Annotated in this window: 99 protein-coding genes (2 of these 99 cut by a window edge); 40 read left to right on the top strand and 59 right to left on the bottom strand. The window is 73.1% G+C overall.

What is annotated here, in order from left to right:
• Positions 1 to 967, top strand: partial view of an AlkA N-terminal domain-containing protein gene (locus QRN56_RS05755; protein ID WP_285101828.1) — the 3' portion only. Its footprint begins 641 nt before the window's first position; 967 of the gene's 1,608 nt are visible here — the last part of the coding sequence; its start codon lies beyond the left edge, outside the window; it ends in the stop codon at positions 965 to 967.
• A 26-nt stretch (positions 968 to 993) separates the two neighbouring features.
• On the top strand, positions 994 to 1,542 hold the full coding sequence (locus QRN56_RS05750) for a methylated-DNA--[protein]-cysteine S-methyltransferase (RefSeq protein WP_285101827.1): 549 nt from the start codon (positions 994 to 996) through the stop codon (positions 1,540 to 1,542).
• 75 nt (positions 1,543 to 1,617) lie between these two features.
• Here QRN56_RS05750 and QRN56_RS05745 read toward each other — a convergent pair whose 3' ends face one another.
• The 3 genes from QRN56_RS05745 to QRN56_RS05735 form a co-directional block, all read right to left on the bottom strand.
• On the bottom strand, positions 1,618 to 2,547 hold the full coding sequence (locus QRN56_RS05745; RefSeq protein ID WP_285101826.1) for a carbohydrate ABC transporter permease: 930 nt from the start codon (positions 2,545 to 2,547) through the stop codon (positions 1,618 to 1,620).
• On the bottom strand, positions 2,544 to 3,530 hold the full coding sequence (locus QRN56_RS05740) for a carbohydrate ABC transporter permease (RefSeq protein ID WP_285101825.1): 987 nt from the start codon (positions 3,528 to 3,530) through the stop codon (positions 2,544 to 2,546). The genes QRN56_RS05745 and QRN56_RS05740 overlap by 4 nt, the downstream gene beginning before the upstream one ends.
• A 122-nt stretch (positions 3,531 to 3,652) precedes the next feature.
• Entirely contained in the window at positions 3,653 to 5,047 is a 1,395-nt protein-coding gene (locus QRN56_RS05735) for an ABC transporter substrate-binding protein (RefSeq protein ID WP_285101824.1), read from the bottom strand.
• 288 nt (positions 5,048 to 5,335) lie between these two features.
• On the opposite strand from QRN56_RS05735, the gene map reads away from it, so the two are divergent.
• On the top strand, positions 5,336 to 6,112 hold the full coding sequence (map, locus tag QRN56_RS05730) for a type I methionyl aminopeptidase (RefSeq protein WP_285101823.1): 777 nt from the start codon (positions 5,336 to 5,338) through the stop codon (positions 6,110 to 6,112).
• Positions 6,113 to 6,185: 73 nt separating this feature from the next.
• Here the strand turns inward: map and QRN56_RS05725 are convergent, their stop codons facing one another.
• From QRN56_RS05725 to QRN56_RS05695, 7 genes are all read right to left on the bottom strand, one after another.
• Positions 6,186 to 6,977: an HAD family hydrolase gene (locus QRN56_RS05725; protein WP_285101927.1), complete on the bottom strand. Its 792-nt coding sequence runs from the start codon at positions 6,975 to 6,977 to the stop codon at positions 6,186 to 6,188.
• A 163-nt stretch (positions 6,978 to 7,140) separates the two neighbouring features.
• Entirely contained in the window at positions 7,141 to 7,944 is an 804-nt protein-coding gene (locus QRN56_RS05720) for an HAD family hydrolase (protein WP_285101822.1), read from the bottom strand.
• Positions 7,945 to 8,073: 129 nt separating this feature from the next.
• Complete coding sequence (gene serS, locus QRN56_RS05715) at positions 8,074 to 9,345, bottom strand: serine--tRNA ligase (protein ID WP_285101821.1); 1,272 nt, start codon at positions 9,343 to 9,345, stop codon at positions 8,074 to 8,076.
• Positions 9,346 to 9,355: 10 nt separating this feature from the next.
• Positions 9,356 to 13,768 (bottom strand): hypothetical protein, encoded by a 4,413-nt coding sequence (locus tag QRN56_RS05710; protein ID WP_285101820.1) that lies wholly within the window; start codon positions 13,766 to 13,768, stop codon positions 9,356 to 9,358.
• A gap of 26 nt (positions 13,769 to 13,794) precedes the next feature.
• Positions 13,795 to 14,913: a diacylglycerol/lipid kinase family protein gene (locus tag QRN56_RS05705; RefSeq protein WP_285101819.1), complete on the bottom strand. Its 1,119-nt coding sequence runs from the start codon at positions 14,911 to 14,913 to the stop codon at positions 13,795 to 13,797.
• A 33-nt stretch (positions 14,914 to 14,946) separates the two neighbouring features.
• Entirely contained in the window at positions 14,947 to 15,675 is a 729-nt protein-coding gene (locus QRN56_RS05700; protein WP_020015660.1) for a glycosyltransferase family 2 protein, read from the bottom strand.
• 264 nt (positions 15,676 to 15,939) lie between these two features.
• On the bottom strand, positions 15,940 to 16,764 hold the full coding sequence (locus tag QRN56_RS05695; RefSeq protein ID WP_285101818.1) for a DUF5926 family protein: 825 nt from the start codon (positions 16,762 to 16,764) through the stop codon (positions 15,940 to 15,942).
• An 88-nt stretch (positions 16,765 to 16,852) separates the two neighbouring features.
• Here QRN56_RS05695 and QRN56_RS05690 point away from each other — a divergent pair, with 88 nt between their 5' ends.
• Positions 16,853 to 18,187 (top strand): CoA transferase, encoded by a 1,335-nt coding sequence (locus tag QRN56_RS05690; protein WP_285101817.1) that lies wholly within the window; start codon positions 16,853 to 16,855, stop codon positions 18,185 to 18,187.
• Between the two features lie 46 nt (positions 18,188 to 18,233).
• Here QRN56_RS05690 and QRN56_RS05685 read toward each other — a convergent pair whose 3' ends face one another.
• The 3 genes from QRN56_RS05685 to QRN56_RS05675 all read right to left on the bottom strand — a co-directional run bounded on the left by QRN56_RS05685 (position 18,234) and on the right by QRN56_RS05675 (position 22,389).
• Positions 18,234 to 19,061, bottom strand: a complete 828-nt coding sequence (locus QRN56_RS05685; RefSeq protein WP_285101816.1) for a hypothetical protein — start codon at positions 19,059 to 19,061, stop codon at positions 18,234 to 18,236.
• A gap of 249 nt (positions 19,062 to 19,310) precedes the next feature.
• Positions 19,311 to 20,690, bottom strand: a complete 1,380-nt coding sequence (locus QRN56_RS05680) for a hypothetical protein (RefSeq protein ID WP_285101815.1) — start codon at positions 20,688 to 20,690, stop codon at positions 19,311 to 19,313.
• Positions 20,691 to 20,880: 190 nt separating this feature from the next.
• The gene (locus tag QRN56_RS05675; RefSeq protein WP_285101814.1) at positions 20,881 to 22,389 is read right to left on the bottom strand and encodes a glutamyl-tRNA reductase; all 1,509 of its coding nucleotides are present in this window, start codon (positions 22,387 to 22,389) and stop codon (positions 20,881 to 20,883) included.
• A 49-nt stretch (positions 22,390 to 22,438) separates the two neighbouring features.
• Here QRN56_RS05675 and hemE point away from each other — a divergent pair, with 49 nt between their 5' ends.
• From hemE to hemL, 6 genes are all read left to right on the top strand, one after another.
• Positions 22,439 to 23,524 (top strand): uroporphyrinogen decarboxylase, encoded by a 1,086-nt coding sequence (gene hemE / locus QRN56_RS05670; protein WP_285101813.1) that lies wholly within the window; start codon positions 22,439 to 22,441, stop codon positions 23,522 to 23,524.
• A complete protein-coding gene (locus QRN56_RS05665) occupies positions 23,521 to 24,957 on the top strand; it encodes a protoporphyrinogen/coproporphyrinogen oxidase (protein WP_285101812.1) in 1,437 nt (478 codons plus the stop codon). Before hemE ends, QRN56_RS05665 begins: the two co-directional genes overlap by 4 nt.
• Before the next feature lie 123 nt (positions 24,958 to 25,080).
• Entirely contained in the window at positions 25,081 to 26,130 is a 1,050-nt protein-coding gene (hemC, locus tag QRN56_RS05660) for a hydroxymethylbilane synthase (RefSeq protein WP_285101811.1), read from the top strand.
• On the top strand, positions 26,127 to 26,939 hold the full coding sequence (locus tag QRN56_RS05655; RefSeq protein ID WP_285101810.1) for a uroporphyrinogen-III synthase: 813 nt from the start codon (positions 26,127 to 26,129) through the stop codon (positions 26,937 to 26,939). Before hemC ends, QRN56_RS05655 begins: the two co-directional genes overlap by 4 nt.
• Before the next feature lie 125 nt (positions 26,940 to 27,064).
• The gene (hemB, locus tag QRN56_RS05650; protein ID WP_502928754.1) at positions 27,065 to 28,012 is read left to right on the top strand and encodes a porphobilinogen synthase; all 948 of its coding nucleotides are present in this window, start codon (positions 27,065 to 27,067) and stop codon (positions 28,010 to 28,012) included.
• Positions 28,009 to 29,394: a glutamate-1-semialdehyde 2,1-aminomutase gene (hemL, locus tag QRN56_RS05645; protein ID WP_502928751.1), complete on the top strand. Its 1,386-nt coding sequence runs from the start codon at positions 28,009 to 28,011 to the stop codon at positions 29,392 to 29,394. Before hemB ends, hemL begins: the two co-directional genes overlap by 4 nt.
• Before the next feature lie 122 nt (positions 29,395 to 29,516).
• Here hemL and fdhA read toward each other — a convergent pair whose 3' ends face one another.
• The gene (fdhA, locus tag QRN56_RS05640; protein ID WP_285101808.1) at positions 29,517 to 30,737 is read right to left on the bottom strand and encodes a formaldehyde dehydrogenase, glutathione-independent; all 1,221 of its coding nucleotides are present in this window, start codon (positions 30,735 to 30,737) and stop codon (positions 29,517 to 29,519) included.
• A gap of 204 nt (positions 30,738 to 30,941) precedes the next feature.
• Here fdhA and QRN56_RS05635 point away from each other — a divergent pair, with 204 nt between their 5' ends.
• On the top strand, positions 30,942 to 31,250 hold the full coding sequence (locus tag QRN56_RS05635; protein WP_285101807.1) for a hypothetical protein: 309 nt from the start codon (positions 30,942 to 30,944) through the stop codon (positions 31,248 to 31,250).
• A gap of 4 nt (positions 31,251 to 31,254) precedes the next feature.
• Here QRN56_RS05635 and QRN56_RS05630 read toward each other — a convergent pair whose 3' ends face one another.
• Entirely contained in the window at positions 31,255 to 32,103 is an 849-nt protein-coding gene (locus QRN56_RS05630) for a rhamnogalacturonan acetylesterase (RefSeq protein ID WP_285101806.1), read from the bottom strand.
• A gap of 253 nt (positions 32,104 to 32,356) precedes the next feature.
• On the opposite strand from QRN56_RS05630, the gene QRN56_RS05625 reads away from it, so the two are divergent.
• Positions 32,357 to 32,860 (top strand): hypothetical protein, encoded by a 504-nt coding sequence (locus tag QRN56_RS05625; protein ID WP_285101805.1) that lies wholly within the window; start codon positions 32,357 to 32,359, stop codon positions 32,858 to 32,860.
• On the opposite strand, the gene QRN56_RS05620 is transcribed toward QRN56_RS05625, so the two are convergent.
• Positions 32,814 to 33,551, bottom strand: a complete 738-nt coding sequence (locus QRN56_RS05620) for a response regulator transcription factor (protein WP_285101804.1) — start codon at positions 33,549 to 33,551, stop codon at positions 32,814 to 32,816. The genes QRN56_RS05625 and QRN56_RS05620 overlap by 47 nt on opposite strands.
• Before the next feature lie 84 nt (positions 33,552 to 33,635).
• Here QRN56_RS05620 and QRN56_RS05615 point away from each other — a divergent pair, with 84 nt between their 5' ends.
• From QRN56_RS05615 to QRN56_RS05605, 3 genes are all read left to right on the top strand, one after another.
• Positions 33,636 to 34,010, top strand: a complete 375-nt coding sequence (locus tag QRN56_RS05615) for a metal-sensitive transcriptional regulator (protein WP_285101803.1) — start codon at positions 33,636 to 33,638, stop codon at positions 34,008 to 34,010.
• A gap of 68 nt (positions 34,011 to 34,078) precedes the next feature.
• Positions 34,079 to 34,387, top strand: a complete 309-nt coding sequence (locus QRN56_RS05610; protein ID WP_285101802.1) for a heavy-metal-associated domain-containing protein — start codon at positions 34,079 to 34,081, stop codon at positions 34,385 to 34,387.
• Between the two features lie 87 nt (positions 34,388 to 34,474).
• A complete protein-coding gene (locus QRN56_RS05605) occupies positions 34,475 to 36,910 on the top strand; it encodes a heavy metal translocating P-type ATPase (RefSeq protein ID WP_502928753.1) in 2,436 nt (811 codons plus the stop codon).
• 7 nt (positions 36,911 to 36,917) lie between these two features.
• On the opposite strand, the gene QRN56_RS05600 is transcribed toward QRN56_RS05605, so the two are convergent.
• Genes QRN56_RS05600 through QRN56_RS05585 form a run of 4 tightly spaced genes read right to left on the bottom strand, consistent with a single transcriptional unit; the run spans position 36,918 to position 39,619 of the window.
• Complete coding sequence (locus QRN56_RS05600) at positions 36,918 to 37,736, bottom strand: ABC transporter permease (protein WP_285101800.1); 819 nt, start codon at positions 37,734 to 37,736, stop codon at positions 36,918 to 36,920.
• Positions 37,733 to 38,611: an ABC transporter ATP-binding protein gene (locus QRN56_RS05595; RefSeq protein ID WP_285101799.1), complete on the bottom strand. Its 879-nt coding sequence runs from the start codon at positions 38,609 to 38,611 to the stop codon at positions 37,733 to 37,735. The genes QRN56_RS05600 and QRN56_RS05595 overlap by 4 nt, the downstream gene beginning before the upstream one ends.
• Complete coding sequence (locus QRN56_RS05590; protein ID WP_285101798.1) at positions 38,608 to 38,910, bottom strand: transcriptional regulator; 303 nt, start codon at positions 38,908 to 38,910, stop codon at positions 38,608 to 38,610. The genes QRN56_RS05595 and QRN56_RS05590 overlap by 4 nt, the downstream gene beginning before the upstream one ends.
• The gene (locus tag QRN56_RS05585) at positions 38,903 to 39,619 is read right to left on the bottom strand and encodes a hypothetical protein (protein WP_285101797.1); all 717 of its coding nucleotides are present in this window, start codon (positions 39,617 to 39,619) and stop codon (positions 38,903 to 38,905) included. Before QRN56_RS05585 ends, QRN56_RS05590 begins: the two co-directional genes overlap by 8 nt.
• Before the next feature lie 114 nt (positions 39,620 to 39,733).
• Here QRN56_RS05585 and QRN56_RS05580 point away from each other — a divergent pair, with 114 nt between their 5' ends.
• From QRN56_RS05580 to QRN56_RS05570, 3 genes are all read left to right on the top strand, one after another.
• Positions 39,734 to 41,236 carry a S10 family peptidase gene (locus QRN56_RS05580; RefSeq protein WP_285101796.1) on the top strand — a complete coding sequence of 501 codons (1,503 nt, stop codon included), beginning with the start codon at positions 39,734 to 39,736 and terminating at the stop codon, positions 41,234 to 41,236.
• 53 nt (positions 41,237 to 41,289) lie between these two features.
• Complete coding sequence (locus QRN56_RS05575) at positions 41,290 to 42,087, top strand: CPBP family intramembrane glutamic endopeptidase (RefSeq protein WP_285101795.1); 798 nt, start codon at positions 41,290 to 41,292, stop codon at positions 42,085 to 42,087.
• 106 nt (positions 42,088 to 42,193) lie between these two features.
• On the top strand, positions 42,194 to 44,758 hold the full coding sequence (locus QRN56_RS05570) for a lysylphosphatidylglycerol synthase transmembrane domain-containing protein (protein WP_285101794.1): 2,565 nt from the start codon (positions 42,194 to 42,196) through the stop codon (positions 44,756 to 44,758).
• Between the two features lie 69 nt (positions 44,759 to 44,827).
• Here QRN56_RS05570 and QRN56_RS05565 read toward each other — a convergent pair whose 3' ends face one another.
• Complete coding sequence (locus tag QRN56_RS05565) at positions 44,828 to 45,109, bottom strand: HU family DNA-binding protein (RefSeq protein ID WP_020015632.1); 282 nt, start codon at positions 45,107 to 45,109, stop codon at positions 44,828 to 44,830.
• A gap of 274 nt (positions 45,110 to 45,383) precedes the next feature.
• Here QRN56_RS05565 and QRN56_RS05560 point away from each other — a divergent pair, with 274 nt between their 5' ends.
• Positions 45,384 to 46,733 carry an MFS transporter gene (locus tag QRN56_RS05560; RefSeq protein ID WP_285101793.1) on the top strand — a complete coding sequence of 450 codons (1,350 nt, stop codon included), beginning with the start codon at positions 45,384 to 45,386 and terminating at the stop codon, positions 46,731 to 46,733.
• A 17-nt stretch (positions 46,734 to 46,750) separates the two neighbouring features.
• Here QRN56_RS05560 and QRN56_RS05555 read toward each other — a convergent pair whose 3' ends face one another.
• Positions 46,751 to 47,488 carry a copper resistance CopC family protein gene (locus QRN56_RS05555; protein WP_285101792.1) on the bottom strand — a complete coding sequence of 246 codons (738 nt, stop codon included), beginning with the start codon at positions 47,486 to 47,488 and terminating at the stop codon, positions 46,751 to 46,753.
• A gap of 68 nt (positions 47,489 to 47,556) precedes the next feature.
• On the bottom strand, positions 47,557 to 49,629 hold the full coding sequence (locus QRN56_RS05550; protein ID WP_285101791.1) for an NAD(+) synthase: 2,073 nt from the start codon (positions 49,627 to 49,629) through the stop codon (positions 47,557 to 47,559).
• Between the two features lie 230 nt (positions 49,630 to 49,859).
• On the opposite strand from QRN56_RS05550, the gene QRN56_RS05545 reads away from it, so the two are divergent.
• The 6 genes from QRN56_RS05545 (at position 49,860) to QRN56_RS05520 (ending at position 54,971) form a co-directional block, all read left to right on the top strand.
• Complete coding sequence (locus QRN56_RS05545; protein ID WP_285101790.1) at positions 49,860 to 50,156, top strand: DUF4287 domain-containing protein; 297 nt, start codon at positions 49,860 to 49,862, stop codon at positions 50,154 to 50,156.
• Positions 50,157 to 50,233: 77 nt separating this feature from the next.
• Positions 50,234 to 51,469 carry an amidohydrolase gene (locus QRN56_RS05540; RefSeq protein ID WP_285101789.1) on the top strand — a complete coding sequence of 412 codons (1,236 nt, stop codon included), beginning with the start codon at positions 50,234 to 50,236 and terminating at the stop codon, positions 51,467 to 51,469.
• Between the two features lie 189 nt (positions 51,470 to 51,658).
• Positions 51,659 to 53,170, top strand: a complete 1,512-nt coding sequence (locus QRN56_RS05535; protein ID WP_285101788.1) for a sensor histidine kinase — start codon at positions 51,659 to 51,661, stop codon at positions 53,168 to 53,170.
• Complete coding sequence (locus QRN56_RS05530; RefSeq protein ID WP_285101787.1) at positions 53,167 to 53,841, top strand: response regulator; 675 nt, start codon at positions 53,167 to 53,169, stop codon at positions 53,839 to 53,841. Before QRN56_RS05535 ends, QRN56_RS05530 begins: the two co-directional genes overlap by 4 nt.
• Before the next feature lie 97 nt (positions 53,842 to 53,938).
• Entirely contained in the window at positions 53,939 to 54,337 is a 399-nt protein-coding gene (locus QRN56_RS05525; RefSeq protein WP_285101786.1) for an SHOCT domain-containing protein, read from the top strand.
• A 166-nt stretch (positions 54,338 to 54,503) separates the two neighbouring features.
• On the top strand, positions 54,504 to 54,971 hold the full coding sequence (locus QRN56_RS05520) for a hypothetical protein (RefSeq protein ID WP_285101785.1): 468 nt from the start codon (positions 54,504 to 54,506) through the stop codon (positions 54,969 to 54,971).
• 124 nt (positions 54,972 to 55,095) lie between these two features.
• Here QRN56_RS05520 and QRN56_RS05515 read toward each other — a convergent pair whose 3' ends face one another.
• From QRN56_RS05515 to QRN56_RS05495, 5 genes are all read right to left on the bottom strand, one after another.
• On the bottom strand, positions 55,096 to 57,087 hold the full coding sequence (locus QRN56_RS05515; protein ID WP_285101784.1) for a penicillin-binding transpeptidase domain-containing protein: 1,992 nt from the start codon (positions 57,085 to 57,087) through the stop codon (positions 55,096 to 55,098).
• A gap of 270 nt (positions 57,088 to 57,357) precedes the next feature.
• Entirely contained in the window at positions 57,358 to 57,543 is a 186-nt protein-coding gene (locus tag QRN56_RS05510; protein WP_285101782.1) for a hypothetical protein, read from the bottom strand.
• A 133-nt stretch (positions 57,544 to 57,676) separates the two neighbouring features.
• Entirely contained in the window at positions 57,677 to 58,942 is a 1,266-nt protein-coding gene (locus QRN56_RS05505; RefSeq protein ID WP_285101780.1) for an RNA polymerase sigma factor, read from the bottom strand.
• Positions 58,930 to 59,301 (bottom strand): YciI family protein, encoded by a 372-nt coding sequence (locus QRN56_RS05500; RefSeq protein WP_285101778.1) that lies wholly within the window; start codon positions 59,299 to 59,301, stop codon positions 58,930 to 58,932. Before QRN56_RS05500 ends, QRN56_RS05505 begins: the two co-directional genes overlap by 13 nt.
• A gap of 186 nt (positions 59,302 to 59,487) precedes the next feature.
• Positions 59,488 to 60,108: a hypothetical protein gene (locus QRN56_RS05495; protein WP_285101777.1), complete on the bottom strand. Its 621-nt coding sequence runs from the start codon at positions 60,106 to 60,108 to the stop codon at positions 59,488 to 59,490.
• Positions 60,109 to 60,541: 433 nt separating this feature from the next.
• Between QRN56_RS05495 and QRN56_RS05490 the strand changes: the two genes are divergently transcribed.
• The 7 genes from QRN56_RS05490 (at position 60,542) to QRN56_RS05460 (ending at position 68,854) form a co-directional block, all read left to right on the top strand.
• A complete protein-coding gene (locus QRN56_RS05490) occupies positions 60,542 to 60,751 on the top strand; it encodes a hypothetical protein (protein WP_285101775.1) in 210 nt (69 codons plus the stop codon).
• A gap of 110 nt (positions 60,752 to 60,861) precedes the next feature.
• Complete coding sequence (locus tag QRN56_RS05485; RefSeq protein WP_285101774.1) at positions 60,862 to 63,882, top strand: helix-turn-helix transcriptional regulator; 3,021 nt, start codon at positions 60,862 to 60,864, stop codon at positions 63,880 to 63,882.
• Between the two features lie 90 nt (positions 63,883 to 63,972).
• On the top strand, positions 63,973 to 66,171 hold the full coding sequence (locus QRN56_RS05480) for a SpoIIE family protein phosphatase (RefSeq protein WP_285101773.1): 2,199 nt from the start codon (positions 63,973 to 63,975) through the stop codon (positions 66,169 to 66,171).
• A gap of 72 nt (positions 66,172 to 66,243) precedes the next feature.
• Entirely contained in the window at positions 66,244 to 67,266 is a 1,023-nt protein-coding gene (locus QRN56_RS05475; RefSeq protein WP_285101772.1) for a sigma-70 family RNA polymerase sigma factor, read from the top strand.
• A gap of 204 nt (positions 67,267 to 67,470) precedes the next feature.
• Entirely contained in the window at positions 67,471 to 67,932 is a 462-nt protein-coding gene (locus QRN56_RS05470) for a universal stress protein (protein WP_285101770.1), read from the top strand.
• Between the two features lie 50 nt (positions 67,933 to 67,982).
• Positions 67,983 to 68,450: a fluoride efflux transporter FluC gene (locus QRN56_RS05465; protein ID WP_285101769.1), complete on the top strand. Its 468-nt coding sequence runs from the start codon at positions 67,983 to 67,985 to the stop codon at positions 68,448 to 68,450.
• A gap of 5 nt (positions 68,451 to 68,455) precedes the next feature.
• Positions 68,456 to 68,854, top strand: a complete 399-nt coding sequence (locus tag QRN56_RS05460; RefSeq protein WP_285101768.1) for a fluoride efflux transporter FluC — start codon at positions 68,456 to 68,458, stop codon at positions 68,852 to 68,854.
• Here the strand turns inward: QRN56_RS05460 and QRN56_RS05455 are convergent.
• Positions 68,844 to 69,257 (bottom strand): hypothetical protein, encoded by a 414-nt coding sequence (locus tag QRN56_RS05455; RefSeq protein ID WP_285101766.1) that lies wholly within the window; start codon positions 69,255 to 69,257, stop codon positions 68,844 to 68,846. The genes QRN56_RS05460 and QRN56_RS05455 overlap by 11 nt on opposite strands.
• A gap of 177 nt (positions 69,258 to 69,434) precedes the next feature.
• On the opposite strand from QRN56_RS05455, the gene QRN56_RS05450 reads away from it, so the two are divergent.
• The gene (locus tag QRN56_RS05450; protein WP_285101765.1) at positions 69,435 to 70,367 is read left to right on the top strand and encodes a 5'-3' exonuclease; all 933 of its coding nucleotides are present in this window, start codon (positions 69,435 to 69,437) and stop codon (positions 70,365 to 70,367) included.
• A 15-nt stretch (positions 70,368 to 70,382) separates the two neighbouring features.
• Here the strand turns inward: QRN56_RS05450 and QRN56_RS05445 are convergent, their stop codons facing one another.
• Positions 70,383 to 71,219 carry a sirohydrochlorin chelatase gene (locus QRN56_RS05445; RefSeq protein WP_285101764.1) on the bottom strand — a complete coding sequence of 279 codons (837 nt, stop codon included), beginning with the start codon at positions 71,217 to 71,219 and terminating at the stop codon, positions 70,383 to 70,385.
• Between the two features lie 120 nt (positions 71,220 to 71,339).
• Positions 71,340 to 74,027 carry a phosphoenolpyruvate carboxylase gene (locus QRN56_RS05440; protein ID WP_285101763.1) on the bottom strand — a complete coding sequence of 896 codons (2,688 nt, stop codon included), beginning with the start codon at positions 74,025 to 74,027 and terminating at the stop codon, positions 71,340 to 71,342.
• 95 nt (positions 74,028 to 74,122) lie between these two features.
• Here QRN56_RS05440 and QRN56_RS05435 point away from each other — a divergent pair, with 95 nt between their 5' ends.
• Positions 74,123 to 75,103: a DNA/RNA non-specific endonuclease gene (locus tag QRN56_RS05435; RefSeq protein ID WP_285101762.1), complete on the top strand. Its 981-nt coding sequence runs from the start codon at positions 74,123 to 74,125 to the stop codon at positions 75,101 to 75,103.
• Here the strand turns inward: QRN56_RS05435 and QRN56_RS05430 are convergent.
• The gene (locus QRN56_RS05430) at positions 75,054 to 76,499 is read right to left on the bottom strand and encodes a dihydrolipoyl dehydrogenase family protein (RefSeq protein ID WP_285101761.1); all 1,446 of its coding nucleotides are present in this window, start codon (positions 76,497 to 76,499) and stop codon (positions 75,054 to 75,056) included. The genes QRN56_RS05435 and QRN56_RS05430 overlap by 50 nt on opposite strands.
• A 1-nt stretch (position 76,500) precedes the next feature.
• Complete coding sequence (locus QRN56_RS05425) at positions 76,501 to 77,064, bottom strand: hypothetical protein (RefSeq protein WP_285101760.1); 564 nt, start codon at positions 77,062 to 77,064, stop codon at positions 76,501 to 76,503.
• Positions 77,065 to 77,229: 165 nt separating this feature from the next.
• Here QRN56_RS05425 and QRN56_RS05420 point away from each other — a divergent pair, with 165 nt between their 5' ends.
• Positions 77,230 to 77,796: a TetR/AcrR family transcriptional regulator gene (locus tag QRN56_RS05420; protein WP_285101759.1), complete on the top strand. Its 567-nt coding sequence runs from the start codon at positions 77,230 to 77,232 to the stop codon at positions 77,794 to 77,796.
• A 9-nt stretch (positions 77,797 to 77,805) separates the two neighbouring features.
• Here QRN56_RS05420 and QRN56_RS05415 read toward each other — a convergent pair whose 3' ends face one another.
• From QRN56_RS05415 to QRN56_RS05375, 9 genes are all read right to left on the bottom strand, one after another.
• Complete coding sequence (locus QRN56_RS05415; RefSeq protein ID WP_285101758.1) at positions 77,806 to 78,669, bottom strand: NAD-dependent epimerase/dehydratase family protein; 864 nt, start codon at positions 78,667 to 78,669, stop codon at positions 77,806 to 77,808.
• Between the two features lie 54 nt (positions 78,670 to 78,723).
• Entirely contained in the window at positions 78,724 to 79,509 is a 786-nt protein-coding gene (locus tag QRN56_RS05410; protein ID WP_285101757.1) for a deoxyribonuclease IV, read from the bottom strand.
• A gap of 48 nt (positions 79,510 to 79,557) precedes the next feature.
• Positions 79,558 to 81,261, bottom strand: a complete 1,704-nt coding sequence (locus QRN56_RS05405) for an outer membrane protein assembly factor BamB family protein (RefSeq protein ID WP_285101756.1) — start codon at positions 81,259 to 81,261, stop codon at positions 79,558 to 79,560.
• 65 nt (positions 81,262 to 81,326) lie between these two features.
• The gene (locus QRN56_RS05400) at positions 81,327 to 83,012 is read right to left on the bottom strand and encodes an outer membrane protein assembly factor BamB family protein (protein WP_285101754.1); all 1,686 of its coding nucleotides are present in this window, start codon (positions 83,010 to 83,012) and stop codon (positions 81,327 to 81,329) included.
• A gap of 32 nt (positions 83,013 to 83,044) precedes the next feature.
• Positions 83,045 to 84,790, bottom strand: a complete 1,746-nt coding sequence (locus tag QRN56_RS05395) for an outer membrane protein assembly factor BamB family protein (protein WP_285101753.1) — start codon at positions 84,788 to 84,790, stop codon at positions 83,045 to 83,047.
• Between the two features lie 50 nt (positions 84,791 to 84,840).
• Positions 84,841 to 86,466: an outer membrane protein assembly factor BamB family protein gene (locus QRN56_RS05390; protein ID WP_285101752.1), complete on the bottom strand. Its 1,626-nt coding sequence runs from the start codon at positions 86,464 to 86,466 to the stop codon at positions 84,841 to 84,843.
• 29 nt (positions 86,467 to 86,495) lie between these two features.
• Positions 86,496 to 88,265, bottom strand: coding sequence for an outer membrane protein assembly factor BamB family protein (locus tag QRN56_RS05385; protein WP_285101751.1), 1,770 nt, complete (start codon positions 88,263 to 88,265; stop codon positions 86,496 to 86,498).
• Positions 88,262 to 89,491, bottom strand: coding sequence for an ABC transporter permease (locus QRN56_RS05380; RefSeq protein ID WP_285101749.1), 1,230 nt, complete (start codon positions 89,489 to 89,491; stop codon positions 88,262 to 88,264). The genes QRN56_RS05385 and QRN56_RS05380 overlap by 4 nt, the downstream gene beginning before the upstream one ends.
• Before the next feature lie 129 nt (positions 89,492 to 89,620).
• Positions 89,621 to 90,520, bottom strand: coding sequence for an ABC transporter ATP-binding protein (locus tag QRN56_RS05375; RefSeq protein ID WP_285101747.1), 900 nt, complete (start codon positions 90,518 to 90,520; stop codon positions 89,621 to 89,623).
• Positions 90,521 to 90,933: 413 nt separating this feature from the next.
• Here QRN56_RS05375 and QRN56_RS05370 point away from each other — a divergent pair, with 413 nt between their 5' ends.
• A complete protein-coding gene (locus QRN56_RS05370) occupies positions 90,934 to 91,611 on the top strand; it encodes a hypothetical protein (RefSeq protein ID WP_285101746.1) in 678 nt (225 codons plus the stop codon).
• Between the two features lie 152 nt (positions 91,612 to 91,763).
• On the opposite strand, the gene QRN56_RS05365 is transcribed toward QRN56_RS05370, so the two are convergent.
• Together QRN56_RS05365 and QRN56_RS05360 are read right to left on the bottom strand one after the other, a co-directional pair.
• Complete coding sequence (locus QRN56_RS05365; protein ID WP_285101745.1) at positions 91,764 to 92,438, bottom strand: response regulator; 675 nt, start codon at positions 92,436 to 92,438, stop codon at positions 91,764 to 91,766.
• The gene (locus QRN56_RS05360; RefSeq protein WP_285101743.1) at positions 92,435 to 93,943 is read right to left on the bottom strand and encodes a sensor histidine kinase; all 1,509 of its coding nucleotides are present in this window, start codon (positions 93,941 to 93,943) and stop codon (positions 92,435 to 92,437) included. The genes QRN56_RS05365 and QRN56_RS05360 overlap by 4 nt, the downstream gene beginning before the upstream one ends.
• A gap of 272 nt (positions 93,944 to 94,215) precedes the next feature.
• Between QRN56_RS05360 and QRN56_RS05355 the strand changes: the two genes are divergently transcribed.
• Positions 94,216 to 95,031 carry an MBL fold metallo-hydrolase gene (locus QRN56_RS05355; RefSeq protein ID WP_285101742.1) on the top strand — a complete coding sequence of 272 codons (816 nt, stop codon included), beginning with the start codon at positions 94,216 to 94,218 and terminating at the stop codon, positions 95,029 to 95,031.
• A 64-nt stretch (positions 95,032 to 95,095) separates the two neighbouring features.
• Here the strand turns inward: QRN56_RS05355 and QRN56_RS05350 are convergent, their stop codons facing one another.
• Together QRN56_RS05350 and QRN56_RS05345 are read right to left on the bottom strand one after the other, a co-directional pair.
• Complete coding sequence (locus QRN56_RS05350) at positions 95,096 to 95,320, bottom strand: YbdD/YjiX family protein (protein WP_285101741.1); 225 nt, start codon at positions 95,318 to 95,320, stop codon at positions 95,096 to 95,098.
• Positions 95,317 to 97,500 carry a carbon starvation CstA family protein gene (locus QRN56_RS05345; RefSeq protein ID WP_285101740.1) on the bottom strand — a complete coding sequence of 728 codons (2,184 nt, stop codon included), beginning with the start codon at positions 97,498 to 97,500 and terminating at the stop codon, positions 95,317 to 95,319. The genes QRN56_RS05350 and QRN56_RS05345 overlap by 4 nt, the downstream gene beginning before the upstream one ends.
• 267 nt (positions 97,501 to 97,767) lie before the next feature.
• On the opposite strand from QRN56_RS05345, the gene QRN56_RS05340 reads away from it, so the two are divergent.
• Positions 97,768 to 98,586: a CPBP family glutamic-type intramembrane protease gene (locus tag QRN56_RS05340; protein WP_285101739.1), complete on the top strand. Its 819-nt coding sequence runs from the start codon at positions 97,768 to 97,770 to the stop codon at positions 98,584 to 98,586.
• Between the two features lie 39 nt (positions 98,587 to 98,625).
• Here the strand turns inward: QRN56_RS05340 and QRN56_RS05335 are convergent, their stop codons facing one another.
• Positions 98,626 to 99,405, bottom strand: a complete 780-nt coding sequence (locus tag QRN56_RS05335; protein WP_285101738.1) for a DUF305 domain-containing protein — start codon at positions 99,403 to 99,405, stop codon at positions 98,626 to 98,628.
• A gap of 229 nt (positions 99,406 to 99,634) precedes the next feature.
• Positions 99,635 to 100,975 (bottom strand): LVIVD repeat-containing protein, encoded by a 1,341-nt coding sequence (locus QRN56_RS05330; RefSeq protein ID WP_285101736.1) that lies wholly within the window; start codon positions 100,973 to 100,975, stop codon positions 99,635 to 99,637.
• Between the two features lie 323 nt (positions 100,976 to 101,298).
• Between QRN56_RS05330 and QRN56_RS05325 the strand changes: the two genes are divergently transcribed.
• A complete protein-coding gene (locus QRN56_RS05325; protein WP_285101734.1) occupies positions 101,299 to 102,015 on the top strand; it encodes a DUF305 domain-containing protein in 717 nt (238 codons plus the stop codon).
• Between the two features lie 103 nt (positions 102,016 to 102,118).
• Here QRN56_RS05325 and QRN56_RS05320 read toward each other — a convergent pair whose 3' ends face one another.
• The 5 genes from QRN56_RS05320 to QRN56_RS05300 all read right to left on the bottom strand — a co-directional run bounded on the left by QRN56_RS05320 (position 102,119) and on the right by QRN56_RS05300 (position 109,291).
• Complete coding sequence (locus QRN56_RS05320) at positions 102,119 to 104,578, bottom strand: YhgE/Pip domain-containing protein (RefSeq protein WP_285101733.1); 2,460 nt, start codon at positions 104,576 to 104,578, stop codon at positions 102,119 to 102,121.
• A gap of 278 nt (positions 104,579 to 104,856) precedes the next feature.
• A complete protein-coding gene (locus QRN56_RS05315; RefSeq protein WP_285101732.1) occupies positions 104,857 to 106,011 on the bottom strand; it encodes an ROK family transcriptional regulator in 1,155 nt (384 codons plus the stop codon).
• Between the two features lie 52 nt (positions 106,012 to 106,063).
• Positions 106,064 to 106,930, bottom strand: a complete 867-nt coding sequence (locus QRN56_RS05310; protein WP_285101731.1) for a carbohydrate ABC transporter permease — start codon at positions 106,928 to 106,930, stop codon at positions 106,064 to 106,066.
• Positions 106,927 to 107,859: a carbohydrate ABC transporter permease gene (locus QRN56_RS05305; RefSeq protein WP_285101730.1), complete on the bottom strand. Its 933-nt coding sequence runs from the start codon at positions 107,857 to 107,859 to the stop codon at positions 106,927 to 106,929. The genes QRN56_RS05310 and QRN56_RS05305 overlap by 4 nt, the downstream gene beginning before the upstream one ends.
• Before the next feature lie 19 nt (positions 107,860 to 107,878).
• Positions 107,879 to 109,291, bottom strand: coding sequence for an ABC transporter substrate-binding protein (locus QRN56_RS05300; protein ID WP_285101729.1), 1,413 nt, complete (start codon positions 109,289 to 109,291; stop codon positions 107,879 to 107,881).
• Between the two features lie 60 nt (positions 109,292 to 109,351).
• Here QRN56_RS05300 and QRN56_RS05295 point away from each other — a divergent pair, with 60 nt between their 5' ends.
• Positions 109,352 to 110,767 carry an MGH1-like glycoside hydrolase domain-containing protein gene (locus QRN56_RS05295; protein WP_285101728.1) on the top strand — a complete coding sequence of 472 codons (1,416 nt, stop codon included), beginning with the start codon at positions 109,352 to 109,354 and terminating at the stop codon, positions 110,765 to 110,767.
• Between the two features lie 37 nt (positions 110,768 to 110,804).
• On the opposite strand, the gene QRN56_RS05290 is transcribed toward QRN56_RS05295, so the two are convergent.
• From QRN56_RS05290 to QRN56_RS05265, 6 genes are all read right to left on the bottom strand, one after another.
• Positions 110,805 to 111,224, bottom strand: coding sequence for a hypothetical protein (locus QRN56_RS05290; protein ID WP_285101726.1), 420 nt, complete (start codon positions 111,222 to 111,224; stop codon positions 110,805 to 110,807).
• A 162-nt stretch (positions 111,225 to 111,386) separates the two neighbouring features.
• Positions 111,387 to 111,836: a 50S ribosomal protein L9 gene (gene rplI / locus QRN56_RS05285; protein WP_182620110.1), complete on the bottom strand. Its 450-nt coding sequence runs from the start codon at positions 111,834 to 111,836 to the stop codon at positions 111,387 to 111,389.
• 17 nt (positions 111,837 to 111,853) lie between these two features.
• Positions 111,854 to 112,090 carry a 30S ribosomal protein S18 gene (gene rpsR / locus QRN56_RS05280; RefSeq protein ID WP_020013532.1) on the bottom strand — a complete coding sequence of 79 codons (237 nt, stop codon included), beginning with the start codon at positions 112,088 to 112,090 and terminating at the stop codon, positions 111,854 to 111,856.
• A gap of 78 nt (positions 112,091 to 112,168) precedes the next feature.
• Positions 112,169 to 112,714: a single-stranded DNA-binding protein gene (locus QRN56_RS05275; protein WP_036964287.1), complete on the bottom strand. Its 546-nt coding sequence runs from the start codon at positions 112,712 to 112,714 to the stop codon at positions 112,169 to 112,171.
• A gap of 110 nt (positions 112,715 to 112,824) precedes the next feature.
• Positions 112,825 to 113,115: a 30S ribosomal protein S6 gene (rpsF, locus tag QRN56_RS05270; protein WP_285101724.1), complete on the bottom strand. Its 291-nt coding sequence runs from the start codon at positions 113,113 to 113,115 to the stop codon at positions 112,825 to 112,827.
• Positions 113,116 to 113,356: 241 nt separating this feature from the next.
• Positions 113,357 to 114,779, bottom strand: the 3' portion of a protein-coding gene (locus QRN56_RS05265) for a transglycosylase domain-containing protein (RefSeq protein ID WP_285101723.1). Its footprint extends 1,133 nt past the window's final position; 1,423 of the gene's 2,556 nt are visible here — the last part of the coding sequence; its start codon lies beyond the right edge, outside the window; its stop codon occupies positions 113,357 to 113,359.

The raw sequence follows: 114,779 nt of genomic DNA, 5'->3' as shown, positions 1-114,779 counted from the left end.
CGTCCGGATCTCCCTCACGCTGCCTGTGCGCGAGCCGTTCGACGCGCGCGGCGTGCTGGAGTTCCTGGCCGTCCGCGCGATCGAGGGGGTGGAGTTCGCGGACCTGGGCCCGGCGGGCCCGGTCGCTGCGGAGGGGACGACCCGGTCGGCCGACGCCGGCGCGCACGTGCTCCGGTACGCCCGCACCGTCGTGCTGCCGCACGGCCCGGGGGCGTTCGAGGTGCGGGTGCCCCGGCCCGGCAGCGGCCGCGTCGACCTGGACCTCGAGCTCGCCGACCTCGCGGACGCGCCGGTCGCCGTCGCACGCGTGCGGCGGCTGCTGGACCTCGACGCCGACCCGGTCGCCGTCGACTCCTCGCTCGCGTCCGACCCCGTGCTCGCGCCGTCGGTCGAGGCGGTGCCCGGGATCCGGGTGCCCGGCACGCTGGACCCGGCCGAGCTGCTGGTCCGCGCGATCGTGGGCCAGCAGATCAGCGTCGCCGCGGCGCGCACGCACCTGTCACGCCTCGCGAAGGGCGTCGGCACGCCGTACGTCTCGGCGTTCGAGGGGCTCACCCTGCTGTTCCCGACACCGCGCCAGATCGCCGGCCCTCCCGGTTCGCAGGACGCCGCCGCGTACCTCCGGCTGCCCGCCAGGACGCTGGCGACCGTGCTCGGCGCGGCCCGGGACCTCGCGGACGGGACCCTCACGCTGAGCGTCGGCGACGACCCCGACGACCTGCGGCGGCGCCTGGTCGCCCGGCCGGGGATCGGCCCGTGGACGGCCGGGTACGTGGCGCTCCGCGTGCTCGGTGACCCGGACGTGCTCATGGACAGCGACGTCGCGCTGCTCGCCGGGGCCCGCAACCTCGGGCTGGTCTCCGCCGAGGAGTCCCGCCCCCACCAGTTCAAGGAGCTCGCCCTGCGCGGCGCGGCCTGGGCGCCCTGGCGCTCCTACGCCGCGATGCACCTCTGGCGCTCCGCCTGACAGCTCGATCTCCCGGAAGGAAGAACATGAAGACCACGACCCTCACCACACCGGACGGCCCCTTCAGCGTCGTCGTCGCGGCGGTCCCCGCCGTCGACGGCGGGCACCCCGCGGGCGATACGCGGGAGCAGGTGCTGGCCGCCGGCTGGACGGACGACGTCGACGCGCTCCTCGCCCTGGTCCACCCCACCCTGCGCCCGTCCGGCGACGTCCGGGACACGCACCCGACGGGACTGCTCGCGGAGGCCGCGGACGCCGTCCGCGCCTACTACGACGGCGACCACGGGGCGCCCGGGCGCGTCCCGGTGCTGCAGGCGAGCGGACCGTACCGGACGCACGCGTGGGACGTGCTGCGCGAGGTGAAGGCCGGTGAGCGGCTGACGTACAGCGAGTACGCGGCCCGGACCGGACGGCCGGCGGCCGTCCGCGCGGCGGCCGGGGCGTGCGCCATGAACGCGGCGGCACTGTTCGTGCCGTGCCACCGCATCCTGCGCACGGACGGCACGCTCGGCGGGTTCCGCTACGGGCTGCCGGTCAAGGAGAGCCTGCTGGCCCGCGAGGCGATCGCGGGGTGACGTTCGAGGCCCGGGTTGCTCCGCCGTGACCGATGTCAGAGCGGAGAGACCCGGGCCTCGAAGGGGACGGCGGCGTCAGCCCTTGACCGAACCCGCCAGCAGGCCGCGCACGAAGTAGCGCTGCAGCGACAGGAACACGATCAGCGGCACGATCATCGAGATGAACGCACCGGCCGACAGCACGTGCCAGTCACCACCGCGCGAACCCGCGAGCTCGGCCACCCGGACCGTGAGCGGGAACGTGTTCAGGTCACCCATGACCAGGGCGACCAGCAGGTCGTTCCACACCCACAGGAACTGGAAGATGGCGAACGCCGCGAGCGCCGGGGTGAGCAGCGGCAGCACCACCCGGAAGAACACCTGCACGTGGCCGGCGCCGTCCATCCGCGCGGCCTCGACCAGGGACCTCGGGATCTCCTTCATGAAGTTGTGCAGCAGGAAGATCGCCAGCGGCAGCGCGAAGATCGAGTGCGACAACCAGATGGTCCAGAACGAGCCGTTGATGCCCAGGTCCACGTAGGCCGACAGCAGCGGCACGAGCGTGATCTGGATCGGCACGATCTGCAGGGCGAACACCGCGATGAACAGGAAGTCCGCGCCCTTGAAGTCGACCCAGGCGAACCCGTACGCGGCCAGGAGCGCCAGGGTGATCGGGATGAACACCGCGGGCAGCGTGACCACGAACGAGTTCACGAAGAACACGATCAGGTTGGTCGACCCGTCGAACAGCGCGGTCTCGTAGTTCTGCAGCGAGAACACACCCTCGCCGGCGAACGCCGAGCCGAACACCGTCCACCAGCCGCTCTGCCGGATGTCCAGCTCCGGCCGGAACGACGTGATGAGCAGACCGACCGTCGGGATGGTCCAGAGGATGGCGATGACGACGGCGAGCGTGCTCGCCCACGGGTTGGACAGCGCCTTGCGTGCCTTGCGGGCACGGCCGCTGATGTCGGCCTTCGACCGGGGCACCTCGGGTGCCGCGTCGGCTGTCTTCACGGTGCTCATCGGACATCCTCCGAGAGGCGCTGCTGGCGCACGTTGTAGATGATCACCGGGATCACGATGACGAACAGCAGCACGGCCAGCGCCGCGCTCAGGCCCGCCTCGTTCTGCCGGAACCGCTGGTCGTAGAACTCCAGGGCCACGATCGAGGTGTTGAACTGGCCTGCCGTCATCGTTCTGACGATGTCGAACGTCTTGAGCGTCGTCATCGCGATGGTGGTGAGCACGACGACCAGGGCGGGCCGGATGCTCGGGATGGTGATGCGCCAGAACATGCCGACGCCGGAGACGCCGTCCAGCCGCGCGGCCTCGACGATGTCGTCGGGGATCGCCTTGATGGACGCTGACAGCAGCGTCATCGCGAAGCCCGCCTGGATCCAGATGAACACCACCATGATCAGGAAGGTGTTCAGCGGCCGGCTGAGCAGGAACTGCTGCGGCTCGCCGCCCAGCCAGACGATGAACTGGTTGAGCAGGCCGGTCTGGTTCACGCCTGCGGGCTTGAACTCGTAGACGAACTTCCAGATGATCGACGCGCCCACCATGGAGATGGCCATGGGGAGGAACACGAGCCCCTTGGCCAGCGCCTCGAACCGGCTCTTGTCGACCAGGTAGGCGTAGACGAGGCCGAGGAACGTCGCGACCAGTGGCGCGACCAGCACCCAGAGCGCCGTGTTGCCGAGCACGATGAGGAACTGCGGCTCGGTGAAGGCTCGGATGTAGTTGTCCAGGCCCACGAACTCCGTGCTGTTGCGGTTCATGAACGAGTTGATGATGGTGCGGATCGCCGGGTACACGAGGCCGATCGTGAGGAGCAGCAGCGCCGCGCCCACGAACCCGAAGCCGACGAACCAGCGGGAGGGATTACGTGGCCGGTCGACCACGAAGAGGATGATGCCCATCAGCGCGACGAACAGCACGATCGCGATGATCATCAGCAGAAACTTGTGCCCGGTGTCATCCCCGGCATACAGCAGCCAGTCCATGGCTATCTCCTGTCGCTGTCCTGGTCCGGTCTTCCTTGACTGGTCCAGCCCTCAGCCTAGGACGGCGGAGGCGTGGGACTCGAAGTCCCACGCCTCCGCGCGTCATGGTCGAGGGCCGGGCGTCAGTTCGACGGCCAGGAGTCCTCGATCCGGTCGGTGACCTGCTGGCTGCTCAGGTCGCTGGCGAACCACTCGGTGATGCCGTTCCAGAACGAGTCGGTACCGACCGCGGCCGGCATGAGGTCCGAGGCGTCGAACCGGGCCACGGTGGCCGGGTCGGCGAGGATCTCGGCGGAGAGCCGGTCGAAGTCCGTCGCGAGCAGCTCCTGGTCCAGACCGCTGTTGGCGCTCACCCAGCCGCCGGCCGGCGTGGCGGCGGCCTTGGCGTTGGCCCAGTCCGCGCTCGACAGGTAGGTCTGGAAGGCCTGCACCTCGGGACGGTCGGTGAACGCGCCGATGAACTCGCCGGCGACCAGCGTCGGCTTCTCGTCGGCCGTCTGCGCCGGCAGGTAGAACGCGTAGACGTCGCCGTCCGGGGCCACCTCGGTGCCCTCGGGCCACTGCGTCTGGTAGAAGTTCGCGGCGCGGTGCATCCAGCAGTTGCCGTCCAGGATCGGGTAGCCCGCGTCGGTCCAGGTTGCCGTGGCGATCGAGTCGACGCCGCCCAGGCCGCCGTTCACGTAGTCCGGGTTCTTGAGGATCTCGCCCGCGGTGTCGAACGCGTCGACGATCTGCGGGTCGTTGAACGGGATCTCGTGGGTGTACCACTGGTCGTAGACGTCCGGGCCCGCCGTGCGGAGCACGACGTCCTCGATCCAGTCGGTGCCCGGCCAGCCGGTGGCGTCACCGGACTCCACGCCCGCGCACCACGGGCGGGTGGCGCCCTCGTTGCCCTCGGCGATGGTGGCGGTGAGCTCCATCAGCTCGTCCCAGGTCGTCGGGACCTCGTAGCCCGCCTCCTCGAACATCGAGGGCGAGTACCAGACGTACGACTTGACGTTGGAGCCCAGCGGCGCGGCGTAGAACGTGCCGTCGACCGTGCCGTACTCCTTCCACTCCGGGGCCCAGCCCTCGTCGACGTTGGCCTCGACCTGCTCCGGGGCCGGGAGGACCGCGTCGTAGTCGTTGACCAGCGTCTGGAGCAGACCCGGCTGCGGCAGGATCGCGATGTCCGGCGGGTTGCCGGCCTGGACGCGCACGGGAAGCTGCGCCTCCATCTCGCGCGAGCCCTCGTAGTTGATGGTGACGCCGGTGCAGTCCTCGAACGGCTTGTACGACGCCGTCTGGGTCTCCGCCTCCGGCTCCACGATCGTCGTGTAGACACTGACCTCGGTGCCCTCGAGGTCACCGAACTCCTCGTAGGCGGCGCAGTCGATCGTGGCCTGGGTGGCCTCGCCGCCGCCGTCCTCGCCCCCGCCGTCGTCTGTGTCGGCACAGGCCGCCAGGACCAGGGCCAGGCTCGCGCCGGTCGCCGCCAGGGCGACCGCTCGGCGCTTGGAAGCCATCCGGATAGTCATCTCGTGCTCCTCCACTGCTTCGTGGGCTCAGAACCCTCTGACTTGCGGGTACGGACCGGCAGACTGCCGGGTTGCCCGCCCTCAACGCAACCGTGGTTCTCGATCCAATGCAAGCCCATACAGCATCACCTTGCATTACGAAATCGTTGCAATCCCACCCGTCGTCCAAGACGGGTGAAACGCCCGGTACGCCACGCGCAAGGTGGCCGCTCGCTCCCGCACGGCGTGCGGACGGCGGGACGTAGGCTTGTGCCGCCAGATCACTGGTGCCCCTACGGAAGGACGGACATGATCGAGCTGAGGACGCCGCGCGAGATCGAGGAGATGCGCCCGGCGGGACGCTTCGTCGCCGACGTGCTGCTCGCCGTCCGCGAGGCCGCGGGCGTCGGGGTGAACCTCCTCGAGCTCGACGAGATCGCGCACAAGATGATCCGCGACCAGGGCGCCGAGTCGTGCTACATCGACTACCACCCCTCGTTCGGCGCGATGCCGTTCGGCAAGGTCATCTGCACCTCGGTGAACGACGCCGTGCTGCACGGCCTGCCCTACGACTACGCGCTGCAGGACGGCGACCTGCTGTCGATCGACTTCGCGGCGTCCGTGAACGGCTGGGTCTCCGACTCGGCGCTGTCGATCGTGGTGGGCGAGCCCGACCCGGCCCGCGCCGAGCGGGACGCGAAGCTGATCCGCACCACCGAGGTGGCGCTGGAGGCCGGTATCGCCGCCGCGCAGCCGGGCAAGAAGATCGGCGACATCTCCTCGGCGATCGCCGAGGTGGCGCACGCCGCCGGCTACTCGGTGAACACCGACTTCGGCGGCCACGGCGTGGGCCGCACCATGCACGGCGACCCGCACGTGCCGAACAACGGCCGGGCGGGCCGTGGCTTCCCGCTCAAGCCGGGCCTGGTGATCGCGGTCGAGCCGTGGTTCCTGGAGACCACGGACGAGATCTTCACCGACCCCGACGGCTGGACGCTCCGCTCGGCGGACGGCTCGCGCGGCGCCCACTCCGAGCACACGATCGCGATCACGCCGGACGGCCCGCTCATCCTGACGGCGCGCTGACGAGCCCGCGCGCTGACGAGCCCACGTGTCAGGCGCTCAGGTCACCGGAGTGTCCTGAGCGTCTGACACGGCGCTAGATCAGGGTCTTGAGCGCCTGGATCACGCCGTGCTGCGAGATGTCGCCCACGGTCTCGTTCGCGATCGCCTTCACGGCGGCAGGAGCGTGGCCCATCGCGACGGCGCGGGCGGCCCAGCTCAGCATCTCGATGTCGTTCAGGCCGTCGCCGACGGCGAGCGTGTTGTGCCGCGGGACGCCGAGCGTGGAGCGGATGTTCTCCAGCGACGTCGCCTTGCTCAGGTGCCGCGGGGTCACGTCGATCCAGTCGGGCCCGGCCTCCGTGGCGGTCACGCCGTGCCGGCGCAGCGGTTCCAGCAGGTCCAGCACGTTCGGCCCCCGCAGGATCGCGCGCGAGGCGGGCATCATGCCCAGCTCGTCGATGCCGACCACACGCTGGGCGCCGTTGACCTCGTGCGGCTCGAACAGCCGGTTCACGCGGTAGCCGATGCCGATCTCCTCGACGCCGATCTGCACGTCGGGGAACCGGCTCAGTGCCATCCGGACCACGGGACCGACGTCGAACGTCAGGACGTCCTCGAGCATGTAACCGTTGGTGCACGTGGCGCAGAGCCGCGCCGTGACCGCCCCGTTGGAGGCGACCACCCAGCCGTCGGTGATGCCGAGCTCCTTGGCCACGGGCAGGATCCCCGTCAACGACCGTCCCGACGCCAGGACCACGTGATGCTTCCGGCCACGCACGAGCTGCACGGCCAGAACCGTCGGCCCGGGCACGGGCTGCCCGGTGACCAACAGGGTCCCGTCGATGTCGAGGGCGACCAGGTGAGGCGCGTCGTTGCGCACTCGCATGGACACCGATTGGTCGTCCAGGATCATCACGTACCCCCATGGCACCGTGAGCGCCGTCACCCTTCGACGGATCGCGCCCAAATGTACAGGCATTCGCCCTGTGATCCATACCTTTGCACGGATAACTTTCACCCGTGTCGACGCTTGCGAGATCCTGCCCGACTCAGAGCAGCGAGCGGAGCACGTCCACCACGCCGTCGTCGTCGATCGAACCGGTCACGGCATCGGCCGCCGCCTGCACCGGCTCGGTCGCGTGCCCCATCGCCACGCCCCGTCCGGCCCACCGCAGCATGTCGATGTCGTTGCTGCCGTCACCCACGGCGACGGTGTTCTCCGCCGCCACGCCGAGCTCCTTGCGTACCACTTCCAGGGCCGACGCCTTGGTCACGCCCTGCGGTGCGATGTCCATCCACGCGGACCAGCCGACGGCGTACGTGACGTCGTCGAAGCCGAGACGCGCTGCGATCTCGTGGAACTCCGCGCTCGTCTCCCCGGGGCTGCGGACGACGACGCGCGTGACGTCACCGGCCCAGAGCTCCTCGAAGTCCACCACGCGGTGCTCCCCGTTGAGCTCGCCCTCGGGAAAGAGCTCGGTCATCCGGAAGCCTACGCCGACATCCTCGACCGCGTAGCGTGCGTGCGGCAGCTCGACCTTGAGCATGCGCAGCACCGGTTCGGGGTCGAACGTCTCGACGCGCTCCAGGGTGTAGCCCATCGGCGCGGACGCGTCGATGCGTGCCGTGACGGCACCGTTCGAGGCGACGATCCACTCGTCCTCGATCTTGAGGTCCGCCGCGACGGGCGTCATCGCGATGAGCGAGCGTCCGGACGCCAGCACCACGTGGTGCCCGGCGGCACGGACGGCGGCGACCGCCTCGCGTGCCGCGTCGGACAGCACCTCGTCGTACGTGACGAGGGTCCCGTCGATGTCGAGGGCGATGAGCTTTCGATCGGTCGCAGGAGGCACGTTGGAAGCCTACCCACCCGCCGGTGAACGGCAGCAGACCGATGGACCGTGATCGGCGGAATGTCAGGTGATCGGCAGCTCGTGCTGCCGATCACCTGACATGCTGCCGATCCCAGGGGCCCGGCCCGGTTACTTCACGGGCTCCAGGACCTCCAGGCCGCCCAGGTAGGGGCGCAGGCCCTCCGGGACGTGGACCGAGCCGTCGGCCTGCTGGTGGTTCTCCAGGATGGCGACGATCCAGCGCGTGGTGCCGAGCGTGCCGTTCAGGGTCGCGACGTTCCGGGTCGAGCCGTCCTCGGTCCGCTCGCGGACGCCCAGGCGGCGGGCCTGGAACGTGGTGCAGTTCGACGTCGAGGTGAGCTCCAGCCAGCGCTCCTGCGTGGGCAGCCACGCCTCGCAGTCGAACTTACGGGCCGCCGACGAGCCCAGGTCGCCCGCAGCCGTGTCGATCACGCGGTAGGGCAGCTCGACCTTGGCCATCATGGCCTCTTCCCAGCCCAGCAGCCGCTGGTGCTCGGCCTCGGCGTCCTCGGGGGCGCAGTAGCTGAACATCTCGACCTTGTGGAACTGGTGCACGCGGATGATGCCGCGCGTGTCGCGGCCCGCCGAGCCGGCCTCGCGGCGGTAGCAGGCGCTCCAGCCCGCGTACCGCATCGGTCCGTCGGACAGGTCCACGATCTCGTCGCTGTGGTAGCCCGCGAGCGCCACCTCGGAGGTGCCGACCAGGTAGAGGTCGTCCTTCTCCAGGCGGTAGATCTCGTCGGCGTGCGCGCCAAGGAAGCCCGTGCCCTGCATGGTCTCGGGCTTGACGAGGGTGGGCGTGATCATGGGCGTGAAGCCCTGCTCCACGGCCTGGTCCATCGCCATGTTGAGCAGCGCCAGCTCGAGCCGCGCGCCGATGCCGGTGAGGAAGTAGAACCGCGCCCCGGACACCTTGGCGCCGCGCTTGGTGTCGATCGCGCGCAGGCCCTCCCCGAGCTCCAGGTGGTCCTTGGGCTCGAAGCCCTCGGCCGCGAAGTCACGGCGGGTACCGACCTGCTTGAGCTCGATGAAGTCCTCCTCGCCGCCCGCGGGCGCGCCCTCGATCACGTTGGCGATCGAGTACAGCACCCGGTCGAGCTCCTGCTCGGCCTCGGCCGCGGTGGCCTGGTGCTGCTTGACGTCCTGCGCGAGCTGCTTGGTGCGGGCCAGCAGCGCCTGCTTCTCGTCGCCCTGCGCCTGCGCCACCTGCTTGCCCAGGGACTTCTGCTCCGCGCGCAGGTTCTCGAACTCGGTCAGAGAGGAGCGGCGGCGCGCGTCGGCGTCGAGCGCCGCGTCCACGAGGTCGGGGTCGTCACCGCGGGCCACCTGGCTCGCGCGGACGACGTCGGGGTTGTCGCGCAGAAGTCGGAGATCGATCACGGGGACGAGCCTAACGGGGCTGTCGCTCTGAATTCGTCCTCAGCGCGACCATCGTGAGCAGCGGCACGGCAGGGATGAGCGCGATCATCGCGATCCGCAGTCCGAAGTCGTTGACCAGCGAGCCCAGGACCGCCATCACCCACATCGCGACCAGCGCGGGGCGCAGGAACTCCCAGCTCCGCCCCGCGCGCGTGAACCATGCGGGCGTCAGGCGTTCCCGCCATGTCGCCGGTCCGAAGAGCGCGAGGCCGACCAGCACCAGGATCACCACGGTGGCCCAGACCGCCGGCCCGCCCGTGATCGAGTTCAGCGCGTACAGCGCCTTGCGCAGCACGGTGGAGACCGCCTCTCCGTCGACCACCTGGGCCACGAACCGGCCGAGGTGCGAGCGGGACTCGGGCGGGCGGAGCCAGTCCAGGACACCCACGAGGGCCACCACGCCGACGCCGGCCGCCGCGACCCAGGTGAAGCGCCAGAGGGTGAGGCGCAGCCCGGACGCGGCGGTGGCGACCACCACGAACGCCGGGACGAGCACCAGACCGCCGCCGAGATCCGCCCCGAGGGTGGGCCAGACGTCGACCGCCATCGCGATCACGCCCACGACGCTGACGGCCAGGGTGGCCAGGACCCGTCTGCCGCGTGACACGAGGAGCTGCGCCAGCGCGGCCGCGAGCACGATCGCCGCCACCGCGTACACGGAGAACGTCGGGTTGCCGAAGCCGTAGAACCGCGCACCGAACGTCGGGGCGGAGCCGAGCGGTGCCGCCCGGTTCAGCGGTGTGCCGAACAGGGCGTCCAGCGTGAGCGCGACGAACGTGATGCCCGCGACCACGGCGGGGGCCGCCCACAGGGGCCGTCGTGGGGCGAGCAGGCTCAGCCCGGTCACGGCCGCCGTCACGAGCAGGGTGGCGCCCACGATCGCGAGCACGGGCAGGTCGAACCGCCACCAGCCGGTGAGGGAGACGAGGAAGCCGCCCGCCGGCAGCGCCGTCAGCGCCGTGGCGGAGACGACCGCGGCGCGCCGCAGCCCGCCCGGCACGAACGCGACCCGCCGCGGCACCCACCAGCAGGCCGCCGCCAGGGCGAGGCCCAGCCAGAACGGCACGTCGACGAGCCAGATGTACGCGTCGCGGCGCACGTGGTCGCGCGCCGTCATGTCCGCGAGCTCGTCGGCGGTGAGCCAGGCCGAGGCGGGGCGCTCCCCGGCGCGCAGCAGCGGCGTCGGGTCGATGTCGGCGGGCAGGTCCACGCCGACGGCGTCGAGCACCGCCGCCGGGACGTCCATCAGGCGCGCCACGCCCTCGGTGCGGGTCGCCGTGCTGGCCAGGTAGCGCGGCAGCCCGTCGTAGTTGGCCGACGGGCGCACCAGCGCCGGCCCCAGCTCGAGCGCGTGCTCCGGCGTGGTGGCGACGTCGATCACGAGCACGGTCGCGTCCGCGGGGGCGGCGTCCAGCACGCGCCACACCGCGAGGTCGACGGCGGCGACGAGGTCGGCGCGGAGCTCCTCGACCCGCTCGGCGCCGTCGGGCTGCTTCTCCAGGTCCGCCCGCTCGGCGACGTCCAGCAGCGCGGAGCCCGCGTCCACGAACGTGACGGGGCAGTCCCAGGCGCCCGACTCCGCGGCCAGCGCCGCGTCGAGGTCGAAGTACCGCCCGACGCTGCCGTCCCGCTCGGCGAGCGCGACCGCCGCGCCCGGCCCGACGGCCGTCGTGCACTCGTCGGCGAGGGCGTCCCCGAACGTGCCGGGGTGGGCGGCGTAGCCGGAGCCGCGCTGCAGCGCGGTCAGCCGGTCCCACTGGTCGACGACGGCGGGGCGGTCGCCTCCCGCGGTCCCGGCACCGGCCGAGGCGGCGTCGGCCGTGTCCTCGCCGGCGGCGTCCGCGCCGTTCTCGCCCGCCCCGCCGTCCGCCGTGTCGTCCGCCACCGGCGTCACGGTGATCTCGTCGCAGATCCAGTGCCGGTCGGCGTCGCGCTCGTCGGCGACCTCGGCCAGGCGCCCCGCCGACAGGCTGAGCCACCCGCTGTCCGGGCAGCGCGCCGCGCGCCCGTTGGGCAGGGTCAGGCCCGCGGCGTCCGCGCCGTCGGTGAGCATGCCGTAGAGGGTGGGCGCGGGGGCCGTACCGGTGTCGAGGGACGGCTGGACGTCGGTCCAGCGCAGGCCCTGCGTGCCGATCACGACCACGTTCTCGCCGGGCGGCACCACGGGCTCGGCGCTGCTCAGCGAGCCTGACTCCTCGCCTGCGGCCTCGGCGCCGGGCACGGGCAGCACGGCCGCCGCGAAGAGCAGGCTGAGCAGCAGCGCGCCGGACAGGCCCAGCACGGCGGACGGCACGCGGCGGACCGGCTCGGTGTGCCGGCCGGACGGGAGCCAGCCGCGGGCGCCGAGGAACCGGGTCACCAGGTCCGGACGCGCCGCGAGCAGCGCGACCAGGGCGAACGGCACGAACAGCGCGAGCCCGCGCAGGCGGTCCCCGAAGTACGGCGCGGCGTCCACGCCGACGGTCACGACCGCGACGGCGGTCACGGCCGCCACCCCGAGCCACACCGGCCGGGTGGGGCGCTGCGTCTCGCGGGCGCGGGCGCCGTCACCGAGCACCGAGCCGGCACTCGTCGCCGTGCGACGACGCGCCGCGTAGGCCGCGAGCCCGCCCGCGAGGACGAGCCCGGACACCGCGTAGATCACGAAGGCCACGTCCGAGAACCCGTAGAAGCGGTCCGCGGTGGCGAGCGACGGGCCCAGCAGGGAGCCCTGCAGCAGCGTGAAGCCGGTGACCCCGTCGATCGTGAAGACCAGCCAGGTGATCCCGGCCGCCGCGACGGCGTTGCGCCACGGGGCCGCGGGGAGCAGGCGCGAGACGCCGCGCACGGTGAGCGCGACGGCGACCGCGGCGGCCGTCAGCGACAGCGCCAGGCCGAACTCCGGCGCGGGCCACACCCACCACCGGGAGAGCGTCGCCAGGCTCGCCGCCGCCGGCGCCGACACCGCGAGCAGCACGGCGCTCAGGGCCAGCCGCTGCCGGTACGGCCCGGGCTCCCGCCGCGGACGCGCGGCGCGGCGCGGCAGCACCAGGACCAGCACGGCGATCAGCAGGAACAGGACGATCACGCCGGCGAAAGCGGGCACCTGCGCGGGGATGGTGTCGGCCAGGACGTTGATGTACTGCCGGTTCTCGACCGTGCGGGCGACCGTGGTCCGCCGCGGCTCGCCCACCTCGATCGGCGAGCCGTCGATCGAGGGCTCCTCGAGCGCCGGGTCCGGCTCGGCGTCCTCGGTCTCCTCGGCCTCGGGGTCCGGGAGGGCACCGGCGGCCTCGGCCGCGGTGGCCGTGAGGTCGGTGAGCTGCACGAACCCGGTGCTGCGCGACGCGTCCGACGTCAGCCAACGCACCCGGGGGACGTCCACCAACCAGTCCACGACGACCTGGAGCCCCTGCTGCGTGAGCGGTGTGTCCGCGACGCCCGCCACGAGCACGCGCGTGCCGGCGGGCAGGCTCCGGGTCAGGCTGCCGAGCGTGCCGTCCAGGGTCTCCAGGGCCTTGGCGCGCTCCGGACCCTCGGGCAGGCTCCCGGCGTCGATCACGGTCACGGGGCAGTCCGTGAGGGCGGCGTCCCAGGCCGGGCCACGGGCACCGAAGGTGCTCGCCGAGCCCTCGGCGCCGTCCGGGGTCAAGGCGTCCAGCGAGGGGACGTACCGGCCCACGGTCCCGTCCTCACGGGCGAGCATGACGGCGGCGCCCGGCCCGACCGCCGTCGAGCACGCACCCGCCTCGTCCAGCATCTCGCCGAGGAGGCCGGGGGCGGGCGCCTTCTCGCGCTCGGCGGGCTCGGCGACCTCCTCCTCGTCCTCGTCCTTCTGCGGGAGCTGCGCCCAGTCGTCGACCGTGGCGCGCGTCGGCTCCGCGTCGCCGGAGCCCTGCGCGGACCCGGTCGCGGGTTCGGGCACCGGCGTGCACGACGTCGCCCCGCGGGCCTCGCGCTCCTCGCCCTCGGGGTCCGGCTGGTCGGCGCGCTCGGCGCTGCCGGCCGAGACCGTCCGGCTCCCCGCCGAGAGCGTGAGCCACGCGTCCAGCGGGCACGTCGCGGGCGCCGCGGTCCGCACGTTGATCGACGCGACGGAGCCGCCGCCGATCATGTGCCACAGGTTCGGCGTCGTGCTCCGGGAGACGTCCGTCCACCGGAGGCCGGCCACACCGACCACCACCACGGGGGCGGCCGGTGGAGGCTCCGCGGCCTGCGTGGAGCCTGCGGCCGCGGACCCGACGGCGTCCGCGGTCCCGGTCCCGGTCACCGCCGTCGACCCGGCCGCGGGCACGGACCACGGGGCCGCCGACGCGGTCGTCGGGCCGATCAGGCCCAGCAGGGCCGCGACGAGCACGACGAGGGCCGCGGGCACGGTCAGTGCCCGTGTGGAGCGGGGATTCACCCGCCCAGGGTAGATGGCCGCGGGAGTCACGGGGCCCGGACCAGGAGCGCGCCCGCCTCGACGCGCACGTCGACCTCGACGGCCCGGCCGAGGGGATCCCCGTCGACCTGGGCCTCCTCGCCCGCGGGCACCCGGATGCGCGCCCGGCGGGCCTTGGTGTGGTCGATGCGGCCGAGCTTCTCCGGCAGCTCGTTCCGCACCCCCACCCCCTGCATGGCGATCTCGAGCGTGAGCTGGGCCCAGCCGAGCACCCCGCCGCGCACGTCGACGGCGGCCACGTCGAGCACCCCGTCGTCGAGCACGGCGTCGGGCAGCAGGGTGACGCCGCCCGGCAGCATGCCGCAGTTGCCGACCATGATCGAGCGGGCGCGGGCGTCCACCGGCGGGTCGTCGTCGAGCTGCAGGGTGGCGCGCATCCGGCGGGCCTGCATGTGGGACAGCCCCGCCACGAAGTAGGCCACCCAGCCCACCTTCTTCTTCAGGTTGGAGTCGGCGGTGGCGACCATCGCGGCGTCGAAACCGAGGCCGGCGATGACCAGGAAGATGTGCTCGCGGTCCGTGTCGGGCTCGTGGTCCGGCTGGTTGGGGTGCTCGTCGTTGCGCGGGGTGTCCGCGAACTCCACGACCCGCAGCCAGCCGACGTCGATGGCGCGCGTGCGCCCGGCCAGGATCACGTCGAGGGCCTCGTCCATGCTGGTCAGCGGCAGCTCGAGGTTGCGCGCCAGGAGGTTGCCCGTGCCCACCGGCAGCACGCCCATCGGCTTGTCCGAGCCGACCATGGTCTCGGCCACGGCGCGCACCGTGCCGTCGCCGCCGGCCGCGATCACGATGTCCGCGCCGTCGTCCAGCGCCTGCCGGGCCTGTCCCTTGCCGGGATCCTCGATGGTGGTCTCGTACCAGAGCGGCTCCGGGAGCCCGTTCGCCGCACAGTGCGCCCGCACGCGGGCGCGCAGCCCGCTCGCGTGCAGCTTGGACGGGTTCACGACCACCGCGATCTGCCGGGCCGCCTGCACGCTCTGCGGCACCGCGCGCCGCCCGTCCCGGCGACGCATCCAGGCCTGCTGCGACCATGCGCCGACGGCGACGGCGAGTGCCAGTACCCCGATGACGATCGCGATGATGCCGAGCCAGACCTGCCACTCCATGGGGTCAGGGTACGGGTCCGGCCTGAAGGTCGATCAGCTGCGGACGTTCGACCCCGCGTGCCGCACGGCGTCCACCGCGCCGCGCATCTTGCGCGCGTTCACGGCCAGCAGGACGTCGCGGTACTGGGCCGCCCGGTGGATCTGACCCTTGAGGTCGTTGGCGGAGGCCCGGTGCTTGAGGTCGCACGGCACCTCGACGGCGACGTACCCCTTGCGCAGCAGGTCGATGGTCATGCCGGTCTCGACGCCCCAGCCGCGGGCGAGCGGCGTGGCCGCCTCGAACGCCTCGCGGGTGAGGCACCGCATGCCGGACAGCGGCTGCGACGGGCTCCAGCCGGTCATGGCCTCGATCGCCCGGCGGGACGCGCCGACGACGACGCCCCGGCCACCGGCGCCGGCCTGCTTGGGCAGCAGCGCGATCGCGAGGTCGGCGACGCCCTCACGGACCGGGCGCACGAGGGGTGCGGTGTTCACGGCCGTGTCGCCGAGGTCACCGTCGATGAACATGAGGAGGCGCGGGGGTCGACCGTCGGCGTCGCGCATCGCCACCACCGCCGCACCGGTCTCCATCGCGGCGGCCTTGCCGCGGTTGTGGGAGTGGCGCACGACGACGGCGCCCGCGGCGCGCGCCACGTGCTGCGTGTCGTCCTCGGAGCCGTCGTCGACCACGAGCACGAGGTCGACGTGGGGGATCGCACGCGCAGAGCGCACGGTGGCGGCGATGCGTTCGGCCTCGTCCTTGGCGGGAATGATGGCCGCCACCCGTTGGACGTTCTTGCCTGCCTGTGCATTGCCGGGACGCGTGGTCTTCGCGACCGGGAGAGCGTTCACACCTGTCCTGCCTGAAGCGTCGATTTGCCTTGGTGGGTGTTCGGATAGCCCTTTGCTTGGTGAGTGCAAAGGTTTACCCCTGGAATCCTACTCCCTTGGTCCGCTAGTTGCCGAAACCTGGGCCGCTCGTGGCGATCCGCGGTGACTGCCGACGCGTTCCGGGCCGCTCGCGCGCGACCGGCCGGGGCGTCCGGACTAGCGCAGGGTGACCTGGCGAGAGACGATACCTGCTCTTGCGCGTCGCTCGTTCGCATCAAGCGGCTCCTTGATGGAAAGTGCTTTCGCGAGCTTCTCGCCGAGCTCGGCGACGGGACCCTCCAGGTCCGCGGCCTCGGTGCCCTTCGGCAGCTCCCAGACCGGGACGACCAGGCCCGACGCACGAAACGCTCCCACGAACCTTCCACCCGCGAGCCCTGACTCACGCTTTGCGTGGAGGCGGGAGATCGCGTCGATGACGTCGTCCTCCGCCTCGGGACGCGCCCAGCGGAGGAACTCACGGGACATGCTGCACCAGTAGGCGGACTCGACCGAGGACACCTTGACGGTCGGGATCGCGCCGTCGGCCGCGTCCTCCAGGTTCTGCTTGAGCTCCGGCGTCACGTCGGCGCTCGGGTCGAGCCAGTAGTCGAACGTGTCGTGCACGGTGACCTCGAACGGCACGCTCAGGTCGAGCACGTCCTGCAGCCGCGGGCCCTCGCCCGGCAGCTCGCCCGACTCCACGGCCGTACCCGGCTCCAGCTCCATCGCCTCCAGCAGGGCGGCGGCGAGGTCACGGCTCACGTCGCCCGACCCGACGATGCCCTGCACCGCGAGCAGGAGCGTGCCGTCGGCACGGTGCAGCGCGGTCCACGCACCGGGCAGGAGGGTCACGACCGTGACGTCGCGGGAGCCGTACTCGGCGGTGGTCCGAGCGGTCGCGGTCGCCGACGGGACGATCTCGCGCATCGCCACCCAGTCGGTCTCCCCGGGGAGACCTTCGAAGGGCCGGAGCACGAAGTCGGAGGAGGGGTTCTTGGCCATGCGGCGAGTGTATCCGCGCGCATGGTCGCAGATCTGTCGGGCCGGTGATGTTTCGGGGCAGCCCGTCGGACGGGACCATGATGGAACCGTGGAACCCTGGCTCGCCGCCCACCTGCCCGTGCTCGACCTCGCGCTGGACGCCGTCCGCGCCGTGCAGCGCGCGGCCGCACGAGCGGGCCGCCGGGCGGGCGCGGGCGACCCGGCCCTGCCCGACCCGGACCCGCTCGACCCGGACCCGCTCGACCCCGCCCGGGTCGCCGCCGGCTTCGCGTCCGACCGTGTCCTCACCGTCGACGGGCAGCCGGTGCAGGGGTTCGCCCCGCTCTCCGGCTTCTTCGCCACGGCCGACGGCTGGGTCCGCACGCACGCGAACTACCCGCACCACCGCTCCCGCCTGACGGCGCTCGTCGGGCTGCCCGACGACGTCGGCCGGCCCGCCTTCGCCGAACGGCTCGCCGAGTTCTCGGCGCAGGACCTGGAAGACCGGGCCGCCGACGCCGGCGCGATCGTCGCGCGCGTCCGGACCGAGCAGGAGTGGCGGGGATCCGCGCCGGGGCGCGCCGCGGCGTCCGGCCCGCTGGTGCGGACCCAGGCGCGCGAACCCGCGACCGGAACGGGAGACCGCCCGGCGGGCTCGCGACGGGACGCGCCACGCCCCGGGCTCGACGCGGCACCGCCGGGCGCGGCGCCGCTGGCCGGGGTCCGGGTGCTCGACCTGACCCGGGTCATCGCCGGACCGGTCGCCACGCGGACGCTCGCGCTGCTGGGCGCGGACGTGCTGCGGGTGGACCCGCCGGAACCCGCCGAGATCGGCTGGCAGCACCTCGACACGGGGCAGGGCAAGCGCAGCGCCGTCCTTGACCTCCGGGACACCCGCGACCGCCGCACGGCCCAGGACCTGCTCGACGCCGCCGACGTGCTCGTGACCGGGTACCGCCCCGGCGCGATCGAGGCGTTCGGCCTCCGGGTGCCGGCCGGCGCGGTGACCGGGCGGGTGTCCGCCTGGGGCGACGCCGGGCCGTGGGCCGACCGCCGCGGCTTCGACTCGATCGTGCAGGCGGCCAGCGGCATCGCGCTGCTGGAGGGCCGCGACGGGGCGCCCGGCGCACTGCCCGCCCAGGCGCTCGACCATGCCTCGGGGTACCTGCTCGCGGCGGGCGTCGTGGACGCCCTCACGCTCCGGGACGACGACGGACCCGGCCGCGACGTCGCGGTGTCGCTCGCGCGCACCGCCGCCTGGCTCCTGGACCTGCCGGGACGCGACCCGGTGCACCCGGCCGCCGCGACGCCGTCGGGCAGCGGGTCGGTGACGCACGCGGGCGTCACCACCGCGCGGCCGGTGCTCCCGGGGTACGACGACTACCCGCACCCCGCGCACCCGTGGGGTACGGACGCACCGGGCTGGCAGCCCTTCCCCGGCTAGGGGCGGACGGTCCCGGCGAGGCGCCCGGTCGGACGCCGGTGTCGGGTCAGGCGCGGATGCGGCTGCGGCGGGCGACCAGGAGCGAGGCGGCGCCGCCGAGGACCAGGGCGCCCGCCGCCGACGTCAGGGCCGTGGCCTCGGCGCCGGTCGTGGCGAGCCGGACGGGAGCGTCCAGCGTGGCCTCGGTGAGCGAGCCGGACTGCTGCGCTGTCGTGACGGAGGTGTCCTCGCTCGGCACGTAGGCGGTGAGCTCGGCCCCGGCGGTGTCCGCCTCGGTCGGGCCCTCCCACTGCTGACCCGGCGCCTGGACGGCCGCCGGCGGCTCCGACGCCTCGACCTGCACGGGGGTGACGACCTTCGCGGGGGCCTCGGCCTCGACGACCGCGGGCTTCTCGGCGGGCGTGGCGGTCTGCTCGACCTCGGTGACGACCTGCGGCTGCTCCTCGGCGGCGGACTCGTTCGCCTCCTCCACGAACTCCTGGACGGCCTCGCGGACCCTGTCGCGGTCCTCGTCGGTCCAGTCGCGCTGGTTGCCCTGGGGCGTCGCGCCACGGCCGCAGTCGCCGTCCTCGGACCGGCTGTCCTTCGAGCCGCCGTACTGCGGCACGTCGTAGTCGGGCTCCGTGTAGCTGGCCGGCTGGTACGAGCGCGGGGCCTGGGCCTCCCGGCCGCGGTCGTGCCCACGCTCGTTCCCGCGGTCGTGCCCACGGTCATAGCCCGCGGAGTGCCCGTCCGGCCCGTCGTGCCCGCGGCCCTCGTGCGCCATCGCCGGGCTGGCGACGGCGGTCGCAGCGGTGGCGAGCGCGATCGTCGCCACGACGCGGGTGGCCGCGGACCTGGCGACGGACGAAGGCTTGACGGCGGCGTGCTTCATGAGAGCTGCTCCAGCTGGTCGGCTACATCGGCCCGGAACCCGGGACGCCACGACGCTACCTGATCGGTAATAGCCGGAAAAAGGGGTAGACCGGAAAAACCTGATGCGATGGTAACGATCCGATAACAACGGACAGAGGAATGGAACCTTCTGAAAGCGCCGGAGAACGCAAACGGGGTGGAGCGCCAATGGCGCTCCACCCCGCTACGTCAAGACCGAAGAGGCTGGGGTCCTCCCGGGGAATTCAGCTCAGGAAAGACCTCCCAGCAGACCGCCGGTGAGGCCGCTCACGGCCCCGCCGGTGAGTCCGTCCACGGCGCCGGTCACGCCACCGACGGTGTCCTTGACGGCGCCGCCGGCGACGCCCTCGACGGTGCCGGTCACGGTCTTCACGACGGGCTTGGCCACGCCGTCCACGACGACGTCCTTCACGACGGGCTTGGCAACACCCTCGACGACGACGTCCTCGACCAGCGGCTTCGCGACGCCGTCGACGACGGTGTCCTTCACGACCGGCGCCACGACGCCGCCCACCACGTCGCCCTTGACGACGCCGCCGACGACACCGCCGAGCACCACGTCACCGACGACGGGCTTGGCCACGTCGTTCACGACGCCCGGCACGACGTCGCCGGTCACGGTGCCGACGGCACCCGGGACGACCGAGCCGGTCACGTTGCCCACGGTCGAGGTGACGCCCGGGACCACGCCGTTCTGCACGGTGCCCACGGCACCCGGCACCACACCGGTGGCGACCGGCTTGACGACGCCGTCCACGGCGACGTCGCCCACGACCGTCTCGACCGCACCGGCGGCCGGGGTGGTGACCTTGGCGACGAGGCCCGGAACGCTGGCGACCACGCCCGGCACGTTCGAGACGACGCTGTTCACGACGCCGCCCACGCCACCGAGCACGCCCGGCAGGTTGGCCGTGAGGCCGGCGACCGGAGCGGTCACGCCGCCCAGGACGTTCGGCACGTTGCGGATCACGTCGGCCACGGTGGCCGGAACGCCCTCGACGGCGCCGGTCGCGACGCCCGTCACGGTGCCCGTGGCGCCGTTCACGACGTCACCCTGCAGCACGCCACCGGCCACGCCGTTCACGACGTCACCCTGCAGCACGCCACCGGTCACGCCGGACACCACGCCGGTCGCGGTGCCCAGGGCGCCGCCGCCGAGCACGTTGGCCAGCGCAGCCTTGGCGGTGCCGGTCACGCCGGACACGGCCGAGCCGCCGGTCACGCCGCCGACGACCTCGGAGACGACCTGGGGCGCGGCACCCTGGAGGGCGCCCGAGACGTACTGCGCCGGCTCGTAGTTCGGCGCGAGGGCCGTGGTGGGGGCGATGGAGGCGGGCAGCTCTGCCTTCTTCGCCACGTCCGTGACCACGTCGGTCGCGGGGAGCGAGCCGGTGAGCTCGCTGAGGTCGATCGAGGTCGACGAGAGGGCGGGGACCGCTGACTTGAGGCCCTCGGCGGTGGTGCCGAGGTCCCCGAGGGAGTCCAGCGGCGAGGCCTCGGCGGCCATGGCCGGCGCCGCCATGCTCGTGGCGGCGGTTGCGATGGCGACGGTCGCGATGGTCCGCGCGCCCGCCGATGCGGTCTTCTTCTTGTGTGCTGCGTGCTTCAAAAGGTGCTCCAGCATCTCGATGCGCAAATGCGCGTTCGGTCCTTGAGCCACCGAACTTAGCCCGCACCCCCGGGTGAATAAAATCACCCTGATCACGATTCGGTAACGATGGACGAATTGGACCCTGGATGGCAGTCCGCCCGGCATATCCGGACAATCGCCGCCGGTTGGTTATCGGCGCGCGGGCTGGTTATCGGCTGGAGCGGTGGTCGGCGTCCCGCTGGGTGGACGCCTTCTTCGTCAGGGCCACGGCGCCCTGGACCAGCGCGGCCTCCGCGGCCCGCGCCTCGGCGGTGGCCCGGGCCCGGACGGCGACGATCTTGTCGTGCAGCTCGGCGTGCACCCGCTTGCGGACGTCACGGGCGATGACGTCGACGTCCGACTCCTCGGGGGCGGGCTCGCCGCGCAGGGCGAGCTCGTCGGTCAGCCGGGCGACGGCGGCGTCGACCTCGGCCACGACCCGGACCTCCGCCTCGTCGAGCAGGGCGACCACCGCGGCGTCGGCCTCCCGGCCCAGGCGCGTCTCCTCGAAGCGCCGGGCGGCGGTGTCCACGATCCCCTGCGCCTGCGCGACGACGTCGTGCGCGACCGCGGGTGCGTGCGCCTTCAGCGTGGCGAGGTCGTAGAGCAGCACGCCCTCGACGTCGGCGACCCGCGGGTCCACGTCGCGGTGCAGGGCGAGGTCCAGGATCACCAGCGGGCGGGGCTCCGGCTCGTCCCCGGCCCGGTCCGCGGCACGCTCCCGGGCGCGCACCACCGCGGCGGCGTCGAGCACGTGGCCGAGGCTCGCCTCGGGGCCGACCTCGCCGGACAGTCCGCGCGGCAGCGTGGTCTGGCCGCCGAAGTTCCCGGCCACCATGGCGCCGAGCGCCTCGTCGGACCCGGCCGAGCCGGGCTGGGCCGGCTCTCCGTCGGACCGCGCGGCGAGCGCCCGACCCCGGGCCCCGCTGCAGCTCACCACGATGTCGGCGTCGGCCAGGGCCTCGACGAGCGAGTCCACCGACCGCACGCCGTGCGACTCGGCGAAGGCCTCGGCGCGGCCGGACTGCGAGTAGACGCCGATGTCCTCGCAGCCGCGGGCCCGCAGGGCCGCGACGGAGGCGCCCGCGTACGAGCCGGTGCCGATCAGCACGGCACGCGTGCCGTCCCACGGCGGCAGCTCACTCTCGGCGAGGTCCAGGGCGAGCGCGACGACGGACCGGCCCGCCGCGCCGAGCTCCGTGTCGGTGCCGACCCGCTTGGAGGTGCGCGACGCCGTCTGGAACAGGAGCTCCAGCGTCTTGGACGTGGTCTCCTGCTCGCGCGCGATCGCCAGCGAGCGCTTCACCTGGCCGGCGATCTCGCGCTCGCCCACGACCATCGCGTCCAGGCCCGACGCCACGGCGAACAGGTGCTCCGTGACCTCCGGCCCGGTGCGGACGGTGAAGCTCCGCGCGGCGACGTCGCCGGTCACGCCCGACGCGTGGGCCACGAGCTCGGCCACGTGGCGCGTCGCGTGCTTCACGCTGTCGCCGCTCAGCGGCGCGTCGACGTCGAGGTAGAGCTCGAACCGGTTGCACGTGGAGATCACCACGGCGCCCGCGACGGGGCCGCATGTACCCACGACAACACGACCCACTGACGACGAACCCGTGGACAGGCGCTCCAGCGCGTCGAGATCGAGCTCTCGGTGGCTGGCGGTGAGGGAGAGGAGAACCACAGTGCTCCAACTTTATGCACCGCGGCCGGGCAGGGCAGAATCGTGAAGCGTGAAGTCCACCACGATCACCCCTGCTCACCCGCTCGCCGACGGGCGGACCACCGCCGCACCCCTTGTGCAGGCGCTCCGGGGTGAACGTCCTGGTCGCACGCCCGTCTGGTTCATGCGGCAGGCGGGTCGCTCCCTGCCCGAGTACCGCGAGGTCCGCGTGGGCACCGGCATGCTGGAGGCCTGCCTGCGGCCCGACCTCGCGGCCGAGATCACACTGCAGCCCGTCCGCCGGCACGGCGTGGACGCCGCCGTCTTCTTCTCCGACATCGTGGTGCCGCTCAAGCTGGCCGGGGTCGGCGTGGACATCCAGCCCGGGGTCGGACCGGTCATGGACCAGCCGTACCGCACGGCCGACGACGTCGCCCGGCTCACCTCGCGCAGCCTGGACGACGCCGCGCTCGAGCCGATCCGCGAGGCCGTGGCGCTGACCGTCGCCGAGCTCGGGTCGACGCCGCTCCTCGGCTTCGGCGGCGCGCCGTTCACCCTCGCGGCCTACCTCGTCGAGGGCCGGCCGTCGCGCGACCACCTCGCCGCGCGCACCCTGATGCACGCCGACCCCGCCACGTGGGACGCGCTCGTGACGTGGACCGCAGACCTCACCGGGACGTTCCTGCGGGCTCAGGTCGAGGCGGGCGCCAGCGCCGTGCAGCTCTTCGACTCCTGGGCCGGGTCGCTCTCGCTCGCGGACTACACGACGCGTGTCGCCGCGTCGTCGACCCGCGCGCTCTCCTACGTCGCGGACGCCGGCGTGCCGGCCATCCACTTCGGTACCGGCACCGGGCACCTGCTGCCCGCCATGCGCACGGTCCTGGCCGACGCCGGCCTGACGGACCACGCCGTCGGCGTCGACTACCGGACGCCTCTCGACGAGGCCGCCGCGCTGCTGCCCGGCGTGCCCCTGCAGGGGAACATCGACCCCGCGCTGTTGGCCGCGCCGTGGCCGGTGCTGGAGGCGCACGTGCGCGACGTCGTCTCCCGCGGCCTCAAGGCGCCCGGCCACGTGGTCAACCTGGGCCACGGCGTTCCCCCGGAGACGGACCCGACGGTGCTGACCCGCGTGGTCGAGCTGGTCCACTCGTTGTGACCCCCACGGCCGGTCGGTCCGGTGCGGCGGACGCCGACGCCGTCGTCGTCGGCGCCGGGATCGGCGGGCTCGTCGCCGCGCACACGCTCGCAGCCCGCGGGCTGCGTGTCGTCGTGCTGGAGGCCGGCGAGCGAGCCGGCGGGCCGATCCTCGGCGGGGCGTTCACGTCGCTGCCGGACGTGCCGCTGGACCTCGGGGCGGAGTCGTTCGCGGTGCGGGGCGGGGCCGTGGAGGAGCTCGTCGCCGGGCTCGGGCTGACCGTCGAGGCGCCTGCCGCGCTCTCCGCCTGGGGTTATGCCGCCGGGCGGGCGTTCCCGCTGCCGGCGGCCGGCGTGCTGGGCATCCCGTCGCGCCCGTGGGCCGCCGACGTGCGGCGCGCGATCGGCTGGCCCGGGGTGCTGCGCGGCTCGCTGGACCGGGTGCTGCCCGCGCGGCTCGTCGACCCGACCGACCTGGGGACCCTCGCGCGGTCGCGGCTCGGCTCCCGGGTGGCGGACCGGCTCGTCACCCCGGTCGCCGCCGGAGTGCACTCGGCGCCGCTCGACCGGCTCGACGTCGCCGCCGTCGCGCCCGGGCTGCTGGACGCGTACGCCCGGACCGGGTCCCTTTCGCGGGCCGTGGCGTCGCTGCGGGCCGCGGCGCCCCCGGGGTCCGCGGTGCGCGGGATCGACGGCGGCGTCCACGCCCTGGTGGACGCGCTGGTGGACCGCCTGGACGTCCGGTTCGGCACGCGGGTCGCAGGCCTGGAGCGGGTGCCGGACGTGGAGCGGGCGGACGGCGGGGATGCTGCCGGCGGCGCCGCAGCCGGCGGCCCTGCCTGGCTGGTGCGCACCGCCGACGGCCGGGTGCTGCGCACGCCCCGCGTGGTGCTGGCGACCCGCACCGAGTTCGGCTCGGCCGGGCTGGTCCCGCCCGCAACCCCGGAGCGGGGGGCGGACATCCGGCTGGCCGCGCTGCTCGTCGACGCGCCGGAGCTCGACGCCGCCCCGCGCGGCTCGGGGATGCTCGTGGCCCCCGACACGGCGGCGGGCGGTGTGCGGGCCAAGGCGCTGACCCACGCGACGGCCAAGTGGCCGTGGCTCGCGCGCCGCGTGCGCGCCGCCGCCGGACCGGGGGTGCACGTGGTGCGCCTCAGCTACGGCCGCATGGGTGAGCCGACGCCGCAGCCCACCGCCGAGGAGGCCGCCCGGGACGCGTCGGCGCTGCTGGGGATGGACCTGACCGACCGGGTGCGCGAGGTGCTGCACCAGCGCTGGGACGGCGCGCTGCCCCCGCCCACGCCGGCCTACCGGGCCGCCGTCCGGGAGTACGAGGGGGCGGTCCTGGCCGAGCCCGGCCTCGACGTCACGGGCGGCTGGATCGCCGGCACGGGCCTGGCGGCGATCGTCGCGCACGCCGGGCGAACCGCTGAGCGCCTGGGCGAGAAGGGCTGAGGAACGCGCCGGACACCGCGTTCCGGCACAAGGTTCTGACAGCACGCCACCAACCCTGTGAAATCCGCCCATCGGGCACCTTCTGGTTTCCTCCCGGCGGGGGTTCGGGTGGAGACTGGGTTGGTGACCCCGACCCCCCTGTCCGTCAGCACCCCTGGAAGCACCCCGGGCGACGCCGCGCCGATCCGCCTCGGGACCCGTGCGAGCGCCCTCGCCACGACCCAGAGCGGTCTGGTGGCCAGGCGCCTGGAGGAGCTGACCGGCCGACCGGTCGAGCTGGTGCACATCAAGACCGAGGGCGACGTGAAGACGGGGAGCCTCGCGAGCCTCGGCGGCACCGGCGTCTTCGTGACCGCACTGCGCGAGGCGCTGCTGGACGGCCGCTGCGACGTCGCCGTCCACTCCCTCAAGGACCTGCCGACCACCCCCGCGCCCGGCCTCACCTTCGTGACGCCCGAGCGCGAGGACCCACGGGACGCCCTGTGCGCACGTGACGGCCTCACCCTCGCGACCCTCCCGCACGGGGGGCGCGTGGGCACCGGCTCGCCGCGGCGGGCCGCCCAGATCCGCGCGGCGCGACCCGACCTGGACGTCGTCGACATCCGAGGCAACGTGGGCACGCGGCTCAACCGCGCGCTCGGGCCCGACGCCGACCTCGACGCCGTCGTCCTCGCCTACGCCGGGCTGTCGCGCCTGGGCCGCACCGACGTGATCAGCGAGGTGCTCGACGTCGACGTCGTGGCCCCCGCCCCCGGGCAGGGTGCGCTCGCCGTGGAGGTGCGCACCGCGGACATCGTGTCCGACCCCGCGACGGGCGCGGCTCCCGCGCCCGACCTCGCCGAGGCGATCCACCTGCTCGACCACCGGCCGACCCGCCTCGCGGTGCTCGCCGAGCGCTCCGTGCTGGCCCGGCTGGAGGCCGGCTGCGCGGCGCCGGTCGGCGCGCACGCCACGGTGTCCGGCTCGGTGCTGCGCCTGCGGTCCGTCGTGGCCGCCGTCGACGGCTCGGAGCAGATGTCGCGCGGCGGGGAGGCGTCGCTGTCCCCGGACATCGCCCCCGAGGCGCTCGACGACGCCGCCCGCACGCTGGGCGTCGCCGTCGCCGAGCACCTGCTGGCCGACGGCGCCGAGCGGCTCGCACCGCTGAGTGCGACGGTCCCGGAGAAGGCGTGACCGAGCCGGTCCCCCCTGCGGCCGGTCCCCCGGTTGCGGCCGGGTCCACCGGATCCTCCGACAGCCCCGCGCCGACCGCCGGGCAGCCCGCCGTGCTGGTGGCCCGCGCCCCGGAGCGCGCCGCCGGGCTCCTCGCCCTGCTCCGCGGGCGCGGACTGGACCCGGTCGCGTCCCCGGTGATCGAGCGGGCCCCGGTCGAGGACCCGGCGGAGCTCGACGCCGCCCGCGAGCGCCTGGCCGACGGCGCGTACGACTGGGTCGCGATCACGAGCGTGAACGCCGTGGACGCCCTGCTCGGTCCCGAGTCGGCCGAGTCGCGGTCGGTCCACGCCGGGCCGGTGCGGTGGGCCGCCGTCGGACCCGCGACGGAGCAGGCGCTGGCCGCGCACGGCATCAGCGTCGACCTGGTGCCGCGCACCACGACCGGGGCCGGGCTCGCCGACGCGTTCCCCGTGGCGCCCCTGGGTCCCGCGCACCGTGTCCTCCTGCCGCTCGGTGACCTCGCGTCCGACACCCTCCGCGCGGGCCTCGCCGCCAAAGGTTGGGTCGCCGACGTGGTGACCGCCTACCGCACGGTCGCGCGCGAGCTGCCCGCGGAGCTGCGCGGCTCGTACGACGTCGTCGTGGTCACCTCGGGCTCGGCCGCCCGCCAGGTCGCGGCCCAGCTGGGCCCGCAGCGGGTGGTCGCGATCGGGGGGCCGTCGGCCGGCACGGCACGAGCCGTCGGGCACACGGTGCTCGCCGTGGCCGCCACACCCACGGACGCGGCCCTGGCCGACGCCGTGACCGAAGCCCTCGTCAGAACCTGACGCACCTGTCAGGCGTATGGGTCACCCTGGTGACCGGTGCGTCCGACACCACAACGAGAGAGAAGGACATCGTGAGCTCCTCCGGGATCGTGTACCGGCCGCGCCGTCTGCGCGCCACGCCGGGCATGCGCCGTCTGGTCGCAGAGACCCGCTTGCACCCCGCCGACCTGGTGCTGCCGCTCTTCGTCAAGGAGGGCCTGACCGAGCCGGCGCCGCTGGCGAGCATGCCCGGGCAGGTGCAGCACACCGAGGAGTCCCTGGTCGACGCCGTCCGCGCCGCACGGGCCGCGGGCCTGGGCGGCGTCATGCTGTTCGGCATCCCCGCCGTGAAGGACGCGAACGGCTCGCAGGCGGACGCCCCGGACGGGATCCTGCAGCGGGCGCTGCGGGCCTCGCGGGCCGCGCTGGACGAGGGCCTCGCCCCCGGCGCGCCCACGCCGGTGCTCATGGCCGACACCTGCCTCGACGAGTTCACCGACCACGGGCACTGCGGCGTGCTCACGTCCACAGGGGCTGTGGACAACGACGCGACCCTGATCCGCTACGCCTCCATGGCGGTGGCGCAGGCCAAGGCGGGCGCGGACGTGATCTCGCCGTCGGGCATGATGGACGGCCAGGTCGCGATGATCCGGGACGCGCTGGACGACGCCGGCTTCGCCGACACGAGCATCCTGGCGTACAGCGCCAAGTACGCGAGCGCGTACTACGGCCCGTTCCGCGAGGCCGTGGACTCGGAGCTGAAGGGCGACCGCAAGACCTACCAGATGGACTTCGCGAACGGCCGCGAGGGCCTGCGCGAGGCCGACCTGGACCTCGCCGAGGGCGCCGACCTCGTGATGGTGAAGCCGGCCGGGTCGTACCTGGACGTGCTGCGCGCTGTCGCGGACCGGAGCGACGTGCCCGTGGCCGCGTACCAGGTCTCGGGCGAGTACGCGATGATCGAGGCGGCCGGGGCGAACGGCTGGATCGACCGCGACCGCGCCGTCCTGGAGTCGGTGACGAGCATCAAGCGCGCCGGCGCCGACGTCATCCTCACCTACTGGGCGCTCGAGATCGCGGAGTGGATCAAGTGACCGAAGAGAACCGGGACACCGTCGAGGCCCAGGCGCTGCGCCGTGCGCCCGAGGCCAACCACGCGGCGTTCGTGCGCGCGCAGGGCGCGATCCCGGGCGGCGTGAACTCGCCGGTCCGCGCCTACGGCAGCGTGGGGGGCGACCCGCGCTTCCTCGCCTCGGCCAGGGGGCCCTACGTCACCGACGTCGCGGGGCGCGAGTACGTGGACCTGGTCTGCTCGTGGGGCCCGGCGCTGCTGGGCCACGCGCACCCCGACGTCGTCGCCGCGGTGCAGGACGCCGCCGCGCGCGGCCTGTCGTTCGGCGCCCCGACCGTGGCCGAGGTCGAGCTCGCCGAGGAGGTCCGGCGCCGGGTCCCCGCGGCCGAGCGCGTGCGCCTCGTCTCGACGGGCACCGAGGCCACGATGACGGCGATCCGTCTGGCGCGCGGGGTCACGGGCCGGCCGCTCGTGATCAAGTTCGCCGGCTGCTACCACGGACACATGGACGCGCTGCTGGCCGAGGCCGGCTCGGGCGTCGCCACGCTCGCGCTGCCGGGCTCGGCGGGCGTGACCGAGGCGACCGCCGCCGAGACCCTGGTGCTCCCCTACAACGACCTGGCGGCCGTCGAGGCGGCGTTCGCGCAGCGCGGCTCCGAGATCGCCGCGGTCATCACCGAGGCGTCGCCCGCGAACATGGGTGTGGTGCCGCCGGCCGAGGGCTTCAACGAGGGGCTCCGCCGCATCACGTCGGCGCACGGCGCGCTGTTCATCCTGGACGAGGTGCTCACCGGGTTCCGCGTGGGTCCCGCCGGCTGGTGGGGTGTGGAGAACGACGCGATCCGGGCCGCCGGGGGCGCGGGCTACACGCCCGACCTGTTCACGTTCGGCAAGGTCATCGGCGGCGGCATGCCGGTGGCGGCGCTGGGCGGACCGGCGTCGGTCATGGACCACCTGGCCCCGCTGGGGCCGGTGTACCAGGCGGGCACGCTGTCGGGTAACCCCGTGGCGGTCGCCTCGGGCCTGACGACCCTGCGGCTGGCCGACGACGCCGTGTACGCCCGGGTCGACGAGGTCTCGCGCGTGCTGTCGGACGCCGTGGGCGAGGCGCTGACCGCCGCCGGCGTCGAGCACCGCGTGCAGCGCGCGGGCTCGCTGTTCTCGGTGTTCTTCGGGCCGCTGGCCGCGGCGTCGGGGGTGCGCGACTACGCGCAGGCCCAGGCGCAGGAGACCTTCCGGTACACGGCCCTGTTCCACGCGATGCTGGCGGCCGGGGTCAACCTGCCCCCGTCGGTCTTCGAGGCCTGGTTCGTCTCCGCGGCGCACGACGACGCCGCCGTGCAGCGGATCCTCGACGCGCTCCCGGGCGCGGCCCGGGCCGCCGCCGCTGCCACACCGCGGTAGGAGCAACGCCGGGGGAGGAACGTCGGACGAGAGACAGGCGGGGCAGGACCCGGTGCGCCCGGGTCCTGCCCCGCCCCGTCCCTCCCCGGGTGCTGTCCCGGAAGAGGCCACCTCACTGGGGGTCAGGCGGCCTTGATGTAGTCGTTCGGGTTCAGGACGAACTTCGTCGCCGCGCCCTCGTCGAACTCGTGGTAGCCCGCAGGCGCCTCCGTCAGCGGGATCGCCTGGGCGTTGACGGCCTGCGCGATCTGCACCTTGTCGTGCAGGATCGCCTGCATCAGGCCGCGGTGGTACTTCATCACCGGGCACTGACCGGTCGTGAACGCGTGCGACTTGGCCCAGCCGAGCCCCAGCCGCAGCGACAACGACCCGACCTTCGCCGCCTCGGTCGACGCGCCGGGGTCGCCCGTCACGTACAGACCGGGGATGCCGAGCGAGCCGCCCGCCCGCGTGACCTCCATGAGGGCGTTCAGCACCGCGGCGGGGTGCTCGGTCGACGCGTCGGACCCGTGCCCGCGCGCCTCGAACCCCACGGCGTCCACGCCGCAGTCCACCTCCGGCTCACCCAGGAGCTGCTCGATCTGGTCACCGATCGGCCCGGCGGCGACGTCCACCGTCTCGCAGCCGAAGGACCGCGCCTGCTCCAGCCGCTCCTTGTTGAGGTCGCCCACGATCACCACGGCGGCTCCCAGCAGGTGGGCCGACGCCGCGGCGGCCAGCCCCACGGGTCCGGCGCCCGCCACGTACACCGTGGACCCCACGCCCACGCCTGCGCTCACGCACCCGTGGAAGCCCGTGGGGAAGATGTCGCTGAGCATCGTCAGGTCCATGATCTTCTCGAGGGCCTGGTCGCGGTCCGGGAACTTGAGGGCGTTGAAGTCCGCGTACGGCACCAGCACGTACTCCGCCTGGCCACCGACCCAGCCGCCCATGTCGACGTACCCGTACGCCGACCCCGGCCGGTCCGGGTTCACGTTGAGGCAGATGCCGGTCTTGCGCTCCTTGCAGTTGCGACACCGCCCGCAGGCGATGTTGAAGGGCACCGAGACGATGTCGCCCACGTCCAGGAACTCGACGTCCGGGCCCTTCTCGACGATCTCGCCGGTGATCTCGTGCCCCAGGATCAGTCCCGGGGGCGCGGTGGTACGACCGCGGACCATGTGCTGGTCCGAGCCGCAGATGTTGGTGGACACGGTCCGCAGGATCACTCCGTGCGGCACCTTGCGACCTATGTTGGCCGGATTGACCCCGGGTCCGTCCCGGAGCTCGAACGTCGGGTAGTCGATGTCGACCACCTCAACCACGCCGGGTTCGCGGTACGCGACCGCCTTGTTTCCAGGCATGTTGGGTTACCCCTTCCAGTCATCATCGAACTGGCTTCGGTCTCTCGTCACGTTACGCCGGGCCCCGGTGACTCTCATCCGGACCGCGGAGGCGGCGGGAAGCCGCAGGTGGGGAGTTCTCCCCACTGACCGTACGCCCGCGCTCTGCCACGCTTCGCTCGCCGCGCGCACGGTGCGCACGGTTCGAGACGAGGGAAAAAGAACATGGTCTTCTTCGGCTGGGGCAGCAAGAGCAAGACGGCGCCGCTCGACGCGGGGCGAGCCCTGGTGCTGCGCTACTCGTACGTCCACCTGTTCTGGCTGCTGCGGTTCTCGTGGGGCCTGCGGTACAGCCTCGCGACCGCCACCGAGGCCGGGTGGGCCACGCGCCCGCTGTCGGACGCCGAGGCCATGGAGCTGGACGCGCCCAAGCGGCTGAACCTCAACCTCTGGTGGCGGTTCGGCCTGCTCCTCTGGGCCGCCGTGGCCGTCGTCGCCGTCGTCGTCGCCAACGTCGACGCCGCGCTGGGCTGACGGCTCAGGTCGCCGCGGGCGGTTCCTCCGGCCAGGTGAACCACTCGACCGGGATGCTCTCGTCGAGGCGGCGCACCTGGTTCTCCGCGAGGACGCCCGCGGCGAGCAGGCCGCGCGCCACCATCCGGGCGATCAGGCGGGCGCCCGGGGTGTTGAAGTGCGTGTTGTCCTGCCGCCCCTCGTAGGTGTTCAGGAAGTACACCTGGGTGCCGTCCGGCCCGAGCTCCTGCCACAGCGCCAGCGTCTGCGCCGTGACGTCGATCAGCGGCACGCCCTCGGCGGCGGCCAGCGCCCGCATCGCGTCCGGGTAGAACCCGTGGGTGGCGACGGCGTTCCCGGCCGCGTCGAACCGGCGGCGCTCCGCCGGCGTCAGCAGCACCGGCCGCGCGCCCCGCTCCCGGGCGCCGTCGAGGTAGCGGCGCAGGTGGGTCGGGTAGCTGGTCCACGGGTCGGTACCGACGTGCGGGTCGGACTTCTGGTCGTTGTGCCCGAACTGCACGAGCAGCACGTCGCCGGGGCGGACGGCGTCCAGGATCACGTCGAGGCGCCCTTCCGCGATGAAGCTCTTGGAGCTCCGCCCGTTCATCGCGTGGTTGAGGACCTCGATCCGCGGCGCGACGTACCAGGGCAGTCCCATGCCCCAGCCGGTCTCGGGGAAGACCCCCGCGTACTTCTGCGACGCGGTGGAGTCGCCCGCGAGGTAGATGCGGGGCGCCTCCTGCGCCTGGGCCTTCCGCGTCGCGGCAGGGACCACCGCGGGCGGCGGCGCGGGGGTGTCGGTGGGTGCCGCGCTCGCCGTGAGGGCGAGCGGTCCGGCCGCCGCCAGCGCGGCGAGCAGGAGGCGGCGAGTCATCGAGGCGGGCATGCCGACGGGAGGACCTCTCATGCAGGGTCTGGGGTATCCAGGACGAAAGGTATCCGATCCGGGTGGCCCTCGAAGCCGCTCGTCCGAGCGGGCGGCCGGGCGCCCCTGGGACCACCGAACCTCAAGAACCTCAAGAACCTCAAGGGCGATCCTGGGCAGCCCTTGAGGTTCTTCGGCTGGGCGTTGAGTTCCGGGTCGCACGATGGGAGCAGCCGTTCAGGCACTCACGGGAGGTGCGGCCATGGCGGAGGTACAAGACTTCTGGGCCGGCGGGTACGTGCGGGCGACCAGCGGGTACGGGCGGGCGTCCGCCGCCGACCTCCCGGCCGCCGGCGAACCCGGGCCGGTGCCCACCCCGCCGACGCGTGCCCTCGCGGCGGACATCCTCGACGAGAGCGTGCTCCGCGACCTCGCCCAGGATCTCGGAGGGCCGACCGCCCGGCGGCTCGCCGAGCAGTATGCCGCCGGTCTCAAGCGGCGCCTCGAGCTCCTCACCGTCGCCTCGTTCGACCGCAGCGGGTACGCCGTCTACGACACGGCGGTCGGGCTGGCCGTCTCGGGCGCCATGGTCGGGGCGGTCGCACTGGCCCGGGCGGCCTGGTCCGTGGCGCAGGACGTGGTGCGGAGACGCACCGTTCCGCCGGTCGAGACGTTGGAGCGGCTCATGCGCCTGGCGCACGACACCGAGGTCGCGCTGGTCAGGCATTCTCGAACCGGTACCCCAGCCCCCGGACCGTATGGATGAAGCGCGGGCTCGTGGGGCTGTCGCCGAGCTTGCGACGGACGTTGGCCACGTGCACCTCGACCGTGCGGCGGTCCGCGTCGGTGACGTCGCCGCCGTAGCCGTGCTCGTCGGGCCAGAGCAGGCGGGCCAGATCGCCCTTCGGCACCGGTCGGCCGCGCGCTTCGTGAAGGGCCGCGAGGAGGACGAACTCGGTGCGGGTGAGGTGGACGGGCTCGCCACCCAGGCGGACCGTGCGACGCGCGGTGTCGACCTCGAGCCCGCCGTCGCCGTCCTCGCCGGAGGCGGGTTCCTCCGCCGTCGCCGGAACGAGGTGGCCGGACCGGCGCAGGAGCGCGTCGATGCGCGCTCGGAGCTCACGCGGCCGGAACGGCTTGGTGACGTACTCGTCGGCACCGGACTCGAGACCCATGAGCGTGTCGACCTCGTCGACCCGGGCAGTGAGCATGACGACCACCGTCTCGGAGAAGGTCCGCACGCGGCGCACGACCTCGAACCCGTCGATGTCGGGCAGGGAGACGTCCACGGTGGTCACGACGGGCCGGTGGGCCTTCACCAGCGCGACGCCCTGCGCGCCGGTGGCGGCGAGGTGCACGGTGAATCCGGCTTGCTGCAGTATGACCTCGATGACCTCACGTATGAGGTCGTCGTCCTCGACCACGACCGCGACGCCCCGTCCCCCTGACTGGTCCATCGGTCGAACGTAGCAACGACCTCGCCACCGCGCCCGTGGTCAGCACACTTGACTCACTACCCCCGTGGGGTATCTCATGGACACATGACCGAGGCGACGGAGACCACCGAGGCGACCGAGGCCGCCGTCGGGCAGCAGGATCACGAGCACCACCACGCGGCCGGTGCGCACGACGGACCGCACGGTTACGCGTCCGACAAGGCCGGCTACCTCAAGCGGATGCGCCGCATCGAGGGGCAGGTTCGCGGCATTGCGCGGATGATCGACGAGGACGTGTACTGCATCGACGTGCTCACCCAGGTCAGCGCCGTCACCAAGGCACTGCAGGCGGTGAGCCTGGCGCTCGTCGAGGACCACCTGGGACATTGTGTGGTGGACGCGGCCAAGGCGTCCGACGCCGAGGGCGCCGCAAAGGTCCGGGAGGCCTCGGAGGCGATCGCCCGCCTCGTCCGCATGTGAACGCCGAGCAGCCCGCGCACGTCGAGCAGCACCCGCACGTCCAGCAGCCCACGAACCGAGGAGACCACATGACCACCGTGACCAAGCTCGCCGTGACCGGCATGACCTGTGGACACTGCGTGTCCGCCGTGACCAACGAGCTGCGAGCCGTGCCGGACGTCCAGGACGTGAGCGTCGAGCTGCACGCCGGTGAGACCTCGCTGGTCCGCGTCATCTCCAAGCTCCCGCTCGCCGAGGCGCCCCTGCGCGACGCCGTGGACGAGGCCGGCTACGACGTCGCCGACGTCGAGGTGCTCGAGAACGCCGTCGCCGCCGAGTCCGCCGCGCAGGCCCCGGGCCGCCAGGCGACCCGCATGCTGCCGATCGTCCCGTCCTGATCCGGACGGCCCGCCCCCGTAAGGAGAACCGTGCCTGCCGCTGAGGCCCTGCACCCCCTCGGCGAGGTCGAGCTCGCTGTGTCCGGGATGACCTGCGCCTCGTGCGTCGCCCGGGTCGAGCGCAAGCTCAACCGGCTCGACGGCGTCGCCGCGACCGTGAACCTGCCGCTGGAGTCGGCGCACGTCGTGCTGTCGTCCGAGGTCACCGACCAGGACCTGGTCCACGCCGTCGAGTCCGCCGGGTACGAGGCGCGCGTCACGCGACGCCGGGCCACGACCGGCACCGTCGGGCGGGACGGCGACGCGGCGGACGACGCCGCGCCCGGCGGCGGCACCGAGCCGGGCGACGCGGCGCGTGCCGACGGCGCGGCGGCTGCCGACGGCGCGGCCCCCGGCGCCGAGTACCGCGGCGCGGACCTGCTGCGCCGGCTGCGCGTCTCGGCCGTGCTCACCGTCCCGGTGCTCCTGCTGTCGATGGTCCCCGCGCTGGCCTTCCCCGGTGCCGAGTGGGTGGTCGCCGCCCTGGCGCTGCCCGTCGTGGTGTGGGGCGCCTGGCCGTTCCACGCCGCCGCCGTGCGCGCGGCCCGGCACGCGAGCTCCACGATGGACACGCTGGTGTCGATCGGCGTGGTCGCGGCGACCCTGTGGTCGCTCTGGGTGCTGGTCGCCGACACCCTCCGGCCCGTGGGGCACGGCATGGGTCCGGCGCTGTACTTCGAGGTCGGGGCCGTGGTCACCACGTTCCTGCTGGCCGGCCGGTACGCCGAGCACCGGTCGCGGCGGCGCGCGGGCGACGCCCTGCGCGCGCTGCTCAGCCTGGGCGCCAAGGACGCGGAGCGCATCGCGCTGGGCCCCGACGGCACCCCGCTGCGCCTGCCGGACGGCGGCTGGCGCACGACCGCCGTGCCCGTCGCCGCCCTGCAGGTCGGGGACGTGTTCGCGGTGCGGCCGGGCGGCACCGTCGCCACGGACGGCACGGTCGTGGAGGGCGCCTCGGCGCTCGACACGTCCCTGGTCACCGGCGAGCCGGTGCCGGTGGACGTGACCCCGGGCGACGACGTCGTGGGCGGCACGGTCAGCACCTCGGGGCACCTGCTGGTGCGCGCGACCCGCGTGGGCGAGGACACGATGCTCGCCCGCATCGGGCGGCTCGTGGCCCGGGCCCAGACGGGCAAGGCCCCCGTGGCCCGGCTCGCCGACCGCATCTCGGCGGTGTTCGTGCCCGTCGTGCTGGCGCTGGCCGTGCTCACGCTGACGGGCTGGCTCGTCCTGACCGGCGACGTCGAGGCGGCCTTCACCGCCGCCGTCGCGGTGCTGATCATCGCGTGCCCCTGCGCCCTGGGGCTGGCCACGCCCACGGCGATCCTGGTCGGCACCGGCCGCGGCGCGCAGCTCGGCGTGCTGATCCGTGGCCCGGAGATCCTGGAGAGCACCCGCCGCGTGGACACCGTGGTGCTCGACAAGACGGGCACGGTCACCGAGGGCCGCATGCGCGTGGTCGACGTGTGGAGCCCCGACCGGAGCCCGGCCATGGCCGGCGTGCGGCGCGCGGCACCCGGACACGAGGAAGAGCCTGCCCGGCCCGAGGACGCCGACGACGCGAACCACCTGACCAACGCCCCGGAGGCGCTGCGGTACGCGGCCGCCGTCGAGGCGCTGAGCGAGCACCCGATCGCGCGGGCCGTCGCGGCGGCGGGCCGGGCCGCGGCGGAGCCCGACCCGGAGACCCCGCTGGAGGTCACGGGTTTCGTCGCGCACCCGGGCGGCGGCGTCGAGGGCCTGGTCCGGCGCGCGCACGCGGGACTCGCCCCGGACGGCGCGCTGAACACCCGGCGCGTACTGGTGGGCCGCCCCGACTGGCTCGCCGAGCAGGGGGTGACGGTCTCCGCGGAGGTGCGTGCCGCCGTCGGGCAGCAGGAGGAGGCCGGGGCCACCGCCGTGGTCGTGGCCTGGAACGGCGCGGCGGGCGGCGTGATCGCGCTGCGCGACCCGGCCAGGCCGACGTCGGCCCGCGCGGTCGCGGAGCTGCGGGAGCTGGGCCTGCGCCCCTACCTGCTGACCGGCGACTCGGCGGGCGCGGCGCTCGTGGCCGCGCGTGCCGTGGGCATCCCCGACGCGGACGTGGTCTCGCGCGTGCTGCCTGCCGACAAGGCGGCGGTCGTGGCCCGGCTGCAGGCCGAGGGACGCACCGTGGCGATGGTGGGCGACGGCGTGAACGACGCCGCCGCGCTGGCCACGGCGGACCTGGGCCTCGCGATGGGCACGGGCACCGACGTGGCCATCGAGGCCGGTGACATCACGCTGGTCCGCGGCGACCTGCGGGCCGCCGCGAGCGCCGTACGCCTGTCCCGGAAGACTCTGCGGATCATCAGGCAGAACCTGTTCTGGGCGTTCGCGTACAACGTCGCGGCGCTCCCGCTGGCGGCGGCCGGGCTGCTGAGCCCGATGATCGCGGGCGGGGCGATGGCGGCGAGCTCGGTGCTCGTCGTCGCGAACTCCCTCCGCCTCCGCCGCGCCGTGTGATCCCGGGTCAGCGGAAGCGGCGGCCCTCGTCGCTCCGGTAGGACAGCACGGCCAGCACCGCGAACAGCAGGGTCCACCCGGCCAGGACCGGGAGCGCCAGCGCGTAGGCGTCCAGACCCGTGGTCGCCTGGACCAGCAGGTCACGGCCGGCCCGGGTGGGCGTGGCCTTCGAGATGGCGTCCAGCCAGGCGGGGAACATCTGGGGCGGCAGGAACAGGCCGCCCGCGAAGGCGAGCGGGAACAGGATGACCTGCACCACCGGCAGCGCGGCCTTGGCCGACAGCTTGTAGCCGATGGCCATGCCGAGCAGCACGAACGGCACGGAGACCGCGAGGATGGTGCCGACGCCCGCGAGGAGCTGGCCGGCGGTCAGGGTGGCAGCGGTGAACAGCCAGCCGATGAGGATCAGCGGCAGCAGGCCGAACAGCGAGAAGATGCCGCCGTTCAGCACGCGCGCCACCATCTGCGGCCCGGGTCCGGCGGGCAGCGACCGCAGGAACGGGTAGAAGGGCAGCTGCCGGTCCTCGGCCACGCCCAGGCCGTAGGTGAAGAGGCTGGCGGAGCAGACGGCGAACAGGCCGAGGCCCGCGACCGCGACCGTGGCGTAGAGGGGGTTGCCCGCCACCGACTCCTGCGGCACCACGAAGAAGAACATCGACAGCGACGGGAACAGCACGTTCCCGAGCACCGCGATGGGGATCCGGACGGTCTCCAGGAACTGGTACTTCAGGTGCAGCCAGGACAGCACCCAGATCGACTGGGTCTGCCCGGCGGGGGCGTCGGGGCCCGGGGCCCCGGCTCCGGTCGTGCTCGTGGTGGCGCTCATCGCACCGCTCCTTCGTTCGTGGCGTCGACGTTCGTGGCGTCGACCTCGTTCGTGCCGTCGACGAGCTGGCCGAACGCCTCCTCCAGGGAGGCGCCCCGGATCTCCAGGTCCCGGAACTCCGTGCCGGTGTGCACCAGGTCGCGCACGAACTCGTCGGAGTCCGCCACGAGGTGCTCCTGGCGCGTGCCCGCGGCGTCCGTGAACTGCACGCGGCGCGCGCCCACCCGGCCGAGGATCGTCTCGAGGGAGTCGTCGGCGAGCACGATCCCGCGGTCGATGACGACCACCCGCTCGGCGAGCGCCTGCACCTCCTCCAGGTAGTGCGACGTGAGCAGCACCGTGCCGCCGCCCGCGTGGTACTCCCGGATCGCGTCCCAGAGCGCACCGCGGCCGGACACGTCGAGCCCGGTGGTGGGCTCGTCGAGCAGCACGACGCGCGGCCTGCCGACCAGCGACAGCGCGACGGCCAGCCGCCGCTTCTGCCCGCCGGAGAGCGAGCCGGTCTGCCGCTTGCCCAGGTCCGCCAGCCCGAACTGCTCCAGCAGGTCGCCCGTGGGCACCGGGTCGGGGTAGTGGCCGCCCACGAAGTCGACCACCTCGCGCACCCGCAGCGTCGCGGGCAGGCCGGTCTCCTGCGGGGTCAGGCCCAGCACGGTCCGCGACCGGGCGTCCCGCGGGTCGTGGCCGTTCAGGCGCACCACCCCGGCGTCGGGCCGGCGCTGGCCGCTGACCAGCGACAGCAGCGTGGACTTGCCGGCGCCGTTGGGGCCGAGCAGACCGACGAGCTCGCCGTGCCCCACCTCCAGCGAGACGTCGTCGAGGGCGACGACGTCGCCGAAACGCCGGGTCACCCCGCTGACCTCTACCGCACTCATCGCTGTGCTCCCTTCAGAAGGTCCATCAGTGCCGCCTGGTAGTCCGCGAACGCGGTGCGGCCGGTGTCGGTGAGGGCGAGGTACGTCGCCGGAGTCCTGCCCTCGTGGGTCTTGGTGACCCGTACGTACCCGGCGTCCTCCAGCTTGCGCAGGTGGGTCGACAGGTTGCCCGCGGTCATGTCGAGCAGCTTGCGCAGCTTGGGGAAGGAGACCTCGTCGCCACGGCCCAGGGCCGCGAGCGAGGCAACGACGCGCAGGCGCGCCGGGGCGTGGATGACCGGGTCGAGGTCCTCAGGCACGCTGCCCACCACTCTCCGCCCTGCCGGGTGACCCGGCCGATCGGCGCCGGGTGCGGAACACCTGCTCCACCACGGCCATGGCCAGGAAGCCGCCGCCGCCCGCCACGGCCATCACCAGGTAGGTGTTCGGCATCCCCGCGAAGGCCGCGAGCACCGCGGCGACCAGCATCCAGCCGCCGACGGCGGCCATGCGGATCTCCTCGAAGAGCAGCCCGCCCGCGATGTACATGAGGCCGACGACCACGCACGCGAAGCCGTTCGCGGCGATGGCCATGACCTGCGGCGACGCCCCCGCTGCGCCCATCGCGCCCAGCATGACGCCGAGGGCCGTGAACGCGAGGAACCAGGTCCAGCCGTACATCGCGCCGATCCGGGCGCTGTCGCCGCGCAGGCCGGCGGTCCGGGTCACGCTGTGCACGATCGTGAAGGTCGTGGCGCCGACGATGCAGCCCGCGAGCACCCAGCCGGCCCACGGCTCCGGCGCGCCCGTCTCGCGCGCCGTCGTCCACATGGCCAGGTACCCGATCAGCCACGCCAGGCCCCACGCGCCGAACAGCAGACGGCCGTCGGGTTCGGTGGCGTCGCGCGCCGCCTCCTGCTGCTGCCGGATCAGGCGCAGCGTCTCGGCGGGGTCGAGGCCCGCGCCGCCGTCCGCCGGACGCCCCGGTTCCGCGGAGGTGCCCGACGTCGGGTCCGTAGCCATGGTCATCGCCTCGCCTCTCAAACTGGTTTGTACTGCAAACCAGTTTGCCGGATCACGCCGGTGGTGCGCAAGCACTTTTTGCCTGCCCGGTGCGCAGGGCCGCGCGATAGGTTCTCCCGGGTGACCGACGAGAAGCGCACCAGCACCGAACGGCCCGAGGCGACCAAGGCGGCGTCGGAGGGGAGCCCGGCGAAGAAGCCGGAGCCCGCCGACGACCTCGTCACCACGCGCCACACCCTGCACACCCCGGAGGGCGACGTGGCGTACTCCGCCACGACGGGCCGGGTCGTGCTGCGGCAGGAGGCGGTCAAGGAGGACAAGTACGACGGCCGCAAGCCCAAGGCCGAGGTCTCGATCACGTACTACACGCTGGACGACGCCGACGTGACGCAGCGCCCGGTGACGTTCGCGTTCAACGGCGGCCCCGGCTCGTCCTCGGTGTGGCTGCACCTGGGCGTGCTCGGCCCGCGCCGGGTCGACTCGGGCGACGTCGGCAACCTGACCGCGCCGCCCTACGGGCTCGTGGACAACACCGAGACCCTGCTGCGCGTCTCCGACCTGGTGTTCATCGACCCCGTCTCCACGGGCTTCTCGCGGGCCACCGAGGGCGAGCAGGCCAAGCCGTTCCACGGCTTCACGGGCGACCTGGAGTCCGTCGGCGAGATCATCCGCCTGTGGACGAGCCGGAACGACCGGTGGATGAGCCCCAAGTTCCTCATCGGCGAGTCCTACGGCGGCACGCGCGGCGCGGCGCTGGCCGAGTACCTGCAGCAGCGGTTCGGCATGTTCCTGAACGGCGTCATGCTGGTGGCCCCCGCGCTCAACATGGAGGCGCTGTTCGACGGCGAGCACTCCAACCTGCCGCACCCGTTGTTCCTTCCGGTCTACGCGGCGACGGCGCACTACCACGGCCTGCTCGGCGACCGGGCGCTCGACGACGTCGTGGCCGAGGCCCGGGACTGGGCCGAGACCTACGCCTCCGTGCTGGCCCGCGGGGCGCGTGTGCCCGACGACGAGCGCGCGGCCGCCGTCGCGAAGATCGCCTCCCTGACCGGGCTGAGCGAGGACTACGTGGACCGCGCCAACCTGCGCCTGGAGCACACCCGGGTCTACGCGGAGCTCCTGCGGACGCGCCGCCTCGTGACCGGCCGCCTCGACACCCGGTTCACCGGCCCGGCGGACCACTACATCCACGAGCAGATGCCGTACGACCCGTTCCTGACCGCGACCTCGGGCCCGTACACGGCGGCGCTGCACCACTACCTGCGCGGCGAGCTCGGGTACGAGCACGACGCGATCTACGAGGTGCTGTCCCGGCAGGTCCACCCGTGGTCCTACAAGGAGTTCGAGGGCAAGGCCGTCGACGTCGCCGACAAGCTCGCGAACGCGATGATCCTCAACCCGCACCTCCAGGTGCACATCGCCATGGGGCGGTACGACGGCGGTGTGCCGGTCGAGGCCATCGAGTACAGCCTGGACCAGATGGCCGTCCCGGCGTCGTACCGCGAGCGCATCGAGACCCGGGTCTACCCGGCCGGCCACATGATGTACATCCACCCCGAGTCGCGGGTCGCGCAGTCGGCGGACCTCGCGGACTTCGTCCGGCGGGCCTCGAACCGCTGATCCCCCGCGTGGCCGGCGGACGCACCGCCGGCCACGCGAGGTAGGTTCCGGACGTGACCACGACCGAGCAGACCGTCTCCCGCCGCCGCATCACCGCCGAGGTGTGGATAGTGCTCGGCCTCAGCCTGGGCCAGTCCGGGGTGTACGCCCTCGTCAACATCGTGGCCCGGCTCACCGCGGGGACGCCGCTCGCCGAGCAGACCGCCACGCTCAACGCGAGCCAGTCGGAACGCCCCTACCTCGACCTCGTCTACCAGCTCCTGAGCATCGGGTTCGCCCTGGTGCCGGTGGCCCTGGCGCTGTACCTGCTCAGCGCGAACGGCCGCAGCGCGACGCGCAGCCTCGGCCTGGACGGCACGCGCCCGGCCCGCGACGTGGGGTGGGGCTTCGCCCTGGCCGCCGCCATCGGCATCCCGGGCCTCGCGTTCTACGCCCTCGGGCGGGCGGTCGGCATCACCGTGGAGGTGCAGGCCAGCGCCCTGGACGCGTACTGGTGGACCGTCCCGGTGCTGGTGCTCAGCGCGTTCCAGAACGGCCTCCTCGAAGAGGTCATCGCCGTCGGCTACCTGTACGAGCGCACACGGGACCTCGGGTGGAACCGGGTCAGGTTCATCGTCGCGAGCTCACTGCTGCGCGGTTCGTACCACCTGTACCAGGGCATCGGGCCGTTCATCGGGAACGTCGTGATGGGCGTCGTGTTCTCGTGGTTCTACACCTCGCCCAGGTTCCAGCCCGGCGGCCGGCACCGGATCGTGCCGCTCGTCGTGGCGCACACGCTGCTCGACATCGTGGCGTTCGTGGGCTACGCCCTCGTACCGGCCGAGTGGCGCGAGGCCCTCGGGATCCGGTGAGGATACCTGGACGTACGCCGGGGACGCCGTCGACCTGACCCGGAAATTCCGGGCGTCACACCTGCTTCCCGGTCAAGCGAGCCTCAACGGCTCTAGAATCGCGAGCATGTCCAACTCGCGCACCGGCCGGGCTGACGCCGGTGCCGAGGTGTCCGACGTACCGGAGGCGGTGCCCTTCGAGAGCGGCCTCGTCCGTGTCGTCGACACCCCGGAGGAGCGTGTGCGGCACCCCCGCGCGCTCGTCTGGATGATCGCGTGCGCCCTCGGCACCGCGGGCGTCATGTTCCTGTCCGTCGTGGCGCACGGCACCACCGCGGGCGTCACGGAGGACGTCCGGAGCTTCAACGATCTGCTGGCCACGATCCTGTTCGTGCCCGTCGCCGTGCTGCAGGGCCTGGTCATCCTGTTCGCCCCCGTGGCCGTGATGATCGAGCTGGGCGTCCGCCGGCTGGGCCGGCAGATCGTCGAGTCCATCGTGGCCGGCGTGCTGGGGCTGCTGATCGGCGTGCTCACCACCGTCCTGGTGCGCCACCTGGGCTCGGACGAGCTGGTGCGGGGCATGTCGGTCTGGGAGCGGGGCACGGGCTACGTGCTGACCATCCCGGAGTTCGCGGTCGCGCTGACGGCGATGCTCACCGTCGCCGGGCCCGCGACGCGGCGGCGCACCGTGCGCATCTCGTGGAACCTGATGTTCCTCGCCCTGCTCATCGTGCTGATCACGGGGCAGGTCTCGCTGCCGGGCACCCTCGTCGCGCTGCTGCTGGGCCGGCTGGCGGGCTCCACGGTCCAGTACGTGTCGGGCATCCGCAGCGAGCGCGCCTACGGCCCCGACCTGGTCGCCGCCGTGCGCCGCGCCGGGTTCGCGCCGACGTCGCTGGCCCGCGTGCACGCCGTGTCCGAGCGCGCCCCCGGTCACGACGCGGCGCAGCACGCCGGGCACGCCGTCGCGTCCGCCCTCGCCGTCGAGCACGGCCCGCCGGACGACCCGGCCGCACTGGCGCTGGGCCGGGCCGGCGACAACCGGGTGTACGCCCTCTACAGCGACGACGGCGTACGCCGCGACGTGGTGGTGCTCGACGGCGACCGCCAGGTGGTCGGCCTCATCACACGGCTGTGGCGGGCCCTGCGCCTGCGCGGCATCGAGGGCCGCGCCGCGATCTCGCTCAAGGCGGTGGCCGAGCGCACGGCCCTGCTGTCGTACGCGGCGAGCGCCGCCGGCGTCCGCACCCCCCGGCTCCTCGGGATCGGCGAGTACGGCGACTCGATCGCGCTCGTCCTGGAGCACGCCTCGGACGCCGTCTCGTTCCGCGACGTACCCGACGACGGGCTGCACGAGGACGTGCTCGCCGAGGCCTGGGACCAGCTCGGCCGTGCGCACGCCGTGGGCCTCACGCACCGCGCGCTCACCCAGGACGTGCTGCTCACGCACCGCGACGCCGACGGCCGGGCGCACGTGTGGATCACCGGCTGGGAGCAGGGCGACATCGCGTCGTCACCCCTGTCCCGGCGCCTCGACCTGGTGCAGATGCTCGCGCTCATCGGGCTGCGCGTGGGCCCGCGGCGCGCCGTCGCCTCCGCGGTGCGCGCCCTGCCCGACGCCGACATCGCCGCCATCGGGCCCCTGATCCAGACGATCGCGCTGCCCCGGACCACCCGCGAAGAGGTGCGCAAGGCAAAGGGGCTCATGGGCGAGCTCCGGAACGCGCTGGTGGAGCGCCTGCCCGAGGCCAGCGTGCAGCCGCAGCGCATCTCCCGCTTCAGCGCGCGCACCGTGCTGACCACGACCGTGGCGATCGTCGCCGTGGCCGTGATCGTCACGACCATCAACTTCGACGAGATCGCCACGGCCGTGCGCGAGGCCAACCCGTGGTGGGTGGCGGTCGCGTTCGTGCTCGCCCTCGTCACCTGGTTCGGCGCGGGCCTCACGCTCGTCGCGTTCTCCCCGGCGCGCGTGCCGATCGGGCGCGCCACGCTCACGGCCGCCGCCGGCTCGTTCGTGGCGCTGGCCGCCCCCGCGGGGATCGGACCGGCCGCGCTGAACCTGCGGCTCCTGACCCAGCGCGGCGTCTCGATGTCCATGGCCGTCGCCACCGTGGCGCTCGTGCAGGTGTCGCAGTTCGTGGTCACGGTGCTGCTGCTCGTGGCGCTGTCGGTCTTCACGGGCTCGGGGGCACTCGTGGAGCTGCCGTCGCCGGCCGTGCTGATCACGCTGGCGGGCGTGGCCCTCGCCGTCGTCGCGACGCTGCTGGTGCCGCCGGTGCGGCGGTGGGGCATGGGCTTCATCGGACCGAGGCTGCGCCAGGTGTGGCCGCGGCTGGCGCAGATGCTGAGCCACCCGGGCCGGCTGGCGCTGGGCGTGGCCGGGAACCTGATCATGACGCTCGGCTACATCGTGGCCCTGTGGTGCTGCCTCGCGGCGTTCGGGGAGTCGCTCTCGCTGGTCGACATCGCCCTCGTCAACCTGGTCGGCAACGCGCTGGGTGCGCTCATCCCCACGCCCGGCGGCCTGGGCGGCGTGGAGGGCGCCCTGACGGCCGGTCTGTCGGCCGCGGGGGTGCCGGCCACCATCGCGTTCTCCGCGACGATCCTGTACCGCCTGTGCACCTACTGGGGCCGGATCCCGATCGGCTGGGTCGCGATGCGGTACCTGGAGCGCAAGGGCGACCTCTGAGACGTGCGAAGGCCCGGCCCCCAGGGGGAGCCGGGCCTTCGCGTCGCTGAAGAGCTCAGCGGCGAAGCGTCACTTGGCGACAGCCTTCTTCAGCAGCGAGCCGGCGCTGATCTTGACACCGAAGTTCGCCGGGATCGAGATCTCCTCGCCGGTGCGCGGGTTGCGACCCGTGCGGGCGGCACGCTCGACGCGCTCGGCCGAGAGGAAGCCCGTCACCTTGACGGCCTCGCCCTTGGCGAGCGACTCGATCAGCACCTCCTGGAAGGCGTTGAGCGCGGCCTCGGCCTCGGTCTTGTTGATCTCGGCCTTGCTGGCGATGGCCGAGACGAGCTCGGACTTGTTGAGCGACATGCGTTTCCCTTCTTCGGTCACGTCGTGCGGCGGTACCCGCCCGACGACGAGGCCCCATACTGCCAGCAGATCGGCAGGAATTCGCGGAGAACAGGCCCTTCCACGGCGAGTCGTGCGTAACTTTCTGCTCACAGAGGACGCGAACCTGTGTACGAACCTGTGGACGACGACGGCGTAGCGGCTCCCGGGACCGTGTCAGCCCGCACTATCCGATGACTTCCGCAACCCAGAGCGGTCTACCGTTCCGGTACTGCCGGGCCAATGAGAGGAAATCGTGGAGAATCCGCCGCACGCCCGCCGAAACCTCGTCGTCCTGGTGTTCAGCAACCTCCTGGCGGGTGTCGGGGTCGCGTCCGGCGCCGCCGTCGGCGCCCTGCTCGCGGAGAGCCTGGGCGGCACCTCCGTGGCGGGCCTCGCACAGGCCGTCAGCGTGCTCGCCGCGGCGGTCGCCTCGATCCCGCTCGCAACGCTCGCCCAGCTCCGCGGACGGCGGTGGGCCCTCTCGCTCGGGTACGCCCTGTCCACGGCCGGCGCGCTGCTCATCGTGACGGCGGCCGTGCTGGGCCAGCTCGTGCTGCTCCTGGTCGGCCTGATGCTCTACGGCGTCGCGAACGCGACCAACCTCCAGTCCCGCTACGCCGCCGCCGACAACGTCGGGTCCGGCACGCGTGCCCGCACCATGTCGGTCGTCCTGTGGGCCACGACCGTCGGCTCCGTGGTCGGGCCCAACCTCGCGGCGCCCGGCGCCGTGGTCGGCAGCGGGTTCGGCATACCCGACCTCGGCGGGCCCTACCTGTTCTCCGTCGTCGCGTACCTGCTCGCCGGGCTGCTGCTGCTGAGCCTGTACCGGGATCCGGCGGGCGGCGTGGCGGGGCGGGTGGTGCCCGCGGGCGCCGTCGGGCAGGGGCACGGGGACAAGCGAGCCGAACCGCGACGGACCGGGGCCCTCGCGGCGCTGCGGTGGGCATGGGCCCGTCCGCGGGCCCGGTTCGCCGTGGTGACCACGGCCGTGGCGCACGGCGTGATGATCATGGTGATGGTGATGACGCCGGTGCACATGCAGCACGGCGGGATGTCGCTCCAGCTCGTCGGCATCGTCATCAGCCTGCACGTGCTGGGGATGTTCGCGTTCAGCCCCGTGTTCGGATGGCTGACCGACCGATTCGGCCCGATCCGCGTCGCCGTCGGCGGCATCGGGCTGCAGGCGGCCGCCGTGGCCCTCGGGTTCACGGCCGCGGCCCTGGCCTCGGCCGCGGTGCCCGACGCCGGCGAGCACGCCGGGCACGGGGGTGCGGCGCCGGGCCTCGACGCCGAGGTGCTCACGGCGGTCGCCCTGGTGCTGCTCGGGCTCGGCTGGTCGGCGTGCCTCATCGCCTCGTCGGCGGTGCTGGCGTCCGTCGCGGAGCCGCACGTCAAGCTGCCCCTGCAGGGCGCGACCGACGCGCTGATGAACTACTTCGGCGCCGCCTCCGCCGCGCTCGCCGGGCCGCTGCTCGCCTGGGGCGGGTTCGAGGCGGTGAACACGGCGGGCGCCGTCCTGCTGACGCCCGCCGTGGTGACGGTGATCCTGGCGGTCCGCTCGTCCCGCCCCGTGTCGGACGCTCAGGTCACCCGGGCGACCTGAGCGTCGGACAGGTTCGGTCAGCCCTTGGTGTCGGGGTTCTCGTTGGGCTTCTCGGCGTCCGGGTCCTCGGACCCGGGCTCACCCGACTGGCGCAGCCGGTCGTTCTCGAGGATCTTGCGGCGCATCATCACCACGACGCCCAGCACGACCAGCACCGCGGCGAGGATGCCACCGGCAACGGCGAGCCCGCTGGGGCCCGAGCCGTCCCCGGCCCCCGCGAGCTCCGTGGGCGTGCTCGCCTCGTCCGTCGCGCCCGTCGCCTCGTCGGCGGGCGCGGCCTCCTGCGTGGACATCTCGGGCTCGTCGCTCGCGGTCGCCGTGGGCTCCTCGGTCGGCTCCGGCTCGCCCTCGACCGCGTAGCTGAACTCGCCGTCGATCGGGTGGCCGTCAGAGGAGACCACGTGCCACGCCACGTCGTACTCGCCCGGGGGCAGGTCCGCGGGGAGCTGCGCGGTCACGACCTCGTCGTCGACCGTGATGTCACCGCCCTTGGTGGTGGTGCCGTCGGGGCCGACCAGCGCCACCTCGATGCCCGTGTCGAGCGGGGCCGTGCTGAACGTGAGCGCGATGCTCGTCGGCTGCTCGTCGAGCGTGGCGCCGTCCTTCGGGTCGGAGGACAGGAGCTGGTCGTGGGCGCTCGCCGGGCCGGCTACCAGCAGCAGCGCGACAAAGGTCAGGACCGCTGCGAACACGGTGATCAGGCGGACGAGGCGACGGCCGTCGGGCCGGGCCAGGGCAACGGGGACAGCAGGCATGACGGAACCCTACTCCTCGTGGAACACGCGGAACCGGGCCTGTGTCAGGCCTCACGACCGGGCGCGGATCAGGCTTCCGGGACGTTCTTCGCGAGTTCCGCGAGCCACGCCGCCGACGACGCGTCCGACGGCATGCGCCAGTCACCGCGCGGCGACATCGTGCCGCCCGGCGAGACCTTCGGGCCGTTCGGCAGCGCCGACCGCTTGAACTGCGAGGCGAAGAACCGGCGCACGAACACCTCGAGCCAGCCCCGGATCGTCGCCAGGTCGTAGGCGGTGCGCCGCTGGTCGGGGAAGCCGGGCGGCCACTCGCCGTCGTCCGCCGCGTGCCACGCGTGCCAGGCCAGGAACGCGATCTTGGAGGGGCGGTAGCCGCGCCGCAGCACGTGGAAGAGCGTGAAGTCCTGGAGGGCGTACGGTCCGATCGTCGCCTCGGTGGACTGCGGCGCCTCGCCCTCCTCGGTGGGGATCAGCTCGGGCGTGATCTCCTGCTGGACGATCTCCGTGAGGACCACGTTGACCGGGCTGGTCGCCTCCGCCGCGAACTGGCCGCTGTCGATCGTCCAGCGGATGAGGTGCTGGATGAGCGTCTTGGGCACGCCCGCGTTGACCGCGTAGTGCGACATCTGGTCGCCCACGCCGTAGGTGCACCAGCCGAGGGCCAGCTCGGACAGGTCGCCCGTGCCGACCACGATCCCGCCGCGGTGGTTCGCGAGCCGGAAGAGGTAGTCGTAGCGCAGCCCGGCCTGGACGTTCTCGAACGTGACGTCGTACTGCTTGGTGCCGTCGGAGTACGGGTGGTCGAGGTCGCGCAGCATCTGCTCGGCGGCGGGCCGGATGTCGAGCTCCTGGAACGTCACGCCCAGCGCCTCGGCGAGCCGGACCGCGCGGTCCTTGGTCTCCGACGTCGTCGCGAAGCCCGGCATGGTGAACGCGTGGATGTCGGTGCGCGGCCGGCCCAGCCGGTCCATGGCCTTGGCCGCGACGATCAGGGCGTGCGTCGAGTCGAGCCCGCCACTGATGCCGATGACCACCTTGGGCTGCCCGATGGCGCGCAGGCGCTGCTCCAGCCCGGTGACCTGGATGTTGTACGCCTCGTAGCAGTCCAGGGCGAGTCGCTCGGCGTCGTCCGGCACGAAGGGGAAGCGGTCCACCTTGCGGCGCAGGCCGATGTCGCCCTGCGGCGGGTGCACGCTGAAGGCGACCTCGCGGAAGTCGCCGCCGTCGCCCGCCGAACCCGGCGTGGCCATCCCCAGCCCGCGCCGGTTGTCGTCGAAGGTGCCCTGCCGGAGCCGCTCCTGCCGCAGGCGGTCGAGGTCGACGTCGACCACGGTGGCGCGCGGGCCGTCCGGGAACCGCTCGGTCTCGCCGAGCAGGTCGCCCGCCTCGTAGACCATGGTCTGGCCGTCCCAGGACAGGTCGGTGCTGGACTCGCCCTGGCCCGCCGCCGTGTAGACGTAGGCGGCGTTGCAGCGGTAGCTCGCGCTGCGCACGATCAGCCGGCGGTCCTCTGCCCGGGCCACGGTGATCGGGCTGGCGGACAGGTTGAGCAGCACGTTCGCGCCCGCGAGCGCCGCGAGCGCGCTGGGCGGCACGGGCACCCACATGTCCTCGCAGACCTCGACGTGGATCGCGAGCCCGGGCACGTCGTCGGCCCGGAAGATGAGGTCGGAGCCGAGCGGGACTTCCTCGCCGAGCAGGGTCAGCGCGCCGCGGTGCTCGTCGCCGGAGGCGAACTGCCGCTTCTCGTAGAACTCGCGGTAGTTGGGCAGGTAGGACTTGGGTGCGACGCCGAGGATCCGCCCGCGGTGCACGACGACGGCGGTGTTCAGCAGGCGGCTGCCGACCAGGAGCGGCGCCCCGACCACGAGCATCGTCATGAGGTCGACGCTCGCCTCCTTGATGTCGGCGAGGGCGTCCAGGACCGACTCCAGGAGGGTGTCCTGCATGAGCAGGTCGTCGATGGCATAGCCGCTCAGGCACAGCTCGGGGAACACCGCGACGGCCACGCCGTCGTCGTGCAGCCGCCGCGCCTGGTCGAGCACGACGGCGGCGTTCGCCGCGGGGTCGGCGACGGCGACGGGGATGGTGCAGGCCGCGACCCGGGCGAACCCGTGGGCGTACGCGTTGTAGAAGTCCACGACGTCGAGTCTATGGATCCGCGCTGGGGGTCGGCCCGGTCTCGGGAGAGGCGTGTACGGGACGGCGGGGTTACGGAGAGGTAGCACTGCTCCCTCTCCGTAACCCCGCCGGCCTGCACGCCTTTGCTCGCACCCGTTTCCCGTCGACCGATGAGTTCCGGGAAGCGGGGACGTCTGTGCTGGTAGCAGGCGGTGCCGACGGCCCCGTCGACCGTACGAGAGGACCACCGATGTCATTTCAGGCCTACCTCGACGCCGTCGAGGACAAGACCGGGCACACCCCGCGCGAGCTCATCAAGCTCGCGCAGGAGCGCGGGTTCGACGCCTCCACCAAGGCCGGCCCGATCCTGGAGTGGCTCAAGGAGGACTACGGCCTGGGCCGGGGCCACGGCATGGCGATGGTCCACGTGATCACCAAGGGCCCGCAGATCAGCGCCAAGCACGTCGGCACGTCGGGCACGCACAGCGACGCGTCGGACACGTTGTGGCTCGACGGGAAGGCGACCAACCCGGCGGCGTCGGGCTGACGTGGTGAGCGCGGCCGGCCAAGCTTCGCCTCGGCCGAGGTTCCGGACACCTCGTTACCTTGGGTAATGATGTACCCATGACAACCCGCTCCAGCATCGCCATCACCAACGCCTACGTGGTCCCCGTCGCCGCCGAGCCCATCGAGAACGGGACGGTCCTCATCCAGGACGGCGTGATCACCGCCGTCGGCACGGGCGTCACCGTGCCCGAGGGCACCGAGACCGTCGACGCGCAGGGCAGGTGGCTCCTGCCCGGCTTCGTCGAGGCACACGGCCACATCGGCATCCACGAGGAGGGCGAGGGCTGGGCCGGCAACGACACCAACGAGATGACGGACCCGAACGGGTCCGCGCTGCGGGCGATCGACGCCGTCCAGATCGACGAGGAGGGTTTCCGCGACGCCCTTGCCGGCGGCGTGACGACGGCGGTCATCAAGCCGGGCTCGGGCAACCCGATCGGCGGCCAAACCGTCGCGATCAAGACCTGGGGCGGCCGCACGATCGACGAGCAGGTGATCAGCGACTCGGTGTCCGTCAAGAGCGCCCTCGGCGAGAACCCCAAGCGCGTGTACGGGGACAAGAAGCAGCTCCCGTCGACCCGCCTGGGCGTCGCGAACGTGATCCGCAAGGCCTTCGTCGACGCGCAGAACTACGCCGCGAAGCGGGACGCCGCGGCGGAGGAGGGCAAGCCCTTCGAGCGCGACCTCGGCAAGGAGACCCTGGCCCGCGTGCTGGCCGGCGAGCTCGCCTGGGACCAGCACACGCACCGCGCCGACGACATCGCCACGGCGATCCGGCTGTCGGAGGAGTTCGGCTACCGCCTGGTCATCAACCACGGCACCGAGGGCCACCTGATCGCCGACGTCCTCGCCGAGAAGGACATCCCGGTCATCTACGGCCCGATGTTCGTCTCGCGGTCCAAGGTCGAGGTACGGCATCGGGCCAACCGCAACATCGCCGCGATGGCGGCCGCCGGCGTCCGCGTCGCGATCACCACCGACCACCCCGTCATCCCGATCAACTTCCTGGTGCACCAGGCGTCGTTCGCCGCGCGCGACGGGCTGCCCCGCGAGACCGCGCTGGCCGCCATCACCACCAACCCCGCGTCGTTCCTCGGGCTGGACACCCGCGTGGGGTCCATCGCCGAGGGGCTCGACGGCGACGTCGTGCTCTGGTCCGGCGACCCGCTCGACACCGACCAGCGCGCCGAGCGCGTCTTCATCACCGGCACCGAGGTCTACGCCTGGGACCCGGCCGCCGACGCCGGCCGCGGCGCCGGCCGGGTGGTGGAGCGCACGGCCCGCTTCGCCTGATCGGCAGAACGGGGATGGTCGGTAGAGCGTCAGGTGATCGGTAGCTCGGGCTGCCGATCACCTGACGTTCCACCGATCACACCGCGAGCGCCTGCCCAGCCCAGCCCCACCCCGGGCGGTACCAGGGGTGGACACGCGGCGGCACCGCGGTGCGACGCGGCGGACCCCTGCCCGGCGTAGCGTGCGAGCATGCTGGGCACCATCCGTCCGAACCACGCCGCTCTCGCGGACCCGCCCCTCACGGCGCCGTTCGACCGCCTCCGGCCGCGCGTGCTCGTGGGCGTCGCCGTCGCGGTCGCCTCCGTCCTGGGCTCGTTCGGTGCCTCGCGCGGCCAGGCGTGGGCCACGGACCTCGACCTCGCGGGCGTGCTCCTGCTGCTGGTGTCGCCGGTGGCGCTGGTGTTCCTGCTGCCCCGCCGCCCCGTGCTCGCGACGGTGCTGTCCGTCGCCGCCACGCTCGCGTACCTGCTGGCCGGGTACCCGTGGGGCCCCGGGTTCCTCGGCCCGGTCGCGGTGCTGGCCGGTGTCATGCTCAGCGGCGAGGTGCGCCGGGCCCGGCTGGTCGCGTGGTCCGGGGCCGCCCTGCTCGCCGGCGGCGTGGGGGTCGCCGCCACGCTGCTCGCCCCGCGCCTCGAACGGTTCCTCACCGAGAACCCGGTCGGGCCCGACCGCACCTGGGGCCCTCCGGGGTACCACGGCCCGGGCTGGGACGACGGGGACGGCTCGTGGTTCCTCACCACAGGCGCGCTCGTCGCGGGGGCGGCCTGGCTCACGGTCGTGCTGCTGATCGCGAGCGGCGCGCGCGACCGGATCGCACGCCGCACCGCCGCACGCGCGGCCGCCCTGGAGACCGCCGCCGAACGCGAGCGCACCGCCGTCGCCTCGGAACGCCTGCGCATCGCGCGCGAGCTGCATGACGTGCTCGCCCACTCCTTGTCCGCGATCAACGTCCAGGCCGGCGTGGGCCTGCACCTGATCGACAGGAACCCCGGCCAGGCGCGCGAGGCGCTGACCAACATCCGCGACACCAGCAAGGACGCGCTCGCCGAGGTGCGCACGGTCCTGGGAATCGTCCGCGAAGGGACGGCCCCGTCCACCTCGGGGGCACAGCCGCTCGCGGCCGACGGCGCCGGGACACCCGCCGCCGGTGAGCCGGCCGCCGCCCCGCCGACCGCCGGCCCCCAAACGGCAGGGGAACTGCAGTGGGACGACGCCGCGCCCCTCACCCCGACCTGGGACCTGACCGGTCTGCGCCGGCTGGCCGACCAGGCCCGCGCCGACGGCCTCGACGTCACCGTCGAGCTCACCGACGTGGACGACCTGCCCGACCACGTCGCCGGCGTCGTGCACCGGGTGGTCCAGGAGTCGCTGACCAACGTGCGCCGGCACGCGCCGTCGGCCCGCCGGGTCACGCTGCGCGTGACCAGGGGCGACGCCGTCGAGGTCACGGTGTCCGACGATGGTGCCGCCTCCCCGCGGCAGGGAGAGCAGGTGGTAGCCGGCTACGGGCTGCTCGGGATGCGCGAGCGCGTCGAGGGCGCGGGCGGCGCGCTGACCGCCGGCCCGCGCGCGGACGGACCCGGCTGGGAGGTGCGCGCCCGCCTCCCGGTCGCCCGGCGGACCGGGACACCGCCCGCGGGGATCACCCCGTCGAACGACGCCGCACCACCCGAGGCACCCGAGACCGGAGATACCGCATGATCGACGTCCTGCTCGCCGACGACCAGGCCCTGGTGCGCGGCGGGTTCCGCGCCCTGATCGACTCCGAGGACGACATGCGCGTCGTGGCACAGGCCGCGACCGGCGACGACGCCGTGGCGCTCACCCTGGAGCACCTGCCCCAGGTGGTGCTCATGGACATCCGCATGCCCGGCCTGGACGGGCTCGCGGCGACGCGGCGGATCATCGCGGAACCCCGCGCGGCGGGCGTGCACGTGGTGGTGGTGACGACGTTCGAGCTCGACGAGTACGTCACCGAGGCGATCCGCGCCGGGGCGTCCGGGTTCCTGGTCAAGGACACCGAGCCCGCGGAGCTGGTCCGCGCGGTGCGGGTGGCGGCGTCAGGCAACGCGCTCCTGTCACCCACGGTGACGCGGCGCCTGCTGGCCAAGGTCGCCGACGCGACCCGGACCGTGCGGCCGGTGCCCGCGCTCGCCGACCTCACCCCCCGGGAGCGCGAGGTGCTCGTCGAGGTGGCGGGCGGCCTCGCGAACGACGAGATCGCGGGCCGGCTGTACCTGTCGGAGTCGACGGTCAAGACGCACGTCTCCCGGGTGCTCATGAAGACCGGTTCGCGCGACCGCGCGCAGCTCGTGGTGCTGGCGTACGAGGCGGGCCTCGTACGCCCGGGCTGGGCGGCACCAGAGGGGTAGCACGGCAGGTACACCGGGCTGACGCCCCCGGCGGCGGACGGCGGCAGCCTGGTGGTGTGGCCGGAACGACCGGCCGAACCGACTGCTGGAGGTCGACATGCTCACCGCGACGACAGAGGTCCTCGCCAACGGGCCGCACTACGGCTGGGGCGGACCCGGCCCGTTCTTCTTCATCTTCCCGCTGCTGTGGTTCCTGCTGTTCGCGACCGTGGTCTTCCTGATCGCGCGCCGGGCCCGCCGCGGCGCACGCGGCGGGTGGGGCGGCCCGTGGGCCGCGCACACGGCGGCCGGGGCCGACCCGGTGACGCTCCTGGGCCACCGCTTCGCCCGCGGCGAGATCGACGAGGCCGAGTACCGCTCCCGGCTCGCCGTGCTCCGCTCGGTGGGACCCGTCCCCGGTTCCGGCCAGGGTTCCGGCCCGACGACGACGGCGGAACCCGCACCTCCCGCGGCTCCCGGGCCGCAGGACCAGCCCCCGGCGGACGGCGAGCGCTGACCGCCGCCCCGCACCGGACGTCGGACGCTCAGGCCACTCCCGTGACCTGAGCGTCCGACGTTCCCCACGGGACCGCTGGCCTTCGGTGGCGGCCGTGGCGCTAGACTCGCGGGCGAGTGCGGCCGAACCGCACTTTTCTGACCCGATGACGTGAGGGATGTAGATCGTGAGCACCAGCAAGAACTGGGCGACCGCGGCAGTGGTCGCCTGTGCACTTCTGCTGTCCGGATGCTCGGCTCTCGAGGACATGGCCAGCGACTTCACGCCGTCCGGCGAGGAGGTGCAGCAGGCCGCGCCGTCCCCCGTGGTCGAGGCCCCCATCAGCACCGGCGAGTACGACCTCGTCGAGACGTGCAACGCGTTCTTCGCCGGGCCGCTCGTGTCGAGCATCCAGGCCGCGGCGATGGACGTCGCCTCCCCGCTCGACGAGGAGAAGACCGGTAACGCCACGAAGGTGAGCACGAACATCGGCCTGATCATCGGCAAGGCGGACGAGGTGAGCATCGCCCACCTCGAGGCCGTGCGCGCGCCGTTCGACCAGGCGCTCGGCGGTTCGATCGCCCGCCCGAACGCCATCATGGGCGCCATCGAGTCCTACAAGGCCACGTGCACCGAAGGCGGCTTCAAGGGCTGACCGCCCGCCGAGGCCGTACGACGCCGTACGACAGAGCGCCTGCCCGACCCGCCCCGGCATCGCCGGGGACCGTCGGACAGGCGCTCTGTCGTACGTGCTCGGGGATCGGCTCCCCGTGAGGGGATCAGCTCCCCGTGAGGAACTTGTGCATCACCGGGCCGGCCGTGGTCGAGCCGAGCTCGCCCTCCTCGATGAACACGACCGCCGCCAGGTCGTTCGCGATCGCGAGCATCCAGACGTGCGCCTTGGAGCCGTCGCCGAACTGGGCGGTGCCCGTCTTGGCGCCGACGATCCCCGGGACGTCCTGGAGCAGCTCGGCCGAGCCCTCCTGCACCACACCACCCATGAGGTCGCGCAGCGTGGCCGCCTCGTCCGCGGTGAGGTCGCCCGCCGGCTCGGCGTCCGCCTCCTCCCCCGTCGGCTCGACCAGCCACGGGGACACAGTGTGGCCTGCGGAGACACTCGCGGCGACGGTCGCCATCGCGAGCGGGGTGGCCAGCACCTGACCCTGTCCGATCATCGACGCCGCGTGCTCCGTGCCCGAGGCCTCGGTGGGCACGTCGCCGAACGCCGCCGCACCGCCGAAGGACACCGTGTGCTCGGTGCCCAGGCCGAGCGACGCCGCGGCGTCGTGCAGCTGCTGCTGCGAGATCGCCTGGTGCTGCGAGATGAAGGCGGTGTTGCACGAGTTGGCGAACACGGTCCGGAACGGTACGGCGTCGCCCATCGCGGACTGCGGGTAACCGGGCACGTTCTGGAACTCGCGGCCCTCCACGTTGATCGTGGCGGTGCAGGGCAGCGTCGAGTCCGGCGTCGTCCCGGCGCGGAGCATCGCCAGCGACGTCGCGATCTTGAACGTGGAACCCGGCGGGTACTGCCCCAGGGTCGCCGTGTTGAACCCCTCGGAGCCGGGGCCCGACGCCGCCGCGAGCACCTCACCGGTGGACGGCTTGATGGCGACGATCGCACTCGCCAGGTCGCCGAAGTCGGCCAGCGCGGCCTGGGCGCGCAGCTGCGTCTCCGGGTCGAGCGAGATGGCCACGGGCTCGCCGTCCTTCTTCTCGATCGTGAAGGCCTCGCGGCTCTCGCCGCCCTCCGCGTCCTCGCCGGGCTCGATGGTCACCGCCAGGCCGGGCACGCCACGCAGCTGCTCGTCGTAGGCCGCCTGCACGCCGGACAGGCCCACCATGTCGCCGGGCTTGATGGTGCCCTCGGAGTCCTTGACGATCTCCTCGGTCGCCTCGCCGACCGTGCCGAGCAGCGCGCGTGCGAAGTCGCGGTCCCGCGCGAGGGGGATCTCGTCGGGGATCCCGACGACGCCGGCGATCGCCATCGCGGCGTTGAAGTCGTACTCCGGGTCGTTGTCCCGGATGGTGATGACGTCGATGAACGCCTTGTCGCCCGCGGACTGGACCTGCGCCGCGATGTCGTCGGTCGTCGCCTGGTCGAAGCCCAGCACGGCGCCGAGCTGCGCGGCGGCCGTGTCCCAGCCCGGCCGGGTCTTGTCGATACCCACGCGGTGCACGGGGGTGAGCCCCACGATCGTCTCGCCGCTCGTGGTCACGATGTCGCCGCGCACCGGCTCGGTGCGCTCCACCGCGAGCCGCTCACCCGCCTCCAGGCCCGGGACCAGCACGCCGAGGTTCCAGGCGGCCTCCCAGGCGCCGGCCTCGCCGTCGGCCGGGCCCGGGTAGGTGAGCTGCACGACCGTCTCGTACTCCCAGGCCTCCTCGGTCGCCACGGGCCAGGTCCAGGCGAGCGTCGCGGTGGCGGTCGCGGTACCGCCGTCGCCCTCCTCGAGCGGGGTGACGCTCTTGACGGCCACGGTCCCGGCGTCCTCGCCGACGGCGGCCACGAGCTGCTCGAACACCGAGGCGTACTGCTCGTCGGGTGACGCGGACGTCTCCATGGTCAGCGGGAACTCGGCCGGCGTCCCCGCCTGGAGCGCGGCCGCGAGCTGCTCCGCGGCGGGCTCCGGGTCGGGGATCGGCGGCGGCCGCAGCAGGTACCAGACCCCCGCGCCGGCCGCGAGCAGCAGGATCACCACGACGGCGATGATCAGCGCGCGCCGCCCGTTCTTCCGGGGCGGGACGGGTGGCTGGCCGCCTCCGGGCACCGGGACACCGGGCGGAGGAGGCGGTCCGGGCACCGTACCGACGGGTACCGGGACGGGCGGCGGCGGGGGTCCGACGGCCGGAGGCACCGCGTCGTACCCACCTGGCGGGGGCGGGACGGGCGCATGACCGTCCGCTGGCAGATGGGGTGAAGGGTGTCCGCTCATGCCAAGGAGCCTAAGGGGCAGGTCAGGATCGCTCCGTGTAAATTCCTGGGTGAAATGAGGCAGGGCCGCCGAACCCCCTGGATCTGCGGCCCCGCCCCTCCGACGTCACGCGTCCGCGTACCGCCTGCGGTCCCGCGAGCGCGAGGCGAGCGTGAGGTAGGACGTCATCGGGGCCGACCGGCCGGCCGCGCGGATCCTGTGCTCGCGTCGGTTGAGCAGCTCCATGCGCCGCAGATCGCGCTCGACCGCCGCGACGTCCTTGCCGGTGATCATCGCTGTGCTGGTCGTCATGGTCGTTCCCCGTTCTCAGGCCCCCTCGTGTGGGCGCCCCTCGTGGAACAGGACGAACCAGGAGCTCGCTTCGTTGGTAGGGAGGAGTGGATCCGGGTTTCGGGACCGGCGTGGCCGACTTCACCCGGTGGCCCTATCCGACGGCGGCGCTCCGCAGGGCCAGGAACTCCCGCAGGGCAGGGTCCGTCGTGAGCGAGCGCGCCTTGTCGTAGGCGACCCGGGCCGCGTCGATGTCGCCGGCCTCGGCCAGGAGGTGCGCGCGGGTCGCCCACAGCGGCTGGAACCGGCCCGACGCCGGCTCCGTCGCCACGATCTCGTCCAGCGCGGCCAGCCCCGCTCGTGCGCCGTCGACCCGGGCGACGACCGCCGCGAGTGCCACCCGCCCGCCCAGCGTCGGCGCGACGCGGAGCAGCGCCCGGTGCAGGGTGACGAGCGCGGGCCAGTCGGTGCGGCCGGTGCGCGCCCGCGCGCAGTGCACGGACTGGATCGCGGCCTCGAGGCGAAACCGGCCAGGCGGTCCGGCGGGCTGGTCGGTGGGCGAGGCCGGGTCGGCGAGCGACCGGCGGAGCAGCGCCTCGCCGCGCTCGATCAGGCCGGTGTCCCAGCGGGCGACGTCCTGCACGTCGAGCGGCACGAAGGCGCCGTCGGCCTCGCGCGCGTCGGCGCGCGCCAGCGAGAAGCAGAGCAGGGCGGCCAGGCCGAGCACCTCGGGCTCGGGCAGCAGGTCGGCCACGAGCAGGGCCAGCGTGAGCGCGTCGCCGGTGAGCGATCCGCGCACCTCGGGCGCGGCGCCGCGCCAGTCGATGGCGTAGGCGCCGTACACCGCCTCCAGCACGGGCGGCAGGCGGTCGGGCACCTCGTCCCGGCCGGGGATCCGGAACGGGATGCGCGCGTCCCGGATGCGGCGCTTGGCCCGGACCAGGCGCTGCGCCATCGTGGGCGCGGGGACGGCGAACGCCGCCGCGATGTCCGTGGCCTCCACGCCGAGCACGGTCTGCAGCATGAGCGGGGTGCGGATGCCCGCCTCGACCGCGGGGTGGGCGCAGACGAACATGAGCTCCAGCCGGCGGTCCCCGATCGCGTCGGGGTCGACGTCCTCGGGCGGCGCGGCGGGCTCGGGTCCGGCGTCGGGCGGCACGGTGGTGCGGTGGGCGGCGGAGCGGTACAGGTCGCGCAGCCGGTTGCGGGCCACGGTGAGGAGCCAGCCGTCGGGGTTGTGCGGCACGCCGTCGTCGGGCCAGTGCCGCAGGGCGCGCTCGAAGGCCTCGCCGAGGGCGTCCTCGGCGCGCTGGATGTCGCCGTCGCGGGCCGCGAGCAGCGCCAGCAGGCGTCCGTACGACGTGCGGGCCGCCGCCTCCGCGACGGCCCGCACGTCCGCGCGGTCGGTCAGCGCGTCCACGCGCCGTTCTCGAAGTGGGTGGCGCTGGGGCGCACCTCCACGGTGCCCCATTGGACCGACGGCGCCTTCTGCGCCCAGGCGAGCGCGGCGTCGAGGTCGGGCACGTCGACGACGAACGTGCCGCCGAGCTGCTCCTTCGTGTCGGCGAAGGGGCCGTCCTGGACCCGCAGCTCGCCGTCGCGCACCGCGACGGTGGTCGTGGACGACGAGGGCTGGAGCACCTCCGCCGAGAGCAGCACCCCGGCCTGGTCCAGCGCCGTGGCGTAGGCCTCGAACTCGCGCTCGCCCTCCTCCCAGCCGCCGGGCGCGAGCTCCTCGGGCGTCATCTCCGGGTAGTGCAGCAGGATCGTGTATCGCATGGTTCCGTCCTCCGGTCGGGTCTGTCTGACACGGTGGTGACGATCTCGCCGCCGCCCGATCGACAGGTCTCGACACGATCTCTCGCCGAGCTGCGCGACCTGCCCGGGGAGCCCGTCCGGACATGACTCGGGTCGGGGCGCCCCCTGGTGCGCCCCGACCCGGTTCCCCCTGTCCGGCCAGGTGTGTCAGGCAGTTGTCGGAGCCGCCTTGACCACCGGGCCCCACGCCAGCGGGTCGAGCATGCGGGCGTCATCGTCCGCGTTCCCGGTCCAGCGGCGCGCATCGGCGATCGTTGCTGCGAGCAGGTCCCTCAGGCGTGCGTCGACGTCCGGCACGAACGCCTCCGAGATGCCCTGTACCGCGGTGGAGACCACGCTCGGCGCGGCGTCACGGACGAACCTCTTGGGCCGCACGCTGGTGCCGGCGCAGAACCGCTCGGCCCAGGCCGCCGTCTTCGGCACGGACGCCAGCGCGTCCTTGCTCTCCGGTGCGAGGGTGCCAGCCGGACGGTCCTCCAGGACGTCGAGCATGCGCTCGGAGCCGAGGACGGCGACGGCGAGCGTCTGCTGCCGGTCCGCGGGCGACACCGGCAGCGCCGTCTGCGCGGCGCGCAGCGCGATCCGCACGTCCCAGCGCGGGTCGGTGCTGGTCAGGCCGATGACCGACGGGATCAGCGGTGCGAGCTGCGGGCGAGCGTGGTCCGCCGTCAGGTCGTTCACCGCACGAGCCAGCATCGCGATGAGCGGGTGCGTGCAGGCTGGATGGTCGCTCCACTTCTCGCCTGCGAGGAAGGAGGCGAGCTCCATGAAGCACGCGCCCTTCTTTGGATTGCGGTGCTTCCCACGGCCCAGCATGGGCAAGATGTCGTACGTTCCAGCTTCGGTTCCGGTCACGATCCACCCCCGAATTGGGTCCGCTGCTACTTCCAGTGTGCGTCTGCTGTGACGTAGATCGCAATAGTGGGGCTGTGAACTCCCTGAATCTCGCCCGCCCAGTGTCTCGCCACCCGGCCCGTCGGGCATCTCGGGCGCCGGACGAACCGCGTCGCGGTGCCCCTGAGGTGCACTAAGGCACCTCAGGGCCACCTCAGGCCCGCGCCGGGGTACCTCAGACGCCGCTCTGAGGTACCCCGACGGCCAGGACTGGCCGACCTCCCGATCCGCGACCCCACGACTCAGGACGAGTGTCTTCCTCATCAGCCGGACGGGCACACGGCCCGCCGGGGACATCGGAGGAATCATGTCGTTGTGGGGACCCGCGGTGGACGCGGAGATCGAGTACCGGCAGGCCGAGGCCAAGAGGGCCTGGCGCAGCAAGCGGCCGACCGCGGCGGACCGCGCCGCCCGCCAGGAGCGGTGGGCCGCGCGGGTGAACCGCACGGAGCAGATCAGGGAGGGCATCGCGGGCATGCGCCCCGCGCCCGCCAAGCGGCACGGCCTGTTCGCGTGACCACGGTGGGCGCCGACGCCGTGGGCGCCCGGGCGGCGGGAGCCGCCGCGGCGAACCCGGGGAAAGGCCAGGCCAGGGGGATTGTCAGTGACCGGTGGCACGATGTGCAGGTGCGAAGGTCTACGACGATCCCCCTGGTCTCCCGGCAGGAGCAGGTTGCCTCCCTCCTGCTGGCGGTGGGTCGCGCCTCGGCCGGCCGGCCAGGTCTCGTGCTCGTGGGCGGCGACGCCGGCGTGGGCAAGACCCGTCTGATCGGGCATGTGGCACAGGCGGCGGAGCAGGCGGGAGCCAGTGCCGTCGTCGTGCACTGCGTCGACCTGGGCCAGGTCGGCATCCCCTACCTTCCCTTCACCGAGGCCCTGACCCAGCTGCAGGCCGGGGCCGCGGGGCCCGACGCCGCCGCGCGGGTCACGGAACTCGTCGCGGAGCGGCCGGCCCTGTGGCGGCTCCTGGAGCCCGGCAGCAGCGCCGACGCCGACCACGACGAGCGGCTCCAGCTCTTCGAGGGCATCGCGCGCAGCCTGGCGGTCGCCGGCGCGCCCGAGCGCCCGCTCGTGCTCGTCGTCGAGGACGCGCACTGGGCCGACGCGTCCACGCGCGACGTGCTGCGGTTCCTCGCGGCCCGCGCCCGGACCGAGAACGTCCTGATCGTGGTGACCTACCGGGCGGACGACGTCGACCGCCGGCACCCCCTGCGCCCCCTGCTCGCCGAGCTGTCCCGGCTGGAGCACGTGGAGCGGATCGACCTGCAGCCGTTCACCGAGAACGAGCTGCGCGAGTTCACGACCGCCCTGGCGGGGCAGCCCCTGCCCGCCGCCGGGTTCGCCGACGTGCTGGACCGGTCCGAGGGCAACGCCTTCTTCGCGGAGGAGCTCCTGGACGCCGGGCCGGACTCGGCCAGCCTGCCCTGGACGCTCACCGAGGTGCTCCGCACCCGGCTGGAACGACTGGACCCCGGGGTGCAGCAGGTGCTCCGCATCGCGTCGGTCGCCGGACGCCGCGTGCGCGAGGAGCTCCTCCGAGCCGCGGCCGCCCGCTGGGGCGCGCACGACGTCGACGCCGCGCTGCGCGAGGCGGTGACCCAGCAGGTGCTGGTGGTCTCCGGGGTCCACCTGGAGTTCCGGCACGCGCTGCTCGCCGAGGCCCTGTACGCCGACCTGCTGCCCGGCGAGCGATCATCGGTGCACCGCGCCTACCTCGCGGTGATCGAGCAGGACGGGCCCGACGGCATGCCGATCGGCAGCGCGGCCGAGCGCGCCCACCACGCCTACGAGGGCCACGACCTGCCCGCGGCCCTGACCGCTTCGCGCGACGCGGCCCTGCGGGCCCGCCGCCTGCTCGCCCCCGAGGAGGAGCTCAGGCACTGGGAGCAGGTGCTCGCGCTGTGGGAGTCGGTGCCCGACGCCGAGGAGCGGATCGGCCAGGACCGGGTCGACATCGCGCTCTCCGCGGGCGAGGCCGCCGCGCGCGCCGGTGACCCGATGCGCGCGGTGAAGCTCACCGAGCGCGCGGTCGAGGGCGTGAACGACCCCGTGCGGCGGGCCGGGCTGCGGCACGTGCTCGTGCACCGGTACCTCGACCTGCCCACCTGGGACGAGACGCCCGGCCAGGTCGAGGCCGCGATCGAGGACCTGCGCGCCGCCCTGGAGGTGCTGCCGGAGCGCAGCCCCGAGCGGATCTGGACCAACGCGTTGCTGGCGCGCGTCACGATGATCATCGACCTGGACGACGACGCCCGCGACCACGCCCGGTGCGCCATCGAGGAGGCGCGGTCCGTCGGTCAGCCCGGCGCGCTCGCCGCCGCGCTCTCGACCCTCGCCGTGCTCGACGTGGCCGACCCCGACCGGGCGGCGGCGCTCCTCGACGAGGCGCGCACGGCGGCCACGGAGGCCGGCGACGTGCTCACGGAGATGCGCACGCTCTACAACGCCACGGCCAACCGGTTCTACGCCGGCGAGCTCGACGCCGCTCAGCAGCGGGTGGAGCACGCGCTCGCCCGGGCCGAGGAGCTCGGGCTGGCCTGGAGCACGCCCACCGTCTTCCTGCGGATCCTGCAGGAGGTCATGCTCTACTTCCGCGGCGACCTGACGCCGCGGCCCGCCGGCGGGGTGCCGGCCACGCACAAGCACGTCCTGGAGGCGACGCAGATGTACGCCGCGGTGGCCCGCGGCGACGCCGACGTCATCGCACGCGGCGAGGCCCTCTTCGACCACTGGCAGAGCGACGGCCAGATCGCCCTGATCGGCGGCGGCAGCCTGGTCGACGCCCTGACCTGGGCGGGCCGGTACGACGACGCCGCGGCGCTGGCCGTGCGGATCACCGACCACCTCGGCGAGGTGTGGACCGAGGTGTTCCTCGGCCGGATCTGGCTGTCCGCGCTGGCGATCGCGGCCCTGGCCGACGCGGCGCAGGCCGACCGGTCCGCGGGCCGCGCGGGCGCCCCCGGCTCGGCCGCCGCCACTGCCGTGGAGGCTCGCGCGGCCGAACGCCTCGACAGCGGTGACTCGCTCCTGGCGATCGCCCGCGAGACGGCGCAGCGCGGACGTCCGCGTGGCGGAGTGCTCGGCCCCGAGGGACGGGCCTGGCTGCAGCGGGCGGCCGCCGAGAACGCCCGGCTCCACGCGATCGTGGGCACCACCGCGGGCGCCGACAGCGGCGAGCGGGCCGCCGGCGACCTGTGGCGCGAGGCCGCCGCGAGCTGGCAGGACACGGTGAACGCGTTCGGCTTCGGGTACCGCTACGAGGTCGCGCGGTCGCGCTACCGTTGGGCCGAGGCCCTGCTCGGCGCCGGCGAGCGACAGGCCGCCGAGGTAGAGGCCGCCGAGGCGCTCTCGGAGGCGGAGGACATGTGCGCGCAGCCGCTGGCCGACGCCGTCCGTGCGCTGGCGCGGCGGGCACGGCTCGACCTGCCGGGGGTCCGCCGCGCGACGGCGTCGACCCTCACGGAGCGCGAGGAGGAGGTCCTCGGCCTGGTCGCGCAGGGGCTGTCCAACCGGCAGATCGGCGAACGGCTGTTCATCTCGACCAAGACGGTGAGCGTGCACGTGTCCAACCTGCTGGCCAAGCTCGGCGCCTCGGGCCGGGCTGAGGCGGTGAGCCTCGCCCACCAGCGCGGTCTGCTGGAGGTGTGACCGGGAACGGGCAGGCTACCTGCCCGGTGCAAAAGGGACACATCCGGTACATCTGTCGCGCAGGCGTCCTTCTCTCGCAATACTGATGGGATGCCGACGGACCTCCAGGCGCTGCGAGACCTCGAGCACGTCGGTCTTGCTGCTCCCACAGCGGATGAGGCCTTTGACCGGTTTGCTCGCCTGGTGCGTCGGCATCTGCGGGTCCCGGCCGCCGTCGTCTACTTCGTGGTCCGGGAGGGCCAGGTCCTCGCGGGAGCGTCCGGGGTGCCGGAGCCCATGCAGTCCAACCGGCTGCTGCAGCACCCGGGCACGCTCACCAACGTCATCACGGCGCGTGGCGAGCCGGTCGTCACGGTGGACGCCCGCGCGGACCCGCTGCTGTGCGACAACTACCTGGTCCGGGAGATGGGCCTGGTCGCCCTCGCCGGCTATCCCGTCTTCGACCTGCGCGGGCGCGCCGTCGGCGCGCTGTGCGCCGTCGACGACCAACCCCGCGAGTGGTCGCAGGACGACCTGGACTCCCTCGCCGACCTCGCCGCGGCCTGCACCGCCGAGCTGCGCCTGCGCGCCGAGCGCGAGCGCGCACGCCGCATCCAGGAGACCGCCGTCCGGGCGAACCGCCGCAGCCGGTTCCTGCTCTCGCTGAGCGAGGCCTTCGCGAACGCCAACACGATGGACCAGGTCGAAGAGGTCATCGTGGAGGTCGGCACCGCGGGGATCGGCGCGCGCTACTGCGCGTTCGCCCTCGCGGACGCCGACGGGCGGGGCATCACCTACCGATCCCTCGTCCACGCCGAGCCGCAGTTTCCCCAGCGGCTCCGCCAGACCAAGCTCGACGAGCAGCGCCCCCTGGCCGAGGCGGCCCGCACCGGCCGGCCCCTGTTCTTCCGGTCGGCCGACGAGATGTTCACGGCGTTCCCGGGCTCGGAGGAGCTCTGCGACCCGGAGGTCGGCGCCCGCGCGTACCTGCCCGTGGTCACGGCCGGCGACGTCGTCGCCGTCATCATGCTGGCCTGGGAGCGCGACCGCGGGCCCGACCAGGACTCGTACGCGCTCCAGACCGGGCTCGCCCACTACACGGGCCACGCGCTGGAGCGGGCCCGGCTCCTGGAGGAGCGGCGCGAGTCCGCGAAGACCCTGCAGCGGGCGATGCTCAGCCGGCTGCCCGAGGTGCCGCACCTCGACATGGCGGCGACCTACTCGCCCGCCACGCGCTCCGACCAGATCGGCGGCGACTGGTACGACGCCGTGGCGGTGGACGACGACGCGACCATGTTCATGATCGGGGACGTGACCGGCCACGACATGCGGGCCGCGGCGAAGATGGGCCAGCTCAGGTCGCTGCTGCGCGCGTTCGCGTGGAGCCACGACGAGTCGCCGTCGGCCCTGCTGTCGCTGCTGGACAAGGCCAACTCCGGGCTGGGGCTGCTCGCCAGCGGGACCGCCGTGGTGGCCCGGCTGGAACGGGTCGCCGGCGCGTACCAGCTCACCTGGTCCACCGCCGGTCACCCACCACCGCTCGTGCTCCGCGAGGACGGCACGGTCGAGCGCCTCTCGGTGCTCCCGGACATGATGCTCGGCGTACGGCCCACGTCGAAACGCACCGACCACGTCACGACGCTGCGCCCGGGCGACACCCTCCTGCTCTACACGGACGGGCTCGCCGAGCAGCGCGGCACCACCCCGGACCAGTGGCTGAACCGCCTGCAGAAGACGCTCGGCGCGCTCGGCGACACGGCCACCGCGGCGTTGCCCGTCACCCTCGTCCGCCGCCTCGCCTCGGACGACCAGCGGGACGACGTCGCCGTGCTCGCCGTCCGGGTGCGGGCGGCGGCGCCGTCGGGCCCACCGTCGCCCGGGCGCCCCGCCACGGCGGAGCGCAAGCTGGCCCCGTCGCTGTGCGACGTCGGGCCGGCCCGCATCTGGGTCGACGACGTGCTGGAGAGCTGCGGCGTGCCGATGCCGCTGCGCCGCACGGTGATGCTGCTGACGTCGGAGGTGCTGACCAACGCCGTCGACCACGGGCAGGCGCCGTTCACCGCCACGGTCGAGGTGGACCTGGACCGGCTGCGGGTGGGGGTGCGCGACTCGTCGACCGTCCAGCCCGAGCTGCGCGACCCGGCGGTCACCGAGTTCGGCGGGCGCGGCGTGCAGTTCCTCGAACGGCTCGCGTCCCGGTGGGGCGTGGACAGGCACGGCGGGGCGCCACGCCCGAGCCACCGGCACGGTCCGCCGCGCGAGGGCCGGCGGACGGGCAAGACGGTCTGGTTCGAGCTCGACCTCGGGTGAACTTGGGCCCCGGGCTTCGGCCAGGGTCGAATCCAGGATCGCGTGTCAGTGGCTCCGCGTACGGTGTGAGCTATGGCACAGACAGCGTCACGACCCAAGCAGAGCACCGGTGAGGACCTGGCCGGGGCCGAGCTCTCCGCTCAGCTCGAGGTGTACCGCCGCGAGCTGACCGGATACTGCTACCGCCTGCTGGGCGGCACCTTCGACGCCGACGACGCCGTGCAGGAGACCCTGCTGCGCGCGTGGCGCTCGTACGACCGGTTCGAGGGTCGTTCCTCGCTCCGCACCTGGCTGTACCGGATCGCCACCAACGTCTGTTTCGACCAGCTCGGTTCGAGCCGCGCCAAGCGGGAGCGCCCCATGGGACTCGGCGCCGCGGCCGACCCGGTCGAGGAGAGCCTCGCGATGGTGCTGCCCGAGTACGCGTGGGTGGAGCCGGTCCCGACCGAGCACGTGCTCCCCGGCGCGAGCGACCCCGCGGACACCGCCGTCGCGCGGGAGTCGGTGCGGCTCGCGTTCGTCGCGGCCCTGCAGCACCTGCCGGCCAAGCAGCGCGCCGTGCTGATCCTGCGCGAGGTGCTGCGCTGGCCCGCCGCCGAGGTGGCCACGCTGCTCGACACCTCGGTGGCGTCGGTGAACAGCGCGCTCCAGCGGGCACGGGCCACGCTCGCCGAGAAGGCCCCCGACCGGGCCGGCACCTCGGAGGCGCCGGAGCAGGCGTCGGCCGACGAGACCGAGCTCCTGGAGCGGTACGTCGCGGCGTTCGAGCGCTACGACATGACCGCGCTGGCCAACCTGCTGCGCGAGGACGCGGTGATGAACATGCCGCCGTACGCGATGTGGCTGGAGGGCATCGAGAACATCCAGGCGTGGATGACCGGACCCGGCAACGGGTGCGAGGGCTCGCGCTGCATGCCGATCCACGTCAACGGCACCCCGGGGTTCGCCCAGTACCGGGCGGACCCGAAGGGCGGCCACTTCCCGTGGGGGATCGTGGTGCTGGAGAACGACGGCAAGCACATCACCGGCATCACCACCTTCATCGACACGGAGAAGTGGTTCCCCCGATTCGGCCTGCCCGACCACCTCGACTGAGCCGGAGGTGCAGCGCAGGGTGGGGGCCGAGGAACGAGGCACGCGCCCGAAGCGGAACCGCAGGCTCAGTCGACAACCGGCGGAACCTGAGCCGGAGGTGCAGCGCAGGGTGGGGGCCGAGGAACGAGGCACGCGCCCGAAGCGGAACCGCAGGCTCCGTCGATAGATGGTGGAGCTTAGGGGTTTGGCCATACCCTCGTCAGGGTGACTGTGCGATCCGTGGTGGTCGGCGTGGACCACAAGCACCCAGACCTGGCTCGGCGGGCAGCGTCGCTCGTCCAGTCGCTGGGTGGAAGCCTGATCGAGCTCGTGTGCGTGTGGGTCGACGAGTCAGCGGTCTCGGACTCACGGGGATTCACCGTGTCGGTGGACCCGGACATCGCCGTGCCCTCCGACGCGTACGGTGCCGACGTCCTGGCCGGGCTGAACCGGGCGATGGCCGACGTCGGCCTGCCCTGGTGCGCGCGGCGCGGCGCCGGCGACCCGGCCGCCGAGCTGGGACGGGTGGCCGACGAGGTGGGGGCGGCGATGATCGTCGTCGGCGCCCACCGCTCGGGCCTGCGCGGCTGGACGACCAACCTCGTGAGCGGGACCGTGGCGGGACGACTCATCCACAACCAGTCGCGCCCGGTCGTGGTGCTCCCCGAGACGATGTCGGCCTCGTGAGCGGTAGGTTCGTCCCAGACCTTTCGAGCCTCCACGAGGGAACACACCGCGTGACACGAGCACCGCACCGCGACTGGCGGTACGTCGGCCTGGTCGCGCTGGGTGGCGCGGGTGGTTCGGTCGCGCGGTATCTCGTCAGCATGTGGTCGGGGATCCTGCTGACGCCCCTGACCATCCTGTTACCGGACGCGGGCCACACGATCCTCTGGTTCCCGGTCGGGACCCTCGTCGTGAACCTCGTGGGCGCGTTCGCTCTGGGCTACCTCCTGGAGGCACTTGTCCGCCGGGGCCGCGAGACCGTCCGGCGCCGCAAGATCCGCCTCGGGATCGGCACGGGCGTGCTCGGCGGGTTCACCACCTACTCCGCGCTCGCCCTGGAGGTCCAGACGTTGATCGGCCAGGACATGGCGTGGCTCGCGCTGCTGTACGTGACGCTCACCCTGGTGGGCGGCACGGCGACGTGCCTCGGCGGGATCGCGCTGGCGGCACGCGCCGACCGGCGCCGGAAGGGCAGGTGACGGCGGTGCTCGCACTTCTCCTCGTAGCCGTCGGCGGCGGCCTGGGCGCCGCCGCCCGGTTCATGGTCGACGGCGAGGTCCGGGCCCGGCACAACGGCGGGTTCCCGTGGGGCACGTTCGTGGTGAACGTGACCGGCTCGTTCCTGATCGGTGTGTTCTCGACCCTGTTCTCCACGCTCACCTGGTACGGGGTGTCCACGGACGTCGCGCAGCTGGTGCAGTTCTCCCTGACCACGGGCCTGTGCGGCGGGTACACCACGTTCTCCACGGCCACGATCGAGTCCGTGCGCCTGGCGCAGTCCGGCCGGCTGCGGCTCGCGCTGGCGAACACCCTGGGCACGCTGCTGGTGACGGTGCTCGCGGCGAGCGCAGGCGTGGCGATGGGCGGCCTGTTCACACCTTGACGTCGCTCACCGGTACGTCGCCGGGGTTGAGCGCGCTGAGGAAGAGCTCCGCCAGCAGCACCCACTCCGTCAGAGGCCGGCTGCCGACGAAGCGCGCCGCTTCCACCGGCGTACGGTTCACCAGCGCGATGTCGACGACGTACCAGTCGCCGCGCTCCCGCCAGACGACCGCGGCGTTCGTCCGCCGGGTCGATCCGTTGATCCCGGCCCAGAGCTCGTTCTCCGGCTTCTGCGCCCGCTCGATCAACGGGTAGTCGCCGCTGTGCTCCCAGCCCGACCACGCGTGGCTCAGGGCACGCTCTAGATCCGCCTTCGTGGAGGTCGCCCGCGTCGCGCCGACCGCTGCCATCCCGAGGCCGAGGCCCTCGATGACCTCGGTCACCTGCTGCACTTTGCTTGCCATGGTCGGACACTACGGGCACACCGGGCCGGAACCGGCCTTCTGCGGCTATTTCGCCCGTGTCGTCCCGCATTCCGCCCTCACCGGGCATCCATGCTCGACGGCATGGCCGAGCCCGCCGCGCAGGGTCTCGCTCGCTCGACGGCCCGCTTGTCGGTGGTGCGTGGCAGGCTTCGCTGCATGAGCCTCATGCTCCTCGACTCCGCCTCGCTGTACTTCCGTGCGTTCTTCGGTGTGCCCGACTCGCTGCGCGCGCCCAGCGGCGTACCGGTGAACGCCGTCCGCGGCCTGCTGGACACCATCGCGTGGCTCGCCACGACGCACGGGCCCGACCGCATGGTCGCGTGCTGGGACGACGACTGGCGGCCCGCCTTCCGCGTCGAGGCGATCCCCAGCTACAAGGCGCATCGCGTCGCGCAGGAGGTGCCCGGCACCACGGGCATCGAGGAGGTGCCCGAGACGCTGCTCGCACAGGTGCCCGTCATCGTGGACGTGCTGGCGGCGCTCGGCATCGCGCGTGTCGGCGTGCCCGGCTACGAGGCCGACGACGTCATCGGCACCCTGACCACCCGGGCGGTCGAGCAGGGCGCCGGGCCGGTGGACATCGTCACGGGCGACCGTGACCTGTTCCAGCTCGTCGACGACGCCGCCGGGGTGCGTGTCCTGTACCCCGCGCGCGGCATCCGCGACCCCGACGTGGTGGACGAGAAGCGGCTGGCCGAGAAGTACGCCGTCGCCTCGGGACAGGCCTACGCCGACATGGCGACGCTCCGGGGCGACCCGAGCGACGGCCTGCCGGGCGTGCCGGGCGTCGGCGAGAAGACCGCCGCCAAGCTCCTCGCCCAGTACGGCACGCTGGCCGGGATCCTCGCGGCCCGGGACGCCGGCGACAAGGGGCTCACCACCACGCAGCGCCGTCGTCTGCTGGAGGCCGACGAGTACCTGAAGGTCGCGCCCGTCGTGGTGCAGGTGGCACGGGACGCTCCGCTGCCCGCGTTCGATCCGGCGGTCCCGAAGGCGCCCGCCGACGCCGAGGCGCTGGAGGCGCTCGTCGCACGGTGGGGCCTGCGCTCCAGCGTCGACCGGGTCCGGACGGCGTTCGGCTGGGCGTGATCAGGCGGGGCGTGATCAGGCGCTGACGACCGCGTCGTAGCGGTCCAGCACCACCTGCACGAGCCGCGGGTCGGCCTTCTCGGCTCCGGCCGGGCCGGCGACCGGGTCGGTCACGACGTCGGCGCCCGCCTCCAGCACCCGGTCCAGGAAGTACCCGGGCGCGAGGAGGTAGGACACGACGATCACGCGACCGGGGGCCGTCGCCCCGGGTGCAGCCGTGGCACGCGCCGCGGCCACCGCGTCCGGGACGCGTGGCTCCGCGCCAGCCCCGTACGACGGCGTCACGGGTCGCCCGAGGCGCTGGGCCAGCCCGCTGGCCACCTCCTCGACCGCCGTCGCCGCGGCCGCCACCGAGGACCCGGCGGCGGCGAGCACCACGGCGTCGTCCGACCGGAACGGGCCGTGGGCGGCCTCCGCGGCGGCGTACCGGTCGGCCAGGATGTCGACGAGCAGGGGGTGCGGGCCGAGCGGGTCAGCCGCGACGGCCACGCCGTCGCCGGCCGCGTTCACCGCGGCGACGGCCTGCGCGATGTCGTGCCGCACGTGATAGCCCGTGGACAGGAGCAGCGGCACGACGACGGCGACCGGCCCCTCCGCCGACGTCTCGGCGGCGGCCCCGGCGTCACGCACCGCCCCGGCGTCACGCACCGCCCCGGCGTCACGCACTGTCCCGGCGTCCCGCACCGCCTCCGCGAGAACGTCGCCGACCTCCGGCTGCTGCACGTCCACGAACGCCTCGCGCACGTCGAGGCCGGGCCGCGCAGCGCGGACGCCGTCGAGCAGGGCACGCACGGCCGCCTGACCCGCGGCGTCGTCGGTCCCGTGCGACGTCCCGATCAAGGTCGCGCTCATCGTCTCTCCCATCGGTCCTTCAGGTCATGGGTGTTGCCGAGCCCGGTCGGTCGTCCTGCGACAAGTCCGTCGACGAACCGATCTCAGGACGACCGGCCGAACGGCCGGGCCAGACCGGCGTCACCCCGTGTTCTGCAGGCCCGCCGAGACGCCGTTGACCGTCAGCAGCAGCAGGTGCTGCAGCCGGCCGGCGTAGTCGCCGTCCACGGCGGAGCCGCCGTCGGACCCGGTACGCAGCCCGCGCAGCGCGCGGACCTGCAGCAGCGACAGGGCGTCGACGTACGGCGACCGGAGCTGGACGGCGCGGCCGAGCACCCGCTTGGACGCGAGCGGCCACTCGTTGCCGCTGATCTTCAGCACCCACTCCCGGGTGAGGCGCAGCTCGTCGAGCACCATCTCGGCGAGGTCGTCGCGCGAACCCAGCGCCAGGTACTGCGCGGCGATCCGCTCGTCAGTCTTGGCGAGCGACATCTCGACGTTGTCGAGCATGGTCGCGAACAGCGGCCACTCGGCACGGGCCGCGCGCAGCAGCTCGACGTCACCGGCCGTGGCCAGCGCGGTGCCGAGGCCGAACCAGCCGGCGAGGTTGATGCGGGCCTGCGACCAGGAGAAGACCCAGGGGATCGCACGCAGGTCGTCGAGCGAGTTCACGGAGAGGCCGCGCTTGGCGGGGCGCGACCCGATGGGCAGCAGACCGACCTCCTCCAGGGGCGTGACCTGCGCGAACCACTGCGGGAACCCGTCGGCCTTCACGAGCTCGTGGAACCTGGCGCGGGACGTCGCGTCGAGGGACTCGGCGAGCTCGGCGAACTTGGCCGTCGCGCTCTCGTTGACCGCCTCGACGGACGGCGCGGAGGCCAGCAGCGTCGCCGCGGCGACCTGCTCGATGTGCCGGGACGCGATGACCGGGTCGCCGTAGCGGGCCAGGATGACCTCGCCCTGCTCGGTCAGCTTGAACCGGCCGTCCACCGAGTGCGGCGGCTGCGCGAGCACCGCGCGGTTGGCGGGGCCGCCGCCGCGGCCGAGCGCACCGCCGCGGCCGTGGAACAGGGTGAGCTTCAGGTCGTTGGACCGTGCCCACTCCGCGATCCGCGACTGCGCGTCGTGCAGCGCGAGCGTGGCCGCGACGGGGCCCACGTCCTTGGACGAGTCCGAGTAGCCCAGCATGACCTCGACGCGGCGGCCGTTCTCGGCCAGGCGCTTCTGCACCGCGGGCAGGGTCAGCATCGAGTCCAGGATCGGCACCGAGTTCTGCAGGTCCGCGAAGGTCTCGAACAGCGGGATGGCGTCGATCACGGGCGCGCCGTCGGGGTCGTCCGCGAAGGCGTACGCCGCCAGCTCGTAGACGGCGGCGAGGTGCTCCGGCGCCTGCGTGAACGAGACGATGTACCGGCGCGCGGCCCGCTCGCCGAACCGGCTCTGGATGGCGCCGAGGGCCCGGTAGGTGTCCAGCACCTCGCGGGTGCGGTCACCGAGCGCGCCGTCGACCCCCAGCTCGCGGATCTCGTCGAGCGCCGCCGCGTGCACCTGCGAGTGCTGGCGCACCTCGAGCTCCGCCAGGTGGAACCCGAAGGTCTGCACCTGCCAGACGAGCCGCTGCAGGTCGCCGTACGCGGCACGCGCCGCGCCGGTCGCCACCAGCGAGTCCTGCACCACGAGCAGGTCCGCCTCGAGCTGCTCCGCGTTCGCGTACGCGAGGTCGGCGTCGCGGGTCCGGGTCGCGGCGATGCGCTCCGCGATCGCCAGCATGACCGCACGGTGCGGCTCGTTCGGCGACGCCTCCTCGGAGCGCCGGGCCACCTCCTCGGAGATGAGCCGGATGCGCCGCCAGAGCGCGTTCAGGTCCGACGACGGCGTGGTGCCCTCGGCGTCGAGCGTCAGCTTGCGCCCGGTCTCGACCGCGAGACTCTCGAGCGCCGCGAGGGCGTGCTCCGCGGCCAGGCTCGCGGCCTGCCGCGTGACCTCGGCCGTCACGTTCGGGTTGCCGTCGCGGTCGCCGCCGATCCAGGTCCCGAGCTTCACGAACGGCTTGGCCACGGGGGCCACGCGGCCGGCGTCCTCGGCCAGGAGCCAGTCGTCCAGGCGGCGGTACACGTCGCCGAAGACGTCCACGAGCACGGCGTCGAACACGCCCATGACCGTCTTGACCTCGTCGATCACGGACGGCTTGCTGGTCCGCACGGGCGCGGTGCGCCACATGGTGTCGATCTCGGCGAGCATGCGCCGCTCGTTCTCGGCGAGGGTCACGCCGCCGAGCCGGCGGATGTCCCGCTCGGCCAGGAGGTCCGAGATGCGGCGGACGGTCCCGCTGATGGCCCGACGGCGGGCCTCGGTCGGGTGCGCGGTGAGCACCGGCCGGAACTCCAGCTCGTCGAGCCGGCGCAGCGCCTCGTCCCGGCCCACCTCCTCCGTGAGCCGTGCGAACGCCGCGGGGATCGTGTCCTCCAGGACGGCCGGTCCGGTCGTCGTCTCGGCCTCGCGGGCGCGCAGCACGCGCACCCGGTGGTACTCCTCCGCGAGGTTCGCGAGGTGGAAGTAGCAGGTGAACGCGCGGGCGACCTGCTCGGCGCGCTCCACGGAGAAGGACGCCACGACGTCGGCGGCCTCGTCCAGCGCGTGCGGCGACGGGTCACCGTAAGCGCGGATCGTCAGCTCGCGGAGACGTTCGACGTCGTCCAGCAGGCCCTGCCCCCCGTCCTCGCGGAGAATCCTGCCGAGAAGGCCGCCGAGCAGGCGCACGTCCTCGCGCAGCGGGTCAGGTACCTCGTGCCGGGCGTTGCCGCGGACGGTCTGAGTTGATTCACTCACGGGCTAGAGCCTAGGCCGAGATTGCCTTGCGGCGTCCACCGCGTCCGATTGTTGGTCTGGTCATGACCTGGCTCACTCTGGTTGGCTGTCGGCCTGTGACCGGATATGACGCACAGTTCCTCGGCTTCGGCGTCCCGCTCCCCGCCTCCCCGCTCGAGCTGCGTGTGCTCGACTACACCCACTTCTCCGTGCTGCTCGACCCGGTCCGCCGGCTCGCCGCGGCCACGGCCTGCACCATCGACGGCGCCACGCTCCAGGCGCTGCGCCGGTCCGGCCGCTGGCGCCTGGACTCCCGCGTGCCGAGCGGCGAGCAGGCCGGCAGCGCGCTCTACGCGGGCAACCCCCTGGACCGCGGCCACCTCGTGCGCCGCCTCGACCCCGTCTGGGGTGACGCCGAGACGGCCGCGCGGGCCAACCACGACACGTTCACCTACACGAACGCCGCGCCGCAGGTGAACAGGTTCAACCAGTCCAAGGAGCTCTGGAACGGGCTCGAGGACCACGTGCTGCGGTACGCCGCAGCCCACGACCACCGACTGGCGGTCCACACCGGGCCCGTCTTCGCCGCCGACGACCCGCCGTACCGCGGGGTCCGCATCCCGCGTCTGTTCTGGAAGGTCGTCGCCTGGGTGGGCCCGGCCGGCATCACCGGCCCTGCCGGCGTCACCGGCCCCGGCGACACCGCCGGCGTCGCGCCCGGCATGCTGCGGGCGACGGCGTTCGTGCTGGACCAGACGCCCCAGCTCGACGACGCCAGGCTGTACGAGATCACCGCCCAGGCCCTGGCCAGGGACGAGATCCCGCCGCTCGGCCCGTTCCGCACCTACCAGGTGCCGGTGCGCGACGTCGCGGCGCTGACCCGGCTGGACCTCGGCCCGCTGCCCGGCGCGGACGTGCTCGCGGTGCCACCCGTGGAGCCGGCGGGCACGCGGCCCACGGACATCACGATCCACCGGCTCCCGCGGGCACGGGCGTGGTCGGAGATCAGGACCCCCGACCAGATCGCCCTGCCCGGCCGCGTCCCGCCTATGCCGACCGCCCGTAGGTCTCCAGGAGCCGCAGCCACACCTCGCTGACCGTGGGGTAGGCGGGCACGGCGTGCCACAGCCGGTCGATCGGCACCTCCGCGGCGATCGCGATCGTCGCCGCGTGCAGCAGCTCGGCCACGTCGGGACCCACCGCGGTGAACCCGACGAGCACCTTGCGGTCCTCGTCCACGACCATGGCGGCCCGGCCCGTGTACCCGTCGGCGTGCAGCGAGGCGCCGGCGACGGCGCCCAGGTCGTACTCGACGGAGCGCACGCGCAGCCCCGCGGCCTCGGCGGAGGCGGCGGTGTGGCCGACGCTCGCGATCTCGGGGTCGGTGAAGATCACCTGCGGCACGGCGCGCTCGTCGGCCGTGGCGGCGTGCCGGCCCCACGGGCCGACGTCGACGGGCGTGCCCTTGGCACGGGCGGCGATGGCATCGCCCACGGCCCGGGCCTGGTACTTGCCCTGGTGCGTCAGGAGCGCGCGGCGGTTGACGTCGCCGGCGGCGTAGAGCCAGCCGTCGCCGACCGGCACGCCGTCGCCGCCGAGCACCCGGAGGGAGTCGTCGACCGTCAGCCAGTCCCCGGGGATGAGCCCGACGTTCTCCAGGCCGATCGAGTCCGTGCTCGGCCGGCGGCCGGTCGCGACCAGCACCTCGTCGGCGGTGACGTCCGTGCCGTCCGCGAGCGCGACGTGCACCGTGCCCTGGTCGTCGCGCCGGACGTCCACGGGCTGGGTGCGCAGGTGCAGCGCCACGCCCTCCGCCTTGAGCGACTCAGCCACGAGGTCGCTCGCGAACGACTCCACGTTGGGGAGCAGTCCGTCGCGGGCGATCATCGTGACCTGCGCGCCGAGGGCGGCGAACGCGGTGGCCATCTCGGTTCCCACGACGCCGCCGCCGATGACCGCGAGCCGTCCGGGGACGGCCTGGGCGGACGCGGCCTCGCGGCTGGTCCACGGCGCGGCGTCGGCCAGGCCGGGGATCGGCGGGAGGACGGCGCTGCTGCCGGTCGCCACGACGACGGCGTGCCGGGCCGTGAGCACGGTCGTGCCACCGTCGGCGTCCGTCACCTCGACGGTGCGGGTGGCGCTGATGCGGCCGGCGCCGCGGAACAGGGAGATCCCCGCGCCCTGCAGCCAGTCGACCTGGCCGTCGTCGTGCCAGTGGGCCGCGAACTCGTCGCGACGGGCCAGGACGGCGGTCACGTCGAGCTCGCCCGTCACGGCGGCGCGCGCGCCGGGCAGGCTGCGCGCGGCACGCAGTGCGGCGGCGTCGCGCAGGAGCGCCTTGGTGGGCATGCAGGCCCAGTACGAGCACTCCCCGCCCACGAGCTCGCGCTCCACGATCGCGGCGGTCAGGCCGCCCTGGACCACGCGGTCGGCGACGTTCTCGCCGACGGGTCCGGCACCGATGACGACGACGTCGAAGACGCTCTCGGTCATGTCAGCTCTCCTTCTTGATGACGCGGCCCAGGCGCAACGCCGAGACCAGGAAGAAGATTCCGCCGAGCGTGGCGTACCCGGCCAGCGAGGTCAGAGCCGCGCCCGGCCCGCCGGCCATCATGAAGAAGCCCGTGCCCGCGAACACCGAGATGCCGCCGCTGAGGATCATGGCCCACTGGCCGCCGAGCCGGTAGCGCCGGATCGCGACGATGAGCTGCACGAGGCCGGCGGTGATCGCCCAGACGCCCCAGACCCGCAGCACGGCGGGGATCCCGGAGGTGACCGCGACGCCCAGGCCGATGGCCGTGGCGAGGCTCAGCGCCATGTTGAAGTACAGGCCCACCGTGGGGCGCGCGGACTTCGAGGACCGGAAGTCGGTCACGGCCGCCGCGACGTCGAACAGCGGGTAGAGCACCAGCAGCCCGATCGCGACCGGGCCCAGGCTCCCCCCGACGACGAACAGCAGGGCCGCCCAGACGATCGCGAAGCCGAACCGGACGAAGTACAGGTTCCGCAGCGCGCGGGCCGTGGCAACGGCCGACGTTGATTCCACGGTGGTGGACATGTGAGTTCCCCTCGGTAGCGGCGCGAGCGGGAATCGATCCGCCCGGCCATTTGTCTAGGTAGACTGACTAGTAACTCTACCTACCGAGACAGTACACATCCCCGGGCGTCGAGCGCAAGGGGACGGCGAGAGGGGCCACGTATGATCGCGACCGTGCGCGGATCAATGTCAGACCGCCTGATCGAGGCGGCGAACGAGCTCTTCTACGCGCACGGCCTGCGCGCCGTGAGCGTGGACAAGGTGATCGAACGCGCCGGCACCACGAAGGTGACGTTCTACCGGCACTTCAAGACCAAGGACGACCTCGTGGTCGCCTACCTGGAGCACCGCGCGGCGCAGGAGCGCGCCGGCGTGGACGCGGCCATCGCCCACGGCGACGGCGACGTCGACGTCACGCTGACCCTGATGGCCGGGCACACCGGGGCCATGGCGTGCGAACCCGACTTCCGCGGGTGCCCGTTCATCAACGCCGCGGCCGAGTACCCCGATCGCGACAGCCCGGTCCGCAAGGTCGTCGACGAGCACCGCGGGTGGTGGGTGCGCGCGTTCGAGCGGCTCGTCGCCCCGCTGGGGCTCGCCGAGCCGGCCGCGGTCGCGGAGGACCTGATGCTGCTCCGCGACGGCGTCATGGTCGCCGGCTACCTCGGCGACCCGTCCCGGGTCGGGGACTCGTTCCTCCGGAGCTGCCGGGCCGTCGTCGGCAGCGCGGCCCGCGCGACTGCCCGGGCGTAGCCGCCGCCGTCAGACCTCGTCCTGCCAGCGGTGCCGCGGCGCATAGCCCAGCACCCGGCGGGCCTTGTCGATGCTCAGCAACGTCTCGCGGCCCTGCAGCGGACGGCGGACCGGCACGTCGGGGAACTGCTCGGCCACCAGGTCCGCCGAGTCCCGCACCATCACCGTGTCGTCGTTGGCGATCACGAACGCCTCGAACCCGGTGAAGTCCGCCTCCAGCGCGCGGCGCACCGCCTGCGCACCGTCGCGCCCGTCGATGTAGCCCCACAGGTTCCAGCGCCGGGCCGCGGCGTCGTCCTGCCAGGACGGGAAGCGCGCGTAGTCCTCGGGGCGCATCACGTTGGAGAACCGCAGCGCGGCCACCTTCAGCTCCGGGTCCCAGCGCGTGAAGTGCCTGGCCATCTCCTCCTCGAGCGACTTGCCCAGGGAGTAGGTGGACTGCGGCAGCACGTCGTACTCCTCGTCCACCGGCACGTAGGGCGGCGGCACGTCGAACGGCAGGCCGAGCACGGTCTCGGAGGAGGCCGTCACGACGTTCCGGATGCCCAGGACCTGGGCGGCCCGCAGCACGTTGTACGTGCTGGGCACGTTGTTGCGGAAGGTCGCCGCGTTGGTGGCCATGCCGGGCGCGGGGATCGCGGACAGGTGCACGACGGCGTCCGCCGCCCCGCCCTCGTCCACGCCGGACAGGAGCTCGACGACCTGGCCCAGGTCGGTCAGGTCCGCGACGGTGAAGTCACCGGGGCTGCCCGGCGCGGGCGCCACGCGGTCGGTCGAGACCACGTCGTACCCGGAGTCGACCAGGTGCTCCACCACGAACCGGCCCAGCTTTCCGCTCGCGCCCGTGACCACTACCCGCTGCGTCGTCGCCATGCGTCCGATCCTGCCAGGTCGTCCCGGCATGCTCGACCACCGGGGGCCTACGGATCAGCCGAGGCGCTCCCGCAGCCAGGCGATGTCGGGCGCCATCTCACCCTTGGTCTCGCAGATGACGGGGGCACCCGCGGCCGCGATCACGCCCACCAGCAGCTCCTCGGGGATCAGGCCGCGGCCGAAGTTGGTGTGCCGGTCCGCACCCGAGCCGGCGTCGTCGCGCGAGTCGTTGGCGTGCACCAGGTCGATGCGGCCCGTGATCGCGCGGACCTGGTCGGCGGCCGTCGCGAGGTCGATGCCGCCGGCCCAGGCGTGGCAGGTGTCGAGCGTGAAGCCGACGTTGTCCCCGCCGTTCGCGGCGGTCACCGCCGCCCAGAGCTGCTCGATCCGCTCCAGCCGACGGGCCATCGAGTAGTCGCCGCCCGCGGTGTTCTCGATGAGCACCGGGACGTCGGTCTCCAGCGCGTCGATGGCCTTGCGCCAGTTGTCGAAGCCCTTGGCCGGCTCGTCGTTCGCGGTGACGTGCCCGCCGTGCACCACGACGCCCTTGGCGCCGATCGCGGCCGCCCCGTCCATGATCTGCTGCAGCAGCTTGCGGCTCGGGATCCGGATCCGGTTGTTGGTCGACGCCACGTTGATGACGTACGGCGCATGCACGTAGAGGTCCACGTCGGCCGCCGCGGCGTCGGCCCGGAGCGCCTCCGCACCGCCCTCGTAGGGCAGGTCCGGGACCTTCCAGGCCTGCGGGTCGCTGAGGAACACCTGCACCGCGTCCGCGTCGAGCGCCTTGGCCGCCCCGATCGCGTCGGCCAGGTCCACGTGCGCGCCGATTCTCACCATGGGCCCACCCTAGGACGGCTCACCGACATCCGGCGGGGGCAGCGCGGATCAGCCCAGCCGCCGGACCCCGTCCAGCGAGACCTCCAGCAGGTTCCCGTCCACCGCGAGCAGCATCGTGTCCGGCTTCGGGGTGAGGACGTGCGACGAGGTCCCGTCCCAGACCAGCTCGCCCGAGGCCACGTCGAGCGACACGAGCCCCTGGTCGCCGCTCCCGCTTTCCAGGAGCAGCAGGAGCGACTGCCCGTCGGTGAAGGCCTGCGACACATAGCTGCTCTCGTAAGGCCAGTCGTACAGGCCGCCCTGCGTGCGCCACGTCCAGCGGACCGCGCCCGTGTCGAGGTCCAGCCCGCGCACACCCCCGGTCCAGGTCGTGGTCACCACCGTCCGGTCCACCTGGGCCAGGAACTGGGCCGTGCCGTCCCGCACCGCGACGTCCCAGCGCTGCGTCCCGTCTGCCGCGTACGACCGCAGGCGCCCCCCGGGCGGTTCCGTCGAGAGGAGCGTGGCCGCACGAGGATCGTCCGTGGTCTGCGGGCGGTTCAGGGTCCCGGCGACCTTCCGGACCGCCGCGCCGTCCGGGGAGTAGAGCGCGCTGTCCATCCTGCCGGCGTACCGCTGGGCGATCGTCTGCGCGACGTACCCGCCCGTGTCGAGGCCGACCACCGACGCGAACCCCGGCACGCCCTCCATCATCAGCACGGCGCCGTCCGCGGTGACGCCGGCCCGGAAGCCGCACCCCCACACCTGGACGAGGCCCGGCTCGATCCGCGCACCGAACCCCTCGGGGTCGAGGTGCTCGCCGGACCGCACGATGTCGTCCCTCCCGTCCCAGGGCAGGAAGGGTCCGGCCCGGCAGCCCTCGGCCGCCATCGCCCGGAAGGGGACGACGGCGCTCCAGCGCTCCTCGCCCGTCAGGGCGTCCTCGGCGCGCAGCAGCAGGTCCCGGCCCGCCGCGACCGTCCCGCTGCACTCCCCCTCGTCCGGGCACTGGGCGCCGTCCCCGTCCGCCGGCTCGGGCCCGATCCGCCGGGCGCGCAGCACGGTCCCCTCGGGGCCGGGCCGGGCGTAGCCGTACCGCTGCTCGTCCCCGGCGTCGAGCGCGCGCGGCGCGGAGGCCACGCCGTCGGGCCCCACGGTGAAGACCTCGCGCTCCGCCCCCGAACCCTGGAGGCAGACCAGGACCTCCGTCGCCACCCCCGACCAGCCCAGGTAGCCGGTCGGCCCGCAGTCCGGGTCCTCCCCGAGCGGTACGGTCCACCCCTCCTCGCCGCTGGCCGCGCGCAGGGCCAGCAGCCCGCCGTCGGACTCGAACGCGAGGAAGGGGCCGAGGGCGGCGACCTGGTTGCCCTCGCCCCGCACGAACGCCCGGCGCGAGCCGACGGCGCCGCGCCACGCCCACACCTCGTCCAGCGGCGCGGACACGTCCACGACGCCGCCGCGCACGGACCTGATCTGCTCGGCCCGCGCGGCGTCGCGCACGCCGTCGACGACGAGCCCGGTGCCCAGCACCGCCGCGACCACGAGGGCGCCGACGAGCGTGCGCCGCCGCCGGACCGCGGCACGCGCCGGGTCGCCCGCCGGACGCGGCCCGCCGGACGCCGGACCGGCCTCGCCCGGGCCGTCCCCGTCCGGGGCACCCTCACCCGGAGCGTCCTCGCCCTCGACCGACGGCGGGGCGGACGACGCGGTCCGGCGTCCCTCGTCGTCGACCAGGTCGAAGACGACGGCGTCGTCGTCCGCGTGACGAGCCATACCACCGAGCGTATGCCGCACGGGCCGTCCGCTCACCCAGAGCGCGGGCCGCCCGCGGCGCTCCGTCAGCCCAGGCCGCGGACGCCCGACGGCGTGACCTCCAGCAGGTGCCCGTCCACGGCGACGAGCGAGGTGTCGAACCCCTGGTAGATGCCGCCGGTGACCGCCGTGTCACCGTGCTGCTCCCAGACGATCTCGCCCGAGGCCGCGTCGAGTGCCACCAGGCCCGCACCGCCGGACCCGTTCTCGGTGAGCAGCAGCACCGACTCGCCGTCCGTGAACGTGCGGGACACGAAGAGGTCCTCGGGGTACCGGCCGTCGGCGTCGTCCGTGCTGTCCCAGACCCAGCGTGTCTCGCCGGTCGCGGCGTCCAGGCCCCGCACGTCCCCGGCCCCGGTCATCACGACCATCGTCCCGGCCACCTGGGCGAGGAAGAGCTGGCCGCCGGCGCGCGTCGTGGCGTCCCAGCGCAGCGTCCCGTCGGTCTCGTAGGCCCGCAGCCGCGGTCCGGCCGTGTCCATGGCCAGCAGCACGCCCGGACCCTGGCCGTCCGTCACCCCCGGCTCCAGCGCGTGCCCCTCGATCTCGCCGACGACGGCGCCGTCGCCGTCGTACAGGACCGTCCGCACCATGCCCTCGAAGGTGAACCCGGTGTACCCGCCCGAGACGAGGCTGCTCACACCGCCCGTCCCCGGCTCGATCTCCGTGCCGAGCGGCACCCCGCCCGGGGTGACGGCCGTCTCGATGCCGCAGCCGTAGAGCTGCACGAGGTCGGCGCCGATCCGCGCGCCGAAGACCCTCGGATCGATCATCTGCGCGAGGTCCACGGCGTTGCCCGAGCCGTCCCAGGACGAGCCGAGCCAGTTGTTGCACTGGTCGGCCCGGGTGGGCCGGAAGGGCACGACCGTGCTCCAGCGCTCGTCGCCCGTGACGGCGTCCTCGGCGCGGAGCGCGAGGCCCTGGCCGTCCGCCACCGTGCCGGAGCACTCGCCCGTGTCCGTGCACCGCGCGTCGCCCAGGTCCACGGCCGACCCGGGTCCCGCCCGCCGCGCGCGCAGCACGGTGCCGTCCGGCCCGGGCCGCGGCAGCCCGAACCGGTCGGTGTCCGCGGCCGGAAGCTCCCGCCGGGCCGACACGACGCCGTCGGGCCCGACCATCGTGACCGCCCGGTCCGGGCCCGAGCCCTCCAGGCACACCAGGGACGGCGTGGTCGTCCGGGCCCAGCCCGCGGCCCCGAACGGGCCGCAGTCCGGGTTCTCCCCGAGCGGCACGGTCCACGCCTCGTCGCCCGTCGCCGGGCGCAGCGCGACGAGCTCGCCGTCGGACTCGAAGACCAGGACGTCGCCGAGCACGGCCACCTCGTTGCCGCGTCCCTCGTCGATCGCCTTCCGGGACCCGACCAGGCCCTCCCACCGCCAGGTCTCCGCCAGCGGGACGGACACGTCCGCGACGCCGCCGCTGACGTCGCGCATCCGCTCCATCCGCGCGCCGTCCCGCGCGCCCTCGACGGCCAGGCCGGTCCCGAGCACGACGGCCAGCACCGCGGCGACCGGTACCAGGAGGCGCAGCCTCCCGCTCGGCGCGCCCGGCGGCGGCCACGGGCCGTCCGGGTCCGGACCGGCGCCGCCCTCGTCGCCGTCCGGAGGAGGCGGCTCGTCGGGGCCGGACCGGGTGAACGGCGCCTCGGCACCCGCGGCGTCGTCGACCAGGTCGAAGACGAGCCGACCGCCCTCGCCCGGTTCTCGCGCCATGAGGTCGAGGGTATGCCGGAGCCGCCTCCGGCTCACCCGAGACCGCGGACGCCGACCGACCCGACCTCCATCAGGTGCCCGTCCACCGCGACCAGGTCGCCGGTGACACCCTGCCGGACCACGTCGCCGTCGTGCGGGTCGAGCGTGGTGCCCGGCCCGCCACCGGCCTCGTCCCAGACCACCTCGCCCGTGCCCGCGTCGAGGGCCACCATGCCCCGCGCGACGGTGCCGTTGCCCTCGGCCAGCAGGAGCACGACCTCGCCGTCGGTGAACGACTGGACCACGTAGGCGGTGCCGAAGTAGCCGCCGTCGGCCAGCACGTCGGGGTCCGAGCCGTCCCAGGTCCACCTCTCCTCGCCGGTCGCCAGGTCGAGGCCCCGGACGGTCCCCGCCCCCGTGGTGATCACCGCCGTCTCGCCCACCTGGGCGAGGAACTCCTGCCCGCCGGACTGGAGCGCGATGTCCCAGCGCGCGGTCCCGTCGGCCTCGTGGGCCGACAGGCGACGCCGCGGCTCGTCGATCGCGAGCAGGGTGGCCGGGCCGGCCTCGTCCGTGGACTTCGGGGCGATCACGTACCCGCTCACCTTGCCCCGGGTCGCGCCGTCGGCGTCGTACAGGAGGGTGCGCGTCACGCCGTCCCAGGTCATCCCGAGGTATCCCCCCGAGTCGAGCCGTCCCACCACGCTCGAACCCGGCTCGAGGCGGCTGCCGAGCAGCACCCCGGACGACGTGACGGCGGCCTGGACGCCGCAGCCCTCCACGTTCACGAGGTCGGCCCGGACGCGGGCGCCGAAGGCCTCGGGGGCGAGCTGCCCGCTGAGGTGGATGCGGTTCTCCGAACTCCCCCAGGCCGCGCTGAACGAGCTGGTGCACTGCGCGGCCTCCGTGGGGTGGAACGGCACCGTCACGCTCCAGCGCTCCTCGCCCGTGACGGCGTCCTCGGCGCGGAGCACCAGGTCACGCCCGTCGACGATCTGCCCGTTGCACTCGCCCGACTCGTCGCACCGGACGTCCTCGCCCAGCGACGTCTCGGGCCCGACGCGCCGCGCGCGCAGGACCGTCCCGTCCGGCCCGGTGTGCGGCTGCCCGTACCGGGCGGCGTCGGCAGCGGGGAGCAGGCGCGGGGCCGACGTCTCGCCGCCCGGCCGCACCACGATCACCTCGGTCTCGCGGCCTCGCTCCTGAAGGCACACGAGCGACGGCGTCGTCGGGTCGTCCCACACCGGCGACACCGTGGGGCCGCACTCCGGGCCTGCGCCGAGCTCGACCGTCCAGGACTCCTCGCCCGTGGCCGGGTCAAGCGCGACCAGCTCGCCCTCCGACTCGAACACCAGGTCGCCGCCGAGCACCGCGACGTCGGTCATGCCCTCGCCGAGGTCGACCTTGCCCTGCCAGACCCAGGTCTCGTCGAGCGGCACGGACAGGTCCGCGACCCCACCGGGGGCGTCGCGCATCCGCTCCATCCGGGCGGCGTCACGCGCGCCGTCGACCGCCAGCCCCGTGCCCAGCGCCACCGCGAGCAGGGCCACGAGCGGCGCCGCACGGCGCCACGTGACGACCTGGCCGCCCGACACCGCCGGCCCGCCCGCCGGGGACCCGGCGCCGTCAGCTCCGGCGCCGTCGGCTCCGGCACCGTCCGCACCGGCACCGCGGTCGGGGTTCCCCGGGCCGCCCGTACCGTCCGTCCGGGCGGCGCCGAGCAGCGCGCCCGGGTCGGCCGCGTCGTCGTCGACCAGGTCGAAGACGTACGCAGCGCCCTCGTCCGGGTCGCGCGCCATGCGGCGAGCGTAACGCCGCCCGGTGCCTCAGATCAGCCCCTCGCGGGAGGTCATCCCAGGCCGGCCAGGCCCTCCGGGCCGACCTCCACGACGTGCCCGTCCACCGCGACGGCGGAGCCCGCGAGCGGCGCGTCCCAGACCTGCTCGCCCGTGCCGAGGTCGAGCGCCACCAGCAGGCCCGCGCCGGTGCCCTCCTGGCGCATGTGCTCCAGGACCACGGTCTCGCCGTCGGTCAGCACCCGGTAGCGGGCCATGCCCGCCATGTCCCCGCTCTCCCACGACCAGACCTGCTCGCCCGTGTCCCGGGCCAGCCCGACCACCCGGGACCCGCGGTCCGCGACCACCACGTCGCGGCCGACGAGCAGGACACGCTGGCTGTTCATGTCCTTCCAGGCCACCGACCCGTCCTCGCGCACCGCCTCGAACCCGTAGCCGCCCGACCGGGCCGTCACGAACCAGAGGTCGTCGGGAGCGTCGGGGGACACGTTCCCGCCCTGCATCCAGCCGTCCAGGGTGCGCAGGACCTTCCCCGCGCCGTCCACGACGACGGTCCTCATGGGATCGGACTCGACGGCGAAGAGGTCCGGGCCGAGCTCGTTCACCCAGGCGTGCGAGGACAGGCCGGGATCGCCGGCGACGTCGGCGTCGGCATCGGACTCGCCGGCGAGGTCGAGCCGGACGCCCCTCACCGACAGCACGCCCGAGATGCCGCAGCCGTCCACGGTGACGGACTCCGCGCCGGTGAGGACGGTGACCCGGTCGGCGTCGACGCTCCCCTGCTCGAACCCGTCACCCAGCGGCTGGCAGTTGATCACCTCGACCGGCTCGAACTCCAGGGTGCTCGTCCAGCGCTCGGCGCCGGTCGCGGCGTCCTCAGCGGTGACCAGCACGTCGCGCCCCTCGGTGAGGACGGACGGCGTGCAGACGCCCAGGTCGCACACCGCCTCCTCGGCGGCGCCACCGGTCCGGACCACCCGCACCGCCGTGCCGTCCGGCCCGGGGAAGATCTGCTCGCCGTCCGCCAGGTCCGCCGCCCGGGTCCGCGTACCGCCGTCCGCCGCGACGGTCAGCACCTCGCGCGCGTCCGCCGGGCCCTGCACGCACACCAGCTCGTCGGCCGACACCGACGCGTCGTAGCCGGACGGCCCGCACACGGGGTTCTCGCCCAGGGGCACGCGCCAGGCCACCTCACCCGAACCTGGGTCGACGGCCACGACGTCCTCGAACCCGACCCGGGCGGGTTTCGTGGCTCCGGTGGAGACGTCCACCTGGGCGAAGCCGCGCGTGGTGCCCGGGGGCACCACGAGCAGCCCGTCCATGGTCAGGAGCTGCTGGTCCACGAACGTCTGGTCCCCACCCGGGGCGGCGACGTCGAAGGGCACGGTCCAGGCCTTCGCGAGCGGGTCGTCGAGCGACGCCACCCCGATGGGCGAGGTGCGCATCACCTCGGCCCGCCGGTGGTCGCGCACCAGGTCGACGGCGGTGACGCCCACCACCACGACCGCGACTGCCGCGACGGCGACCAGCCAGGTGCGCCGCGGCACGCGGGGCAGCCGGGGCGCACGACGGCCGGGGGAGCCGTCCGGGTCGGCGTCGCCGTGGTCGGTGCCCGCGTCCGGCCCGTTGTGCTCGACCAGCTCGAAGACGATGGGTTCCTGCTGGTCAGGCCGCGACATGGCCGGATCCTACTCGCGGGTCCCGCGAGTCAGCCGAGCCCCACCACACCCTGCTGGGTGATCTGTGCGACGTAGCCGTCCACGCTGATCACCTGCGTGTAGGGGGTGTCCTGGTCGACCTCCCAGCGCACCGAGCCGTCGCGGACGTCGATCGCGAGCAGCCGCAGCCCCGACGAGTCGCCCGCGGGGTCCGCGGACGCCGGGAACAGCACGGTGTCGCCGTCCGTGTAGGCCCCGAAGATCATCGACTCCACGGTCCAGGCCATGCCGTGCGTGGAGAGCACGTCCGGGTCGACGGTCCAGCGCTCCGCGCCGGTGCCGAGGTCGATCCCGTGCACCTCGCCCTCCTCGTCCATGACCACGGCGGTACCGGAGACCCGCGCCAGCACCGCGACGACCGCGAGGTCGGGCACGGTCCAGAGCACCTCCCCGGCGTCCTTGCCGTCGGTGGACACGGCGCTCGTCCGCGAGCCCACGCGGGCCAGCAGCAGCCCCGGATCCCGGCCGTCGGTGGCCCACGGCACGAGGGCCCGGCCGTCGAGGGTCACGGCGCCGCCGCCCGGGAGGTGCACCGCGTCACGGGCGGCGCCGTCGGCGGCGGGCTCCGCCGCGGGCTGCACCCAGCCGCCGTCGGGCAGGGCCGCGAACGACGCGGTGTCCAGGCCGCCGGCCGGGGCGTCCGCGGGGTCCTCGGGATCGTCGAGCCGCGTGCCGTCGAGCAGGAAGGCCGCGGAGACGCCGCAGCCCTGCACCTCCAGGACGCCGTCGAGCAGGGTCCAGCCCAGGGCTCCGGCGACGTCCAGGTTCGGCGCGTTGTCGTCGTAGGTCACGCAGCTCTCGGGCAGCGGGGCGCCGAACGCGACGGTCTCGCTCCAGCGCTCCGCGCCGGTGGCGGCGTCCTCCCGGCGCACCACCAGGTCGGGCCCCGTGAACCCCTTCGGGAGGTGGGCGGCGCCCATCTTGTCGACCACGACGGGCCGCGGCTCCTGCTCCTCACCCGTGAGCTCGAACGTGATCAGCGTGCCGTCGGCGGCCGGGGCGACCACGGCGCCCTCGTCGAGCTCGCGGCTCGCCGTCGTGCCGTCCGGCCGGATCACGGTCACCTCCTGCGGAGCCTCACCGGAGCTGACGCAGACCAGGGGGTCGGCCGGTTCCGCGGACACCGGTCCGCCCACGCCGAGCCGCCCCGTCGGGCCGCAGTCCGGGTACTGCCCCACGTGCACGGTCCAGCGCACCTCGCCCGTGGCCGGGTCCACGCCGCGGACCTGCTCGTCCCCGACGATCGCGAGGAGGCCCGGCATCTCGACCAGGGTCGCCGAGATCGGGTTCTCCAGGTCGACGGACCACTGCTCGGTGGGCTTCTCCGCCAGGCTCCGCACGCCGCCCGGGGCGGCCAGCAGATCCCGGTGCCGCACCTGGGCGTCGACCAGCACCCCCGCCACGACCGCCAGCACGACGACGACGGCTGTCCCGCCCGCCAGCAGCACCTTGCCCCGGCGGGTGCTCGGCAGCCGCCGCCGCACGGCCGCCCCGCCCCGCCGCGCCGTCCGCCCGACGGCGGTGCGGGCACCCGCGAGCGCCACCGTGACCCGTCCGGGCTCCCGGGGCGCGGATGCTCCGTCACCGTCGGCCGCGGTGCCGGACCCGTCGCCCGGGTCGGCGCCGTCCGGACGGACGTCGTCGGGGCCGGCGGTCCTGCCGGACGCGCCCGGGACCTCGTCGATCAGGTCGAAGGTGTGCACCTTCTCGGGGTCGGAGCTCCCGGGCGCGGCGGAGTCGGGCTGGGTGCGTTCGGTCACGCCCCGAGGGTAGTGCCCCGGTCCGTGGCCAGGGCCGACCTCCACGTGACCCGGCCGCCGGTCTGCATCAGCGCGCCCCGGTAGGCGCGCTCGCTGAGCAGCACGGCGCCCAGCGTGGCGACCACGAGGACGAGCAGCGACACGACCGGCTCCCACCAGAGCGCGTCGCCGTTGAGCACCCGCACCGGCATCGACACGATGGACGCCGGCGGGATGTACGACAGGACCCGTTCGAGCACGCCGTCGGCCGAGAACGTCACGATGTAGACGCCCATGAGCAGCATCATCAGCGGGGTCGTCGTGTACTGGAGGTCCTCGGTGCGGGACGCGAGCGAGCCCGCGACCGCGTACAGGGCCGCGACGGCGACGAACCCGACGGTGAAGAAGACGACGAACCAGACCATCGTGGCCGTCATCGCGGGCAGGACCGCCGAGAGGTCCGTGAACGAGAGCCCGACGAGCCCGACGGCGGCCAGCAGGAGGTTCTGGGCCAGCGCGATCACGGAGCTGCCGATGATCTTGCCCGCCAGGAGCTGCCGCAGCGGTACGGCGGTCGCGATGATCTCGACCAGCCGGGACTGCTTCTCCTCGATGACGCTGCCCGCGATCATCGCGCCCGAGCCGACCGCGCCCGTGAAGAACAGGAACGCGAGCACGAACCCCGCGAGGAATACGACCTGCGGGTCCACGGGGTTGCCGTCGAGGCGCTGGGTCTCGATCTCGCTGCCCGCCGTGAGCGCCTCGATGGTGGTGCCCGCGCCGGTCGCGCGGTCGGTCATGACCTGGTCGCGCACGGTGGTGCCGAGCAGGCCGGCGAGGTCGCCGTCGGGCTCGCGCCAGCCGGAGAGGGACCAGCCGGTGGCCGCGTCGTCGCCCGTGGCACCGGTGGCACCGGGGGTCGCCTCGGAGCTGAGCCAGGCGTCGGCGGTCTCGTCCTCGAGGGCGGCCTCGGCGGCGGCCGCGTCGTCGACCCGGACCACGTCGAGCTCGACGTTCTGGTCCGACGCCGCCGCCCCGTCGCGGGCGGACTCGACGGCCGTCAGGGCGGCGTCGTCCCCGGCCACGACGGCGACGTCGAACGACTCGGTACGCCCGTCCATGTAGGCGCTGAAGCCGACCAGCCCGCCGATCATCGCGATGGTGACCGCGAGGCCGATCAGGAACCCCTTGTTGAGCGCCCGCACCGCGATCTCGCGGGTCGCCACCAGCATCCATGCACTCGTCATGCTCTGTCCTCTCCGCGTGAGTCTGCGGCTCCACTCCGGGCACGCACCTCGTTCCTCGGTCCCCACCCTGCGCTGCGCCTCCGGCTCACGCGGAGTCCTCTCCGCGTGAGTCTGCGGCTCCGCTCCGGCTCACGCGGTCACCTCGCGGTAGATCTGGGCCAGCGTCGGCCGCACCGGGGAGAACTCCTGGACGGTGCCCCGGTCCAGGGCGGCCGCCAGGAGGCGGCTGGCCGCGGCGTCGTCGTGCACCTCGACCAGGGCGGACGAACCGTCCACGTCGACGGCGAGCACGCCGGGCACTCCGCGCACGAAGCCGGCGTCGCCCGACAGGACCAGCCGGTGCCGGGTGACGCCCTGGGCGCGCAGGCCGTCGGGGGTGCCGTTCGCGAGGAGCCGGCCCCCGCCCAGGATGACGAGCCGCTCGCACAGCCGCTCCACCAGGTCGAGCTGGTGCGAGCTGAACAGCACGGGGACGCCGCGCCGGGTGTGCTCGCGCAGCAGGTCGGCCATCGCGTCGACGGCGGCGGGGTCGAGCCCGCTGAAGGGCTCGTCGAGCACGAGCGCCTTGGGCTGCCCCATGACCGCCGCGACGATCTGCACCCGTTGCTGGTTGCCGAGCGACAGCTTCTCCACGTGGTCCTTCGCCCGGCTCGCGAGCCCCAGCCGGTCGAGGTGCTCCAGCACCTCGCGGCGGGCGGCGGGGGCGTCGATGCCGCGCAGCCGCGCCAGGTAGACGAGCTGGTCCAGCACGGGCTGCTTGGGGTAGAGGCCGCGTTCCTCGGGCATGTAGCCGAACTCGCGGCGGTCGTGCCGGGTGACGGGGGAGCCGTCGAACAGCACCTCGCCGCTCGTGATCGCCAGCACGCCCATGATCATCCGCATGGTGGTGGTCTTGCCGGCACCGTTCCCACCGACGAACCCGGTGAGCAGGCCCGACGACGCGGTGAAGCTCACGCCGTCCACCGCCCGCCGGGGTGTGTCGCCCGAGGCGAACACGCGGGTCAGCTCCCGCACCTCCAGATCGCTCATGGCCCTCACGCTAGAGGCCGACGCCGCCCGCGGGATCCACCGAAAGTCGGACCCGCACTCCCCCGCTGGACGGGCCTGGGCGGGCCGATCCGGATGGTCGTCGGCAAAATGTCAGGAAGTCGGCATTCCGAGGTACCAAACTTGTGACATTCTGCCGACCGCACTCCTTACCCCGACCCCGGCGCGCGGGCATTGACCTGGTATTACAGGTTCCGGTTGCCGTCGTCGTTCTGCCACGTATTGTCCCGTCCGGAACGCCGCTCAGAACAAGGGCGGCCGTGAACTGTTCGAAAGCCCGTCCGCGGAGGAATGTGCAACGCACTCCGCCGGATGAATGGCGGTTCGGCCCACGGGCCGGGACGTCGTGGCACAGGGGCACCGGGCAACATCTGAACCCGCAGGGGGAGCGAAGCGTGCGCAAGCGTTTGTTCATCACAGGAACGGCCGCGGCCTTGGTGCTGACGGCCGGAATCATGGGTGCCGTCGCCGTGCAGCCGGCCGGCAAGGACCAGAACCGGCTGACGTCGGCAGGGGCCTCGTCGGCCGACAGCCTCCAGGGGCTGCCGCCCATGATGCTGAAGCGTGAGCCCGTGGCAGGGCCCGGCGAGAACGCGACGGTCGACGTGCACGGCAAGCCCGCGCCGCAGAAGAACCCGTTCACGTACACGCCGCCGCCGTCGGCGCAGGAGAACACGCCGGAGAGCACCGAGAAGACCTACGGGCCGCCGACGAGCGACTACACGATCGCGCCGGAGCCGGACACCGGAGCCGGCAACCCCGTCCCGCCGGCCCGGCCGACCACGAAGCCCACGCCGAGGCCGACCGACCCGCCGACGCAGAAGCCGACGCCGCGGCCCACACCCACGCCGACGCCCACGCCGACCCCGACTCCGACTCCCACCCCGGAGCCCACGCCCGAGCCCTCCGACCCGCCGTCGCAGGAGCCCACGCCGGAGCCGTCCGTGGAGCCGACGTCGCGCCCGACCCCGGAGCCGTCGCCCACGCCGACCCCGGAGCCCACGACGGAACCGACGCCGGAACCGTCGACCAGCCCGTCGCCGGAACCCTCGGCGAGCCCTTCCGCGGAATAGGCTGAATAGTCCATTTCCGGCGTTCTTGCCGGACCGAAGAAAGCGCGCGACCCGCTTTCTTCGCCTACCCCGTCATCTGGCCCGGAACACGGACTGTTTCGGGCCAGATGACGGGGTAGAGGCGCACCTCGCGTCGTTCAGACCAGGCCCGTTCAGACCAGGCCCAGACGGTGGGTCAGGACCACGGCCTGGACGCGGTCGCGCAGGTGCAGCTTGGACAGCACGTTCGAGACGTGCGTCTTGATCGTCGCCTCGCCGAGGAACAGGGTCGAGGCGATCTCCGCGTTCGACAGCCCGGTGCCCACCAGCTCCAGCACCTCCCGCTCACGCGGGGTGAGGAGGGCGAGCCCCGCGGGCGCCGGCTTCGCCGTCTCGCGCAGGGCACCCACCGTGCCCGACGACGGCCGCTCCCCCGCCACCATCTGCTCGATCACCCGTCGCGTGATCTGCGGGGCCAGCAGCGCGTGCCCGGCCGCCACCGTGCGCACGGCCTCCACGAGGTGCTCCGCGTCCGAGTTCTTCAGCAGGAACCCGGAGGCGCCGGCCGCGAGGCCGTCGAACACGTACTCGTCGTGGTCGAACGTGGTGAGCACGAGCACCTTGGCGAGATCCTCCGCGACGATGCGGCGCGTGGCCTCGATACCGTCCATGACGGGCATCTGCACGTCCATGAGCACGATGTCGGGGCGCAGCTCGCGCGTCAGCTCGATCGCCGTCGCGCCGTCGCCCGCCTCGCCGACCACCTCGAGGTCGTCCTCCACCGAGAGGATGAGGGAGAAGCCCGAACGCACGAGCGCCTGGTCGTCGACCAGCAGCACGCGCGTCATCCGACGGCCTCGGTCCGGGCGGCGGGGAGAACCTCCGACGCGGCGTCCGGCGCGGGCAGCGGCAGCCGCACGCGCACGCGGTACCCGCCGATCGCGCGCGGCCCGATCTCGACCACGCCCCGGTGCGTCGCGACGCGCTCCCGGATCCCGAGCTGGCCGAGCCCGGAGCCGGACGTCCCGTGGCGGGGCCGGCCGTCGTCGAGCACCTCCACCTCCGCGTAACCGTGGGCGAACCGCTCGTCCGCCAGTGCCTCCGGGCCGCGGACCACGCGGAGCGTGACCGTCGCGGACCGGGCCGTCGAGTGCTTCCGCACGTTCGCCATCGCCTCCTGGGCGGTTCGGTAGAGACTCAGCCCCATGGGATCGGGCACGTCGCGGGCCGCGCCGGGCGGTTCCTCGACCTGGCGGTACGTGGTGTCCAGGCCGTCGTCGTCGGCGGCGGCCAGGGCCGGGATGTCGGCCAGCCCCGGTTCCGGCGCGCGGGAGGCGCCGTCCGACCCGGCGGAGGCGCCGCCGTCGGGCACCGAACGCAGGGTGCCCACCAGGTTCCGCATCTGCGTGACGCCCTCGCGCGACTCGCGCTCGATCGTGGCCAGGGCCTCGGCCGCGAGGGCGGGGTCCCGGTCCAGCACGCGGCGCGCGGCGGCCGCCTGGATGCCGATCACGGACACGTGGTGCGCGACGACGTCGTGCAGCTCGCGCGCGATCCGCACCCGCTCGGTGACCACGGCCTGGTCGGTGAGGGCGGCCGCCTGCCGCTCGATCGTGACCGCCTGGTCGGCGAGGATCTCCCGGCGGCGCGCCGCGTTCCACTGCATCTGCCCCGCCAGCACCGCGCCGCCGAAGAACGCGACGTTCATGATGACCTGGTACACCGCGCTGGCGAGGTACGGGTCCACCTGACCGGGCCAGTCGGCCGGCGTCGGATACTCCTCCAGGAGCGTCTCGATGCCCTGCTGCACGGCGAACATCCAGGCGACCCACCCCAGCATCACCATGGTGCACGCGCTGACCACGATGAGCATGGCCCGCCGGTCGCGCGCCCAGGCCACCGCGGTGAACATCGCCACGAAGTACATGATCTGCATCGGCATGAGCATCGTGATGGGCGGGATGGTCAGCCCGAGCGCGAGCCACGCCGCGTACACCAGCACCAGCGAGATCAGGGGGTAGCGGCGGCGCCACGCGAGCGGGACGGTGCTGGCCACACCGAGCACGAAGACCAGCCACAGCGGCACGTCGACGTCCTCGAAGAGGCCCATGCTGTGGCCCAGCTCGATCGAGACCGCCGCGAACACCGCGAAGCCGGCGCCCAGCAGCAGGTCCCGGCGGTAGGCGTCGCGCCCGGCAGGCACCCGCTCCCAGTCGGAGTCGACGCCGAACCAGTCGGCCAGGCGACCGGCGGCGTTCTGGGCGCGGCCGGACGGCGCGGCGGGACCCGTAGCGGGCTGCCGGGCGTCGGCGTCGGGGCGCCGGGGATCCGGCTGAGGTAGGGCAACGGCCATGCCCCCAGCGTAGGAAACCGGGGGCACGACCGCTTCCGCCTTGAGACGGAGACGCGCTCAGCAGACGGTGGACGACCCGTCGCGCGCACCAGGTCTCGCCGCGATCCGAGACGTCTCACCCGCGGCGCGCCGGTCCGGCACGCCGTTTCGCCCCCGCGACCGGCCCCGGCCGGCCGAGAATTGCTGGACACGGCCGGCACGGTGACGCAAGGTGGCAAGCACCGGCTGACGCGACGTGGCGGAGCACCGGCCCGACGAAGGGAAGTCCTCGAATGACGTTCTGGATCTGCAGCACCTGCGGTGTGGAGCACGAGTCCCGGCCCGAGGTGTGCGCCGTCTGCGCCGACGAACGCCAGTGGGTGCCCGCCGACGGGCAGCACTGGACCACGCTGGAGGAGCTCGCGGCCGAGGGACAGAGCATCGCGGTCGAGGAGCTCGAGCCGGACCTGTACGGCCTCACCACGGTGCCCGACGTGGGCATCGGGCCCACCGCGAAGATCGCCCGGACCTCCGCGGGAAACCTCATGTTCGACGTCCCCGGCTACGTGGACGACGCCGCGGTGGACGCCGTGCGCGAGCTCGGCGGGCTGGCGTTCATCGTGGCGAGCCACCCGCACATGTACGGGGTGCAGGTCGAGTGGAGCCGCCGCCTCGGCGGGGTCCCGATCCTGGTCAGCGAGGCCGACGCCGACTGGCTCGCCCGGCCCGACGACGCCGTCGAGCTGTGGAAGGGCGACCGCGAGATCCTGCCCGGCGTGACGCTGAGCCAGCCGGGCGGCCACTTCCCGGGGTCCGCGGTGGCGCACTGGGCCTCGGGCGCCGGGGGCAAGGGGGTGCTGCTGAGCGGCGACACCATCTTCGCCAACCCCGACCGCACGTCGGTGTCCTTCATGCGCAGCTACCCGAACCGGCTCCCGCTGTCTGGTCCGGTCGTGCGGCGCGTGGCGCACCACGTGGCGCGGTTCGAGTTCGACCGGCTCTACAACAACTTCCGGGGCGTCATCCCGGTCGACGCCCGCGAGATCGTGCTGCGCTCGGCGGACCGCCACGCGGCCTGGACGAACGGCGACTTCGACCACCTGACGTGACCGTGGACGTGCCCGACGGACGGGTCACCGGAGTGACCTGTCCGTCGGACACATCGGCCGCGGGTCAGCAGCAGCGGGCGCCCGGGTTCGCGTCCTGGGCCGCGTACCGGTCCCGCCAGAACTCACCGACGGTCGGCACCGCGGCGTCCGGGTGGGCGCGGCGCAGGTGCGCCACGTACCGCTGGTAGTCGCTCTCGCCCAGCACCCCGGTGACGTACCAGGTCAGGGCGCGCCAGCCCCGGCGCACGACGTCGAACGGCCCGGGGGTCCGTGCCACGAGCGCACTCATGCGTGCGTCCCCGTCCTGATCTTGTCCGGGTTGGCCTCGTAGTAGGCGGTCCACTGGGCCGCCACCTCCTTCTCGGCATCGGTCGTGACGAGACCCGACGGGGCGAAGGTGGCCGACTCGGCGTCGGGCTCCTCCGTCGTCGGCAGACCGCCCGCGCGGATCGCCTTGACGCAGACCCACAGCGCCACGAGCGCGACGATCAGCACGAGCAGCGCGAACACGATCGACAGGGTGCCCTGCAGGAACGTGTTGCGGATGACGGCGTCCATCGCCGCGGGGTCGGCGGCGGTGCCGAACGACGTCTCGCCGGCGTCCCGCGCCTCGCGGAACGCGTTGTGCTGCGCCCAGTACCCCAGGCTCGGCTCGGGCGAGAAGATCTTCTGGTACGACGCCGTCATGGTCACCGCGAGGTCCCACACCAGCGGGACCGCCGGGATCCACGCCCACTTGAGATAGCCCTTCTTGACCACGACGACCGTGACCAGGGCGAGCGCCATCGCGGCGAGGAGCTGGTTGGCGATGCCGAACAGCGGGAACAGCGTGTTGATGCCGCCCAGCGGGTCGGTCACGCCCATCAGCAGGATGGCGCCCCACAGGCCGCACACGACGATCGAGCAGATCCACGCGCCCACGCGCCACGACGGGTCGCGGAACTTCTTGAGCGGACCGCCGAGGTTGCCGAGCGTGTCGGACAGCATGAAGCGGGCGACGCGCGTGCCGGCGTCGACCGTGGTGAGGATGAACAGCGCCTCGAACATGATCGCGAAGTGGTACCAGAACGCCGTCATCGCGGAGCCACCGAGGAACGAGCCCAGGATCTGGGACATGCCGAAGGCGAGGGTGGGCGCGCCGCCGGTGCGCGAGACGATCGACTCCTCGCCCACCGAGTCCGCGGCGCCCTGGATGTCGGCCGCCGTGGCGGGCGGGCCGGCGAGGCCGAGCCCGTTCACGTAGTCCGCCGCCGTGCCGGGCTCGCCGCCCGTGAGCGTGGCCGGGGCGTTCATCGTGAAGTACAGGTGCTGGTCGATCGAGATGGCCGTGACCAGCGCCATGATGGCCACGAACGACTCTGTGAGCATGCCGCCGTAGCCGATGAGCCGCAGCTGGCTCTCCTTCTCGACCAGCTTGGGGCTGGTGCCGGACGAGATCAGCGCGTGGAACCCGGACAGCGCACCGCAGGCGATGGTGATGAACAGGAACGGGAACAGCGACCCCGCGAACGCCGGGCCGTTGCCCTCGATGGCGAAGCTCGACACGGCGGGGGCCTGCACGGCGGGCTGGGCGACGATGACGCCCACGGCCAGCAGGACGATCGTGCCCACCTTCATGAACGTGGACAGGTAGTCGCGCGGCGCGAGCAGCAGCCAGACGGGCAGCACCGAGGCAAGGAACCCGTAGCCGACGATGAGCCAGGCGACGGTCACCTTGTCGAGCGTGAACGTCTCGGCACCCCAGGTGGTGTCCGCCACCCAGCCGCCCGCGACGATCGCGAGCACCAGCAGCACCACGCCGATGACCGACACCTCGGACACCCGTCCCGGACGGATGTACCGCAGGTAGACGCCCATGAAGAGGGCGATCGGGATGGTCATGCCCACCGAGAACACGCCCCACGGCGACTCGGCCAGGGCGTTGACCACCACGAGGGCGAGGACGGCCAGGATGATGATCATGATGACGAACACGCCGATCAGGCCGGCGGCGCCGCCGACCGAGCCCATCTCGTCGCGGATCATCTGGCCGAGCGAGCGGCCGCGGCGGCGGGTGGACAGCCACAGGACGAGGTAGTCCTGCACGCAGCCGGCCAGCACGGCGCCGATGATGATCCACAGGGTGCCCGGCAGGTAGCCCATCTGGGCGGCGAGCACGGGGCCGACCAGCGGGCCGGCGCCCGCGATGGCCGCGAAGTGGTGGCCGAACAGGACGCGGCGGTCGGTCGGGGCGTAGTCGCGGCCGTTCTCGTGCTCCTCGCCCGGCGTCGCGCGGTCGTCCCGCGGGCGGACGACCTTGTACTCGATCAGGCGGGCGTAGAAGCGGTAGGCGATGACGTAGGTGCCCACCGCGGCGACCACGAAGTACGCGCCGTTGACCGACTCGCCGCGGACGAACGCGACCAGGGCCCACGCGATGGCGGTGACGAGCCCGATCGCGGCGAAGATGAGCTTCTTGCTGGTGGTCATGGGCCTGCGGTCGATGACCGCGACCGGGGGAAGGTCCGGATTGTTCCGAACGAGCTCAACGTGCTCGGGTGAGCGCACGACGGCCTCCTTGCCGGGGTGGCCGGCCCGTGGCGGGCCGGATGCTGGGTGAATCCTGACTACCCGCAGACTCTAGTTCTCCGGTAACACGAGAAACCAGGCCCGATCCCCGGGACTCGACGTGTCAGACGTACAGATCCCTCCCGTGACCTGTACATCTGACACGTGAGGTGTGGGAGTCTCGTCCCCGTGACCCTCACCCTGCCCGCGCCGCTGGCCGGCCCGGCACGCCTCACGGCCGCCTTCCTCGTGTCGGCGTCCGCGATCCTGCTGTTCGCGATCCACGTCCGGCCGATCGCGTACCTGCCGCTGGTGCTGGGTATCGCGCTGGGCCTGTGGGCCGACCGGGCGCTGGGCCGCGACCTGGCGCTGATCGGCGTGGGCATGGGGATCATCTCGCTGATCTCGCTGAAGGCCGACCTGTCCGACGCCGGGATGCTGCGCTTCACGCTCGCGCTCGGCGGGTCGGTGCTGGTGCCCTGGGCGCTGTCCCGGTTCGTGTTCAAGCAGGACACGATCCGTTTCCCCGTGGCGACCGGGCAGCGCTGGACCCGCGGACAGTGGATCTACCTCGCCCTCGTGGTGATCATCGGATACCTCCTGCTGCCGTTCTACTTTCTGGGGTCCGGCGCGTACCTGAACTGGCCCGACCTGGACGGGACGCAGGACATCTGGCGGCTGTTCGTGGGCGTGAACGCCGTGGGCATCTGGGACGAGCTGTTCTTCATCTGCGTCGTGTTCGCCCTGTACTGCAAGCACTTCCCGATGTGGGTGGCCAACGTGCTGCAGTCGATGATCTTCGTGTCGTTCCTGTGGGAGCTCGGCTACCGCGAGTGGGGGCCGCTGCTCACCGTGCCGTTCGCCCTGGTCCAGGGCTGGATCTTCGCGAAGTTCAAGTCGCTCAGCTATGTGGTGGCGGTGCACCTGCTGTTCGACGCCGTGGTGTTCGCCGTCCTGGTGCACGGGCACCACCCGGAGCTGTTCGACATCTTCGTCACGGCGCCCTGACGGGGGCGGCGCGCCCCGAGGGCGCGCCCGCCGTCACACCTAGTTCGTCTGGTCGTTCGTGGAGCCCGGCCCGCCGACGGCGGCCAGCAGGTCGCGGACGTCCTCGACCTCGACCCGGATCGCGTCGGCCTCGGACTGCGCCAGCGCCTTGGCCTCGGCGTCCGTGCCGCCCTCGATCTCCTTGTCGGCCGGCTGCAGCCCGCCGTAGTGGTGCTCGACCAGCGCGGCCAGCAGCGCGATGTCGAACTCCGAGCCCTTCAGACCGGCCATGGCGTCGATCTGCTCGTCGGTGAGCATGCCGTGGTTCCCGCCCTCGTGGGAGTGGGCGGTCGTACCCGCCCGGGGCCCGCTGCCGTCGTCGGGCACCTCGGTCGTCAGGCCGCCCTCGGCGAGCGCGAGCGCCTCCCGGCCCGCGGCGGGGACCGGGATGTCCCGCGCCTCCAGCCAGGCGGCGAGCTCGTCGACCCGGCCCGCCGACGCCTCGCCGACCTCCACGGCCAGGGCGAGCACGTCGTCGTCGGTGGAGCGTCCCGGCGCGAGGGCCGCGAGCTGCACGGCCTGCGCGTTGTGCTCGATCGCCACGGCGGCGTAGCCGGAGTCGGCCTCCGAGTACCCGGCCGCCTCCTGCTTGGCCGGGACCAGCACGCCGAGCCAGAGCAGCAGCGCCAGCACCACGGCGAGGCCGCCGGCAAGGACGGCGCCCATGATCCGCAGTCGCCGTCCGAGCCCGTAGGCGGACGGCGCGGTCGTGGGCTCGTGCTCAGGCACCTCGCCCGACGGCGGGGTGGCCTCCTCGGTCGTCGAGTCCTGGGGCGTCATGTCCGGGAGGTTCCCACACAAAGCACCGTCCGCGCCATCACGGAAAACCCTGATGCGGTGTGCTCAACGCAATGGGGTGACCAGGTACTCCTCTTCGAGGCCGGGGTTTCTCCGCTTTGCGGCCGCTCAAAGCGAAGCAACCCCGGCCTCGAAGAAGATGCCGAGGCCCACCGGCAGCGGACTGCCGATGGGCCTCGGGTGTCAGACGTCGTAGGACGCTCGGAACGGGTCAGTGCCCGAACGGCTCCTGCATCTGCGGGTTGAGCGACTTCTGCTTGACCCGCTCGGCCCTGCCGTCGATCGAGTCGTCGATGTCGAACGTGTCGAAACCGATGCCGAGGTCGTTCGAGTACGCGTAGCCGTTGTAGTAGTACGTGGACCACGTACCGCCGCTGCTCACGCCCTCGCCGCGGTCGAACCAGGCGAGCTCACGCGGGTTGTCCGAGTCCGTGAAGTCGTACACCGAGACGCCACCCTGGTACCAGGACTGGACCATGATGTCCTTGCCCTTGACCGGGATCAGTGAGCCGTTGTGCGCCACACAGTTCTCGTTGGCGGTGTTGATCCGGGGGATCTTGTAGTACGACGCGAACTCGAGCTCCTTCTTGCCGTGGCGCCCGCGCTCGATGTCGTAGATGCCGTTGGCGCCCAGCTCCGGCGCGTAGGCGCCGGTGCAGGTGGCGAGACCGCCACCGCCGAGCTCGTCGGTGAAGACGACCTTGGTCGCGTCGTTGTTGAACGTGGCCGAGTGCCAGAACGCGAAGTTCTCCGTGTCGCGCACCTGGCTGATCACGCGGGGACGCTCACGGTCCTTGATGTCCAGCAGGATGCCGTCACCCATGCACGCACCGGCGGCCAGGTCGTACTTGGCGTAGGTGGTGATGTCGTGGCAGCCGCTCGTGGTGGAGGCGCTGCGGCTGGGGTCACCCTCGTAGCCGCCGTCCGGGAACAGCACGGGCGTGGAGACGAGCGTCGCGGCCGTCGGGTGCTTCACCGGGATCTTCACGATCGAGATGAAGTCGTGCGGCGGCTGGCAGTCCGGGAACGTCGCGTTGGGCGAGTAGGACGACACGTAGGCGTAGAGGTCCTTGCCGTTCTTGGACGGCGCAAGCGAGTGCGTGTGCGAACCGCACTCGGTCTCGACCGACTTGATGTACTCCGGGGCGAGCGGGTTCGAGATGTCCCAGATCTTGATGCCCTCCCAGGCCGCCTTCTCGGTGGCGGGGAGCGACGTCGAGGCACACGAGTCGTCGCTGCGCGACGAGTCCGTGGACAGCACCAGGATGTCCTTGTAGACCGAGATGTCGTTCTGCGAGCCCGGGCAGTAGACCTGCACGACCTGCTCCGGGTTCTCCTTGTCGGAGAGGTCGTACACGGTGAAGCCGTCGTAGTTGCCGGCGAACGCGTACTTGCCCTGGAACGCGATGTCCGAGCCGGTGCCCTGGAGGGCGCCGTTCTTGGGCTGGTTGCTCAGGTGGGTCATGTTCTCGGACGCGGACTCGCCCGGGGGTACGTCCGGAGCTGCGACGTCCGCGGCAACAGGCGCCGCGAAGGCCGTAGCCGCGATCATCGCTGCCAGGGCGGCGCCGGCGGCGCCCCGCACACGAGGTCGGGTAAAGGTTGGACGACGCACGGGCGTCACACCTCCTAGGTCGGTTGAGGGCAGTGTTGCTCACAGGGACCTCTCAGAACCAGGAGTTTCGGGATCTTTAACATGGTGGTGACAAACCGTCACCTAGTGCTGCGGAAGCGACATCCGGCGATGGTGTTCCCACGTCACAGCACCTTGATAGATTCCGGCGTCAGCGTCGTCCATGGTTTGTCGCGACCCGGAGCAGGGGAGCCGATGACCGCTCGATGACGCGGACTTCAGCCCGTACGAGAGGATCGCCCGTGAAGACGCTGACAGGTGCCGGACGACGAGCCCGCGCCCGGACGGCAGTGATCGGCCTGGCCGTGCTCGCGCCGACCCTCGTGCTGTCGGCCTGCGGCCCGGACGAGGAGCCGGAGGCGGTCTCGACGCCGAGCTCGGTGGTCGTGCAGCCGGGCAAGCCCGGGGAGCCCGCGCAGACCATCGCGCCCGAGGACTACGAGGGAGCGCCGAACGCGGAGGCGCCCTTCTCGAAGGCGGACGCCGAGTTCCTGACCGACATGATCTGGCACCACGGGCAGGCGATCGAGATGTCGGTGCTCGCGCCGGAGCGTGCCGAGTCCGAGCAGCTCAAGACGTTCGCGAGCCGGATCGACGTCGTGCAGGCCAGCGAGATCGACCTCATGTCCGGCTGGCTGGAGGAGAACGACTACCCCGTGCCCGTGACCGCGGAGGGCGGTGACGGCTCGGGTCCGCGAGCGCCGGAGCACGGGCACGACGCCGACATGCCCGGCATGCTGACCGACGCCGAGATGGCGAAGATCGAGGACGCGTCCGGGGCCGAGTTCGACCGGCTGTACCTGGAGGGCATGATCAAGCACCACGAGGGTGCGCTCGCCATGTGCAAGGACGTCGCCGGAGCGGGCAGCGAGGAGCGGGTGCTGGAGCTGGCGAACAACATCGCCGCGGACCAGATGGCGGAGATCGACCGCCTGGACCAGATGCTCGCCGACCTGTGACAGCCGGCCACTGACATGAGGATCGCCGGGAACGGAGCAGGTGCTCCGTTCCCGGCGATCGAGGGTGGCCGGCGGCGGCCCCACCAGGCCGCCGCCGGCCACGTCAGGCGCGGCGCCGACCCAGCAGGATCAGGCCCGCGACGGCGGCCAGCACACCGAGCGCCGCGAAGATGACGACGCCGATGCCGAGGGCGCCTGCCGGCGAACCGTCGACTCTGGTGCGGAGCTCGCCGGTGCCGTCGGAAAGCTGTTTCGTCCCGGACGCCACGTCGGACGTACCGGCCGCGAGCTTCGCGGAACCGTCGGCGAGCTGCTGCGTGCCGTCGGCCAGGGTGACCGCGCCGGCGGCCAGCGTCTGGGTGCCCTCGTCCAGGGCACCCGTGCCCTGGACGAGTGTGCGGGTGCCCACCCGGGCGTCCTTCAGCCCGTCGCGCACCTTGACCGACCCGTCGGCCAGCTTCTGCGACTTCTCGACCTTCGGGACGACGCGGTCGCGCACCTGGATGATGCCGTCAACGAGGCGTCCGGAGCCGTCGTACAGCTGCCCGACCCCAGAGACGAGGGCCGGCGTCTGGCCCGCGAGCTCGGCGTTGCCGTCGGCTACCTGCGTGGCACCAGAGAGCAGGGCGGGCAGGCCACCCTTGAGCTGACCGGTACCGGCGGCGAGCTCGGCGTTGCCGTCGGCGACCCGGGTGGCACCGGACAGGAGCGCGGGAAGGCCGCCCTTGAGCCGGCTCGTGCCGGCCGCCAGCTCAACGTTGCCGCCCGCTACCTGCGTCGCACCTGAAAGCAGTGCAGGCAGGCCGTTCTTCAGCTGCCCCGTACCGGCTGCCAAAGTCGCATTGCCATCGGCCACGCGGGTCGCACCATCGAGCAGCGCAGGCAGACCGTCCTTGAGCGCACCAGCGCCGGTCGCCAGCGTCGCGCTGCCGACCGCGGTTCGCTGGGCGCCCTCAACGAGCTCCGAGCTGCCCGCATAGGCCGACCCGACACCGCCCACGTACCGCTCGATCCCAGGAGCGAGTTCCCCGAGACCCGCACTCAGCGACGCGCTGCCGACCTTCAGCTGCTCCGAGCCTGCTGCGAGGTCGTTGGCTCCGGCCGCCAGCGGGTCCAGCCCTGCCGCTACCTGGTTGACACCGCCAGATACCTGCGCGGATGCCTTGGCCACTCCTGCTGCTCCGTCGGAGACCTCCGAAGCCCCTCCCGACAAGGTGCCGAGCGAGGACGCGAGACTGACGGCACCGCCGTGGGCCCGTTTCGCGCCGGCACTGACCTGCCCCGCGCCAGTTGCCAGGTCGCCCGACGACGCGGCCAGCGCCTGAAGCTGAGCCTTCAATGTCGGATCGTCGGTCGCGGCGGCGAGTTGGGTCAACTTCTCCTGGAGGGCGCGGTTGCCGCCCTCAACACTGTCGGCCCCGGCGACGACGCCGCCGATTCCTGCGGCCAACGTGTCCGCACCACTCTTTGCGGCAACGGCGCCCTCGGCCACCGACCCAGCGCCTGAGGACACGCGCTCAGCGCCTGCCGCCGTGTCCCCGGCACCCTTGACGAGGGCCGGCGCACTGGCCTTGAGCTGGTCAAGGCCGCCAGCGATCTGGTCAGCGCCACCATCCAGGGTGGCGGCACCCTGTGCGAGAGCACTGGCGCCAGCCTGGAGCGAGTTGGTGCCACCAAGGATCGCGTCGCTGCTGGCAGCAAGTGTCGAGAGCCCCGAGTTGAGCCGTGCGGTGCCGCCGTATACCTGGGCGGAACCGTCCGCGAGCTGGTTCGCGCCGTCGGCCAGCTCAGGTGCCTTGTTGCTCAGCTGCACCACACCGGCCTGCAGGTCCCCGGAACCGAGAGCCAGCTGACGGGCACCCGCATCCAGCGGGGTCACACCGTCGCTGACCGTGACCACCCCTGCCTTGACCAGCAGCGATCCAGAAGCCAGCTTTCGCGCACCTACGTCGAGCGAGCCGACGCCCCCGCTGACCGTTGCGACACCGACCTGCACCTGCCCAGCACCGGCGGCCAGCTGACGCGCGCCCGCGTCCAGCGGGGATACGCCATCGCTGACCTTCACGACGCCCGCCTGGACCAGGGCGGAACCTCCGGCGAGCCGCTCCGCGCCGTCGGCCAGCTCGGGAGCCTTGGTGTTCAGGGTCCCGAGGCCGGCGTTCAGCTTCGTGGAACCAGCGGTGAGCTGCAGCGACGCGTCTGCCAGGTCGGCGACGTCCTCCGCCGTCTCGGCCGTGCCGTCGGCGATCTTCTTGGACCCGTCGTGCAGCTTGATCACACCGGCACGCAGCTCCGCGGCCCCGGCGTCGAGCTCCGAGGTTCCGTCCGCGAGCTTCTCCGTACCCGGTACCACGTCGTTCTGCACACCGTTGTTGAGCTCGGTAGCCCCTGCGCTGAGATCGCCGACGCCCGAGACCAGGTCGGCCTGGACGCCGTCGTTCAGCTCGCCCGCGCCGTCGGCCAACCGGTTCGCGCCGTCCGCGACCTGCCCCTGGAAGAGGAGCATGAAGGCCGTGACGACGATCGCGCCGACGAGCAGCAGCGCGACGCCGAGCGCGGTCAAGATCGTTGGACCTAAGCCTGATCGTGGTTTCGGTGATGCATGAAGCTGCGTCATCGGTTCGCCTCTCGTTCTGCGGGCTTCGTCGCCCCGCGGAAGTTGTCGGACCGGCGCCCCTGCCCGCCGGGCTCGCCGTCGTTGGCGAGCACGAAGCCCGTTGTGGTGGGCGTCTGCGCAGAAGTTACCTGGGGGTATGGCCCCGCGGAACGCTTTTACTGATCACAACTCAGTAAAGGAGCGAAGATCACCCGCTCGCGCGAAACGGTTCTACTGACCCGGAGTCAGCCCAGCCGGGCGTCCACGGCCTCGGCCGAGAAGCGGTCGTCGATCGCGACCCTGGCCAGCCCGACGAGCACCGCCTCCGGCCCGAGCGCGGCGGCCCGGATCCGCAGGCGCGCGGTCGCCCGGGGCTGTGCGCCCGCGTACACGCCCGCGCGGATCCCCGCGATCATGGTGGGCACCGCGAGCTCGCCGGCCACGACGAGGTCGGCGGGGTTGAGCACCCCGACCACGACCGCCAGCACGCGCCCGACGAGTGCGGCTGCGCGTTCGAGCTCGGCCGTCACGAGAGCGTCCCCGTGCTCGGCGAGCGCGCGCAGCTCGGTCAGCGAACCGACGTCGGATCCCGCCTCGCCGAGGCGGCGCAGCAGCGCCGTGCCGCCCGCCTCCGCGGCGAGGCAGCCCCGCCGGCCGCAGCGGCAGACGGCGTCGCCGCCCACGTCGACGTGCCCGATGTCGCCCGCCCCGCCGTCGGTCCCGCGGTAGGTGCGCCCGTCGATGACGAGGCCCGCCCCGAGGAACCGGGACACCTTGACCAGCACGAACGGCTCGGGCCTGCCGTCGCCCCCCGCACCGAGCTCGGTGAACTCGCCGTACGCCATCGCGTCGGCGTCGTTCTCGAGGTGTACCGGCACGTCGAACCGGGCGCGCACGGTCTCGACGACCGGCCACGCACCCCAGCCCGGCATCACCGGCGGATCGGACAGGCGGTGGTCGTGCGGGTCGACGGGGCCGGGAACCGACAACGCGACCCCGCCGACGGCGGCGGGCTTGATCCCGGCGTCCGCCAGCAGATCGTCGAAACCGTCCAGGAGCTGCGGCAGCACCGCCTCCGGCCCCGCCGCGACGTCCACGACGAGCGGCATCCGGGCCAGCAGCGTCCCGTGCGGGTCCACGACCGCAAGCACCGCCGCGTCAAGCTCCAGCGCCGCCACCAGTACCAACGAGTCCGTCGGGTCGAACACGAACCGCTCCGAGCGCCGTCCGCCCGTCGCCCCCGCGTCGCCCGCCGCGTGGACGATCCCCGCGGCCACCAGGGCGTCCATCCGCTGCGCCACGGTGACACGGGACAGCCCCGTCGCCTCCAGGACCTGGATACGCGTCGTCGCCCGTCCGCTCCGGATGAGCTGCAGGATCTCGCCCGCGCCTGCTGCCACGTCGTTCCTCAGTTCTTCTCGGGCCGTCCGGCCCTCGTCGTTCCCGGGCCGATCAGCCCTTGTCGGCCCCCGCGGTCAGTCCCTCGGTGAGGGCACGCTCGGCCACTCCATACAGAATCACGATCGGCACGGTGAGGAGCACGCTGCCCGCCATGAGAACCGTCTTCGACACCTCCTGACCGTCGGCGAGGCGGGTCAGCCCGAGCGACACGGTCCACAGGTCCTGCTTGGCGGACAGGAACAGCAGCGCGAACAGGAACTCGTTCCACGCGATCATGAACGAGTACAGCGCCGTAGACATGATGGTCGGCATCGCGAGCGGCACTGTGATGCGGGTCATGATCTGGAACCGGGAGGCGCCGTCGATCACCGCGGCCTCGTCGATCGACTCGGGGATGCCTGCGAGGTAGTTGCGCAGCATGTGCACCGAGACGGGCACGGTCAGCGCCACGTACGCGATCACCAGCCCCACCAGGGACGACCCGAGCCCCAGCACCTGGAACCCGACGAACACCGGCACCGCGATGATGATGGTCGGGAACAGGTAGACGGCCAGGAAGAGCCACGAGACCTGCGAGCGCCCGGCGAACCGCAGGCGCGTCAGCGCGTACGACGCCGGCACCACGAGCGCGACCGTCAGCGCCGACGCCGCGACCGCGACGACCGCGGAGTTGCGCATGAACCGCGCGAACCCGTACCCGCCGTCCTCCTCGGAGGCCAGCACGGCGCGGTAGGTCTCGGTGGTGATCCGGTCGAGCTGCGGCAGCACCCGCAACGGGTCGCGCAGCAGGTCGTCGATGCGCACGAAGCTCAGGCTCAGCATGTAGACGAACGGCAGCACGGTCGCCGCGACGAGGGCCACGATGACGACGACGCGCAGCACCCGCAGCACGCTGCTCTGGACGGACACGGCGCTCATCGGTTCTCCTCCCGCTGCCGGGCCGTGAGCCGCAGGTAGATCGCCAGCGCGACCCCCAGGAACACGGCCATCACCGCGGCGGTCGCGCTGGCGCCGCCGATGTCGCTCGACCCGGTGAGCTGCTCGAACACCCGCACCGAGGCCACCTGCGTGCCCGCGGCGCCGCCCGTGAGCAGGTAGACGTCGTCGAACTCGTTGAAGGCCATGACCATGCGGAACAGCACCAGCAGGGCCACCGTGGGCAACAGCTGCGGCAGCACCACGAACCAGAACTTCTGCAGCGGTGTGGCGCCGTCGACCACGGCTGCCTCCTCGATCTCCTTGCTGAGGCCCGTCAGGGCCGCCCCCAGGAAGAGGAACGCGAACGGGAAGTACCGCCAGATGTCGTAGACGATGACGGTGCCGAGCGCCGTGGGTGCGGCCGAGAGGAAGTTGACCGGGTGCTCCCAGCCGAGCACCTGCGTGCCGAACGCGTTCACCACGCCGTACTGCGGGTTCAGCGCGACCTGCCACACGAACGTGGTGGCCACGACCGGCGCCACGTAGGGGAGCAGCATCACGGCCCGCAGCGGCGCACGGAACCGGAACCTGTCCCGGAACGCGAGCGCCGCCACGAGACCCACGGTGATGGAGCCCACCGTGGTCGCCACCGAGTACTGGACCGTGGTCACCAGCGCCTGCCAGAACGCCGGCGACGTGAGCACGTCGGCGTAGTTGTCGAGCGTGAGCTCGTTGAACAGGCCGTTGCGGGCCACGTCCACGTAGCGCGCGTCCTGGAACGAGAGCACCACCGTCCACACGATGGGGACCACGATGATCGCGGCGACCACCAGCACGACGGGTGCGACGAGCGTGATCCCGTCGCGGCTCTCGCGGCCGCGCAGCTTCGACGTCCTGCGCCGCCCCCTCCGCACACGACCCCTGTCCACGGTCTCTACCCCGGCCCGGTCAGTCGCGGCCGGCGATCTCGGCCACGGCCTCCTGCATCGTCGCCTGCGCCTCGGCGGCGTCGACGCTGCCCGACCCGAGGTCGGCCGCCGCCTTGGCGAGCGGCAGCTCGCTCGTGATCGGACCCAGGATCGCGCCCTGGCCCTGCGGCAGCGCCCAGCGGTCCGCGGACTCGGGGGCGGCGGCCAGGGTGTCGGTCACCTCGGCGGGCCAGACGTCGGAGAACGTCTCCCTGCTGTCGATGCCGATCTCCAGCCCGGACCAGGCGTCGGTGTACTCGGTGGGGCTCTCCGCCGTGCCGGTGCGCACGGGCACCTTGCCCTCAGGCGCCATGGCCAGCCAGTCCTCGTACGCGTCGGACATCATGTACTCCACGAAGTCCGTCGTCTCGGGGTCCGCGCCGTCGGTGATGCCCCAGGACACGAACTCGACGTAGCCGGCCGCGTCCCCGCCGTCGCCGCCCGCGGACGGCCCCTCCACCACGGGCACGACGCCGGTGTTGTCGGCGAGCCAGCCCGGGTCGTCGGCGCACTCGTCGCACGAGGGCGTGAACTCCTCCCGCAGGCCGGCCATCTCGTCCAGCAGGAACGACGACCAGACGGTCATCGCGGCCTGCCCGGCGAAGTACGACGCGCGCGTGGACTCGACACCCTGCGAGCCCTCGGGCGAGAACTCGCTCGCCAGGTCGCCGTACAGCCCGATGGTCTCGGTGCAGGCAGGGCTGTCGAGGGTCGCCTCCCCGGCGTCGTCCACGAGCTCGCAGCCGTTGCCCTGGGCCAGGAACTCCAGCGTCTGCTGGGTGAACGGGTCGGCCGCGTCGGTCGAAAGCGTGATCCCGTACCGCCCGCTGGTCGTGAGCTCCTCGGCGGCCGCGCGCAGGTCGTCGTAGGTGCTGGGCGGCTCCAGGCCCGCCTCCTCGAAGAGGTCGGTGCGGTAGTAGACCATCATCGGCCAGGCGTCCGAGGGGACGGCGAGCAGCTCGTCGCCGTCGCTGGTCAGCTCCAGCGCCTGCGGGGTGAAGGTGTCGGCGCCGAGCGCGTCGACCACCTCGGCGGCGGCGTCCCGGTCGAGGTAGCCGTCCCGGTCGAAGGAGCGGACCAGCCCCGGGCTGATCGCGTTGACCACGTCCGGCATGTCCTCGCCGGAGAGGGCCGCGGCGGACAGGAGCTGCGAGACCTGGTCCTCCTCGACCGGCACCAGGTCCGTCTCCAGGCCGGCCTCCTCGGCCCAGGCGTCCATCGCGGCCTGCTGGATCGCGAGGCGCTCGGGCTGGGTCTCCACCGTCCAGACGGTGATCGTCCCGTCGGACTCGGGACCGCCGCTGCCGCAGGCGGTGAGCGTGAGGATCGCCGCCGCGGCAGTCGACGCCGCGATCGTCAGGCGGGCAGTGGCCGCGCGGTGGTGCCGGAGCATGACTTCTCCTCGTCGTCGAGTGAGTAGATCTGGCACTTATGTCTAGCCTACTGTCGAAAGATGCACAAGGACTTTGAGGAAGATCCCGCCGACGCCGCGGCTCGCGTCCTGGACACCAACTGGACCGGCCGGCACACCGTCCCGGCCACGGGCCTGTACCCCCACCAGTGGAGCTGGGACTCGGCGTTCGTCGCGATCGGCACCCGGCACCGCGCACCGGCGCGCGCCCGGGCGGAGCTGGTCGCGCTCCTCGACGCCCAGTGGCCCGACGGGCGGGTGCCGCAGATCGTGTACGACGTCGAACGCGACGACGACTACGCCCCCGGGGCCGGGTTCTGGGGTGCGGCGACCTCCGGACTCGTGCAGCCGCCGATGCACGCCTGGGCAGCATGGCTGGTGCACTGCGCGGACCCGGCCGGGTCCGCGCGGGAGAACTTCCTCGCACGCGTGTATCCCCGCCTCGCCAGCTGGCACGGGTACCTGCACGGGCCGCGCGCGGGCGGCGTCGGCCTGCCGGTGACCAAGCATCCGTGGGAGACCGGTACGGACAACTCACCCCTGTGGGACGCCGCCCTCGACCGGGTGCCGCCGGAGGCGCGCACCGCCATCCGACGGCCCGACCTGCGGCACGCGGGCGCCGGCGAACGACCGGGCAGCCGCGACTACCGCCGCTACTACCGGCTCGCCGAGGCGTATCGCGACGCCGGCTGCGCCGACGACGTCGCGATCGGGTTCGCCATGGCGTGCCCCCTGTTCAGCACGGTGCTGGCGGTCTCGGAGGTCGCCCTGGCCCGGATGGCGGAGGCGCTGCCCGACGGCGGGCGTGGGGCCGGCGTGGACGAGGGGGGCGCGGCGCACGGGGCGTCCGGCGCACACGAGGCGGCCGCCGCCCGCGTGACCGTCGCCATGGACGAGCACCTCTGGGACGACGACCTGGGACTGTACGTCGCGCTCGACGACACGACGGGGCGGACGGTCCGGCGGGCGACCGTCAACGGCCTGGTCCCGCTGCTTCTCGCCGGCGTTTCGACGCGCACCGGTACCAGCACGACGACAGGTCCAAATGCGGACAAGACGGCGGGCACTGCCGCGGGCGGACGGGCGGGCCTGGCGCCGGGCCGCACCGAGCGGCTGCTCGCGACGCTCGCCGGTCCGGGGTTCCTCGGAGGCGGGCCATACCTCCCGAGCACCTCGCGCGAGGACCCCGCGTTCGACCCCGTCCTGTACTGGCGGGGGCCGGCGTGGTTCAACACGTCGTGGCTGCTCCTGCGCGCCGTGCGGGCTCTGGGCCAGGACGAGCCGGCAGCCCGCCTGCGCAAGCACTTCGCCGTGGCCTCGCCGGAGCAGTTTCCTGAGTACGTGGATCCCGACACGGGAGCCGGCCGCGGGACGCGCCAGTTCTCCTGGACCGCGGCATTGGCCCTGGACGTGCTGCTCTCGGACGAGTCGGCTGTGCTCCCGGGGCCGGGATGCTGATTCGTCGCAGGGGGCACGGCGTCGCCGGACCGCTACCTCACTGGTCGCGGCACGCCTCGGGAATCTCCAGCGAGTCGGGCGAGGCACCTCCGAACGGAGACAGCTCGTAGGTGTGGCACGGCTCGTACCCGCCGGGCGCCTCGACATGGGCGACGATCCGGTACCCCTCGCCGAACTCCCCTCCCCACTCGACCGACAACGTATCGCCGAATATCGCGTCTATCTCCGATCGGTCCAGACGGCCTTGTCCCGCACGTTCCTCCAGCTCGTGCTCGAACGTGTCGACCTGGTGCTCGTAGTACTGCACGTTGACGCCACCGCTGGGGTCCATGAGCCCCGAACCGGGCATGAGGCGTAGGAAGAGAACCACCCCCAGAGCGCTCAGCAGGGCGAGCGAAAGGAGCACCACGATGGCCGATGCAGGCCAGCCGAGTCGTGTTCTGCGGTTGCGCACCACGGCATCACCTTCTCACGCCATCCGGCCACCCTCTCCGCAGGCCAGAACGCCCCGTTCAGATTCGGCACCTATGCAGCGCCGGTCCCCCGACACAGCAGAAGGCCCCGGCTCCCACAGGGGAACCGGGGCCTGCTGACGATCAGGCGATCAGCTGAGCGGAGCTCAGCCGGCGACGACCTGGACGCCGATCTTGGCCGACACCTCGGGGTGCAGGCGGATCGACACGGTGTAGTCACCGGTCGTCTTGATGGACTGACCGATCTCGATCTTGCGCTTGTCGACCGACGGGCCACCGGCAGCGGCGACCGCCCCGGCGATGTCCGCCGTGGTCACCGCGCCGAACAGACGGCCACCGGGGCCGGCGTTCGCCGCGACGACGACCGGCTTCGCGGACAGTGAGGAGGCCAGGGCCTTCGCGTCGTCCAGCGAGGCGATCTCGCGGGTCTTGCGAGCCTTGCGGATCGCGTTGATGTCGGACTCGGCGCCCTTGGTCCACGGGGTCGCCAGCGAACGCGGGATGAGGAAGTTACGGGCGTACCCGTCCTTCACCTCGACCACGTCGCCGGGCTCGCCCAGGCCGGTCACCTCGTGAGTCAGGATCAGCTTTGCCATTGTTCTCGATCCCTTCCTCAGCGAGCCGTCGACGTGTACGGCAGCAGGGCCATCTCGCGGGCGTTCTTCACGGCCTTCGCGATCTGACGCTGCTCCTGGACGGAGACGCCGGTGACGCGACGGGCGCGGATCTTTCCGCGGTCGGAGATGAACTTGCGCAGCAGCGCCGTGTCCTTGTAGTCGATGTTGGCGATCTTCGCGGACTTCAGCGGGTTGATCTTCTTCTTGGGCTTGCGCACCACAGGCTTCGCCATGGTGTTGCTCCTTCGTCAGGTGCTGCTCGCGAGGCCTGGCAGGCCGCGCGAGCAAAAAAGGTGAACTGGGGGTAGCGGTTAGAACGGCGGGTCGTCCGAGAACGAGCCGCCCGACGACGCCGGGCCTGCCGTGGCCCACGGGTCGTCATTGCTCTGACCGCCACCGGAAGAGCTGAATCCTCCACCGGAGCCGCCGCCCTGCTGGCCGCCGCCTCCGTTGTAGCCACCGCCGCCGCCACCGAAGCCGCCGCCACCGGACCGCTGGGCCCGGGTGACCTTGGCCGTGGCGTAGCGCAGGGACGGACCGATCTCGTCCACCTGCAGCTCCACGACGGTGCGCTTCTCGCCCTCACGGGTCTCGTAGGAGCGCTGGACCAGGCGACCCTGCGCGATGACGCGCGTGCCCTTGGTCAGCGACTCCGCGACGCTCTCCGCGGCCTCGCGCCAGATCGAGCAGCGCATGAACAGGGTCTCCCCGTCCTTCCACTCGTTGCTCTGGCGGTCGAAGGTCCGCGGGGTCGACGCCACCGTGAAGTTGGCGACCGCCGCACCGGAAGGGGTGAAGCGCAGCTCAGGGTCCCCGGTCAGGTTCCCGATCACTGTGATGACAGTTTCACCAGCCATGCCAATTCCTCGATTCAGTCGACGTTCCGTACGCGTTGTCCGTGCTCGCGGTGAATGCAACCACGAACCACTGACACTCGCGCGGGCGTAGGAGGTTCAGGTCCGACGACTTACTTGTCGCCGGTGCGCAGGATCTTGGTCCGGAGCACGACCTCGTTGAGGCCGAGCTGGCGGTCCAGCTCCTTGGCGGTGTCCGACGTCGCGGTGAAGTCGACAACGGCGTAGATGCCCTCGGACTTCTTCGAGATGTCGAACGCCAGGCGGCGGCGACCCCAGATGTCCACCTTGTCGACGGATCCACCCTCGGTCGTGATGACCGACAGGTACTTGTCGAGCGACGGGGCAACGGTGCGCTCCTCGACCTCCGGGTCCAGGATCACCATCAGTTCGTACTGACGCATGTGTATACCCACCTCCTCTGGTCTCAGCGGTCACGGTCGTTCCGTGACAGGAGGGTTCACAGCAAGGGCCAAGCCTACCCGCCCTGTGGACAACCGCGGAATCGAGCACGCGAGACCCCTCTCACACCGTCCACGGCACCCATGGCAGCAGAGCCGGGCCAGGCAGGCCCGGGCAGCAGAACGGCCGAGGGGCCGCCTCCCGCAGGAGGCGGCCCCTCGGCCGTGCGTGTCAGAACGACGGTTACGGGCTGCCGTTCCCGTTGCCGTTACCGCCCCCTCCGCCTCCGCCCCCGCCGGTCGGCTCGTCGGTCGGGAGCCCGATGTCGCCCGGACCCGACGAGACGATCACCTGCACCCGCGTCCCCACCGGCACCTGGGTGCCCTCGTTCGGGTTCACGGAGATGACGGTGCCCTGGGCCACGTCCTCGGACGGCTGGTACTCGACCTGTGGATCGAGCCCCGCGGCCCGGAGCTGCCCGCGAGCGTTGTTCTCGTCACCGCCGACCAGGCCGCCCGGCACGGTGACGGTGTCCTCGTCCGGCCCGGTCGAGACCTCGACCCGGATGGTGCTGTCCCGCTTGACCTCCTGGCCCTCCTTCTCCACGGAGAGCACGGTGCCCGGGGGCTGGTCGCTCGGGACCTCGACGAGCTGGGGCCGGACGCCGGCCCCGGAGAGCACCGCGGCGGCCGCCGGGAACTGCTGGCCGACGAGCCCTGTCGGGACCATCACCTTCTCGTTCGGGTCGTCGGACACCGTCGGCGTCGGGGACGGCGTCGGGGTGGGCGAGGGCGGCGGGGCCGGCGGCGTGTACTCCGGGAACTGCTCGACCTCCATCCCCTCGGTCACGACCTTCATGTACTGGGTCCAGGCGGTCACCGGCCACGTACCACCGGTCATGCTGCCGCCGGCCCACTGGCCGAAGGGCGTGATCTCTGCCTGGCCGACGCCGTCCTCCGCCGTCTGGTAGAGACCGACCACCGTGGCGAGCTGCGGGATGTAGCCGGCGAACCACGCCGACTTGTTGCCGTTGGTGGATCCCGTCTTGCCTGCGACGGGGCGCCCGAGCTCCTTGGCGGGCGTACCGGAGCCGCGCTCGACCACCTGTTCCATCGCGTAGGTGGCCTTGGTCATCACCTCGGGGTCGATGGCCTCCGTCGTCTCGCCGCTGAACTCGTAGATGAGCTGCTCGCCGTTCTTCACCGACGTCACCATGTGCGTCTCGTGCCGCGTGCCCTGCGCGGCGAACGTCGCGTACGCGCCCGCCAGGTCGACGGCGTGCACGGTGGACGTGCCCAGCACGTTGGAGAGCTCAGCGTTCGTGGACTTCTCGGGGATGCCGGCCCGGATGGCGACGTCCTGCGACGTCTTCGCCCCGATCTCGACGTTCAGCTGCGCGTACACCGTGTTCACGGAGTCCGCCGTGGCGTCGACCAGGTCGATGTCGCCGTACGACTCACCGCCCGACCCCTCGGGGCCGAAGTTGGTGAGCTCCACCTCTTCCTCGACGCCCGCGTCGTTCTTCACCGACCAGCCCGGGATCTGCATCGGGCTGTTGCCGGTGTAGTACTCGTTGAGCTCGTGGCCCTTCTCGAGCGCGCCGATGAGGGTGAACGGCTTGAACGTGGAGCCGCCCTGCGCCGAGCCGTCGGTCGCAGCGTTGTAC

It is taken from the genome of Promicromonospora sp. MEB111, assembly GCF_030209445.1.
Lineage (GTDB): Bacteria > Actinomycetota > Actinomycetes > Actinomycetales > Cellulomonadaceae > Promicromonospora.
The sequence above is the reverse complement of the archived record's forward strand: the minus strand, read 5'-3'. Positions and strand labels throughout refer to the sequence as shown.

What these genes read in the sequence shown, in the direction of transcription:
- map (WP_285101823.1), top strand. Translation starts at nt 5,336, where the DNA reads ATGATCGAGCTGAGGACGCCGCGCGAGATCGAGGAGATGCGCCCGGCG.
- QRN56_RS05740 (WP_285101825.1), bottom strand. Translation starts at nt 3,530, where the DNA reads ATGGACTGGCTGCTGTATGCCGGGGATGACACCGGGCACAAGTTTCTG.
- QRN56_RS05475 (WP_285101772.1), top strand. Translation starts at nt 66,244, where the DNA reads ATGGCACAGACAGCGTCACGACCCAAGCAGAGCACCGGTGAGGACCTG.
- rpsR (WP_020013532.1), bottom strand. Translation starts at nt 112,090, where the DNA reads ATGGCGAAGCCTGTGGTGCGCAAGCCCAAGAAGAAGATCAACCCGCTG.
- QRN56_RS05615 (WP_285101803.1), top strand. Translation starts at nt 33,636, where the DNA reads ATGACCGAGGCGACGGAGACCACCGAGGCGACCGAGGCCGCCGTCGGG.
- QRN56_RS05405 (WP_285101756.1), bottom strand. Translation starts at nt 81,261, where the DNA reads ATGGCTCGTCACGCGGACGACGACGCCGTCGTCTTCGACCTGGTCGAC.
- QRN56_RS05330 (WP_285101736.1), bottom strand. Translation starts at nt 100,975, where the DNA reads ATGATCGCGGCTACGGCCTTCGCGGCGCCTGTTGCCGCGGACGTCGCA.
- QRN56_RS05735 (WP_285101824.1), bottom strand. Translation starts at nt 5,047, where the DNA reads ATGACTATCCGGATGGCTTCCAAGCGCCGAGCGGTCGCCCTGGCGGCG.
- QRN56_RS05535 (WP_285101788.1), top strand. Translation starts at nt 51,659, where the DNA reads ATGCTGGGCACCATCCGTCCGAACCACGCCGCTCTCGCGGACCCGCCC.
- QRN56_RS05605 (WP_502928753.1), top strand. Translation starts at nt 34,475, where the DNA reads ATGACCTGCGCCTCGTGCGTCGCCCGGGTCGAGCGCAAGCTCAACCGG.
- QRN56_RS05495 (WP_285101777.1), bottom strand. Translation starts at nt 60,108, where the DNA reads ATGGAGCTCGCCTCCTTCCTCGCAGGCGAGAAGTGGAGCGACCATCCA.
- QRN56_RS05625 (WP_285101805.1), top strand. Translation starts at nt 32,357, where the DNA reads ATGGCGGAGGTACAAGACTTCTGGGCCGGCGGGTACGTGCGGGCGACC.
- QRN56_RS05725 (WP_285101927.1), bottom strand. Translation starts at nt 6,977, where the DNA reads ATGCGAGTGCGCAACGACGCGCCTCACCTGGTCGCCCTCGACATCGAC.
- QRN56_RS05300 (WP_285101729.1), bottom strand. Translation starts at nt 109,291, where the DNA reads ATGCTCCGGCACCACCGCGCGGCCACTGCCCGCCTGACGATCGCGGCG.
- QRN56_RS05490 (WP_285101775.1), top strand. Translation starts at nt 60,542, where the DNA reads ATGTCGTTGTGGGGACCCGCGGTGGACGCGGAGATCGAGTACCGGCAG.
- QRN56_RS05410 (WP_285101757.1), bottom strand. Translation starts at nt 79,509, where the DNA reads ATGGTGAGAATCGGCGCGCACGTGGACCTGGCCGACGCGATCGGGGCG.
- QRN56_RS05480 (WP_285101773.1), top strand. Translation starts at nt 63,973, where the DNA reads ATGCCGACGGACCTCCAGGCGCTGCGAGACCTCGAGCACGTCGGTCTT.
- QRN56_RS05380 (WP_285101749.1), bottom strand. Translation starts at nt 89,491, where the DNA reads ATGACGAGTGCATGGATGCTGGTGGCGACCCGCGAGATCGCGGTGCGG.
- QRN56_RS05530 (WP_285101787.1), top strand. Translation starts at nt 53,167, where the DNA reads ATGATCGACGTCCTGCTCGCCGACGACCAGGCCCTGGTGCGCGGCGGG.
- QRN56_RS05685 (WP_285101816.1), bottom strand. Translation starts at nt 19,061, where the DNA reads ATGAAGCACGCCGCCGTCAAGCCTTCGTCCGTCGCCAGGTCCGCGGCC.
- QRN56_RS05400 (WP_285101754.1), bottom strand. Translation starts at nt 83,012, where the DNA reads ATGGCGCGAGAACCGGGCGAGGGCGGTCGGCTCGTCTTCGACCTGGTC.
- QRN56_RS05635 (WP_285101807.1), top strand. Translation starts at nt 30,942, where the DNA reads ATGGTCTTCTTCGGCTGGGGCAGCAAGAGCAAGACGGCGCCGCTCGAC.
- QRN56_RS05610 (WP_285101802.1), top strand. Translation starts at nt 34,079, where the DNA reads ATGACCACCGTGACCAAGCTCGCCGTGACCGGCATGACCTGTGGACAC.
- QRN56_RS05275 (WP_036964287.1), bottom strand. Translation starts at nt 112,714, where the DNA reads ATGGCTGGTGAAACTGTCATCACAGTGATCGGGAACCTGACCGGGGAC.
- QRN56_RS05445 (WP_285101764.1), bottom strand. Translation starts at nt 71,219, where the DNA reads ATGAGCGCGACCTTGATCGGGACGTCGCACGGGACCGACGACGCCGCG.
- QRN56_RS05310 (WP_285101731.1), bottom strand. Translation starts at nt 106,930, where the DNA reads ATGAGCGCCGTGTCCGTCCAGAGCAGCGTGCTGCGGGTGCTGCGCGTC.
- QRN56_RS05555 (WP_285101792.1), bottom strand. Translation starts at nt 47,488, where the DNA reads ATGCCTGCTGTCCCCGTTGCCCTGGCCCGGCCCGACGGCCGTCGCCTC.
- QRN56_RS05425 (WP_285101760.1), bottom strand. Translation starts at nt 77,064, where the DNA reads ATGTCCACCACCGTGGAATCAACGTCGGCCGTTGCCACGGCCCGCGCG.
- QRN56_RS05500 (WP_285101778.1), bottom strand. Translation starts at nt 59,301, where the DNA reads ATGCGATACACGATCCTGCTGCACTACCCGGAGATGACGCCCGAGGAG.
- QRN56_RS05395 (WP_285101753.1), bottom strand. Translation starts at nt 84,790, where the DNA reads ATGGCGCGCGACCCGGACGAGGGCGCTGCGTACGTCTTCGACCTGGTC.
- QRN56_RS05430 (WP_285101761.1), bottom strand. Translation starts at nt 76,499, where the DNA reads ATGACCGAGAGCGTCTTCGACGTCGTCGTCATCGGTGCCGGACCCGTC.
- QRN56_RS05745 (WP_285101826.1), bottom strand. Translation starts at nt 2,547, where the DNA reads ATGAGCACCGTGAAGACAGCCGACGCGGCACCCGAGGTGCCCCGGTCG.
- QRN56_RS05415 (WP_285101758.1), bottom strand. Translation starts at nt 78,669, where the DNA reads ATGGCGACGACGCAGCGGGTAGTGGTCACGGGCGCGAGCGGAAAGCTG.
- QRN56_RS05335 (WP_285101738.1), bottom strand. Translation starts at nt 99,405, where the DNA reads ATGACGCCCCAGGACTCGACGACCGAGGAGGCCACCCCGCCGTCGGGC.
- QRN56_RS05630 (WP_285101806.1), bottom strand. Translation starts at nt 32,103, where the DNA reads ATGACTCGCCGCCTCCTGCTCGCCGCGCTGGCGGCGGCCGGACCGCTC.
- QRN56_RS05345 (WP_285101740.1), bottom strand. Translation starts at nt 97,500, where the DNA reads ATGACCACCAGCAAGAAGCTCATCTTCGCCGCGATCGGGCTCGTCACC.
- fdhA (WP_285101808.1), bottom strand. Translation starts at nt 30,737, where the DNA reads ATGCCTGGAAACAAGGCGGTCGCGTACCGCGAACCCGGCGTGGTTGAG.
- QRN56_RS05750 (WP_285101827.1), top strand. Translation starts at nt 994, where the DNA reads ATGAAGACCACGACCCTCACCACACCGGACGGCCCCTTCAGCGTCGTC.
- QRN56_RS05570 (WP_285101794.1), top strand. Translation starts at nt 42,194, where the DNA reads ATGTCCAACTCGCGCACCGGCCGGGCTGACGCCGGTGCCGAGGTGTCC.
- QRN56_RS05510 (WP_285101782.1), bottom strand. Translation starts at nt 57,543, where the DNA reads ATGACGACCAGCACAGCGATGATCACCGGCAAGGACGTCGCGGCGGTC.
- QRN56_RS05600 (WP_285101800.1), bottom strand. Translation starts at nt 37,736, where the DNA reads ATGAGCGCCACCACGAGCACGACCGGAGCCGGGGCCCCGGGCCCCGAC.
- QRN56_RS05365 (WP_285101745.1), bottom strand. Translation starts at nt 92,438, where the DNA reads ATGACGCGCGTGCTGCTGGTCGACGACCAGGCGCTCGTGCGTTCGGGC.
- QRN56_RS05620 (WP_285101804.1), bottom strand. Translation starts at nt 33,551, where the DNA reads ATGGACCAGTCAGGGGGACGGGGCGTCGCGGTCGTGGTCGAGGACGAC.
- QRN56_RS05360 (WP_285101743.1), bottom strand. Translation starts at nt 93,943, where the DNA reads ATGGCCGTTGCCCTACCTCAGCCGGATCCCCGGCGCCCCGACGCCGAC.
- QRN56_RS05585 (WP_285101797.1), bottom strand. Translation starts at nt 39,619, where the DNA reads ATGACCATGGCTACGGACCCGACGTCGGGCACCTCCGCGGAACCGGGG.
- hemB (WP_502928754.1), top strand. Translation starts at nt 27,065, where the DNA reads ATGCGCCGTCTGGTCGCAGAGACCCGCTTGCACCCCGCCGACCTGGTG.
- rpsF (WP_285101724.1), bottom strand. Translation starts at nt 113,115, where the DNA reads ATGCGTCAGTACGAACTGATGGTGATCCTGGACCCGGAGGTCGAGGAG.
- QRN56_RS05420 (WP_285101759.1), top strand. Translation starts at nt 77,230, where the DNA reads ATGTCAGACCGCCTGATCGAGGCGGCGAACGAGCTCTTCTACGCGCAC.
- QRN56_RS05350 (WP_285101741.1), bottom strand. Translation starts at nt 95,320, where the DNA reads ATGAGTGCGCTCGTGGCACGGACCCCCGGGCCGTTCGACGTCGTGCGC.
- QRN56_RS05355 (WP_285101742.1), top strand. Translation starts at nt 94,216, where the DNA reads ATGACGTTCTGGATCTGCAGCACCTGCGGTGTGGAGCACGAGTCCCGG.
- QRN56_RS05705 (WP_285101819.1), bottom strand. Translation starts at nt 14,913, where the DNA reads ATGGAGTGGCAGGTCTGGCTCGGCATCATCGCGATCGTCATCGGGGTA.
- QRN56_RS05565 (WP_020015632.1), bottom strand. Translation starts at nt 45,109, where the DNA reads ATGTCGCTCAACAAGTCCGAGCTCGTCTCGGCCATCGCCAGCAAGGCC.
- QRN56_RS05455 (WP_285101766.1), bottom strand. Translation starts at nt 69,257, where the DNA reads ATGGCAAGCAAAGTGCAGCAGGTGACCGAGGTCATCGAGGGCCTCGGC.
- QRN56_RS05390 (WP_285101752.1), bottom strand. Translation starts at nt 86,466, where the DNA reads ATGTCGCGGCCTGACCAGCAGGAACCCATCGTCTTCGAGCTGGTCGAG.
- QRN56_RS05540 (WP_285101789.1), top strand. Translation starts at nt 50,234, where the DNA reads ATGACAACCCGCTCCAGCATCGCCATCACCAACGCCTACGTGGTCCCC.
- rplI (WP_182620110.1), bottom strand. Translation starts at nt 111,836, where the DNA reads ATGGCAAAGCTGATCCTGACTCACGAGGTGACCGGCCTGGGCGAGCCC.
- QRN56_RS05525 (WP_285101786.1), top strand. Translation starts at nt 53,939, where the DNA reads ATGCTCACCGCGACGACAGAGGTCCTCGCCAACGGGCCGCACTACGGC.
- QRN56_RS05545 (WP_285101790.1), top strand. Translation starts at nt 49,860, where the DNA reads ATGTCATTTCAGGCCTACCTCGACGCCGTCGAGGACAAGACCGGGCAC.
- QRN56_RS05595 (WP_285101799.1), bottom strand. Translation starts at nt 38,611, where the DNA reads ATGAGTGCGGTAGAGGTCAGCGGGGTGACCCGGCGTTTCGGCGACGTC.
- QRN56_RS05295 (WP_285101728.1), top strand. Translation starts at nt 109,352, where the DNA reads ATGCACAAGGACTTTGAGGAAGATCCCGCCGACGCCGCGGCTCGCGTC.
- QRN56_RS05695 (WP_285101818.1), bottom strand. Translation starts at nt 16,764, where the DNA reads ATGGCCAAGAACCCCTCCTCCGACTTCGTGCTCCGGCCCTTCGAAGGT.
- QRN56_RS05375 (WP_285101747.1), bottom strand. Translation starts at nt 90,520, where the DNA reads ATGAGCGATCTGGAGGTGCGGGAGCTGACCCGCGTGTTCGCCTCGGGC.
- QRN56_RS05450 (WP_285101765.1), top strand. Translation starts at nt 69,435, where the DNA reads ATGAGCCTCATGCTCCTCGACTCCGCCTCGCTGTACTTCCGTGCGTTC.